The organism is Actinoplanes lobatus (assembly GCF_014205215.1).
Classification (GTDB): Bacteria; Actinomycetota; Actinomycetes; order Mycobacteriales; family Micromonosporaceae; genus Actinoplanes; species Actinoplanes lobatus.
In genome coordinates, this window is the sequence record NZ_JACHNC010000001.1 from 3,922,007 (window position 1) to 4,037,349 (window position 115,343).

Annotated in this window: 100 protein-coding genes and 1 tRNA gene (2 of these 101 running past the window's edge); 69 read left to right on the forward strand and 32 right to left on the reverse strand. The window is 70.7% G+C overall.

Features of this window, described 5'->3' with window-relative positions:
• A protein-coding gene (locus BJ964_RS18430; RefSeq protein WP_188121812.1) for an APC family permease crosses the window boundary here: on the reverse strand, positions 1-998 show its 5' portion. Its footprint begins 262 nt before the window's first position; 998 of the gene's 1,260 nt are visible here — the first part of the coding sequence; its start codon is at positions 996-998; the stop codon falls past the left edge of the window.
• Between the two features lie 55 nt (positions 999-1,053).
• Positions 1,054-1,680 carry a TIGR03085 family metal-binding protein gene (locus tag BJ964_RS18435; RefSeq protein WP_188121813.1) on the reverse strand — a complete coding sequence of 209 codons (627 nt, stop codon included), beginning with the start codon at positions 1,678-1,680 and terminating at the stop codon, positions 1,054-1,056.
• A 116-nt stretch (positions 1,681-1,796) separates the two neighbouring features.
• Here BJ964_RS18435 and BJ964_RS18440 point away from each other — a divergent pair, with 116 nt between their 5' ends.
• Complete coding sequence (locus BJ964_RS18440; protein WP_188121814.1) at positions 1,797-3,560, forward strand: ABC transporter ATP-binding protein; 1,764 nt, start codon at positions 1,797-1,799, stop codon at positions 3,558-3,560.
• Positions 3,557-5,329 carry an ABC transporter ATP-binding protein gene (locus BJ964_RS18445; RefSeq protein WP_188121815.1) on the forward strand — a complete coding sequence of 591 codons (1,773 nt, stop codon included), beginning with the start codon at positions 3,557-3,559 and terminating at the stop codon, positions 5,327-5,329. Before BJ964_RS18440 ends, BJ964_RS18445 begins: the two co-directional genes overlap by 4 nt.
• A gap of 111 nt (positions 5,330-5,440) precedes the next feature.
• On the opposite strand, the gene rpsD is transcribed toward BJ964_RS18445, so the two are convergent.
• Positions 5,441-6,049 carry a 30S ribosomal protein S4 gene (gene rpsD / locus BJ964_RS18450; RefSeq protein WP_188121816.1) on the reverse strand — a complete coding sequence of 203 codons (609 nt, stop codon included), beginning with the start codon at positions 6,047-6,049 and terminating at the stop codon, positions 5,441-5,443.
• Positions 6,050-6,119: 70 nt separating this feature from the next.
• Between rpsD and BJ964_RS18455 the strand changes: the two genes are divergently transcribed.
• A complete protein-coding gene (locus BJ964_RS18455; protein WP_188121817.1) occupies positions 6,120-6,854 on the forward strand; it encodes a DUF2470 domain-containing protein in 735 nt (244 codons plus the stop codon).
• Positions 6,855-6,980: 126 nt separating this feature from the next.
• Here BJ964_RS18455 and BJ964_RS18460 read toward each other — a convergent pair whose 3' ends face one another.
• Complete coding sequence (locus BJ964_RS18460; protein WP_188121818.1) at positions 6,981-8,507, reverse strand: hypothetical protein; 1,527 nt, start codon at positions 8,505-8,507, stop codon at positions 6,981-6,983.
• Positions 8,508-8,782: 275 nt separating this feature from the next.
• Here BJ964_RS18460 and hisI point away from each other — a divergent pair, with 275 nt between their 5' ends.
• The 3 genes from hisI to BJ964_RS18475 all read left to right on the forward strand — a co-directional run bounded on the left by hisI (position 8,783) and on the right by BJ964_RS18475 (position 11,260).
• A complete protein-coding gene (hisI, locus tag BJ964_RS18465; RefSeq protein WP_188121819.1) occupies positions 8,783-9,139 on the forward strand; it encodes a phosphoribosyl-AMP cyclohydrolase in 357 nt (118 codons plus the stop codon).
• Positions 9,136-10,644, forward strand: coding sequence for an anthranilate synthase component I (locus tag BJ964_RS18470; protein ID WP_188121820.1), 1,509 nt, complete (start codon positions 9,136-9,138; stop codon positions 10,642-10,644). The genes hisI and BJ964_RS18470 overlap by 4 nt, the downstream gene beginning before the upstream one ends.
• A 73-nt stretch (positions 10,645-10,717) precedes the next feature.
• Positions 10,718-11,260 (forward strand): Trp biosynthesis-associated membrane protein, encoded by a 543-nt coding sequence (locus BJ964_RS18475; protein ID WP_188121821.1) that lies wholly within the window; start codon positions 10,718-10,720, stop codon positions 11,258-11,260.
• 16 nt (positions 11,261-11,276) lie between these two features.
• On the opposite strand, the gene BJ964_RS18480 is transcribed toward BJ964_RS18475, so the two are convergent.
• A complete protein-coding gene (locus BJ964_RS18480) occupies positions 11,277-11,543 on the reverse strand; it encodes a hypothetical protein (protein WP_183217489.1) in 267 nt (88 codons plus the stop codon).
• A gap of 388 nt (positions 11,544-11,931) precedes the next feature.
• Between BJ964_RS18480 and trpC the strand changes: the two genes are divergently transcribed.
• The 5 genes from trpC (at position 11,932) to BJ964_RS18505 (ending at position 17,107) form a co-directional block, all read left to right on the forward strand.
• Positions 11,932-12,735: an indole-3-glycerol phosphate synthase TrpC gene (trpC, locus tag BJ964_RS18485; protein WP_183218337.1), complete on the forward strand. Its 804-nt coding sequence runs from the start codon at positions 11,932-11,934 to the stop codon at positions 12,733-12,735.
• Positions 12,732-13,973 (forward strand): tryptophan synthase subunit beta, encoded by a 1,242-nt coding sequence (trpB, locus tag BJ964_RS18490; RefSeq protein WP_188121822.1) that lies wholly within the window; start codon positions 12,732-12,734, stop codon positions 13,971-13,973. The genes trpC and trpB overlap by 4 nt, the downstream gene beginning before the upstream one ends.
• Positions 13,970-14,764, forward strand: coding sequence for a tryptophan synthase subunit alpha (gene trpA / locus BJ964_RS18495; RefSeq protein WP_188121823.1), 795 nt, complete (start codon positions 13,970-13,972; stop codon positions 14,762-14,764). The genes trpB and trpA overlap by 4 nt, the downstream gene beginning before the upstream one ends.
• A 79-nt stretch (positions 14,765-14,843) precedes the next feature.
• Positions 14,844-15,914 carry a prolipoprotein diacylglyceryl transferase gene (gene lgt / locus BJ964_RS18500; protein ID WP_188121824.1) on the forward strand — a complete coding sequence of 357 codons (1,071 nt, stop codon included), beginning with the start codon at positions 14,844-14,846 and terminating at the stop codon, positions 15,912-15,914.
• A gap of 5 nt (positions 15,915-15,919) precedes the next feature.
• The gene (locus tag BJ964_RS18505; RefSeq protein ID WP_188121825.1) at positions 15,920-17,107 is read left to right on the forward strand and encodes an FAD-dependent oxidoreductase; all 1,188 of its coding nucleotides are present in this window, start codon (positions 15,920-15,922) and stop codon (positions 17,105-17,107) included.
• Positions 17,108-17,447: 340 nt separating this feature from the next.
• On the opposite strand, the gene BJ964_RS18510 is transcribed toward BJ964_RS18505, so the two are convergent.
• Positions 17,448-18,320 carry a GNAT family N-acetyltransferase gene (locus BJ964_RS18510; protein ID WP_188121826.1) on the reverse strand — a complete coding sequence of 291 codons (873 nt, stop codon included), beginning with the start codon at positions 18,318-18,320 and terminating at the stop codon, positions 17,448-17,450.
• A 163-nt stretch (positions 18,321-18,483) separates the two neighbouring features.
• On the opposite strand from BJ964_RS18510, the gene gltB reads away from it, so the two are divergent.
• The 4 genes from gltB (at position 18,484) to BJ964_RS18530 (ending at position 27,312) form a co-directional block, all read left to right on the forward strand.
• Positions 18,484-23,067, forward strand: coding sequence for a glutamate synthase large subunit (gene gltB, locus BJ964_RS18515; protein ID WP_188121827.1), 4,584 nt, complete (start codon positions 18,484-18,486; stop codon positions 23,065-23,067).
• Positions 23,060-24,532, forward strand: a complete 1,473-nt coding sequence (locus tag BJ964_RS18520) for a glutamate synthase subunit beta (RefSeq protein ID WP_188121828.1) — start codon at positions 23,060-23,062, stop codon at positions 24,530-24,532. Before gltB ends, BJ964_RS18520 begins: the two co-directional genes overlap by 8 nt.
• 471 nt (positions 24,533-25,003) lie before the next feature.
• A complete protein-coding gene (pyk, locus tag BJ964_RS18525) occupies positions 25,004-26,440 on the forward strand; it encodes a pyruvate kinase (protein WP_188121829.1) in 1,437 nt (478 codons plus the stop codon).
• A gap of 2 nt (positions 26,441-26,442) precedes the next feature.
• Entirely contained in the window at positions 26,443-27,312 is an 870-nt protein-coding gene (locus BJ964_RS18530) for an acyl-CoA thioesterase (protein ID WP_188121830.1), read from the forward strand.
• A 389-nt stretch (positions 27,313-27,701) separates the two neighbouring features.
• On the opposite strand, the gene BJ964_RS18535 is transcribed toward BJ964_RS18530, so the two are convergent.
• From BJ964_RS18535 to BJ964_RS18545, 3 genes are all read right to left on the reverse strand, one after another.
• Entirely contained in the window at positions 27,702-28,490 is a 789-nt protein-coding gene (locus tag BJ964_RS18535; protein ID WP_188121831.1) for a hypothetical protein, read from the reverse strand.
• A gap of 159 nt (positions 28,491-28,649) precedes the next feature.
• Positions 28,650-29,084 (reverse strand): hypothetical protein, encoded by a 435-nt coding sequence (locus tag BJ964_RS47990; RefSeq protein ID WP_229807059.1) that lies wholly within the window; start codon positions 29,082-29,084, stop codon positions 28,650-28,652.
• A gap of 348 nt (positions 29,085-29,432) precedes the next feature.
• A tRNA-Leu gene (locus BJ964_RS18545) sits at positions 29,433-29,505 on the reverse strand.
• Positions 29,506-29,636: 131 nt separating this feature from the next.
• Between BJ964_RS18545 and BJ964_RS18550 the strand changes: the two genes are divergently transcribed.
• The 9 genes from BJ964_RS18550 (at position 29,637) to BJ964_RS18590 (ending at position 39,985) form a co-directional block, all read left to right on the forward strand.
• The gene (locus BJ964_RS18550; RefSeq protein ID WP_188121832.1) at positions 29,637-30,251 is read left to right on the forward strand and encodes an ANTAR domain-containing response regulator; all 615 of its coding nucleotides are present in this window, start codon (positions 29,637-29,639) and stop codon (positions 30,249-30,251) included.
• Between the two features lie 5 nt (positions 30,252-30,256).
• The gene (locus BJ964_RS18555) at positions 30,257-31,399 is read left to right on the forward strand and encodes a hypothetical protein (protein ID WP_188121833.1); all 1,143 of its coding nucleotides are present in this window, start codon (positions 30,257-30,259) and stop codon (positions 31,397-31,399) included.
• Positions 31,400-31,645: 246 nt separating this feature from the next.
• Entirely contained in the window at positions 31,646-32,803 is a 1,158-nt protein-coding gene (locus tag BJ964_RS18560; protein ID WP_188121834.1) for a branched-chain amino acid ABC transporter substrate-binding protein, read from the forward strand.
• A 61-nt stretch (positions 32,804-32,864) separates the two neighbouring features.
• On the forward strand, positions 32,865-33,806 hold the full coding sequence (locus BJ964_RS18565) for a branched-chain amino acid ABC transporter permease (RefSeq protein WP_188121835.1): 942 nt from the start codon (positions 32,865-32,867) through the stop codon (positions 33,804-33,806).
• Positions 33,803-34,948, forward strand: coding sequence for a branched-chain amino acid ABC transporter permease (locus tag BJ964_RS18570; protein WP_188121836.1), 1,146 nt, complete (start codon positions 33,803-33,805; stop codon positions 34,946-34,948). The genes BJ964_RS18565 and BJ964_RS18570 overlap by 4 nt, the downstream gene beginning before the upstream one ends.
• Positions 34,941-35,834: an ABC transporter ATP-binding protein gene (locus tag BJ964_RS18575; protein ID WP_188121837.1), complete on the forward strand. Its 894-nt coding sequence runs from the start codon at positions 34,941-34,943 to the stop codon at positions 35,832-35,834. The genes BJ964_RS18570 and BJ964_RS18575 overlap by 8 nt, the downstream gene beginning before the upstream one ends.
• On the forward strand, positions 35,824-36,534 hold the full coding sequence (locus BJ964_RS18580) for an ABC transporter ATP-binding protein (RefSeq protein ID WP_183217521.1): 711 nt from the start codon (positions 35,824-35,826) through the stop codon (positions 36,532-36,534). The genes BJ964_RS18575 and BJ964_RS18580 overlap by 11 nt, the downstream gene beginning before the upstream one ends.
• A gap of 93 nt (positions 36,535-36,627) precedes the next feature.
• Positions 36,628-39,321, forward strand: coding sequence for a DNA polymerase I (polA, locus tag BJ964_RS18585; RefSeq protein WP_188121838.1), 2,694 nt, complete (start codon positions 36,628-36,630; stop codon positions 39,319-39,321).
• Between the two features lie 277 nt (positions 39,322-39,598).
• Positions 39,599-39,985, forward strand: coding sequence for an ArsR/SmtB family transcription factor (locus tag BJ964_RS18590; protein WP_188121839.1), 387 nt, complete (start codon positions 39,599-39,601; stop codon positions 39,983-39,985).
• A gap of 44 nt (positions 39,986-40,029) precedes the next feature.
• Here the strand turns inward: BJ964_RS18590 and BJ964_RS18595 are convergent, their stop codons facing one another.
• Positions 40,030-40,359, reverse strand: coding sequence for a DUF3140 domain-containing protein (locus BJ964_RS18595; RefSeq protein ID WP_188121840.1), 330 nt, complete (start codon positions 40,357-40,359; stop codon positions 40,030-40,032).
• On the reverse strand, positions 40,352-40,570 hold the full coding sequence (locus tag BJ964_RS18600) for a hypervirulence associated TUDOR domain-containing protein (protein ID WP_188121841.1): 219 nt from the start codon (positions 40,568-40,570) through the stop codon (positions 40,352-40,354). Before BJ964_RS18600 ends, BJ964_RS18595 begins: the two co-directional genes overlap by 8 nt.
• Between BJ964_RS18600 and BJ964_RS18605 the strand changes: the two genes are divergently transcribed.
• Positions 40,569-40,712, forward strand: a complete 144-nt coding sequence (locus BJ964_RS18605) for a hypothetical protein (protein WP_188121842.1) — start codon at positions 40,569-40,571, stop codon at positions 40,710-40,712. The genes BJ964_RS18600 and BJ964_RS18605 overlap by 2 nt on opposite strands.
• A 70-nt stretch (positions 40,713-40,782) precedes the next feature.
• Here the strand turns inward: BJ964_RS18605 and BJ964_RS18610 are convergent, their stop codons facing one another.
• On the reverse strand, positions 40,783-41,583 hold the full coding sequence (locus tag BJ964_RS18610; protein WP_188121843.1) for a class I SAM-dependent methyltransferase: 801 nt from the start codon (positions 41,581-41,583) through the stop codon (positions 40,783-40,785).
• Positions 41,584-41,907: 324 nt separating this feature from the next.
• Between BJ964_RS18610 and rpsA the strand changes: the two genes are divergently transcribed.
• The 5 genes from rpsA (at position 41,908) to BJ964_RS18635 (ending at position 49,926) form a co-directional block, all read left to right on the forward strand.
• Complete coding sequence (gene rpsA, locus BJ964_RS18615) at positions 41,908-43,407, forward strand: 30S ribosomal protein S1 (protein ID WP_183217533.1); 1,500 nt, start codon at positions 41,908-41,910, stop codon at positions 43,405-43,407.
• A 130-nt stretch (positions 43,408-43,537) separates the two neighbouring features.
• Entirely contained in the window at positions 43,538-44,701 is a 1,164-nt protein-coding gene (gene coaE, locus BJ964_RS18620) for a dephospho-CoA kinase (RefSeq protein ID WP_188121844.1), read from the forward strand.
• Positions 44,702-44,976: 275 nt separating this feature from the next.
• Entirely contained in the window at positions 44,977-47,094 is a 2,118-nt protein-coding gene (gene uvrB, locus BJ964_RS18625; RefSeq protein WP_188121845.1) for an excinuclease ABC subunit UvrB, read from the forward strand.
• A gap of 82 nt (positions 47,095-47,176) precedes the next feature.
• Positions 47,177-48,424 carry a GNAT family N-acetyltransferase gene (locus BJ964_RS18630; protein WP_188121846.1) on the forward strand — a complete coding sequence of 416 codons (1,248 nt, stop codon included), beginning with the start codon at positions 47,177-47,179 and terminating at the stop codon, positions 48,422-48,424.
• A 500-nt stretch (positions 48,425-48,924) separates the two neighbouring features.
• Positions 48,925-49,926 carry a TerC family protein gene (locus tag BJ964_RS18635; RefSeq protein WP_188121847.1) on the forward strand — a complete coding sequence of 334 codons (1,002 nt, stop codon included), beginning with the start codon at positions 48,925-48,927 and terminating at the stop codon, positions 49,924-49,926.
• 427 nt (positions 49,927-50,353) lie between these two features.
• On the opposite strand, the gene typA is transcribed toward BJ964_RS18635, so the two are convergent.
• Positions 50,354-52,216 carry a translational GTPase TypA gene (gene typA, locus BJ964_RS18640; protein WP_188121848.1) on the reverse strand — a complete coding sequence of 621 codons (1,863 nt, stop codon included), beginning with the start codon at positions 52,214-52,216 and terminating at the stop codon, positions 50,354-50,356.
• Between the two features lie 150 nt (positions 52,217-52,366).
• Here typA and BJ964_RS18645 point away from each other — a divergent pair, with 150 nt between their 5' ends.
• Positions 52,367-53,164: a lytic transglycosylase domain-containing protein gene (locus BJ964_RS18645; RefSeq protein WP_188121849.1), complete on the forward strand. Its 798-nt coding sequence runs from the start codon at positions 52,367-52,369 to the stop codon at positions 53,162-53,164.
• 154 nt (positions 53,165-53,318) lie between these two features.
• Complete coding sequence (locus tag BJ964_RS18650) at positions 53,319-53,744, forward strand: uL11 family ribosomal protein (RefSeq protein WP_109602971.1); 426 nt, start codon at positions 53,319-53,321, stop codon at positions 53,742-53,744.
• Positions 53,745-53,773: 29 nt separating this feature from the next.
• On the opposite strand, the gene BJ964_RS18655 is transcribed toward BJ964_RS18650, so the two are convergent.
• A complete protein-coding gene (locus BJ964_RS18655) occupies positions 53,774-54,376 on the reverse strand; it encodes a ClpP family protease (RefSeq protein ID WP_188121850.1) in 603 nt (200 codons plus the stop codon).
• A 102-nt stretch (positions 54,377-54,478) separates the two neighbouring features.
• On the opposite strand from BJ964_RS18655, the gene BJ964_RS18660 reads away from it, so the two are divergent.
• The 3 genes from BJ964_RS18660 to BJ964_RS18670 are packed head-to-tail and all read left to right on the forward strand — an operon-like array spanning position 54,479 to position 60,528.
• Positions 54,479-59,308, forward strand: coding sequence for a sensor histidine kinase (locus BJ964_RS18660; protein WP_188121851.1), 4,830 nt, complete (start codon positions 54,479-54,481; stop codon positions 59,306-59,308).
• Positions 59,305-59,811 carry a SigE family RNA polymerase sigma factor gene (locus BJ964_RS18665; protein ID WP_188121852.1) on the forward strand — a complete coding sequence of 169 codons (507 nt, stop codon included), beginning with the start codon at positions 59,305-59,307 and terminating at the stop codon, positions 59,809-59,811. The genes BJ964_RS18660 and BJ964_RS18665 overlap by 4 nt, the downstream gene beginning before the upstream one ends.
• Before the next feature lie 15 nt (positions 59,812-59,826).
• Positions 59,827-60,528 (forward strand): hypothetical protein, encoded by a 702-nt coding sequence (locus tag BJ964_RS18670; RefSeq protein ID WP_188121853.1) that lies wholly within the window; start codon positions 59,827-59,829, stop codon positions 60,526-60,528.
• Between the two features lie 19 nt (positions 60,529-60,547).
• Here BJ964_RS18670 and BJ964_RS18675 read toward each other — a convergent pair whose 3' ends face one another.
• A complete protein-coding gene (locus BJ964_RS18675) occupies positions 60,548-61,192 on the reverse strand; it encodes an MBL fold metallo-hydrolase (protein ID WP_188121854.1) in 645 nt (214 codons plus the stop codon).
• On the reverse strand, positions 61,189-61,887 hold the full coding sequence (locus tag BJ964_RS18680) for a maleylpyruvate isomerase family mycothiol-dependent enzyme (protein WP_188121855.1): 699 nt from the start codon (positions 61,885-61,887) through the stop codon (positions 61,189-61,191). Before BJ964_RS18680 ends, BJ964_RS18675 begins: the two co-directional genes overlap by 4 nt.
• 209 nt (positions 61,888-62,096) lie before the next feature.
• On the opposite strand from BJ964_RS18680, the gene rsgA reads away from it, so the two are divergent.
• The 13 genes from rsgA (at position 62,097) to BJ964_RS18745 (ending at position 78,455) form a co-directional block, all read left to right on the forward strand.
• On the forward strand, positions 62,097-63,146 hold the full coding sequence (gene rsgA / locus BJ964_RS18685) for a ribosome small subunit-dependent GTPase A (protein ID WP_188121856.1): 1,050 nt from the start codon (positions 62,097-62,099) through the stop codon (positions 63,144-63,146).
• Positions 63,147-63,639: 493 nt separating this feature from the next.
• Entirely contained in the window at positions 63,640-65,436 is a 1,797-nt protein-coding gene (locus tag BJ964_RS18690) for a hypothetical protein (protein WP_229807061.1), read from the forward strand.
• 107 nt (positions 65,437-65,543) lie between these two features.
• Positions 65,544-68,498, forward strand: a complete 2,955-nt coding sequence (uvrA, locus tag BJ964_RS18695) for an excinuclease ABC subunit UvrA (RefSeq protein ID WP_188121857.1) — start codon at positions 65,544-65,546, stop codon at positions 68,496-68,498.
• A gap of 223 nt (positions 68,499-68,721) precedes the next feature.
• Positions 68,722-69,255, forward strand: a complete 534-nt coding sequence (locus tag BJ964_RS18700; protein WP_188121858.1) for a Rieske (2Fe-2S) protein — start codon at positions 68,722-68,724, stop codon at positions 69,253-69,255.
• A gap of 96 nt (positions 69,256-69,351) precedes the next feature.
• Positions 69,352-71,283: an excinuclease ABC subunit UvrC gene (gene uvrC, locus BJ964_RS18705; RefSeq protein WP_188121859.1), complete on the forward strand. Its 1,932-nt coding sequence runs from the start codon at positions 69,352-69,354 to the stop codon at positions 71,281-71,283.
• A 63-nt stretch (positions 71,284-71,346) separates the two neighbouring features.
• On the forward strand, positions 71,347-72,249 hold the full coding sequence (gene rapZ / locus BJ964_RS18710; RefSeq protein ID WP_183218345.1) for an RNase adapter RapZ: 903 nt from the start codon (positions 71,347-71,349) through the stop codon (positions 72,247-72,249).
• A complete protein-coding gene (locus BJ964_RS18715; RefSeq protein ID WP_188121860.1) occupies positions 72,246-73,262 on the forward strand; it encodes a gluconeogenesis factor YvcK family protein in 1,017 nt (338 codons plus the stop codon). Before rapZ ends, BJ964_RS18715 begins: the two co-directional genes overlap by 4 nt.
• 57 nt (positions 73,263-73,319) lie before the next feature.
• Positions 73,320-74,300, forward strand: a complete 981-nt coding sequence (gene whiA / locus BJ964_RS18720; protein ID WP_183217560.1) for a DNA-binding protein WhiA — start codon at positions 73,320-73,322, stop codon at positions 74,298-74,300.
• Between the two features lie 318 nt (positions 74,301-74,618).
• Positions 74,619-75,620 (forward strand): type I glyceraldehyde-3-phosphate dehydrogenase, encoded by a 1,002-nt coding sequence (gene gap, locus BJ964_RS18725; protein WP_188121861.1) that lies wholly within the window; start codon positions 74,619-74,621, stop codon positions 75,618-75,620.
• Positions 75,621-75,628: 8 nt separating this feature from the next.
• The gene (locus BJ964_RS18730; RefSeq protein ID WP_188121862.1) at positions 75,629-76,840 is read left to right on the forward strand and encodes a phosphoglycerate kinase; all 1,212 of its coding nucleotides are present in this window, start codon (positions 75,629-75,631) and stop codon (positions 76,838-76,840) included.
• On the forward strand, positions 76,840-77,625 hold the full coding sequence (tpiA, locus tag BJ964_RS18735) for a triose-phosphate isomerase (protein WP_183217564.1): 786 nt from the start codon (positions 76,840-76,842) through the stop codon (positions 77,623-77,625). Before BJ964_RS18730 ends, tpiA begins: the two co-directional genes overlap by 1 nt.
• 92 nt (positions 77,626-77,717) lie before the next feature.
• Entirely contained in the window at positions 77,718-77,972 is a 255-nt protein-coding gene (secG, locus tag BJ964_RS18740; RefSeq protein ID WP_183217566.1) for a preprotein translocase subunit SecG, read from the forward strand.
• Between the two features lie 141 nt (positions 77,973-78,113).
• Complete coding sequence (locus tag BJ964_RS18745; RefSeq protein ID WP_183217568.1) at positions 78,114-78,455, forward strand: RNA polymerase-binding protein RbpA; 342 nt, start codon at positions 78,114-78,116, stop codon at positions 78,453-78,455.
• A 97-nt stretch (positions 78,456-78,552) separates the two neighbouring features.
• Here BJ964_RS18745 and BJ964_RS18750 read toward each other — a convergent pair whose 3' ends face one another.
• A complete protein-coding gene (locus BJ964_RS18750) occupies positions 78,553-79,149 on the reverse strand; it encodes a GNAT family N-acetyltransferase (RefSeq protein WP_188127020.1) in 597 nt (198 codons plus the stop codon).
• A 115-nt stretch (positions 79,150-79,264) separates the two neighbouring features.
• Between BJ964_RS18750 and BJ964_RS18755 the strand changes: the two genes are divergently transcribed.
• Together BJ964_RS18755 and BJ964_RS18760 are read left to right on the forward strand one after the other, a co-directional pair.
• Positions 79,265-79,723, forward strand: a complete 459-nt coding sequence (locus tag BJ964_RS18755) for a hypothetical protein (RefSeq protein ID WP_188121863.1) — start codon at positions 79,265-79,267, stop codon at positions 79,721-79,723.
• A gap of 48 nt (positions 79,724-79,771) precedes the next feature.
• Positions 79,772-80,347 (forward strand): RNA polymerase sigma factor, encoded by a 576-nt coding sequence (locus BJ964_RS18760; protein ID WP_229807062.1) that lies wholly within the window; start codon positions 79,772-79,774, stop codon positions 80,345-80,347.
• Here the strand turns inward: BJ964_RS18760 and BJ964_RS18765 are convergent.
• The 6 genes from BJ964_RS18765 to tkt all read right to left on the reverse strand — a co-directional run bounded on the left by BJ964_RS18765 (position 80,289) and on the right by tkt (position 89,411).
• Positions 80,289-80,786: a hypothetical protein gene (locus tag BJ964_RS18765; protein ID WP_188121864.1), complete on the reverse strand. Its 498-nt coding sequence runs from the start codon at positions 80,784-80,786 to the stop codon at positions 80,289-80,291. The genes BJ964_RS18760 and BJ964_RS18765 overlap by 59 nt on opposite strands.
• 1,904 nt (positions 80,787-82,690) lie before the next feature.
• Positions 82,691-83,437, reverse strand: coding sequence for a 6-phosphogluconolactonase (gene pgl, locus BJ964_RS18770; RefSeq protein WP_188121865.1), 747 nt, complete (start codon positions 83,435-83,437; stop codon positions 82,691-82,693).
• Positions 83,438-83,499: 62 nt separating this feature from the next.
• On the reverse strand, positions 83,500-84,483 hold the full coding sequence (locus tag BJ964_RS18775; RefSeq protein ID WP_188121866.1) for a glucose-6-phosphate dehydrogenase assembly protein OpcA: 984 nt from the start codon (positions 84,481-84,483) through the stop codon (positions 83,500-83,502).
• Complete coding sequence (gene zwf / locus BJ964_RS18780) at positions 84,480-85,997, reverse strand: glucose-6-phosphate dehydrogenase (RefSeq protein ID WP_188121867.1); 1,518 nt, start codon at positions 85,995-85,997, stop codon at positions 84,480-84,482. Before zwf ends, BJ964_RS18775 begins: the two co-directional genes overlap by 4 nt.
• Before the next feature lie 78 nt (positions 85,998-86,075).
• Positions 86,076-87,185, reverse strand: coding sequence for a transaldolase (tal, locus tag BJ964_RS18785; RefSeq protein WP_188121868.1), 1,110 nt, complete (start codon positions 87,183-87,185; stop codon positions 86,076-86,078).
• A gap of 39 nt (positions 87,186-87,224) precedes the next feature.
• Positions 87,225-89,411: a transketolase gene (tkt, locus tag BJ964_RS18790; protein ID WP_223149580.1), complete on the reverse strand. Its 2,187-nt coding sequence runs from the start codon at positions 89,409-89,411 to the stop codon at positions 87,225-87,227.
• A 193-nt stretch (positions 89,412-89,604) separates the two neighbouring features.
• On the opposite strand from tkt, the gene BJ964_RS18795 reads away from it, so the two are divergent.
• From BJ964_RS18795 to BJ964_RS18805, 3 genes are all read left to right on the forward strand, one after another.
• Entirely contained in the window at positions 89,605-90,558 is a 954-nt protein-coding gene (locus BJ964_RS18795) for a heme o synthase (RefSeq protein WP_188127022.1), read from the forward strand.
• 199 nt (positions 90,559-90,757) lie between these two features.
• Complete coding sequence (locus BJ964_RS18800; protein WP_183217587.1) at positions 90,758-91,051, forward strand: hypothetical protein; 294 nt, start codon at positions 90,758-90,760, stop codon at positions 91,049-91,051.
• Positions 91,048-91,929, forward strand: coding sequence for an ATP-grasp domain-containing protein (locus tag BJ964_RS18805; RefSeq protein WP_188121870.1), 882 nt, complete (start codon positions 91,048-91,050; stop codon positions 91,927-91,929). The genes BJ964_RS18800 and BJ964_RS18805 overlap by 4 nt, the downstream gene beginning before the upstream one ends.
• Positions 91,930-92,012: 83 nt before the next feature.
• Here BJ964_RS18805 and BJ964_RS18810 read toward each other — a convergent pair whose 3' ends face one another.
• The gene (locus BJ964_RS18810) at positions 92,013-92,999 is read right to left on the reverse strand and encodes a COX15/CtaA family protein (protein WP_188121871.1); all 987 of its coding nucleotides are present in this window, start codon (positions 92,997-92,999) and stop codon (positions 92,013-92,015) included.
• Positions 93,000-93,086: 87 nt separating this feature from the next.
• On the opposite strand from BJ964_RS18810, the gene BJ964_RS18815 reads away from it, so the two are divergent.
• The 9 genes from BJ964_RS18815 (at position 93,087) to BJ964_RS18855 (ending at position 100,714) form a co-directional block, all read left to right on the forward strand.
• On the forward strand, positions 93,087-93,830 hold the full coding sequence (locus BJ964_RS18815; RefSeq protein ID WP_407650846.1) for a helix-turn-helix transcriptional regulator: 744 nt from the start codon (positions 93,087-93,089) through the stop codon (positions 93,828-93,830).
• Entirely contained in the window at positions 93,827-95,248 is a 1,422-nt protein-coding gene (sufB, locus tag BJ964_RS18820) for a Fe-S cluster assembly protein SufB (protein WP_188121873.1), read from the forward strand. Before BJ964_RS18815 ends, sufB begins: the two co-directional genes overlap by 4 nt.
• Before the next feature lie 45 nt (positions 95,249-95,293).
• Positions 95,294-96,421 (forward strand): Fe-S cluster assembly protein SufD, encoded by a 1,128-nt coding sequence (sufD, locus tag BJ964_RS18825; protein WP_188121874.1) that lies wholly within the window; start codon positions 95,294-95,296, stop codon positions 96,419-96,421.
• Positions 96,421-96,753: a non-heme iron oxygenase ferredoxin subunit gene (locus tag BJ964_RS18830; RefSeq protein WP_188121875.1), complete on the forward strand. Its 333-nt coding sequence runs from the start codon at positions 96,421-96,423 to the stop codon at positions 96,751-96,753. The genes sufD and BJ964_RS18830 overlap by 1 nt, the downstream gene beginning before the upstream one ends.
• The gene (sufC, locus tag BJ964_RS18835; protein WP_188121876.1) at positions 96,750-97,508 is read left to right on the forward strand and encodes a Fe-S cluster assembly ATPase SufC; all 759 of its coding nucleotides are present in this window, start codon (positions 96,750-96,752) and stop codon (positions 97,506-97,508) included. Before BJ964_RS18830 ends, sufC begins: the two co-directional genes overlap by 4 nt.
• Positions 97,509-97,519: 11 nt before the next feature.
• A complete protein-coding gene (locus tag BJ964_RS18840) occupies positions 97,520-98,749 on the forward strand; it encodes a cysteine desulfurase (RefSeq protein WP_188121877.1) in 1,230 nt (409 codons plus the stop codon).
• On the forward strand, positions 98,749-99,204 hold the full coding sequence (sufU, locus tag BJ964_RS18845; protein WP_188121878.1) for a Fe-S cluster assembly sulfur transfer protein SufU: 456 nt from the start codon (positions 98,749-98,751) through the stop codon (positions 99,202-99,204). The genes BJ964_RS18840 and sufU overlap by 1 nt, the downstream gene beginning before the upstream one ends.
• 281 nt (positions 99,205-99,485) lie before the next feature.
• Positions 99,486-99,863 carry a metal-sulfur cluster assembly factor gene (locus tag BJ964_RS18850; RefSeq protein WP_229807075.1) on the forward strand — a complete coding sequence of 126 codons (378 nt, stop codon included), beginning with the start codon at positions 99,486-99,488 and terminating at the stop codon, positions 99,861-99,863.
• A gap of 95 nt (positions 99,864-99,958) precedes the next feature.
• Complete coding sequence (locus BJ964_RS18855) at positions 99,959-100,714, forward strand: maleylpyruvate isomerase family mycothiol-dependent enzyme (protein ID WP_188121879.1); 756 nt, start codon at positions 99,959-99,961, stop codon at positions 100,712-100,714.
• Between the two features lie 253 nt (positions 100,715-100,967).
• On the opposite strand, the gene BJ964_RS18860 is transcribed toward BJ964_RS18855, so the two are convergent.
• A complete protein-coding gene (locus BJ964_RS18860) occupies positions 100,968-102,215 on the reverse strand; it encodes an MFS transporter (protein WP_229807063.1) in 1,248 nt (415 codons plus the stop codon).
• A 103-nt stretch (positions 102,216-102,318) separates the two neighbouring features.
• On the reverse strand, positions 102,319-103,008 hold the full coding sequence (locus BJ964_RS18865) for a histidine phosphatase family protein (RefSeq protein WP_188121881.1): 690 nt from the start codon (positions 103,006-103,008) through the stop codon (positions 102,319-102,321).
• 434 nt (positions 103,009-103,442) lie between these two features.
• Between BJ964_RS18865 and BJ964_RS18870 the strand changes: the two genes are divergently transcribed.
• Positions 103,443-104,045 carry a LysE family transporter gene (locus BJ964_RS18870; RefSeq protein ID WP_188121882.1) on the forward strand — a complete coding sequence of 201 codons (603 nt, stop codon included), beginning with the start codon at positions 103,443-103,445 and terminating at the stop codon, positions 104,043-104,045.
• Positions 104,046-104,277: 232 nt separating this feature from the next.
• Here BJ964_RS18870 and BJ964_RS18875 read toward each other — a convergent pair whose 3' ends face one another.
• Positions 104,278-104,967, reverse strand: coding sequence for a DNA alkylation repair protein (locus tag BJ964_RS18875; protein ID WP_188121883.1), 690 nt, complete (start codon positions 104,965-104,967; stop codon positions 104,278-104,280).
• Between the two features lie 56 nt (positions 104,968-105,023).
• On the opposite strand from BJ964_RS18875, the gene BJ964_RS18880 reads away from it, so the two are divergent.
• Positions 105,024-105,653: an acVLRF1 family peptidyl-tRNA hydrolase gene (locus tag BJ964_RS18880; RefSeq protein ID WP_188121884.1), complete on the forward strand. Its 630-nt coding sequence runs from the start codon at positions 105,024-105,026 to the stop codon at positions 105,651-105,653.
• A gap of 26 nt (positions 105,654-105,679) precedes the next feature.
• Here BJ964_RS18880 and ypfJ read toward each other — a convergent pair whose 3' ends face one another.
• On the reverse strand, positions 105,680-106,582 hold the full coding sequence (gene ypfJ, locus BJ964_RS18885; RefSeq protein WP_188121885.1) for a KPN_02809 family neutral zinc metallopeptidase: 903 nt from the start codon (positions 106,580-106,582) through the stop codon (positions 105,680-105,682).
• 218 nt (positions 106,583-106,800) lie between these two features.
• Between ypfJ and BJ964_RS18890 the strand changes: the two genes are divergently transcribed.
• The 4 genes from BJ964_RS18890 to BJ964_RS18905 all read left to right on the forward strand — a co-directional run bounded on the left by BJ964_RS18890 (position 106,801) and on the right by BJ964_RS18905 (position 111,798).
• Positions 106,801-108,405, forward strand: a complete 1,605-nt coding sequence (locus BJ964_RS18890; protein WP_188121886.1) for an ABC-F family ATP-binding cassette domain-containing protein — start codon at positions 106,801-106,803, stop codon at positions 108,403-108,405.
• A 405-nt stretch (positions 108,406-108,810) separates the two neighbouring features.
• The gene (locus tag BJ964_RS18895; RefSeq protein WP_014441759.1) at positions 108,811-109,038 is read left to right on the forward strand and encodes a helix-turn-helix domain-containing protein; all 228 of its coding nucleotides are present in this window, start codon (positions 108,811-108,813) and stop codon (positions 109,036-109,038) included.
• On the forward strand, positions 109,035-109,826 hold the full coding sequence (locus BJ964_RS18900) for an enoyl-CoA hydratase/isomerase family protein (RefSeq protein WP_188121887.1): 792 nt from the start codon (positions 109,035-109,037) through the stop codon (positions 109,824-109,826). Before BJ964_RS18895 ends, BJ964_RS18900 begins: the two co-directional genes overlap by 4 nt.
• Before the next feature lie 73 nt (positions 109,827-109,899).
• Positions 109,900-111,798, forward strand: a complete 1,899-nt coding sequence (locus BJ964_RS18905; protein ID WP_188121888.1) for an ABC transporter ATP-binding protein — start codon at positions 109,900-109,902, stop codon at positions 111,796-111,798.
• Between the two features lie 148 nt (positions 111,799-111,946).
• Here the strand turns inward: BJ964_RS18905 and BJ964_RS18910 are convergent, their stop codons facing one another.
• Positions 111,947-113,341: a cation:proton antiporter gene (locus BJ964_RS18910; protein ID WP_188121889.1), complete on the reverse strand. Its 1,395-nt coding sequence runs from the start codon at positions 113,339-113,341 to the stop codon at positions 111,947-111,949.
• A gap of 98 nt (positions 113,342-113,439) precedes the next feature.
• On the opposite strand from BJ964_RS18910, the gene BJ964_RS18915 reads away from it, so the two are divergent.
• Positions 113,440-113,826 (forward strand): RidA family protein, encoded by a 387-nt coding sequence (locus tag BJ964_RS18915; RefSeq protein WP_188121890.1) that lies wholly within the window; start codon positions 113,440-113,442, stop codon positions 113,824-113,826.
• Here BJ964_RS18915 and mug read toward each other — a convergent pair.
• The 3 genes in view from mug to BJ964_RS18930 are tightly spaced (each overlapping or abutting the next) and all read right to left on the reverse strand, a layout consistent with a single transcriptional unit that may run on beyond the window.
• Positions 113,810-114,424: a G/U mismatch-specific DNA glycosylase gene (gene mug / locus BJ964_RS18920; RefSeq protein WP_188121891.1), complete on the reverse strand. Its 615-nt coding sequence runs from the start codon at positions 114,422-114,424 to the stop codon at positions 113,810-113,812. The two genes, BJ964_RS18915 and mug, sit on opposite strands and share 17 nt — an antisense overlap.
• Positions 114,421-115,182: an SDR family oxidoreductase gene (locus tag BJ964_RS18925; protein WP_188121892.1), complete on the reverse strand. Its 762-nt coding sequence runs from the start codon at positions 115,180-115,182 to the stop codon at positions 114,421-114,423. Before BJ964_RS18925 ends, mug begins: the two co-directional genes overlap by 4 nt.
• A protein-coding gene (locus BJ964_RS18930; protein ID WP_188121893.1) for a helix-turn-helix domain-containing protein crosses the window boundary here: on the reverse strand, positions 115,163-115,343 show its 3' portion. It continues 599 nt past the right edge of the window; only the last 181 of its 780 coding nucleotides appear in the window; its start codon lies off the right edge, out of view — the gene reads right to left on this strand; its stop codon occupies positions 115,163-115,165. Before BJ964_RS18930 ends, BJ964_RS18925 begins: the two co-directional genes overlap by 20 nt.

The following is a 115,343-nucleotide window of genomic DNA, read 5'->3' on the forward strand; positions in this document are numbered from 1 at the left end:
GCGGTGTGCAGATCGAGCGGCAGCAGGACGGCCACGATGCTGCCCAGCAGGATGACGGTCAGCGACCGGCGCTGGGTGCCGAACACCCGGGCCGGCAGGGCGCCCTCGGCCGCCAGCGCCGCGCCGAGACGGCTCGCCCCGGCGAAGTACGCGTTGACCGCCCCGAGGGTGAGCACCACCGCCACGATCGCGGTGACGATCCGGACCGGGCCGCCCAGGCCGATCGCGAGCAGGTCGGCCAGCGGCGCCCGGCTGCCGGCCAGCGCCGGGCCCAGGGCCAGCACACTGACCGTGGCGACGGCCAGGTAGAGGACACCGACCACGGCGACCGCGATCAGGGTGGCCCGGGGGACGTCGCGGCGCGGGTTCCGGTACTCCCCGGAGAGCGAGGACAGCGCCTCCCAGCCGGCGAAACCCCAGACGAGCAGGGCCGCTGCGGCGCCGATCCCGGTCCAGCCGTGCGGGGTGAACGGGGTCAGGTTGTCCATCCGGGCATGCGGCAGGGCGGCCACCACCGTCACCACCAGCAGGGTGGCCAGGGAGATCGACAGGGTCAGCTGGATCCGGCCGGAGACGCGCAGGCCGAACCAGTTCATCGTGTACGCCGTACCGACGATCGCCAGGAAGGTGGCCAGTTCGGTGAGCCGGCCACCGCCGAGGACGTCGGCGACGTACCCGCCGGTGAAACCGACCGCGACCGGCGCGCCCAGCGGGACCGCGAAGTAGAAGCACCAGCCGACCGCCGCCGCCACCCGCGGGCCGAACGCCATCTGCGCGTAGGTGGACACCCCGCCGCCGTCCGGATAGCGGGCGCCGAGCGCGGCGAAGGTCCAGGCCAGCGGCGCGGACAGGACGATCAGGGCGAGCCAGGCGACCAGTGAGGCCGGGCCGGCGGCCTCGGCGGCGAGGGCGGGCAGCGAGATGAGCCCGGTGCCCAGGACGGCGCCGACGGACAGCGCGGCGCCCTGGGCGACCGACAGGTTGGTGCGTTCGGACATGGGTTCGAATCTAGGGCCGGACCGGCCTGTCGATCGAGCCAATTCCCGATCGTTCTCAGATGCCCAGGCGAGCCGTGCGGAGGCGCTCCACCACCTCGGGCGGACCGTCGACGGCGACCCGGGCGGCCCGCTGCCGGCCGAAGAAGAACACCGCCAACTCGCCGACGTCGCCGGCGACCCGGACCTGCGGGTCGTCGCTGTCGCGGACCGCCGGGAACCCGGCCGGCTCGATCGCGGCGGTGACACCGAGGCGGCGCAGCCCGGTCCTGGCGATCAGCCGGACGTTGCGCCAGAGGGCGGCCTCCAGCTCCCGGTCCAGGGTGCGGGGCTCCCACGTACCGTCGCCGCGCCGGACGTCCTCGTGGTGGATGAACATCTCCATGGTGTTGGCCAGCGGATCGACGAGCGGGTTGCTCACCGGGCTCCACACCGGCGGGGTGCGCAGCTGGGCGATCAACTCCGGGTACGGCAGAGCGGCGCGGGCCAGGCGCACCCGCTCCCCGTACCCGGCCAGCGGGCGGATCAGCAGCCCGGCCGCGGAGTCCGGCCGGCGCTCCCGGACCACGATGTGCGCGGCCAGGTCCCGGGTGGTCCAGCCGGTGCAGAGCGTCGGCGCGTCCGGTCCCTCGCTCGACAGCAGGTCGGCCAGCGCTTCCCGCTCGGCGCGGGCGTAGTTGGTCATGGTCCGATGGTAGGCCTCGATGTAATTGTGGCCACACTGTAAACAGCCGGTGTGGGCGGCAGGATGGACGGGTAAGGCCGGTGGCCCCGGCGAACACTTACCAGTCAGGTAGGACATTGAGCAGCGGTACCGGCAACGACGTGCTGGGACGGGGACTGCGGGTGCTCGGGAAGGCGATCCGGGCGGAGCCACGGCTTTTCGTCGTCAGCTCGCTCGGCAGCAGCCTCTTCGGACTTCTCATCGTCGCCAACTCGTACGTCGTCGGGTTTCTGATCGGCCATGTCGTGGCGCCCGCCTTCGCGGCACACCGGGTGGACACCGCGGGCCTCGCGCTGGCCGTCGTGGCCCTGCTCGCGATCAGCGGGCTGCGGGTGGCGAGCATCTTCGCCCGCCGGCTCGGGGCCGGGTTCATGCAGTTCCGGCTCCAGGCGCGGTACCGGCGGGCGGTGACCCGCCGCTATCTGTCGCTGCCGCCGGAGTGGCATCAGCGGCACGCCACCGGTTCGCTGCTGTCCAACGCCAGTTCCGACGTCGAGGCGGCGTTCGCGCCGATCGCGCCGCTGCCGTTCGCGGTCGGCACGATCGTGATGCTCGCCGTCGCGATGATCGCGCTGTTCGTCACCGACTGGGTGCTGGCCATGGTCGGTGTCGCGCTGTTCCCGGCGCTGTTCGCGCTGAACTTCTTCTACTCGCGGCGGATGTCGCCGCGGCAGATCCACGCCCAGCGGATGCGGGCCAAGGTCGCCACCGTGGCACACGAGAGCTTCGACGGCGCCCTGGTGGTCAAGACGATGGGCCGGGAGGCCGACGAGTCGCGCCGGTTCGCCGTCTTCGTCACCGAGCTGCGCGACGCCCTGGTCGCGGTCGGCCGGCTGCGCGGCGTCTTCGACCCGCTGATGGAGAGCCTGCCCAGCGTCGGCACCCTGGCCGTGCTGGTGCTGGGCACCTGGCGGCTGCAGAACGGCGCGGTCACCGTGTCCGAGGTGATCAGCGTGGCCTTCCTGTTCACGGTGCTGGCGTTCCCGGTGCGCGCGATCGGGTGGGTGATCGGCGAGCTGCCGCGCAGCGTGGCCGGATGGGACCGGGTCCAGGCGGTGCTGTCGGCGGAGGGCGATCTCCGGTACGGCGAGGGCGAACTGCCCGGCGACGGCCCGGCCGAGCTGCGGTTCGACCGGGTCGGCTACCGGTACGCCGACGGGCCGCCGGTGCTGTCCGAGGTGAGCTTCGCCGTACCGGCGGGCCGGACGGTGGCCCTGGTCGGCGCGACCGGCTCCGGCAAGTCGACGATCGCCGCGCTGGCGCTGCGCCTGGTCGACCCGGAGTCCGGCAGCGTGTCCCTCGACCGGGTGAAACTGCCCGACCTGTCAGCGGCCGCGCTGGCCGGGGCGGGCGCGCTGGTGCCGCAGATCCCGTTCGTGTTCGACGACACGATCCGCGGCAACGTGTCTCTGGACCGGCCCGGCATCGGCGACGACGAGGTGTGGGCGGCGCTGCGGCTGGCCCAGGCCGAGGGGTTCACCGGCGGGCTGCCGGAGCGGCTGGACACCGCCGTCGGCGAGCGCGGCACCTCGCTGTCCGGCGGGCAGCGGCAGCGGCTCACCCTGGCCCGGGCCCTGGCCGGGCGGCCCCGCCTGCTGGTGCTCGACGACGCCACCAGTGCGGTCGACCCGCGGGTGGAGGCGGCCATCCTCGGCGCGCTCCGTGCGGCAGGGACATCGCTGCTGGTGGTGGCGTACCGGCGGGCCAGCATCGCGCTCGCCGACGAGGTGGTCTACCTGCATCAGGGCCGGGTCGTGGCGACCGGCACGCACCAGGAGCTGATGGCCACCCAGGAGGGGTACCGGGAACTGGTCACGGCGTACGAGAAGGCGGACAAGTGAGCGAGCTCGCGAGCGAGGTCGGAACCCTGGGCACCCTGCGGAGGGGGCTGGCGCTGTCGCCGGAGCTGCGGACCGGGCTGGCCGGCACGATCGCGCTGGCGGTGCTCCAGATGGCCGGCCGGGTGTCGGTGCCGGTCGCCGTGCAGCAGTGCATCGACCACGGCATCAACGGCCCGTCCGGCCCGGACACCCGGCTGGTGCTGGGCTACGTGACGATCACCCTGATGGTGCTGGCCGTGTCGACGTTCTGCGGCTTCCTGATGACCCGGCGGCTGTTCACGGTCAGCGAGACGGCGCTGGGCGGGCTGCGGTCGCGGACGTTCCGCCACATCCACGACCTGTCGATGCTGCACCAGCAGTCCGAGCGGCGCGGTTCGATGGTCTCCCGGGTCACCGGCGACGTGGACCAGATCTCGGTGTTCCTCCAGACCGGCGGTGTGCAGCTGATGCTCGCCAGCGGTCAGCTGGTCGTCTCCTCGGTGGTGATGTTCGCGTACTCGTGGCAGCTCACCCTCGTGGTGCTGCTCGCCTTCGGCCCGGCCGTCGCGGTGATCCGGCTGTTCCAGAAGCGGCTGGCGTCGGTCTACCGGACGGTCCGCGAGCGCAGCGGCGTGCTGCTCGGCACCGTCGCGGAGAGCGTCGTGGGCGCCACGGTGATCCGCTCGTTCGGGGTGGCCGGGCGGACCGAGAAGCGCATCGACACCGCCGTCGACGATCTGCGGACCGCCCAGCAGCGGGCCATGCGCACCAGCGTCACCAGCTTCTCCAGCGGGGAGATCGGCGCCGGCCTGGCCCTGTCCGGGGTGGTCGTGGTCGGCACCCTGCTCGGGCTGGACGGCGACATGACGGTGGGCCGGCTCACCGCGTTCCTGTTCCTGGTGACGCTCTTCATCCAGCCCGTGCAGATCGCCACCGAGCAACTCAACGAGGCGCAGAACGCGGTGGCCGGCTGGCGGCGCATCCTGGACGTGCTGGACGCCGACCCGGATGTGGCCGACCCCGACGACGAGGGCGTGGAACTGCCCGCCGGCCCGCTGTCGGTGCGCTTCCGGGACGTGTCGTTCCGCTATCCGGGCGGCCCGATCGTGCTCTCCGGCGTGGACCTGGAACTCGGGGCGCGCCGCAAGTACGCGGTGGTCGGCGAGACCGGCAGCGGAAAGACCACCTTCGCCAAGCTGCTCACCCGGCTGATGGACCCGGCCGAGGGCACGGTCCTGCTCTCCGGGGTGCCGCTGACCGCGGTGCGGTTCTCGTCACTGCGGTCACGGGTGGTGATGGTGCCCCAGGACGGATTCCTGTTCGACGCGACGGTCGCCGAGAACATCCGGTTCGCCGAGCCCGCGCTCACCGACGGCGAGCTGCGGGAGGCCTTCACGGAACTGGGGCTGGGGGACTGGCTCGCCGGCCTGCCGGCCGGGCTCGACACCCCGGTGGGGGAGCGCGGGGAGGCGCTCAGCGTCGGGGAGCGTCAGCTCGTCGCGCTGGTCCGGGCGTACGTCGCGGACCCCGACCTGCTGGTGCTGGACGAGGCGACCAGTGCCGTCGACCCGGCCACCGAGGTTCGCCTGCAGCACGCGCTCGACCTGGTGACCCGGGGCCGGACCACGGTCGCCATCGCGCATCGCCTGTCGACGGCCCAGGCCGCCGACGAGGTCATCGTGGTGGATGCGGGCCGCGTCGTTCAACGCGGCCCGCACTCCGTCCTCCTCACCGAGGAGGATTCGATCTACGCCAAGCTCTACGCCAGCTGGTTGGAACAAACACGCTGACCGGCTTTCATGGTGCGCCGGTGAGATGAGCGCGTCGCCCGCCGCGGCTGCACGGTTGCGCAGCCGCGGCGAGGAACCCGCCATTTCAGCGATTCAAGAGCCTGGTGCTACCTATCGGGCGTAGTACTCGACGACGAGCTGCTCGTCGCAGAGAACCGGAACCTCGGAGCGCTGCGGGGCACGGACCACCGTGGTGCGCAGCTCCTCGAGAACGGTCGACAGGTACGGCGCGGTCGGGCCGTCGATGTGCGTGCCGGTCGCCGCGATCTGGAACGGCGGCTTGGCGCGGCTGGTCTCCTTGACCTCGATGACCTGACCCGGCTTGAGCTTGTAGCCGGGACGGTCCACCTTCTTGCCGTCCACGGTGAAGTGACCGTGCACGACGAGCTGGCGGGCCTGGTAGATGGTCCGGGTGAAACCGGCGCGGAACACCGTGGCGTCCAGCCGGCGCTCGAGCAGCGTGACCATCGTCTCGCCGGTCTTGCCCTCGGCCTTGTGGGCGGCGTCGTACGCGGCCCGCATCTGGACCTCGCTGATGTTGTACTGGTGGCGCAGGCGCTGCTTCTCCAGCAGACGGACCTGGTAGTCCGAGCTCTTACGCCGGCCACGGCCGTGCACGCCCGGCGGGAACGGGCGCCGCTCGAAGTACTTGACGCACTTACGCGTCAGAGGGATGCCGAGAGCTCGGGAGAGCTTGGCTTTGGGTCGAGAGTTGTTCAACTGCGATCTCCTGTTACGGTAAGCCTTGCCTAACTTAGGTAAGCCTAACCGGTGCCCGGAGGTGCTCGTCATGCAACCCAGTCCCGCCGAGATCGCGCGCACGCTCGCCGCCGGCCACCTGCCCGCCGTCGCCCACATCGCCTGCCGTCCCGGCCCGACTCCGGTCCGGCACGTCACCGATGCACAGGGACGCGTGCTTCTGCTAGTGCCTAGCGAGGGTACCCTCGCCGGCGCTCTACGCCCACAGGAGGGCAACGACGACACCGCCCTCGTACTGGACATCCGGGACGTCCCGCCGATGGCCTCCTCGCCCTCGCTGGGCCGGGTCTGGGTCTCCGGCTGGGCCGCCGAACTGTCCGGTGACGACGCCCGCGCCGCCGCCCTGGACTACGCCGACACCGACGCCTGCGGCGACCTGCTGGACATCGGCGAGGGTCAGCGCCTCTACCGGATGGAGGTCGCGGAGGTCCGTCACGAGCGCAACGACAAGCTCGTCGAGATCGACCCGGACGACTACGCCGAGGCCACCCCGGACCCGCTGCGGACCGTCGAGTTCGACCTGATCGCCGATCTGGCCGATCACCACATGGCCGAGATGAGCGACTACGTACGCCGTCAGCTGGGTAAGGCCGCCCGTCCGGGCGACGAGCCCAAGGTCGTACGGATGGACCGTTACGGCTTCCTGGTCCGGATGGGCGGGCGCAGCGCCCGCCTCGCCTTCCCCCGCCCGGTCACCGACCGGCACGACCTGGCACACCTGCTGCACCCGGTCCTCTGCCGCCGCTGCTGCGACAGCGCGGCCTGAGGACCCCCTGATCGGGCGGGCTCCCGCGGCCCAACCTTCTGCCGCCGTCAGGCCGCGGGAGCCCGTCCTCTGCCCTGCCACCCGGTGCCGCGGGTGGCAGGGCTCACTACTCTTCCCCGATTCCCGTCACAGGGACAGGATCCGGTCCAGGAATTCCCGGTAGCCGCGCATCGCCATCCGCATGCTCTCGGTGTCCGGCGTACCGGTGCCGCGCAGCGGGTCCAGCTCGTCGCGCTCGGCGAGCAGCACCTCGGTCAGTTCGTTGACCGCGTCGGTGAGCAGGTCGTGCGCCCGGGTCAGGGCCCGCTCCGGGTCGTCGACGAACTCGGCCTTCACCTCGTGCCACGCCGCCCGGAAGTGCCGGGCCGCGTCCTCGTCCCAGACGGTCCGGCCGATCACCGGCTGCGGCTCCTCGGCGGCCGGTTCCGCGGCCGGCTCCTCCTCCTCGCGGGCCCGGCGGCCCGGGCGGCGCAACGGTTCGATGTCCTCCAGGCTGGCCGAGCGGCGCGCCGACGGGATCTGCTCCTCGACGACCGTCTCCTCCCGGGCGCGCAGGCCCGGGATGCTCACCGTGAGGCCGCCCAGGGCGTCACCGCCGCCGAACGACGGGAACTCCGGCGGGGCGGGCGCGGCCGGGGTGACCGAGGCCACACCGTACGCCTCCGGCGGCCGGCCCAGGCTGTAGCCGGACGAGGCGAAGCCGTAGCCGCCGTCGGTGGCCGGCGGCAGGTCCGGGTAGCCGGAGAGGTCCTCCGCCGGCGGCCGGGTGGCCGGGATCTGCACCTGCGCCGGTGACACCGGGGCGGGCACCGCCGGATCGGCCGGCTCGGCGCTCTGGCCCTCCGGGCCGCCCGGCTGGCCGGAGACCGGATGCAGAGTGCCGGCCGGGTGGTCCGGGGTGAAGTCGGCGACCGTGTACGGGTTCGGCGCGTAGGCCGGCGACACCGGGGCGCCGGAGACCGGCCCGCCCGAGATCGGCGTGACCGGCTGCGTGCCGGGAACGCTGGCCCAGCCGGCGGCGGGCCGCTGCGGCTCCGCCGGGACCTGGCCCGGCGACTCCTCGGCCGCCTCGGCTGCCGCGTCCGCGACCGCGTCGGCGGCCTGCGCGTAGCCGGGCGCCCCTGCCCGTCCGTTCATGTCCTCACGTCCGTTCTCGTCGCTGGGTTCCGCCACCTCGGCGGCGTCCTGATCGGCGTCGGCGTCCGCCGTCGCCTCGCCGGCCGGCTCCTGGCCGCCCGGGGAGGCCTCGGGCTCCTCGTCGCCGTCCTCCGCCGCCACCGTCGCGGGATCATCGCCGTCCCGGCCGCCGAAGAGGAATCGCCCGGCACGCCCGCCGAGGCCGAAGCCCCCGACGCCCTCGGGTTCGGAGGACTTTACGTCCTGCGGCGGCTCCGGCTCCTCGTCCGGAGGCGCTGAGTGATCAGGATCGCCGTGCCTTTCCCGGGCCGGTGGAGCGGGCGTCGGACGGCCGCCGGTGGACCCGCTCCGGGCGGCCGCCCGGTTCAGTCCGAACGGGTCTGCCGGGCCGCCCGCCGAGGCGATCGGCGCCAGTGGCGGGATGGGACGGCTGCGGAAGGTGCCCAGCTTCGACCCGGTGAGCAGATCGGCCGGAGTCTCCAGAGGCTCGGGCGCGAGGGGCGGCTCCGGGGCCACCGGATCGTCCGTATCCGGACGGACCTGCCAGAACCGTGCGAGGCCGGGCGAGGGCCGCGTGTTGTCTTGGCTGGACGTCGGCTCCATTGGGGTTCACCACTCCCGTCGCGAGGCGGCGCCCGCCGGGATTGCCGTAATGCCGCTGTGGTGGAGCAGGGCGGGCGCTCCCGGCGACGGTACCGCCCCGGATCGTCCCGCACATCCCCGGTTACCGGATCGTGGGCCCTGGAGCGGGTCGTTACGGCTTGCGGGGACGATGGGGGAGAATCCAGTCCGTGCCCGAAGCTGAGACCATCCTCGACCCGGCGATCGCCGCCCGCCTCAAGCGCACGCCCGACGGTCTCGTCGCGGCGATCGTGCAGGAGCACGGCACCGGCGACGTGCTCATGCTCGCCTGGATGGACGACGAGGCGCTTCACCGCACGCTGACCACCGGCCGTGCCACCTACTGGTCGCGCAGCCGTGGGGAGTACTGGGTGAAGGGCGCCACCTCCGGCCACCACCAGCACGTCAAGCGGGTCTCGCTGGACTGCGACGGCGACGCGCTGCTGGTCACCGTGGTGCAGACCGGCGCCGCCTGCCACACCGGCACCCACACCTGCTTCACCGACGACCTGTTGGAGGCACAGTGACCAGCGGAGTGACCGTCCCCGACGAGGCGACCTTCGTCGGCACGAGTCGCCGGGTCGTCCCGGTCACCCGCAAGCTGCTGGCCGACGGCGAGACCCCGGTGGGCGTCTACCGCAAGCTGGCCGGCGGCCCGGGCACCTTCCTGCTCGAGTCGGCGGAGCAGGGCCTGGCCTGGTCCCGCTACTCGTTCGTCGGAGTGCGCAGCGCGGCCACCCTGGTCGAGCGGTTCGGGCAGGCGGAGTGGCTCGGTTCTCCTCCGGACGGCGTACCCCTGGGGGGTGATCCGGTCGTGGCCCTGCGCGAGACGGTGGCCGCGCTGACCGGTGGCCCGGCCGCCGACGAGGCCCTGCCGCCGCTGACCGGGGGCATGGTCGGCTACCTCGGCTACGACTTGGTCCGCCGGTTCGAGCGGCTGCCGTCCACCGCGGCCGACGACCTGCGGCTGCCCGAGCTCGGCATGATGCTGGCCACCGACCTGGTGGTGCTGGACCACCACGAGGGCTCGGCGCTGCTGGTGGCCAACGCGGTGCTGCCGGAGGACGCCGACGACGCTTCCCGGCGGGCGGCCTACCACCAGGCGGTCGGCCGGCTGGACGCGATGACCACCGCGCTGTCGCGGCCCACGCCGCCGATGGTGTCGACGGTCGAGCGCCGCCCGGCCGGGGAGCCGGTCAGCCGCACCCTGCCGGGGGAGTACCAGAAGGCGGTCGAGGAGGCCAAGGAGGCGATCCGGGCCGGCGAGTGCTTCCAGATCGTGGTGGCGCAGCGGTTCGAGCGGCCCACCGACGCCGACCCGCTGGACGTCTACCGGGTGCTGCGGGCCACCAACCCGAGCCCGTACATGTACCTGCTGCGCTTCGACGACTTCGACATCGTCGGCTCGTCGCCGGAGGCGCATCTCAAGGTCAGCGCCAACCGGACCGCGCTGCTGCACCCGATCGCCGGCACCCGCTGGCGCGGCGCCACCCCGGAGCAGGACGCCGCGCTCGCCGCCGAGCTGCTGGCCGACCCGAAGGAGCGGTCCGAGCACGTGATGCTGGTCGACCTGGGCCGCAACGACCTGGGACGGGTCTGCGAGCCGGGCAGCGTCGAGGTGCCGGAGTTCGCCCGGATCGAGCGGTACAGCCACGTCATGCACATCGTGTCGACCGTGGTCGGGCGGCTGCGCGAGGACCGGTCGGCGTTCGACGCGCTGGCCGCCACGTTCCCGGCCGGCACCCTGTCCGGGGCGCCGAAGGTCCGGGCCATGGAGATCATCGAGAGCCTGGAGCCGACCCGGCGCGGTCTCTACGGGGGGACGGTCGGCTACTTCGGCTTCGCCGGGGACATGGACATGGCCATCGCCATCCGGACCGCGCTGATCAAGGACGGGGTGGCGTACGTGGGCGCCGGCGCCGGCATCGTGGCCGACTCCGACCCGGCCGCCGAGGAGCAGGAGACCCGCAACAAGGCCGCCGCCGTGCTGGCCGCCATAGCCTCGGCCGAAACCCTGCGCGCCGCCCGATGAGCGAGCTTGCGAGCGAATCAGTCAGCTCGGTGCGGCTCTCGTCGCGGCGCCGGAGCGCAGCGGAGGCGCCGCGATGACCCGGAAAGGTCCGCTGGTCGCGGTTTTGTCCTGCCTGGCCGGGGCCGGTCTGGCGCTCTACGCGGCCACCCGGGTGTGGGCGGTCCAGGTGGAGCAGCGGCCGGGCCTGTCCGATCTGCGGACCGAGCAGACCGGCGCCGACGTGGAGCCCTGGCTGATCGGCCTGGCCGTGGCGGCGCTCGCCGGGACGGGCGCGCTGCTGGCCACCCGCGGGGTGGCCCGGCGGCTGCTCGGTGTGCTGCTGATCGGTGCGGCGGCGGGGATCGCGGCGGGCGCTGTGCTGGCCCGGGTCACGCTGGACCCCGGCGCCGCCGGGACGGCCGGCTCGATCTGGCCGGTGCTGTGCGTGCTGGGCGGCGCGGCCGTCGGGGTGGGCGGCCTGCTGGCGGCCCGTCACGGCCATCTCTGGCCGGCCATGTCCGCCCGGTACGAGCGCACCGCACCCACCGCCGCGGAGCCGGTGGACGGAACCCGGGAACTGTGGGACGCCCTCGATCGGGGGGACGATCCGACCGCGCGCGGCCCGGATCACCCGTAAGAGTTAAAGAGTCAGGTCAGACGGCCAGTGAACGGGCCCGGCGGGGCCGGGACGCCGGACGGGTGGCGATCATGGCGGCGACCGCGCGGGCGGTCTCCGCGCGGGCCGCGGCCCGGGCCCGGTCGGCCTGGATGGCGTCCCACGCGTTGTCGCGCGCGGTCCGCACGTTGTCCGATCCGACGACGGCGCGCTGCACCCCGGTGGCGACCTCGGCCGCGACGGACACCAGGACCCGTGAGACGGCGGCGAAATTCATCGGCTGGTTCAGCATGTCGGTGGCCATGGGTCGACTCCGCATCAATCGTCCGGCTGGCTGACGGCGTCCTGACGGCGCCGGGACAAGTCTGCCCGAGTCACATGATGGCCGAGTCCTATTTCCGCACGGTGACACCCGTGTCAACGTGGAGTGGCATCGGCCGAATGGAGGAGGTGTCCCAGTACAGCGGGGCGCGAGCGGCGTCACCATGTGAGGGATGAGACATCGGCGACGGGCAGCCTGGCATTATGCCGCAGTCCATTCCGTGAGGCGCGCCATACCCCCACGAGGCCGTCACCCCCCGTCACCTCCTAGCATCAGGCCGAAGACACCCGGAGAGGGGAGTCATTAGGTGACATCCGATCAGGCGGAAGCGGGCAGTGGCGGACCCGCGCGCGGAGCGGCTTCGCAGAACGTGCTCGAGGAGATCCTCGCCGGCGTCCGTGAGGACGTAGCGGCGCGGCAGGCGGCGATGCCCCTGGAGAAGGTGCGTGAGCTCGCGGCGGCGGCGCCGCCCGCGATCGACGCGTACGCGGCGTTGCGCAAGCCCGGAGTGGCGGTGATCGCCGAGGTGAAGCGGGCGTCGCCGTCCAAGGGCGCGCTCGCCGACATCCCCGACCCGGCCGAGCTGGCCGGGGAGTACGCGGCCGGCGGTGCCCGCTGCATCAGCGTCCTCACCGAGGGCCGCTGGTTCGGCGGCTCGCTCGACGACCTCGCCGCGGTCCGTGCCGCGGTGCGGATCCCGGTCCTGCGCAAGGACTTCGTGGTCTCCAGCTACCAGGTGCACGAGGCCCGCGCGCACGGCGCCGACCTGGTCCTGCTGATCGTCGCCGCACTGGAGCAGAACGTTCTGGTCGGCCTCCTCGAGCGCATCGAGTCGCTGGGCATGACGGCCCTCGTCGAGGTGCACAACGAGGAGGAGGCGGATCGGGCTCTGGAGGCGAACGCGAAGGTCATCGGCGTCAACGCCCGGGACCTGCGCACCCTTCAGGTGGACCGGTCGGTGTTCGAGCGCATCGCGCCCGGCCTGCCGCAAAACGTCGTGAAGATCGCCGAGTCCGGTGTGCGCGGCCCGCACGACCTGATCCGGTACGCGTCGGCCGGCGCCGACGCCGTGCTGGTCGGTGAGGGCCTGGTGACCCAGAAGTCGCCGCGCGACGCGGTGGCCGAGCTGGTCAACGCCGGCAACCACCCGGCGACCCCGAGGCCCGTGCGATGAGCGCGGGGACGTTGCCGGACCTGGCCGGGCACTTCGGCCGGTTCGGCGGACGGTTCGTGCCCGAAGCGCTGATCAAGGCGCTGGACGAGCTCGACGCGGCGTACCGGTCGGCGAAGCAGGACCCGGAGTTCCAGGCCCGCTTCCAGGACCTGCTGCTCAACTACGCGGCCGTCCCGTCGCTGCTGTACCGGGCGTCCCGGCTGTCCGAGGCGCTGGGCGCGGAGATCCTGCTGAAGCGGGAGGACCTGAACCACACCGGCGCCCACAAGGTGCGCAACGTGCTGGGCCAGGCGCTGCTCGCCAAGCGGATGGGCAAGCCCCGGGTGATCGCCGAGACCGGCGCCGGCCAGCACGGCGTGGCCAGCGCGACCGCGGCCGCCCTGCTGGACCTGGAGTGCGTCGTCTACATGGGCGAGATGGACACCCAGCGGCAGGCGCTGAACGTGGCCCGGATGCGGATGCTGGGCGCCACCGTGGTCCCGGTGACCAACGGCTCCCGCACCCTGAAGGACGCGCTCAACGAGGCGCTGCGCGACTGGGTCTCCACCGTCGATACCACCCACTACCTGCTCGGGACCGCGGCCGGGCCGCACCCGTTCCCGGAGCTGGTGCGCGACTTCGTGGGCGGCATCGGCGTCGAGGCCCGGGCCCAGTGCCTGGAGCAGCTCGGCCGGCTGCCGGACGCGGTGGCCGCGTGCGTGGGCGGCGGGTCGAACGCGATCGGCATCTTCCACGCCTTCGTGCCCGACGAGGGCGTCCGGCTGTACGGCTTCGAGGCCGGCGGCGACGGCATGGAGACCGGCCGGCACGCGGCGTCGATCACCGGCGGGTCGGTCGGCGTGCTGCACGGCAACCGCACCTACCTGCTCCAGGACGACGACGGCCAGACCATCGAGTCGCACTCGATCTCGGCGGGCCTGGACTACCCGGGTGTCGGCCCGGAGCACGCCTGGCTGCACGACACCGGCCGGGCGACCTACGAGCCGGTCACCGACGCCGAGGCGATGGCGGCGTTCCAGCTGCTCTGCCGTACCGAGGGGATCATCCCGGCGATCGAGAGCTCGCACGCCCTGGCCGGCGCCGCGAAGATCGCCCCGCGGCTGCGCGAGGAGCTCGGCCGGACCCCGACGATCGTGGTGAACCTGTCCGGTCGCGGCGACAAGGACGTGCACACCGCCGGCGCCTACTTCGGCCTGCTGGACCAGGTGGAGACGGTCGTACCGGGGGAGAACACGTGAGTATCGCGCAGACGTTCGCGAAGGCGAAGGCGGAGAACCGGTCGGTGCTGGTCGGCTGCATGCCGGCCGGGTTCCCGACGGTCGAGCACAGCATCGAGCAGATGATCGCGATGCACGAGGCCGGCTGCGACGTGATCGAGGTCGAGCTGCCGTACTCGGACCCGGTGATGGACGGCCCGGTCATCCAGAAGGCCAGCGACATCGCGCTCGCCAACGGCGTCCGCACCCGGGACACCCTGAAGATCATCGAGGCGGTGGCGTCCGCGGGCGCCACGGTCGTGCTGATGACCTACTGGAACCCGGTCGAGAAGTACGGTGTCGACGCGTTCGCCCGGGACCTGGCCGCGGCCGGGGCCACCGGGATGATCACGCCGGACCTGATCCCGGACGAGGCGGCCGAGTGGATCGCCGCGTCCGACGCCCACCGGATCGACCGGACGTTCCTGGTGGCGCCGTCGTCGACGGACGAGCGGCTCGCGATGACCCTGGAGAACTGCCGGGGCTTCGTCTACGCCACCGCGCTGATGGGCGTCACCGGCGCCCGCAAGGCGGTGTCCTCGCAGGCGCCCGAGCTGGTCGCCCGGATCCGGTCGGCCGACCCGGAGATGCCGATCGGTGTCGGCCTCGGTGTCGGCAACGGCAAACAGGCCGCCGAGGTGGCCGCCTTCGCCGACGGTGTGATCGTCGGCAGCGCCCTGATCCGGTGCGTGCTGGAGGCGCCCGACCGGGCCGCCGGTCTGCGCGATCTGCGTGCCCTGAGCGCCGAACTGGCCGAGGGCGTACGCAGCTGAGAAAGCACACAGGGCACCGGCAAATTGGCCGGTGCCCTGGGCATCACAGAAGTGCCGAACGGCGGTAGCGTGTGCACCCGTGAACATCGCCGCCATCCCCAGTCCCACCGAGTCGGTGTGGCACCTTCTCGGGTTCCCGATCCGGGCGTACGCGCTCTGCATCATCGCCGGCATGGTCGTCGCGACCCTGCTGATGGAGCAGCGGCTGCGCCACCGGGGTGTGGCGCCGTGGACCTCGCTGGACATGGTGGTCTGGGCGGTGCCGTTCGGCATCATCGGCGCCCGGATCTACCACCTGATCACCTCCCCGCAGGAGTACTTCGGGGCCGGCGGTGACCCGATCCGGGCTCTCTACATCTGGGAGGGCGGTCTCGGCATCTGGGGCGCGGTCGCCGGTGGCGCGGTGGGCGCCTGGATCGCGTCGCGCCAGATCGGCCTGCCGCTGAGCGTGTTCGCCGACGCCCTCGCGCCCGCGCTGCCGGTGGCGCAGGCGATCGGCCGGTTCGGCAACTGGTTCAACAACGAGCTGTACGGGAAGGTCACCACCCTGCCGTGGGGCCTCGAGGTGCACGAGATGGACTCGGCGAACCCGGGCCACGCCACGGTGATCGACGGCGAGGCGGTGACCAAGCCGGACCTCTACCACCCGACGTTCGCGTACGAGGTGATCTGGAATCTCGGTGTCGCCGCCCTGGTCTGGCTGCTGGACCGGAAGTTCAAGTTCGGCCGTGGCCGGGCCTTCGCGCTGTACGTGATGGCCTACACCGTCGGCCGCCTGTGGATCGAGATGCTGCGCGTCGACGAGGCGAACACCTTCTTCGGCATCCGTCTCAACGTGTTCGTCTCGGTCGCCGTCTTCGTGGGCGCGCTGATCTACTTCCTCGTGGTGAAGGGCCCCCGCGAGTACGTGGTGCCGATCGACGCCCCGGAGACCGCCCTCGAGCCGTCCGACGCGCCGGAGAGCGACGTCTCGCAGGTCGACGTGTCCGGTGGCGAGAAGGATGCCGCCCGCAAGATGCCGATCGCCTACCAGGTGGTCAGCCGCGAGCGGTTCGACGAGTACCAGCGCACCGGCATCCTGCCGCCCGCGGAGAAGAACGACACGGTGTCGGCGACGGTCAGCGACGCCTCTTCTTCCGACGAGAGCTGACCCTCATGCGTACGGCCGTGGTGGTGGGCGCCGGGATGGCCGGCCTGGCCGCCGCGGGCGCGCTGTCGAGGTCCGGCTGGCGGGTGACCGTGCTGGAACGCGCGGAGCGGGTGGCCGCGCCGCCGGCCGCGGTGGTGCTCTGGCCCACCGGCCTGCGGGCCCTGGAGGCGCTGGATCCGGACGGCGGCTGGACGGCGATCGCGTCGCCGCTGCCGGACGGTGGCGTGCGCCGCCCGGACGGGCAGTGGCTGGTGGCGCCCCGGTCCCGGCCCGGCGCCGGCCCGGCCCCGGCGGCCGTGCACCTGGAGGATCTGTTCGACGCGCTGGTCGCGGGTCTCGGGAACGCCGAGATCCGCACCGGTTTCGAGGTGACCTCGGTCCGGGTGGGCCCGCGGCAGCGGCCCGTGGTCGGCGACGGCCGCACCATGTTCGAGGCGGACCTGCTGGTCGGTGCGGACGGCATCGACAGCCGGGTCCGTGCCGCGGTGGCGCCCGAGGCGGTGGCCGTCGGTTCCGGGTTCGCCGCCTGGCAGGCGGTCATCCCCGGGTTCCGGGTGCCGCGGCTGGAGGGTGGCCGCGGCCTCGGCGGGGAGACGCTCGGCGCCGGCTACCGGTTCGTGGCGATCCCGCTCGGTGACCGGGCCGCCGGCCGGGGCGGTGTCTACTGGGTGGCGACGGCCGCCGGCGCGGCGCGTCCCGAGTCGCCGGCCACCCAGCTGGACCTGTTGCGCCGCTGGTTCGCCGGCTGGCACGAGCCGGTCGGCGCGCTGCTGGACGCGACCCGGCCGGAGGATCTGGTTCCGCAGGGTGTCCGGGAGTTGCGGCCGTTGCCGCGCGCCTACGGTTTCGCCGCGGGTTCCGGTGGGGTGGTGCTGATCGGTGACGCCGCCCACGCCATGCCGCACCATCTGGGTCAGGGCGCGTGCCTGGCGTTCGAGGACGTGGCGACGTTGCGCTCGCTGACCGCCGTGGCCGGGCCGGGCGAGGAGCTGATCGCGGCCGTCGAGAAGTACAGCCGGGTGCGCCACCCGCGGACCACCACGGTGGTCCGGCAGAACCGGCGGATGTCCGCGGTGGTTCAGGCCCGCGGCCGGCTCGCGTTACGCGCCCGTGACGCCGCGCTCAATCACATGCGCCCGCGAATGCTGGGCCGCCATCTGGATCCGGTCGCCGATTGGACCCCACCGGACTGAGGGATTTCTCTCCCTTTCCGCGCCCCATTCTTTTCCAACCCCTATTCCGTACGCGTGTGAGCGTTAACAAACGCATTCCCGTCCGTTCTGTGGCGCACCGCGACCCTCTGCCGGGTCCCGGCCGTGACGCGCCCGCCGGGGCGAAGCGGTGGTTTCGGCCGCAAGTTCAGATTGCAGGACGCGGAAGGATGGAAGATCTCACATTTCCTGTGACCTGTTGGAAACAGTCGTTTCCCTGGGCCGGGAGCGGCCGGGAGGCTCCGGCCGGTAAGGGTTGATCATGTGGTAGACACTTACCGCGTACCAGATGTTGGGAAGTGTGAGGGAATCGCGCTGACCGTCAGAGAGGCGCGGCGGCCGGTTCGGCGACGCAGGCCGTGCCCACCCGCCGGAAACCGACCCGGGTGTAGAGCCGCGCCACGTCGTCGTCGCCCGCGGAGAGGAACACCAGGGGCGTCCCGCCGGCCAGCAACCGCCCGGCGAGCAGGGCTGTGAGCTGGGAGGCGTAGCCGCGGCGCCGCGCCGACGGCAGGGTCGCCACCCCGACGATCTCGGCGGCGTCCCCGCGGCGCTGGCTGGTCGCGGTCGCCACGATGCCCTCCTCCGGCGTCTCGGCCACGACCGTCACGAAGTCGCCGGTGGCGGCCAGCTCCCGGGCGTGCCGCACCGCCTCCGCGGTGGGCGGCTCGGCGGCGTCCCGTTCGGCCGGGCCGGCACCCTCGATGAGCAGCACGTTCTCCGCCGACTCCAGGGGTGACTGATAGGCCGGGGCGGCGAAGCCGAGCCGGGCCACCGCCCGGGAGGCGCCCAGGTCGGCGGCGAACGTGGGCGCGGCGGGATCGAGCAGCCGGGTGGTGGCGCCGCGCAGCGGCAGGTCCGGCGCCAGGGCCGCCGGGTCGAGCACCAGCAGCGGCGCGAGCAGCACGTCGAGCCCGGCCGAGCGGGCCACCGCGAGCAGGTCGGGCGTGGTCTCGTGAACCCATTCGAAGGTCTCCGGCAACCCCAGCTCACGCTGGCGGCGCCGGACCGCGGTGAGGTCAGCTGCGGAAGGGGTGTGCGAACCCCGGGCCGGGCGGGCATAGTAGGGCCAGCCCTCACCGTCGCGGACGAAGAGAACCAGCGTGCCGATCTCCTCGACCCGCGCCCAGGGGCGGGGCAAAGCGTCGTAGAACCGCTCGAGTCGGTCGAAGAGGCCGGAATCCACTGGCGCCATCGCGCGAGACTACCGGTCGATGCACCTGCTGTGCTATTCAGTTCGTCCGCCGATCGGTGCGCAGGATCGGTACGAGGTGTGATCAATCCGCATCTGGCGGAGATCAGAGGCTCTTAACGTAGACTCAAGAGACTTTGCAGGGCCGACGTCGTCCCGACCTCAGATGGAAACACCAGTGACGACAGGAGGCCCGGTGGCATATCCGCACCCCCAGGGGCTTTATGACCCTCAGTCGGAGCGAGACGCCTGTGGTGTCGCATTTGTTGCCGACATTCACGGCCGTCGCTCCCACGATGTGGTGGCCAAGGGTCTGTCCGCGCTGATCCGGCTCGATCACCGGGGCGCCCGCGGCGCCGAGCAGAACACCGGTGACGGCGCCGGCATCATGATCCAGGTCCCGGACGCCTACTACCGCGCGACCGCCGGCTTCGAGCTGCCGCCCGCCGGCCAGTACGCGACCGGTCTCGTCTTCCTGCCCACGGACCTCGACGATGCGGCCCGTGCGATCAAGGTCTTCGAGAAGTACGTGCTCGTCGAGGGCGGCGAGGTGCTCGGCTGGCGTGACGTGCCGGTCGACGCGTCCGACCTGGGCGCCACCGCCGAGGACGCCCGCCCCGCGATCCGCCAGGTGTTCCTGGCCGCGCACCGGCTCGTCGACGCGCCCGCCGGCCCCGCCGGCGAGCAGCTGTCCGGGCTGGAGCTGGACCGGGTGGCGTTCTGCATCCGCAAGCAGGCCGAGCGGGAGACCTCCCAGCGCGGTGTCCCGGCGTACTTCCCGTCGCTGTCCTCGCGGACCATCACCTACAAGGGCATGCTCACCCCGGAGCAGCTGCCGGCGTTCTTCCCGGAGCTGTCCGACGACCGGGTGGACAGCGCGATCGCGCTGGTGCACTCCCGGTTCTCCACCAACACGTTCCCGTCGTGGCCGCTGGCGCACCCGTACCGGCTGATCGCCCACAACGGTGAGATCAACACGATCCGCGGCAACAAGAACTGGATGGCGGCCCGCGAGGCGCTGCTGTCGTCGCCGAGGATCCCGGGCAACATCAAGCGGCTGTTCCCGATCAACTCGCCCGAGGCGTCCGACTCGGCCAGCTTCGACGAGGTCCTCGAGCTGCTGCACCTGGCCGGCCGCAGCCTGCCGCACTCGGTGCTCATGATGATCCCCGAGGCGTGGGAGAACGACCCGGACATGGATCCGGCCCGCCGCGCCTTCTACCGGTTCCACGCGAGCCTCATGGAGCCGTGGGACGGTCCGGCCGCCGTGGCGTTCACCGACGGCACCGTCATCGGCGCCGTCCTGGACCGCAACAGCCTGCGCCCGGGCCGCTGGTGGCACACCGCCGACGGCCTGGTCGTGCTCGGCTCCGAGGCCGGCGTCATCGACTTCGAGCCGGAGCAGGTCGTCGCCAAGGGCCGCCTCCAGCCGGGCAAGATGTTCCTGGTCGACACCGCGGCCGGCCGCATCGTCCACGACGCCGAGATCAAGGCCGACCTGGCCGCCGCCGAGCCGTACTCGGACTGGCTGCACGCCGGCCTGATCGAGCTGGCGGACCTGCCCGCCCGCGAGCACGTCATCTACACCCACGACTCGGTCCTCCGCCGCCAGCAGGTGTTCGGCTACACCGAGGAAGAGCTCAAGATCCTGGTCGCGCCGATGGCGCGGTCGGGCGCCGAGCCGCTGGGCTCGATGGGCACCGACACCCCGATCTCGCCGCTGTCCACCCGGCCGCGGCTGCTGTTCGACTACTTCCACCAGCTGTTCGCCCAGGTGACGAACCCGCCGCTGGACGCCATCCGCGAGGAGCTGGTGACCAGCCTGTCGTCGACCATCGGCCCGGAGGCGAACCTGCTGGACCCGGGCCCGGCCAGCTGCCGGCAGATCGTCCTGCCGTACCCGGTGATCGACAACGACGAGCTCGCCAAGATCCTGTCCATCGACGAGGACGGCGACCTGCCCGGCTTCAAGGCGGTCCGGGTCTCCGGGCTTTACCCGCTGCGCGACGGGGCGGCCGGCATCAAGGCCCGGCTCACCCAGATCTGCCGGCACGTGTCGGAGGCCATCGAGGACGGCGTACGCATCCTCGTGCTGTCCGACCGCGACTCCAACGCCGGCCTGGCGCCGATCCCGTCGCTGCTGCTCACCGCCGCGGTCCACCAGCACCTGGTACGCGAGCAGACGCGTACCCAGGTGGCGCTGGTCGTCGAGTCCGGCGACTGCCGCGAGGTGCACCACGCCGCCGTGCTGATCGGCTACGGCGCGGCCGCGGTCAACCCGTACCTGGCGTTCGAGAGCGTCGACGACCTGATCGCCACCGGCGGCCTGGTCGGCGTCGAACCGCGCAAGGCGGTCCGCAACTACGTCAAGGCGCTCGGCAAGGGCGTCCTGAAGATCATGTCCAAGATGGGCATCTCGACCGTGTCGTCGTACTGCGGCGCCCAGGTGTTCGAGGCCGTCGGCCTGGACAACAAGCTGCTCCAGCGCTACTTCGCCGGCACCTCCGGCCGGATCGGCGGCGTCGGCCTCGACGGCATCCACCAGGAGGTCAAGGCCCGCCACGAGAAGGCGTACCCGGCGAACCCGGCCGAGCGGGCGCACCGCCGCCTCGAGGTCGGCGGCGAGTACCAGTGGCGCCGCGAGGGCGAACTGCACCTGTTCAACCCGGAGACCGTCTTCCTGCTCCAGCACGCCACCCGCAGCAAGCAGTACGACGTCTTCAAGCGCTACACCGAGAAGGTCGACGCGCTGTCGGCCGAGGCGGGTCACCTGCGTGGCCTGTTCCGCTTCGACTCCGACCGCACCCCGGTCCCGATCGACGAGGTCGAGCCGGCCGCCGAGATCGTCAAGCGGTTCTCCACCGGCGCGATGAGCTACGGCTCCATCTCCGCCGAGTCGCACGAGACCCTGGCCATCGCCATGAACCGGATCGGCGCCAAGTCGAACACCGGTGAGGGCGGCGAGGACGTCGAGCGCCTCTACGACCCGGAGCGCCGTTCCGCGATCAAGCAGATCGCCTCCGGCCGGTTCGGTGTGACCAGCGAGTACCTGGTCAACGCCGACGACCTCCAGATCAAGATGGCGCAGGGCGCGAAGCCCGGCGAGGGCGGCCAGCTGCCCGGCAACAAGGTGTGGCCGTGGATCGCCAAGACCCGGCACGCCACCCCGGGCGTCGGCCTCATCTCGCCGCCGCCGCACCACGACATCTACTCCATCGAGGACCTGGCCCAGCTGGTCCACGACCTCAAGATGGTCAACCCGATGTCGCGGGTGCACGTCAAGCTGGTCAGTGAGATCGGCGTCGGCACGGTCGCGGCCGGTGTGGCCAAGCTCAAGGCCGACGTCATCCTGATCTCCGGCCACGACGGCGGCACCGGCGCGTCCCCGCTGAACTCGCTCAAGCACGCCGGCACCCCGTGGGAGCTGGGCCTGGCCGAGGCACAGCAGACGCTGCTGCTCAACAAGCTCCGCGACCGTGTCACCGTGCAGGTCGACGGCCAGCTCAAGACCGGCCGCGACGTGGTCGTCGCCGCGCTGCTCGGCGCCGAGGAGTTCGGTTTCGCGACCGCTCCGCTGATCGTCTCCGGCTGCATCATGATGCGCGTCTGCCACCTGGACACCTGCCCGGTCGGCATCGCCACCCAGAACCCGGTGCTGCGCGAGCGCTTCACCGGCAAGCCGGAGTTCGTCGAGAACTTCTTCATGTTCCTCGCCGAAGAGGTCCGCGAGATCCTGGCCGAGCTGGGCTTCCGCAGCATCGACGAGGCCATCGGCCACGCCGAGATCCTCAACGTGGTCCAGGCCGTCGACCACTGGAAGGCCAAGGGCCTCGACCTGGCCCCGGTCCTGTACGTGCCGGAGCTGCCCGAGGGCGCCGCCCGCCGCGGCGTCGTCGCCCAGGACCACGGCCTCGACAAGGCGCTGGACAACCAGCTCATCGCCCTGGCCCAGCCGGCCCTGACCGACGGCCTGCCGGTCCACGCCGAACTGGCCACCCGCAACGACCAGCGCAGCGTCGGCGCGATGCTGGGCGGCGAGGTCAGCCGCCGCTTCGGCGGCAACGGCCTGCCCGACGACACCATCTCCTTCACCCTGCGCGGCACCGGCGGCAACTCGTTCGGCGCCTTCCTGCCGCGCGGCGTCACCCTGCGGCTCATCGGTGACAGCAACGACTACGTCGCCAAGGGCCTCTCCGGCGGCCGCGTCGTCGTGCGCCCCGCCGAGGACGCGGCGTTCACGGCGGAGGAGAACACCATCGCCGGCAACACCCTGCTGTACGGCGCCACCAGCGGTGAGCTGTTCCTGCGCGGCCGGGTCGGCGAACGGTTCGCGGTCCGCAACTCCGGCGGCCACGCGGTCGTCGAGGGTGTCGGCGACCACGGCTGCGAGTACATGACCGGCGGCATCGTGGTGGTGCTCGGCCCCACCGGCCGCAACTTCGCGGCCGGCATGAGCGGTGGCAAGGCGTTCCTGCTCGACCTCGACCAGAACCTGGTCAACCCGGAGCTCGTCGACCTCGCACCGCTGACCGACGACGAACGCGACCTGCTGCGCTCGCTCGTCGAGAAGCACCACGCCGAGACCGACTCGGCCGTCGCCGGCCGCCTGCTCAAGGACTGGGCGAACGCCGTCGAGCGGTTCACCGCCGTGGTCCCGCGCGACTACAAGCGCGTCATGGAACTGATCAAGACCGCCGAAGCCGCCGGTCGCAACGTCGACGAGGCGGTCATGGGGGTTACCAGTGCCTGACCCGAACGGTTTCCTCCGCTACCAGCGGCAGCTCCCGAAGCGCCGCCCGGTGCCGGTGCGCATCCTGGACTACAAAGAGGTCTACCCGCCCGCGGGCGAGGAACTGATCCGCGACCAGGCCACCCGCTGCATGGATTGCGGCATCCCGTTCTGTCACGACGGCTGTCCGCTGGGCAACCGCATCCCGGACTGGAACGACCTCGTCCGTACCCAGCAGTGGGAGGCCGCGGCCGACTCGCTGCACGCCACCAACAACTTCCCCGAGTTCACCGGCCGGCTCTGCCCGGCGCCGTGTGAGGCGGCCTGCGTGCTCGGCATCGGCGACGACCCGGTGACCATCAAGCAGGTCGAGGTGGAGATCGCCAACCACGCGTTCGACCTCGGCTTCGTCAAGCCGCAGCCGGCGCCGGTGGCGTCCGGGAAGTCGGTCGCGGTCGTCGGCTCCGGCCCGGCCGGGCTGGCCGCCGCCCAGCAGCTGGCCCGCGCCGGCCACGCGGTCACCGTCTACGAGCGCGACGACCGCATCGGCGGCCTGCTCCGCTACGGCATCCCGGACTTCAAGATCGAGAAGCACGTCATCGACGCGCGGCTCGCCCAGATGTCCGCCGAGGGCGTCGAGTTCCAGGCCGGCGTCGACGTCGGCACCGACATCACCGCCGACGACCTGCGCGAACGCTACGACGCCGTGCTCCTTGCCGCCGGCGCCCTGGCCGGCCGCGACGCCCAGGAGACCCCCGGCCGCCAGCTCAACGGCGTCCACCTGGCCATGGAACACCTCGTTCCGGCCAACCGGATCGTCGCCGGGCTCCAGGACACCACGCCGATCGACGCGCACGGCAAGCACGTCATCATCATCGGCGGCGGCGACACCGGCGCCGACTGCCTCGGCGTCGCCCACCGCCAGGGCGCCGCGTCGATCACCCAGCTCGACCAGTACCCCCTGCCGCCCGACCTGCGTGCCGGCGTCAAGGACCCGTGGCCCACCTGGCCGCTGATCCTGCGCAACTACGCCGCCCACGAGGAGGGCGGCGACCGGGTCTTCGGCGTCGCCGTGCAGGAGTTCGTCGGTGACGAGAACGGCAACCTCGTCGCCGTGCGCATCGCCGACGTCAGCGTCCAGCGCGTCGACGGTGTCCGCACCGTCGTCATCGCCCCCGGCACCGAACGCGAACTGCGCGCCGACCTGGTCCTGCTCGCCATCGGCTTCGAGGGCACCGAGGACCAGCCGCTGCTCAGCCAGTTCGGCATCAGCCGCAACCGGCGCAACGTCCTCGACGCCGACCAGGGTTGGCAGACCAGCGCCGAGGGCGTCTTCGTCGCCGGCGACATGCACAAGGGCGCCTCGCTCATCGTCTGGGCGATCGCCGAGGGACGCGCCGCCGCCGCGGCCATCCACTCCTACCTCGGCGCCGCCGGGGAGCTGCCCGCCCCGGTTCGCTCCGATTCGCAGCCGTTGTCCGTCTGATCACGAACCGCCGAAAAGGCCCGTCACCGACACCGGTGACGGGCCTTTTCGCTGCCCCCGGCCAAAACGCCCGTTAATGCCACGCCCGGCGGCCCCCGCCAAACGGCCGTTAATGCCCGGTCAGGCTGCCAAAGCAATGGCGTACATCGATCTGAGAATAATTTTCAGACCGCCCGGCGCCGCCCGGAGCGCCCCGAACCGGCGCCGAAACCCGGTTGACATCGACGATCATGACTGCCGTCAAGGTCGTCTTACCAGCCCACGGTACGCGCGCGGCGTACCCTCCAAAGGGGTTGTGGCATGTGCCGACGACCACCCGAAGCCGACCGCTAGGCTGAACCGGCGGTCGCTGAAGCCCGCGGACGACGCAGCGCACCCGCCCACAGCGGGTTGACCTCGCCGTCGACACCCGCAGTTCATGCCGATGACGGGGGTCGGCCGCCGGGCCGCCCCGAAAGAAGGATTAGCCTGATGGCCGTGACACGCCGCGCAAAGATCGTCTGCACGATGGGCCCCGCCACCAAGTCACCCGAGCGCATGCTCGGCCTGGTGGAAGCGGGCATGAACGTGGCCCGGATGAACTTCAGCCACGACACCCGGGAGAACCACCGGGAGATGTACGAGCTGGTCCGCGCCGCCGCCGAGCAGGCCGATCGCCCGGTCGCCATCCTCGCCGACCTCCAGGGCCCCAAGATCCGCCTCGGCAAGTTCGCCGACGGCCCGCACCGCTGGGAGACCGGCGACCGCGTCGTCATCACCAGCGACGAGATCCTCGGCACCAAAGAGCGCGTCAGCTGCACCTACAAGAAGCTCCCGCACGAGGTCAAGGTCGGCGACCGCCTCCTCATCGACGACGGCAAGGTCGCCATCGAGGTCACCGGCGTCGACGTCGAGGACATCCACTGCCTCGTCACCGAAGGCGGCCCGGTCAGCAACAACAAGGGCGTCAGCCTCCCCAACGTCGCCGTCAGCGTCCCCGCCCTCAGCGACAAGGACGAAGCTGACCTCCGCTTCGCCCTCGGCCTCGGCGTCGACCTCGTCGCCCTCTCCTTCGTCCGCGCGCCCGAGGACATCAACCTCGTCCACAAGATCATGGACGAGGAGGGCCGCCGCGTCCCCGTCATCGCCAAGGTCGAGAAGCCCGAGGCCGTCGACCACCTCGAAGCCATCGTCCTCGCCTTCGACGGCGTCATGGTCGCCCGCGGCGACCTCGGCGTCGAGCTTCCCCTCGACCAGGTCCCCCTGGTCCAGAAGCGCGCCGTCCAGCTCTGCCGCGAGAACGCCAAGCCGGTCATCGTCGCCACCCAGATGCTCGACTCCATGATCGAGAACTCCCGGCCCACCCGCGCCGAGGCCTCCGACGTCGCCAACGCCGTCCTCGACGGCACCGACGCCGTCATGCTCTCCGGCGAGACCTCGGTCGGCAAATACCCGGTCCTCACCGTCAGCACCATGGCGAAGATCGTCACCACCACCGAAGCCGGCGGCATGGGCGTCCCGCGTCTCCAGCACGACCCGCGCACCCACGGCGGCGCCCTCACCGTCGCCGCCAGCCAGATCGCCCGCAACATCGGCGCCAAGGCCCTCGTCGCCTTCTCCCAGACCGGCGACACCGTCAAGCGCCTCGCCCGCCTGCATTGCGACCTGCCGCTCTACGCCTTCACCCCGGTCCCCGAGGTCCGCAACACCCTCGCCCTCAGCTGGGGCGTCGAAACCTTCCTCACCGACTTCGTCGAGCACACCGACGACATGTTCCGGCAGGTCGACGCCAAGATGCTCAGCATGGGCCTGGCCAAGCCCGGCGACTACGTCGTCGTCGTGGCCGGCTCCCCGCCCAACGCACCCGGCTCCACCAACACCCTCCGTGTCCACCAGATCGGCTCGCTCGTCGACGCCGCCAAGGTGTGACATTGATCCAGGGACAGGCCGCCGTCGACCAGCTCATCGAGCTCCTCGACCTCAAGCGGGTCGACGCGGCCACCTTCCAGGGCGAAAGCCCGCAAACCGGAGCCCAGCGCGTGTTCGGCGGCCAAGTCGCCGGACAGGCGCTGGTCGCCGCCGGCCGCACCGTCGACCCCACCCGGCACGTCCACAGCCTCCACGGCTACTTCGTCCGCGCCGGCGACCCCACCGAACCCATCACCTTCCACGTCGAGAACATCCGCGACGGCCGCAGCTTCTCCGTCCGGCGCTCGACCGCCAAACAACACGGCAAAACCATCTTCTTCATGTCCGCCTCCTTCCAGATCCCCGAAGAAGGTCTCGACCACCACACGCCCGCACCCGACGACGTCCCCGCACCCGAAGACGTCCCCACCATCCTGCACTGGGCCGAGAAATACCCCGAGCGGATGGCCATGTTCAAGAACTCACCACGCTCCGTCGACGTCCGCTACGTCGGCGTCCCCGGCTGGGTCCCACCCGGCGACCGCGGCATCCAACCCCAGCAACGCGTCTGGATGCGCCTCGACGGCAAACTCCCCGACGACCCGCTCATCCACGCCTGCGCCCTCACCTACGCCAGCGACATGAGCCTGCTCGACGCCGTGCTGTCCACCCACGGCGAGGTCTGGGGCCCCGGCGGCGTCATCGGCGCCAGCCTCGACCACGCCCTCTGGTTCCACCGGCCCTTCCGCGCCGACGAATGGTTCCTCTACGACAGCAGCAGCCCCAACGCCAGCGGCGCACGCGGCCTCGCCAACGGCCGCATGTTCACCCGCGACGGACAGCACATCGCCAGCGCCGTCCAAGAAGGCCTCCTCCGCCGCATCGGCGGATAAGCCCCCTTCCACCTCGCGCCCACCTCGCCCACAGCTGGCGATCTTGGACGTTTTCCCACCGGATTCGGTGACAAGACGTCCAAGATCCGGCCACCCTGGTGGCCCGGGCACCCACATCCGGCGACCTTGGACGATCAACCACCGAATCTGGTGGGCAAACGTCCAAGATCCGGCCACCCTGGTGGCCCGGGCACCCACATCCGGCGACCTTGGACGATCAACCACCGAATCCGGCGGGCAAACGTCCAAGATCCGCGTGAGGAGACCGCGACGCGCGTCACCGTGCGGGCCACATCCCCGGGCGCCTGCGGCGCGGGCCTGTTTCGCGGCGCACCAACGGCGCCTCGCCGGGACGGCTCGTCCATCCCGACGCAACCGGGGAACAAGCCCTACCGCGCCTCCGGCGCCAACTCCACACCCTCCGGCACCGCGGCAGCCCGCGAACCCGTGACCCCCGCCTCCGCCAAGAACGCATCAAGATCAGCGGTCGTCCGCACCGCACGGTCCGGGAAACCCCCATCCGACCGCCCGCCGGCCACCCCCGCCGCCACCGTCGAACCACCCGGCCGTGCCCGATGCCGCGCCCGCCACCGCGGAGCATCCTCCACATCCGACACACCCGCCGCGTAACCCTCCAGCCCGGCGGAACTCTCCGGCGGCAACCTCAGCACATCCCGCCGCGGCCCGGCCATCTCACGCAACCGCAACGCCGTCACCAGCTCCGCCACCGCACGCAACACACCCAGCGCACCCAGCACCACCATCACCAGACGCGCCGTCCGCGAGAACGGGCTCGCCGCGAAGAACCCCAGCCCCGTCTGCAGCACACCCACCAGCACCAGCAGGCTCCACACCCGATCCGAACCCCGGGCCATGACCCCCACCGCGATGTCCACCACGCCGCGGACCATCAGAAACCAGCCCACCAGCGCCGCCGCCGCCACGAACGACCAGAACGGCAGCGTCATCAAAAGGCCGGCCGTCACCGTGAACACCGCGGCCAGACCCGCGTTCAACCACCACGTCCGCGTCCCCGCCAGCGCCCGGGCCACCTCACACAGCGCACCGAACAGCACCACCGGACCCGCCACCGCCGCCACGCTCGAAGGCTCCAGCCGCAACATCGTCCAGCCGATCGCCAGCCACACCGCGCCCGCGACCATCAGCAAACGCCACATGCTTTCGCGCTCGACGGTCAAAGGCGAAGAACCGGACGACAACATGAGGCCTCCCGCTGAAGCTGTCCCTGCCATGACAGCATCCGGCGCATGCCGCGACCCGGCGTTCGCAAGATCCGACCAAGATCAAAACCATCTGATGGTACGGCGTAAGCGACGTCACCACTTCGGCCCGACGACCTCGTCCAGCCGCGCCACAGCGCTCCGCCGGGCCACCGGGAGAGCGTTGCGCGGCGCCATCCGCCAGTCGATTCCGAGCCGGTCGAGTGCCTTCTGGCAGATCCGCATGATGTCCACGGATTCATTAACGAAGTTGTAACGTGGGTAGCTGTACGGCCTTCCCTGGGTGATTACGCGGTTGATGAACCGGCTGCCATCGGAATGAAAAAGCCCGCGAACGAGGCGCCCCGGATATTCGTCGACGAATTCCTGCTGCCAATCGGTGAGGGTGATCTCCCGCCGGTGTTCGGCTCCCGGGCCGTGTTGCGGGAGAAGACAGGGCCAGTGCGTCCAATGTGCGCGAACGCCGATGTACCCCGGATTCTCCTGATAGCCGGCGGTGCGTGCGCCGCAAACCGTCATGGCGTGGGTCACTTCATGGATTAATCCGAGATACCGGTTGTCGCACGTGACCGTCAGCAGCGGGACGCGCTGTGCCGTCAGGAGGTGGCCGTCTCCCAGGTACTGGCCCAGGAGGTAGCAATACGACGCGACGTCGCCCGGTCTCCGCGGTGGGTAAGCGCATCGCCGGCAACGCCGATCGATCTCTGGCGTGCGCGCGTGTTTGCCCTACAGTCGGCACGCGACTGTATTGCGGGACAGTCGCAGCTTGCGATGAATCTCCGAAAAAGGAATTCCGGCGGCATGCATCTCGAGCGCGGCGGTTCGCAGGTGAGGGGAATGCATTCCGTGCCCCTCCGCGACGGATGGCTCGGTTATTTGTGTCCGCGGTGGGATTCGAACCCACACTTGATGCTGTTTGAGAGCATTGCCTCTGCCGTTGGGCTACGCGGACGAGCATCATCAGGCGGGCGCAAGTTTGGTCACGCCAACCCGAGCACTCGACAGCCTACCCACTAGGCTTAGGGCGGCGACACCCAGATACCCGGGTGTCGTGACATCGACGTTCTGGGGGTAGGGGTTTCCGTGGCCGACACGCAGGCTGGTGCCGAGCGCAAGCGGGTGCTCATCGCCGAGGACGAGGCCCTCATCCGTCTGGACCTCGCCGAGATGCTCGTCGAAGAGGGCTATGACGTGGTCGGCGAGGCGGGTGACGGTGAGACGGCCGTGCGCCTGGCCGAGGACCTGAAGCCGGATCTGGTGATCCTCGACATCAAGATGCCGATCATGGACGGTCTGGCGGCGGCGGAGCGGATCGCCGGTGGGCGGATCGCGCCGGTGGTGATTCTGACGGCGTTCAGTCAGCGTGATCTGGTGGAGCGGGCGCGGGCGGCGGGTGCGATGGCGTACCTGGTGAAGCCGTTCCAGAAGTCGGATCTGGTGCCGGCGATCGAGATCGCGTTGTCACGGTATTCGGAGATCTCGGCGTTGGAGTCGGAGGTCGCGGGGCTGACGGAGCGTCTGGAGACGCGGAAGTCGGTGGAGCGGGCCAAGGGCGAGCTGATGACGAAGTATTCGATGACGGAGCCGCAGGCGTTCAAGTGGATTCAGCGGACGGCGATGGATCATCGGATGACGATGCGTGAGGTGGCTGACCGGATTCTGGCCGAGCAGCAGGCGGAGGCTGATCCGCCGAGATGAGACGTGTGGGCAGGCTGCTGGCGGGGGTGGTGGTGTCGCTTCTACTGGTGGGCTGTTCGGCGGTTGCTGTTCCGGAGCCGTCTCCTGTGCCGTTCGGCTGGCAGGAGGCGGCTCTGCCGTCTTCCGGGGGTGTGCCGGTGGTGCGGGAGGCGGTGTGGTGCGGGGACGGTTGGTTCGTGGTGGGTGCGGTGCGGGATGCGGCGGGGGAGACGCGTCCGGCGGTGTGGTCGAGTGTCGACGGCCGGTCGTGGTCGGTGGTTCCGGTGGCGCCGCGTAGTTATTACGGCGAGCGCAGTGTGCTGGTGATGGCGGCGTGCCGGGCGGGTCGTCTGGCGGCGGTGGGCTGGAAGCGTGGGGGCGCGCATGCGTATCCGCGTACGGCGTCGTGGTTGCGGGCGGCGGACGGGGTGTTGCGGGAATTGCCGGCGCCGTTCGAGTTGTACGGCGGTCCACAGGCGATGAATGTGTCGCGGTTGGACGCGGGTGACGGTGGTTTCCTGATTTCGGGGAATCGGATGTCGGGTGCGGCGGTGTGGTGGTCGGGTGATGCGTCGCGGTTCGAGTTGCGTGAGCGTGTTGCCGGGTTGGCGTCGGACGGGTCGGGGGAGACGTGGGCGTTCGACGGGGTGGGGGTGGGTTCGGGCTGGTTGGTGGTGGGTGGTTGTCTGCCGGCGGGCCGGATCGATCGGGATGTGTGCGGTTGGCGGTCGGCGGATGGGGTGTCGTGGGAGCGCCTGATCGCTGAAGGTGATTCCTTGGAATACGAGGAGTTGCATAGAGTGGCGCTGGTCGATGGTGTGCCGTTGGCGGTGGGGTTCCGGGGTCCGGTGTTCGGGGTGTGGCGGCTGGAGCCGGGCCGGTGGCGGCCGGTGGGTTCGTTCGGTTCGTGGCGGCCGAGTGCCTGGTCAGGGGTTCACTCGGTGGTGGTTGCCGGTTCTCGATTGGTGGTCTCGGCGGGTGACGGTGCCGGGTACGCCCTGTGGGTGTCATCCGACGGTGGCGTCTCGTGGGCGCGGGTGGAGCCGCCGGTGGCGGTGGGCGCGCGGCCGGAGGTGGCTTTGTCGGTTGCGGCAGGCGGTGGCCGTTTGGTGTTGGTCGCTGATGACGGTGTCACCGGCCGTGTTCACACCGCTGACATCGGAGCGTAACGGTATTCGTTGTTGAGATGGCCGGTACCGGCCCTGATCGGTCGGACTTTTGAGCAGCTCTCTGTAACGGTTTGGCATGTAGAGCCGCTACGTCTTCTTAAGGAATTCTCAGCCCGCTACGCTGCGCCATCACGAGCAGTGCGCAGGGTCCAGCGGTTTCGGGTGTCGGGGGCGGTGACGCGAAAGCGTGTTGTCGGCTCGGCTCGGTGACGGCTTTCCCTGCACCGGGATGAAAGGTCATAAGCCTTGAGGCGTAACTATGTACGGGCCCTGGGTGCGGTCGGCCTCGCCACCGCGATGCTGGCTGCGGCCGGTTGTCAGGACTCCGGCGGGTCCGGATCCACTGACGCGTCCGGGTCGTCCTGCGGCAAGATTGCGATCTTCGGTGCTTTCACCGGTCCGAACGCGGGTCTGGTGCTGCCGTCGCTGAACGGCGCGAAGTTGGCCGTGGAGCAGCACAACGCGGCCAACCCCGACTGCCAGGTGACCCTGCAGGAGTTCGACACGCAGGGCAACGCCGACCAGGCGACGCCGATCGCGAACCAGGTGGCGCAGGACCAGTCGTTCACCTCGGTGATCGGTGGTCACTTCTCCGGTGAGTCGAAGGCGACCATGCCGATCTACGAGGCCGCCGGTCTCGTGATGGTGAGCCCGTCGGCGACCGCCGCGGAGCTGACCAAGGCGGGTAACAAGTCGTTCCACCGCGTGGTGGGTAACGACTCGACCCAGGCGGCCGCCGCGGTCACCTACATCAAGAACACTCTGAAGTCGCAGAAGGTCTTCCTGATCGACGATGGCCAGACCTACGGTGTGGGCATCATCGGCGAGGTGAAGACCGGTCTGGGTTCGCTGGTCGCCAACTCCGACAAGGTGCAGACGGACCAGCAGAACTTCGACGCGACCATTTCGAAGATCAAGTCGTCGGGCGCGGACCTGATCGCGTACGGCGGTTACACGAACGAGGCGGCTCCGCTGCTCAAGCAGGCCCGTGCGGCCGGCGTGACGGCGAAGTTCCTGGGCTTCGACGGTCTGTACGACCCCGGTTTCCCGTCGGGTGCCGGTGAGGCCGCGGTCGGCGCGATCGTGACCTGCCCGTGTCTGCCGGCCGCTGAGGCGGGTGGCACCTTCTCGGCCGACTTCCAGAAGAAGTACGGCGAGGCTCCGGGTTCGTACGGTGCTGAGGGCTACGACGGCGCGACGATCCTGCTCGAGGGTTACAAGGCGGGCAAGAAGACCCGTGCCGACCTGCTCGCGTGGGTGGACGCGTACGACAAGCAGGGCGTCTCGAAGTACCTGAAGTTCGACGAGACCGGCGACGTGGACAAGTCCAAGGTCGTCATCTGGTCGTACGAGATCAAGGCCGGCGGCGCGTTCGAGCCGCTGTCGGAGATCAAGCTCAGCTGAGTCCAGCTCTGACGCGGCCGGAGGCTTTGCCTCCGGCCGTGTCTGGTGCAAAGGGGTTTATGTGAACTTCGATGAACTCTTCGGGCACCTGGGCCAGCACACGGTGGACGGCTTGTCCAAGGGCGCTATCTACGCTCTTGTCGCGCTGGGCTACACCCTGGTCTACGGCGTCTTGAAGCTGATCAACTTCGCCCACTCGGAAGTCTTCATGGTGGGTACTTTCGCGGTCCTGGGGACCTGGACCGCGCTCGGGGCCACAAGCAACCCGAGTGTCGGAATGATGATCCTGTTCCTGTTGGCCGGTCTGGTGGCCGGTGCGGTCGCGTCGGGCGCCACCGCGGTGGGCGTGGAGTTGATCGCCTACCGGCGGTTGCGGCGGATGAACGCGCCGCCGCTGATCTTCCTGATCACGGCGATCGGCCTGTCGCTGGTGCTGTCCGAGGCGTTCGGCCTGTGGCAGGGCCGGTTGATCAAGGGCATGCCGACGATCGTGGAGCGGGAGGTCCTGTTCACGATCGGGAACACCGAGATCACGAACACGCAGTTGCTGACGATCGTGTCGGCGCTGGTGATGATGGTTCTCCTGGACGTGTTCATCAACCGCACCCGGTACGGGCGTGGCGTGCGTGCGGTTGCGCAGAACCCGGACACGGCGGCGCTGATGGGCGTCAACAAGGACCGGGTGATCCTGCTGATCTTCCTGCTCGGTGGTCTTCTGGCGGGGGCCGCCGCGCTGCTCTACAACGTCCGGTACGGCAACACCCGGTTCAACGTGGGCTTCCTGCTCGGTCTGAAGGCGTTCACGGCGGCGGTTCTCGGCGGTATCGGTAACCTGCGCGGCGCACTGCTCGGTGGTCTGCTGCTGGGTGTCGTCGAGGTGTACGCGGCCACGCTGACCCAGTCGAACTGGGAGGACGTGGCGGCGTTCGTGGTGCTGGTCGTGGTGCTGCTGTTCCGTCCGACCGGCCTGCTCGGCGAGTCGTTGGGGAGGGCCCGCGCATGACGACCGAAACGAAGACCAACAAGTACGGCATCGGTGGCGCGCGGGCGAAGTTCGGCGACCGGTGGGCTGCTCTGCCGAAGTGGCAGCGGTCGCTGGCGTTCGTCGCGTTCGTGATCTTCCTGTACTACCTGCCCTACCTGGGCATCCCGGGTCTGACGTGGCTGCGGACCGACTACATCGCGAACGGCAACAACTGGGCGGGTGTGCTGTTCACCTGTGCGGTGTACGTACTGATCGCGATCGGTCTGAACGTGGTGATCGGTCTGGCCGGCCTGCTCGACCTGGGCTATGTCGGCTTCTTCGCGGTCGGCGCGTACAGCGTGGCGCTGTTCGGGTCGACGCAGTCGCCGATCGTGAAGTCGTTGCAGGCCCAGTTCGGCCTGTCGGAGGAGTGGGCGGTCGCCTGGGCGGTCTGCATCCCGATCGCGCTGTGTCTGGCGATGATCTCGGGTGTGCTGCTGGGCGGCCCGACGCTGCGGCTGCGCGGCGACTATCTGGCGATCGTGACGCTGGGCTTCGGCGAGATCATCCGGATCGTGGTCCGTAACGTCGAGTGGTCCGGTGGTCCGGCCGGTATCGCCGCGATCCCGGGTCCGCAGGGCAAGCCGTCGGCGGACAACAACATCTTCGGTCTGATCGACGCGAAGCCGTGGTACTGGCTGGCGCTGACCACCGTGCTGCTGATCGTGTTCCTGGTGCGCCGGCTGGAGAACAGCCGGGTGGGCCGGGCGTGGCTGGCCGTCCGTGAGGACGAGGACGCGGCCGCGGTGATGGGCGTGTACCCGTTCAAGTTCAAGCTGTGGGCGTTCGCCATCGGCGCCGCCCTGGGCGCCCTGTCCGGGTTGCTGTACGCCAGCCGGAACGGGTTCATCGAGCCGAACATGTTCAACGCGCAGCTGTCGATCCTGTTCGTGGCGATGGTCGTGGTCGGTGGTTCGGGCAACATGGCAGGTGTGGCGCTGGGCGCCGTGCTGCTGGCGTACCTGCCGGAGCGGTTCCGGGAGTTCTCGGAGTGGCGGTTCTTGGTCTTCGGCCTGGCGCTGGTGATCGTGATGCTGCTGCGGCCGCAGGGCCTGATCCCGAGCCGGCGGCGGTCGCGCGAGTTGAAGGATCGTCAGGAGGAGGTGGCCGTAGGTGTCTGAGAACACCGAGGTGCTGCTCGACGTCGACCACGTGACGCTGCGATTCGGCGGTGTGGTGGCGCTCAACGACGTGAGCTTCAGTATCAACAAGGGTGAGATCCTCGGCCTGATCGGCCCGAACGGCGCCGGCAAGACGACCTGCTTCAACGTGATGACGGGCGTCTACAAGCCGACCGAGGGCAAGGTCGCGTTCGACGGCCAGACGATCACCGGCAAGCGGCCGCACGCGATCAACCGGATGGGCATCGCCCGGACGTTCCAGAACATCCGGCTCTTCCCGGAGATGACGGCGCTCGAGAACGTCATGGTGGGCGCCGACTCGCAGCACGTCACCAGTGTTCCGGGTGCGCTGTTCCGGCTGTACCGGGTGCGCCCGAAGGAGGAGGAGCTGCCTCAGGTCACCTCCTCCAACGGCATTGTGCGGGCGTGGCAGGAGATCCGTCGTACGTCGGCGAAGATCTTCGGCATCTCGCGGCACACGCTGGAGGAGCGGGCCGGCGAGCGCAAGGCGCTGGATCTGCTGAAGTTCGTCGGGATCACCGGCCGGGCCAACGACCTGGCGCGGAACCTGCCGTACGGTGACCAGCGGCGCCTGGAGATCGCGCGGGCTCTGGCCACCGAGCCGAAGCTGCTCTGCCTGGACGAGCCGGCCGCCGGCTTCAACCCGGCGGAGAAGGAAGACCTGATGAACCTGATCAGGCGGATCCGGGATCTGGGCTACACGGTCCTGCTGATCGAGCACGACATGCGCCTGGTGATGGGTGTGACCGACCGGATCGTGGTGCTGGAGTTCGGCAAGAAGATCGCCGAGGGCACGCCGGCCGAGGTCCGGGAGAACCCGAAGGTGATCGCCGCGTACCTGGGGGAGACCGCAGATGCTTCTTGAGCTCGACGACATCACTCTGCGGTACGGGCGGATCGAGGCGCTGCACGGCCTGAGCATCCACGTCGAAGAGGGCGAGATCGTGGCCCTGATCGGCGCGAACGGCGCCGGCAAGACGACCACGATGCGGGCCATCTCGGGGCTGAACCCGCTGGCGTCCGGCAAGATCCGGTTCGCCGGCAAGGACATCACCACGATGCGTGCCGACCTGCGGGTGCCGCTGGGCATCTGCCAGTCGCCCGAGGGCCGTGGCGTGTTCCCCGGCATGACGGTGCTGGAGAACCTGGACATGGGCGCCTACACCCGCAAGGACCGGGCCGGTGTCGCAGCCGACCTGAAGCGGGTGTTCGAGCTGTTCCCCCGCCTGGAGGAGCGGCAGAAGCAGATCAGCGGCACGATGTCCGGCGGTGAGCAGCAGATGCTCGCGGTCGGGCGGGCGCTGATGGCCCGGCCGAAGCTGCTGCTGCTGGACGAGCCGTCGATGGGCCTCGCCCCGATGATCATCCAGCAGATCTTCGACATCATCGTGGAGATCAACCAGCAGGGCACCACGGTGCTGCTGGTGGAGCAGAACGCGCAGCAGGCGCTGGCCCGCGCCCACCGCGGGTACGTGCTGGAGACCGGCCGGATCGTCAAGGAGGGCACCGGCCAGGACCTCCTGCACGACCCGGCGGTCAAGGAGGCGTACCTCGGCGTCGCCTGACAAAGCCGAGCCGCGGGGCGGTCACCCACACCGGGTGGCCGCCCCGCGGTGCGCCCGGAAACTTGTCGGACCCGGCGACTAGAGTTCTGGGACGTGAGCGACGACGCCCAGACCCCCCGACTGCTGCTGCTCGACGGCCACTCGCTGGCCTACCGGGCCTTCTTCGCGCTGCCCGTGGAGAATTTCAGCACCCACACCGGTCAGCCGACCAACGCCGTGTTCGGTTTCACGTCGATGCTCATCAACATGCTGCGCGACGAGAAGCCGACCCATATCGTGGTCGCCTTCGATGTCTCCCGCATCTCCTTCCGCACCGAGAAGTATGCGGAGTACAAGGCCGGCCGCTCCGAGACGCCGAAGCCGTTCCTGGGTCAGGTCAGCCTGATCAAGGAGGTGCTGGAGGCGCTGCGCATCCCGGTCGTGGAGAAACCCGGCTACGAGGCCGACGACGTCATCGGCACCCTGGCCACTCAGGGCCGCGCCGCCGGCATGGAAGTGGTCATCTCCACCGGTGACCGGGACGCCTTCCAGCTCGCCGGCGACCACGTCACCATCCTCTACCCGGTGCGCGGCGTCTCCGACGTGTGGCGGATGACGCCGGAGGCCATCGAGGCGAAGTACTTCGTGCCCCCCTCGCGCTACCGCGACAAGGCCGCCCTGGTCGGCGAGGCCAGCGACAACCTGACCGGCGTGCCCGGCGTCGGCGACAAGACCGCCGCCAAGTGGATCAAGGAGTACGGCGGGCTCGACGGCATCGTGGCGAACGTCGACAAGATCAAGGGAAAGGTCGGCGACAACCTGCGCGCCCACCTCGCCGACGTGCTGCGCAACTACGACCTCAACGCCCTGGTCTGCGATCTGGAGCTGCCGCTGGCCCCGGCCGACGTGCGCTGGGAGGGCTGGGACCGCGAGGCGGTGCACCAGGTCTTCGACGCCCTCGAGTTCCGGGTGCTGCGTGAGCGGTTGTATTCGTACCTGGAGGCCGTCGAGCCGGAGGCCGAGGCCGGGTTCGACCTCGACGCGTCCGTGCTGAGCTCCGGCGGCGTCGCCGCGTGGCTGCGTGAGCACGCCGGCACCGCCCCGGTCGGCGTCGCCGTCACCGGCGCGTTCGGCCGCGGCGCGGGCCGGCTCACCGGCGTGGCCGTCGCCACCGCGGGCGGGCCCGCCGCCTGGTTCGACCCGGCCACCCTCGACGAGGACGACGAACGCGCCGTCGCCGCCTGGCTGGCCGAGCCGTCCCGGCCCAAGGTCATCCACGACGCGAAACCGGCGCTGCTCGCCTTCCACGCCCACGGCTGGCAGCTCGCCGGCGTCACCACCGACACCGCCCTCGCCGCCTACCTGGCCAAACCCGACCAGCGGGCGTACGACCTGAACGACCTCGCCCTGCGCTACCTCAAGCGGGAGCTGCGCGTCGAGGAGCCACCGGACGGTCAGCTCGCCCTCTCCTTCGAGACCACCGACGACAACTCCGCCGAGCAGGCCGTGATGCTGCGCGCCCGGGCCACCCTCGACCTGGCCGAGGTCCTGACCGCCGAGCTGTCCCGCGACGGCGGCGAGTCGGTCCGGCTGCTCGCCGACGTCGAACAGCCCCTGTCGGTCGTCCTCGCCGAGATGGAGCGGCGCGGCATCGCCGCCGACACCGACTACCTGTCCGAGCTGGAGTCGCACTTCGCCGCCGAGGTGAAGGCCGCCCAGCAGGCCGCCCACGAGGTCGTCGGCCGCGAGTTCAACCTCGGCTCACCCAAGCAGCTCCAGGAGATCCTCTTCGTCGAACGCAACCTGCCGAAGACGAAGAAGATCAAGTCGGGGTACACGACCGACGCCGACGCGCTCACCAACCTGTTCGAGCAGACCGGCGACCCCCTGCTGGCCCACCTGCTGCGCCACCGCGACGTCGCCAAGCTCAAGTCGACCGTCGACGGCCTGCTCAAGTCGGTCTCCGACGACGGCCGCATCCACACCACCTTCAACCAGACCGTCGCCGCCACCGGCCGGCTCTCGTCGACCGACCCCAACCTGCAGAACATCCCGATCCGCACCGAGGAGGGCCGGCGCATCCGCCGCGCCTTCGTCGTCGGCCCCGGCTTCGACCAGCTGATGACCGCCGACTACAGCCAGATCGAAATGCGGATCATGGCGCACCTGTCCGGCGACGACGCGCTGATCGCCGCGTTCAACTCCGGCGCCGACTTCCACGCCGCCACCGCCTCGTCGGTCTTCCACGTCGGCCTCGACGCGGTCACCCCCGACCAGCGGCGCAAGATCAAAGCAATGAACTACGGCCTGGCGTACGGGTTGAGCGCCTTCGGCCTCTCCAATCAGCTGAGCATCTCCACCGAGGAGGCGCGCACCCTGATGACGGAGTACTTCGAACGGTTCGGCGGCGTCCGCGACTACCTCCAGGCCGTCGTCCAGCGCGCCGGGAAGGACGGCTACACCGCCACCATCCTCGGCCGCCGGCGCTACCTGCCCGACCTGAGCAGCGACAACCGCCAACGCCGCGAAATGGCCGAGCGCATGGCCCTCAACGCCCCCATCCAGGGTTCCGCCGCCGACATCATCAAGATCGCGATGCTGCGCGTCGACGAGGCCCTCAAGGACAGCGGCCTCACCTCCCGCATGCTCCTGCAGGTCCACGACGAACTGGTCTTCGAGGTCGCCCCCGGCGAACGCGAACCCCTCGAGGAACTCGCCCGCCGCGAGATGGGCGCCGCCTACCCCCTGTCCGTGCCTCTGGAGGTCTCCATCGGCGCGGGCCGCGACTGGAACGGCGCCGACCACTGACCCACCCCGGCCCGGCCTCCCGCCGGGCCGGCCCTGTTTCGCGAGGGCCGGGCCTCCCGCCGGGCCGGCCCTGTTTCCCGCAGGCCGGGCTTCCCGCAGGCCGGGCTTCCCGCAGGCCGGGCTTCCCGCAGGCCGGGCTTCCCGCAAGCCGGCAAACGCTTGGATCCGGGCGGGTGTGTCACGGACTGGTGAGCGGTGGTGCCCGGGTGGGTGACCGGAGTACCCGTCCGGGTGGCATCCGGGCCGCTGGTTTGCCCCGTTCTGGCACCCTGGTCCGATGCCGATCCGATCGATGCCGATGGAGGCCGGCACCGGCCTCGGCGCTGACCTCGCACCGATCGGCCCGGCGCTCGGGGGTGGAGCGCTGGACGAGGATCAGGCCGGGCACCTCGCCGGGCCGTTCAAGGCGCTGGGTGACCCGGTCCGGCTGCGCCTCATGTCGATGATCGCCTCGGCCGCGGACGGGGAGATCTGCGTCTGCGACCTCAGCGCCGAGTTCCCGCTCACCGGCCCCACCATCTCGCACCATCTGCGGATCCTCCGGGAGGCCGGCCTGGTCGACTGCTCCCGCCGAGGCACCTGGGTCTACTACCGGCCCGTCCCCGCCGCACTCACCCGCCTGGCCGGCGTCCTGGATGCCCGCCACACGACCGTCTGCCCTTGACCGGTGGCCACTCGCCCGCGCCACCGCCGGCCTTTGGCGGGCGGTCACTTCTTGAGCGGGTCGTGGCCCCAGTTCATCAGTGAGCGCCGCCACCGGCTGTCGGCCACGTCACCGTCGGGGCGCTGGGCCGTGTGCCGATGGACGTAGCCGACGACCCTGCGCATGTGTTGCTCGTCGGCCTCGGTCAGCTCGGTCCTCTTCTTGCCGAGGATTCCGATGATCTTCCGGCCGGAGTGGTGCCCGACCGGCTCGGCGCCCGGCGACGACCGCTGGCCGACCGTTTTCGATTCCTCGGTTCCGAGCCATTTCTTCAGCTCGCCGGCGGTCATGTTCACCGCATCACGGAATTCGGCGTACACGTCGGTGTCAGCCATGACGTAACGCCCCCGGCTTGTGCACCGCCTCACGCCCGGTCTTGTCGCTGCGCACCCTGTACTGCGGCTCCTCGGCCGACGCTGCCACGGTCCGGCCGGCGGTCCCGGTCCGCTTGGTGATCCTCTGCTGAACGGTGCCGTGGACATCCTCTCCATGGCTGCGCCAGATCACCGGCTCACCCTTCGCAAGGCTCTTCTCCACTTTCCCCATGTCTGCCGGATACCCCGGGCCCACCCGCGAAAACGAGAGCGTGCGGCGTCCCATCGCGCTGTTCTCCGCGGCCGGCCCGGAGTCGTCCGGGGTCGTGAGGCAGTACCGGGAGGTGGCGGGGAAGACCGGGCCGGGGCCGTGAGGCCGGGTTGGGAGGCGGCTGGGGCTGTGCGGCTGCGCTGCGGGCCGCTCGGGGGCCCGGGAGCGTGGGGTCAGAGTTTCGGCAGGTCGCAGACGAAGATCGCGGTCCCGGGGAACAGCCGTCCGCGCAGCGGGCTCCACTGGCCCCACTCCTGCTCGTGGCCCGCCGGCCACTCCGGCTCGATCAGGTCGCGCAGCACGAACCCGGCCGCCACCAGCTCACGCACCCGGTCGCCCAGGGTGCGGTGCTGCTCCAGGTAGGTGACCGTCCCGTCGTCGTCGCGCTCGACGTAGGGGGAGCGGTCGAAGTACGAGTTCCGGGCGACCAGCCCGTCCTCGCCGGGCTCGTCCCAGAAGATCCACCGCATCGGGTGCGTGACCGAGAACACCCAGCTGCCGCCCGGCCGCAGCACCCGCGCCACTTCGCGCATGGCCGCGCCCGAGTCGGCCACGAACGGGATGGCCCCGAACGCCGTGCACACGATGTCGAACGAGTCCGCGGCGAACGGCAGCGCCATCGCGTCGGCCTGGACGAGCGGCACGCCTACCCCGCTGCGGTCCGCGGCCTCGCGCGCGTGCCGCAGCATGCCCCCGGAGAGATCCATGGCGACCGGGCGGGCGCCTTCGCGGCGCAGCCACCGGCTGGCTGCCGCGGCGCCGGCGCCGAGTTCCAGGATCTTTTTCCCCGGTACGTCGCCGAGCAGCCGCGCGTCGGCCTCGCGCAGCCGCTCGGGGCACCAGACGAAGTCCACGTCGCCGAGGAAGGCGCCGTGTTCGTCCTGGTAGTCATCGGCGTCGAGGTCCCACCAGGTCCGGTTGCCGCGGCGCGTCTCGGCTTCGGTGGGAGTCTCGTTCGAGTGGTGCGAGGTCACCCGGCAACGGTACGGCAGGCGTGTCAGCCGTACCGATTCAGCCCATAAAGGGCATGCTGACGGGTTCCGGCCCAACAATGTGCCGCGCTCCTCAGGAGGGCTTGCAACCTGTGGTAATGCGCACGGTAAGCTAGTCGATGCGCTCGCGGATCGTGTGCCTCGGCAGGGAGCAGGCTCCGTGGTCGCCGGTCTCGGCATGATCGACTGTAATGATCAGACTGCTTCAACGGTTGGGTCGTCTCGCTCGTTCGTGCCGCTTCCGGCGACAGTTCCGTGGAGCGCGGGAGACACCACCAATCCATTCCGTTCGGAGCAACTGTCCACATGACGAGCAGCATCGAGGCCACCTCGAGCGCCAACCGGGTCACCGTCGACGATCTCGGATCCGAGGAAGCATTCCTCGCGGCCATCGACGAGACCATCAAGTACTTCAACGACGGCGACATTGTCGAAGGCACCGTCGTCAAGGTCGATCGGGACGAGGTCCTGCTCGACATCGGCTACAAGACCGAGGGTGTCATCCCCTCGCGCGAGTTGTCGATCAAGCACGACGTGGACCCCGCGGAAGTGGTGTCGGTTGGTGACCACATCGAAGCCCTCGTCCTCACCAAGGAGGACAAGGAGGGTCGTCTGATCCTCTCGAAGAAGCGTGCGCAGTACGAGCGCGCGTGGGGCACCATCGAGAAGATCAAGGAAGACGACGGCGTCGTCCGCGGCTCCGTCATCGAGGTCGTCAAGGGTGGTCTCATCCTCGACATCGGCCTCCGCGGCTTCCTCCCGGCCTCCCTGGTCGAGATGCGCCGTGTCCGCGACCTCCAGCCGTACGTCGGCCGCGAGCTCGAGGCGAAGATCATCGAGCTGGACAAGAACCGCAACAACGTGGTTCTGTCCCGCCGCGCCTGGCTCGAGCAGACGCAGTCCGAGGTTCGTACCGAGTTCCTCAACAAGCTGCAGAAGGGCCAGGTCCGCAAGGGCGTCGTGTCCTCCATCGTCAACTTCGGCGCCTTCGTGGACCTGGGCGGCGTGGACGGCCTGGTGCACGTCTCCGAGCTCTCCTGGAAGCACATCGACCACCCGTCCGAGGTCGTCGAGGTCGGCCAGGAGGTCGAGGTCGAGGTTCTCGACGTCGACCTGGACCGCGAGCGCGTCTCCCTGTCGCTGAAGGCGACCCAGGAGGACCCGTGGCGTCAGTTCGCCCGGACCCACGCGATCAACCAGATCGTCCCGGGTAAGGTCACCAAGCTCGTTCCGTTCGGCGCCTTCGTCCGCGTGGACGACGGCATCGAGGGCCTGGTGCACATCTCCGAGCTGGCCGAGCGTCACGTCGAGCTGCCCGAGCAGGTCGTTCAGGTCGGGTCGGATGTCCTGGTCAAGGTCATCGACATCGACCTGGAGCGCCGCCGGATCTCGCTGTCGCTCAAGCAGGCCAACGAGGGCTTCGTCGAGGGCGAGGAGCACTTCGACCCGACCCTCTACGGCATGGCTGCCACGTACGACAACGAGGGCAACTACATCTACCCGGAGGGCTTCGACCCGGAGACGGGCGAGTGGCTCGAGGGCTTCGACAAGCAGCGCGAGACGTGGGAGAAGCAGTACGCCGACGCCCGCGAGCGCTGGGAGGCCCACACCAAGCAGGTGCAGGCGTCCCGCGACGCCGACGCCGAGGCCGCGCTCAACCCGGCTCCGGCCGGTGGCGTGACCACGTCGTCGTCCTCGACGAGCTCGTCGGCCCCGGCGCGCTCCGCCGAGGAGCCCGCGGGCACCCTGGCCACCGACGAGGCTCTCGCCGCTCTGCGCGAGAAGCTGGCCGGCGGCAAGAGCTGAAACTGACGCGAGTCAGCCAGTAGTACCCAGAAAGGCCGTCCCGACTCCGGTCGGGGCGGCCTTTCGCCGTTCGCGAACGCGGTCCGCCTCCCCGGCGCGGCGGCCGGTCCCATCGCCGATACTGGATCCCATGCTGAGAGTCGGGCTCACGGGTGGTATCGGTGCGGGCAAGAGCGCGGTCGCCCGCCGGCTCGCCGAACGGGGTGCGGTGATCATCGACGCCGACCTGCTCTCCCGGGAGGTGGTCCAGCCCGGCACCGAGGGGCTGGCCGAGATCGTCGCCGCGTTCGGGCCCGGTGTGCTCACCCCCGACGGCGAGCTGGACCGCCCGGCCCTGGGCGCCGAGGTGTTCGGTGACGAGGAGGCCCGCCGCCGCCTGGAGCGGATCATCCACCCCCGGGTGCGGCAGCGGACCGTCGAGATGACCCGTGCGGCCGGGGCCGATGCCGTGGTGGTCAACGACGTGCCGTTGCTGGCCGAGGTGGGGCTGGCTCCCACGTACCATCTGGTGATCGTCGTCACCGCGGACCGTGACGTGCGTCTCGAACGTCTCACCGGCCTGCGTGGCATGACCGAGGCGGAGGCCGCCGCCCGCATCGACGCGCAGACCGACGACGACCACCGCCGGGCCGTCGCCGACGTCGTCCTGGAGAACGACGCCGACCTGGACCGGCTGCACGCCCGGGTGGACCTGGTGTGGCGCGAGAGGCTGGTCGAGTTCGAGCGCAACCTGCGGCTGCGGCGCTCCGCCCCGAGGAACACCGGGCCGCGCATGGCGCCCTCGGACCCGGAGTGGCCGCGTGCCGCCGCCCGGCTCGTCGCCCGGCTCCGGCACGGACTCGGTGACGGCGCCGGGATTCACCACATCGGATCGACCGCGGTGCCCGGGCTGCCCGCCCAGGACGTCATCGATCTGATGATCGGCGTACGCACCCTCGACGAGGCCGACGCGCTCGCCGGCACGCTCGCCGACCTGGGCTTCCCGGAGCGGCCCGGCGACTGGTCCGACCACGCCTACGGCATCGCCGGCAGCACCTGGCCGATGCGGATGCACGGCTGTGCCGACCCGGGCTACCGGGTCGACCTGCACGTCCGCGTCACCGGGTCACCCGGCTGGCGGTTCGCCCTGCTGACGCGTGACCACCTGCGGGCCGTTCCGGAGGCGCGCGACGCCTACGCCGCGGCGAAGCAGTCGCACGTGCGGGGGAGCCGGGACCGGCTCGAGCAGGAGGCCCGGGCGGCCGACGACTGGGCCGAGGCGACCGGCTGGCAGCCCGAAACCGGCACCGACTGAGGCCCCCGACACGAAGGGGCCCTCGCGGCGGCCGGGTCGTGCGGTGAACGACCCACCGTGGGTGCGCTCGCCAGGGCGTCCGGGGCGCATCGACCACGGTGCGGCGCGGCGGGCCGTGTGGGGACCCGCGCGCTGCCGGCGGCCGCCGCGAGCGGCCTACCGGCCCAGCGTAGGCAGCGCCGGAAATCCGGACAATGCCGTGCGGTGGGGGCGAATGTGCACCCTCAGCACGCCGCTTCGAGAACTTGTCATACCCCCGACGTACGGTGATGGGCATGGCGCTAGACATCCCGCGACTCGACGGCCGATTCGAGGTCGTCAGCGACTACCAGCCCGCCGGTGACCAGCCGGCCGCGATCGACGACCTGGAGCGGCGGGCCCGGCGCGGCGACCGGCACACCGTCCTGCTCGGCGCCACCGGCACCGGTAAGAGCGCGACCACGGCCTGGCTCATCGAGCGGCTCCAGCGACCGGCCCTGGTGCTGGCGCCCAACAAGACGCTCTGCGCCCAGCTCGCCAAGGAGTTCCGCGAGCTGCTGCCGAACAACGCGGTGGAGTATTTCGTCAGCTACTACGACTACTACCAGCCCGAGGCGTACATCGCCCAGACCGACACCTACATCGAGAAGGACTCCTCGATCAACGAGGAGGTGGAGCGGCTGCGCCACTCCGCCACCCGGTCGCTGCTGACCCGGCGCGACACGATCGTGGTCGCGACGGTCAGCGCCATCTACGGCCTCGGCACCCCGCAGGAGTACGTCAACATGGCCGCCCGGGTCAAGGTCGGTGAGGAGATCGACCGCGACAAGCTGCTGCGCAAGCTGGTCGACATCCAGTACACCCGCAACGACATGGCCTTCCAGCGTGGCACGTTCCGGGTCCGGGGCGACACCCTGGAGATCATCCCGGCCTACGAGGAACTCGCCATCCGGATCGAGCTGTTCGGCGACGAGGTGGAGAAGCTCTACTACCTGCACCCGCTCACCGGCGACGTGATCCGCGAGGTCGACGAGCTGATCATCTTCCCGGCCACGCACTACGGCGCCGGCCCGGAGCGGATGGAGCGGGCGACCCGCGACATCGAGGCCGAGCTGGAGGAGCGGCTCGCCGAGTTCGAGCGGCAGGGCAAGCTGCTCGAGGCTCAGCGGCTGCGGATGCGGACCACCTACGACCTCGAGATGATGCGGCAGGTCGGGTTCTGCAACGGCATCGAGAACTACTCGATGCACATGGACGGCCGGACGTTCGGGGAGCCCGCCTACACCCTGCTGGACTACTTCCCCGACGACTTCGTCACCGTCATCGACGAGTCGCACGTGACGATCCCGCAGATCGGCGGGATGTACGAGGGCGACGCCTCGCGGAAACGGATCCTCATCGAGCACGGCTTCCGCCTGCCCAGCGCCGCCGACAACCGGCCCCTGCGGTTCGACGAGTTCCTCGAGCGCGTCGGCCAGATGGTGTTCCTCTCCGCCACCCCCGGCAACTGGGAGATGCAGCAGGCCCAGGGCGAGTTCGTCGAGCAGGTGATCCGCCCCACCGGCCTGGTCGACCCGCACGTCGTGGTGAAACCCACCAAGGGCCAGATCGACGACCTGATGCACGAGATCAAACTGCGGACCGAGAAGGACGAGCGGGTCCTGGTCACCACCCTCACCAAGAAGATGGCCGAGGACCTCACCGACTATCTCCTGGAGAACGGGATCCGCGTCCGGTACCTGCACTCCGAGGTGGACACGCTGCGCCGCGTCGAGCTGCTCAAGGAGCTGCGCAAGGGCGACTACGACGTGCTGGTCGGCATCAACCTGCTCCGTGAGGGCCTCGACCTGCCCGAGGTCTCGCTGGTCGCCATCCTCGACGCCGACAAGGAGGGGTTCCTGCGCAGCGGCCGGTCCCTGATCCAGACCATCGGCCGGGCCGCACGGAACGTCTCCGGCGAGGTCCACATGTATGCCGACAAGATCACGCCGTCGATGCGGGACGCCATCGACGAGACCGAGCGGCGCCGGGCCAAGCAGATCGCCCACAACGAGGCCAACGGGATCAAGCCGCAGGCGCTGCGGAAGAAGATCCACGACATCCTGGACGACATCTACCGCGAGGCCGAGGACACCGACGAGGCGGTCGGCGGGCCGATGGTCGGCGGCGCGGGCCGGCAGATGTCCCGGGGCAAGGCGCCCGTCCCGGAGACCCGGTCGAAAGGCAGGGCGGCGGCCGCTCCGGCGCGCGCGGGCATGGCCCGGGCCGAGCTGGCCCAGCTCATCCAGGACCTCAACGAGCAGATGCTGGGGGCGGCCCGGGAGTTGCAGTTCGAGCTGGCCGCCCGGATCCGCGACGAGATCCACGACCTGAAGAAGGAGCTGCGCGGCATGGACGCGGCGGGGGTGAAATAGCCCTGATCCTGGTGGTCTCCGGCTGGTGGGCCCGCCCGAAGCGAGGCAGCGTGATCCACCCGACCGGCCTAGGCTGCTGTCCATGACGGCTGTTCCCGAAGTGCCCGGTGTGATGCTGCCCGCTCCGGCCGGGCGATTCCGGGCGGTGGCGGAGGACGAGACGCCGGAGGCCGAGATCGCCGGGCTCGTCCGGCGCTGCTGGGCGGCCGACGGCGGGCTGCCGCTGGTGGTGGAGCCGTGGTTCCTGCGCGGGCGCTGGTTCGCTGCGGGGACGGTGCGGTTCGCCGTGCGGGCGGACGACGGTGCTCTGATCGGGGCGGCCGCGGTCCGGCCCGCCGCGGACGGGCCGGTGATCACCGGCCTCGTCGACCCGGCGTTCCGGGGTCGCGGCATCGGCGGCCACCTGCTGGACACCGCCCTGGCCGCAGCGCGGGCCGAGACCCTGGCCGCAGCGCGGGCCGAGACCCTCGGCCCGCGGCCCCACACGGGCGCCGATGGTGCCCTCACACCCACGGAACCGGGCGCCGCGCCCGCCGCCCTCGGCGGTGGTGGTGGTCTTTCCGGCTCGGAGGGCGGTGACGGCTCTCTCGACTCGGCGAGCGGTGGTGGTCTTTCCGGCCCGGAGGGCGGTGAGGGTTCTCCTGACTCGGCGAGCGGTGGAGATCTTCCGGGACCGGAGGGCGGTGCTGGTGGACATGACGTCACGGTGGAGAGTGAAGGGCTGACGGCCGGGGCCGGGGAGCTGTTCGTGGCCCGCGGGCTGCGGCGGTTCTTCGCCGAGGACGTGATGCGGATCGGGCTCGGGGCGGAGGCGGCGGGGCTCGGGGCGGAGGCGGCCGGGTCCGGGGCTGCGGAGGCCGCGGTGATCCGGTGGCCGGAGGGGACCGAGCTGGTCGAGTGGTCAGCCGGGACGGCCGGGCGATTCCACGCCGTGTATGCGGCGGCGTTCCGGGAGCGGCCCGGCTTTCCGGATCCGCCGGCCGCGGAGTGGATCGCGGAGAATGCGGAGGACGACGACTTCCGGCCCGCCTGGTCGCTGCTGGCCGTCCTGCCCGGTATCGGGGACGCCGGCTTCGTGACCGCGGCGGACGGCTGGATCGTGCAGGTCGGTGTCCTGCCTGTGGCCCGGGGAGTGGGTCTCGGCGGTGCGCTGGTCCGGGAGTCGCTGCGGCGGATGACCGGCGCGGGGGCGGGCGAGGCCTGGCTCTGCGTCAACGTCGACAACCCGGCCGCCGGGCTCTACCGCCGGCTCGGGTTCCAGGAGCACGGGCGCCGGGCCCGGTACCGGCGGCCCGGGCTCGACCCGGATCACGACTTCTTCACCGGCTGACGCGACCACACCACGCACCGAACGGCACCCGGGCGTGCCGGCGATCAGTGGCGACCGCGAAGAACGTCGATCAGTGTGACTTCGAGAACCATGTCGGCAAGCGTCCCAAACACACCGGATCGTCGGTGTACCAGTCTGTCGTAGCCGCTGGACTGCGAGGATTTCCGCAGGTCAGGGCGTAGTCTGAGGGGGCGGTCAGCGGCGGGGTCCGAGGACGCCAGAACAGCCTGGATGAGTGGTTTGGCCGCGAGCTGTGCCACTCCCTGTCCTCCCGGTGTGCCGATCGCGCCTCGGATGCGCAACAATGGCTGCTGTGGGAGGGGAGTATTCCCCCGCTCCGGTCTCGTCAACACGGAACGCCTCTCGGGGCGGGCCCGGGGCCGGTGGTCACGGACCGTGCGTGGTTCGTGGCGGAAGAGACCTCCGACAGTCGCACGTCGCTGTTCTCGCTCCGGTCAGGGGTGGGTGCAGCGACGACCCGTGTCTGCCGGAGGTCCTCGTTGAACGTTTCCGCCTGGGTCTGGGTCGCCACCCTGGTCGCCCTCGTCGCTGTGCTAGCCGTCGATCTGCTCATCATCGGCCGCCGGCCACACGAGCCCAGCATGAAGGAAGCGGGAGGCTGGGTCGCGTTCTACGTCGGCCTCGCCGTGCTCTTCGGCATCGGGCTCTGGCTGGCCGCGGGCGGGCAGGCGGCCGGTGAGTTCTACACCGGCTGGCTCACCGAGTATTCGCTGAGCGTCGACAACCTGTTCGTCTTCGTGATCATCATGGCCCGCTTCGCGGTCCCGCGGCACCTGCAACAGAAGGTGCTGCTGATCGGCATCGTGCTGGCGCTCGTCATGCGTGGCGCGTTCATCGCCGCCGGCGCCGCCCTGATCTCGCAGTTCTCCTGGGTCTTCTACATCTTCGGCGCCTTCCTCGTCTACACCGCGATCACGCTGGTCAAGGGCGGGGAGAACGACGAGGACGACTTCAAGGAGAACATCCTGATCCGCTGGGCGAAGCGGGCGCTGCCGCTCTCCTCGTCCTTCGGCGACGGCCGGTTCAGCCTCGTCACCGAGGCCGGCAAGCGGCTGTTCACCCCGATGCTCATCGTGATGATCGCGATCGGCACCACCGACCTGATCTTCGCGCTCGACTCGATCCCGGCGATCTTCGGCATCACGAAGGAGCCGTACCTCGTCTTCACCGCGAACGTGTTCGCGCTGATGGGCCTGCGCCAGCTGTACTTCCTGCTCGGCGGCCTGCTCGAGCGTCTCGTCTACCTCAACATCGGTCTCGCCGTGGTGCTCGCCTTCATCGGCGTGAAGCTGGTCCTCGAGGCCCTGCACACGAACAACCTGCCGTTCCTGCACGGCGGTCAGCCCTTCCACTGGGCTCCGGAGATCCCGATCTGGCTCTCCCTGCTGGTCATCCTCGGCACCCTGGCTGTCGCCACGGTCGCCAGCCTGGCCAAATCCTCCCGCGACCGGAAACGGGAACTGATCACCGCCGAGCGCTGACGACCCGATCAACCCACGCGAGGCCCGAGCGACCCTGTCGCCCGGGCCTCGCCCTTTGCGCCTTGGCAGCCCGGATCACACGGAAGGCCCCGTGAGAGCGGCCGGGCCGGGGTCCGCACTCGGCAAGAGTGTGAGAAGGCGCGAGCGGTGGGGCGGTTCGGAGTGCGCGGGGGGAGTGCTCCGGGGGTACCCCGACGGGTTTTGAAGAGAGCGAGAGAAGCGCTCAGGGCGACGGTGATCCATCGCCACGCAAGGTCTTGGGCGGGGGACGGCCCACGGAGGGACCAAGCCTGACCGCCCGGAGGGGGCCGTCCCCCGCCCAAAACCGTCCCAGGGTGACGGAACCCCAGGAAGAGCGGCGGCGAAAGAAGGGGCGGCAAGGAAAGAGCCCGCCCCGAAGGGCGGGCTCTTCACCGAAAGCGGGCGCTTACTGGTGCTTGCGGCGGGCCGCGGCGCGACCGCGGGCCGTCTGGTCGAGGACGACCTTGCGGATGCGGACCGCGGCCGGGGTGACCTCGACGCACTCGTCCTCGCGGCAGAACTCCAGGGACTGCTCCAGGGACAGCTTGCGCGGCGGGATCACCTTCTCGGTGTTGTCCGCGCTGGCCGCACGCATGTTGGTGAGTTTCTTCTCCTTGGTGATGTTGACGTCCATGTCGTCGTCACGGGAGTTCTCACCGACGATCATGCCTTCGTACACCTCGGTGGCGGGCTCGACGAAGAGCTGCCCGCGTTCCTGGATGTTGATCATCGCGAAGGCGGTGACAGCGCCGGCCCGGTCGGCCACGAGGGAGCCGTTCTGGCGGGTGCGCAGCTCGCCGAACCACGGCTCGTAGGCCTCGAACAGGTGGTGCATGATGCCGGTGCCGCGGGTCTCGGTGAGGAACTCGGTCCGGAAGCCGATCAGGCCACGGGCAGGGACGAGCCACTCCATGCGGAGCCAGCCGGTGCCGTGGTTGATCAGCTCCTCCATGCGGCCCTTGCGGGTGGAGAGCAGCTGGGTGATGGCGCCCATGTACTCGTCGGGGGCGTCGATGGTGAGGCGCTCGACCGGCTCGTGGACCTTGCCGTTGATGGTCTTGGTGACGACCTGCGGCTTGCCCACGGTGAGCTCGTAGTTCTCCCGGCGCATCTGCTCGACCAGGATGGCGAGGGCCAGCTCGCCACGGCCCTGGACCTCCCACGCGTCGGGACGGTCGGTCGGCAGGACGCGCAGCGACACGTTGCCGATGAGCTCCTTGTCGAGGCGGTCCTTGACCATGCGGGCGGTGACCTTGGCGCCCTTGACCTTGCCGACCATCGGCGACGTGTTGGTGCCGATGACCATCGAGATGGCCGGCTCGTCGACGGTGATCAGGGGGAGCGGGATCGGGTTCTCCGCGTCGGCGAGGGTCTCACCGATCATGATCTCGGGGATGCCGGCGAGGGCGATGATGTCGCCGGGGCCGGCGCTCTCGGCGGGCTTGCGCTCCAGGCCCTCGGTGACGAGCAGCTCGGAGATGCGCACGTTGCTGATGGTGCCGTCGGTCTTGCACCAGGCGACGGTCTGGCCCTTGCGGATGGTGCCCTCGTGGACGCGGCAGAGCGCGAGACGGCCGAGGAACGGCGAGGCGTCGAGGTTGACGACGTGCGCCTGCAGCGGGGCGTCCTCATGGAACTTCGGCGCCGGGATGGTGTCGAGGATGGTGCTGAACAGCACGTCGAGGGAGTCGCTGTCCTCGGGGACGGTGCCGTCCTTGGGCTGGGTCAGCGAGGCGATGCCGTCGCGGGCGCAGGCGTAGACGATCGGGAACTCGATCTGGTGCTCGTCGGCGTCGAGGTCGAGGAAGAGCTCGTACGTCTCGTCGACGACCTCCTTGATCCGCGCGTCCGGCCGGTCCACCTTGTTGATGATCAGGATGATCGGCAGCTTGGCGGCCAGGGCCTTGCGCAGCACGAAGCGGGTCTGCGGCAGCGGGCCCTCGGAGGCGTCCACCAACAGGGCGACGCCGTCGACCATGGTCAGGCCGCGCTCGACCTCACCGCCGAAGTCGGCGTGGCCGGGGGTGTCGATGATGTTGATGGTGACGGCTTCGCCCTCGGCGGGCTGGTAGCTGATCGCCGTGTTCTTGGCGAGAATGGTGATGCCCTTTTCCCGCTCCAGGTCCATGGAGTCCATGACGCGGTCGGCCATCTCGCCACGCGCGTGGGACTGGCTGCCCTGGCGCAGCATGGCGTCGACCAGGGTGGTTTTGCCATGGTCGACGTGAGCGATGATGGCGACGTTGCGTAGGTCGGTGCGGGTCTGCATGAGGTCCATTGTTCCCGGCTCAGGTTGCCGATCGTGACACGGGGTCAAGACCCGAATCTTGTGGTCTTCTGTCCGTTTTTCAGTCTCCCGAGATCATCTGATCACTGTTAACGTCCTTCATCGATGTATCACGGGGGAAGGTCTGCATCGATGAAAAAACGCATCAACCTGGTCGCGGCGGTCACGGCGCTGGTCGTGACGGCGGGCTGCGGACTGGCCGGTGCCAGCGAGAACGGGAACGATCCGGTGGGCGCACCGCCGGTGTCGGTGGCGCCCGCCACAACCGAGCCGGTGATCGAGGAGACGACGGCCGCGCCGGTGGAGACCACGACGAAGCCGAAGCCGACGAAGAAGGCCACCAAGTCGCCGACGGCCAGTGCGAGCCCGGTCCAGACGGACTGGAGTCAGGTTCCGGACTGTTTCAGCTACGAGGGCAAGAACATCTCCAAGGCCAAGGCCAAGGCGGCTCTCAAGAAGGCGTCCGGCCGGATCTACTGGCGCACCGAGGCGCCCCAGCTGAAGCTCAACTTCACCCTGGTCAAGGCGGTGTCCTGGCAGGAGAGCGGCTGGCAGAGCGCGATCAAGAACTGTGACGAGGGCTTCGGTCTCATGCAGGTGATGCCGGACACGCTGGACCATATGAACCAGCGGTTCGGCCTGGACTATGACGCGAACGGGAACTATCAGGACAACGCGTACGCCGGGGCGAACTACCTGGCCTGGCTGACCCGGTACTTCGGGGACAACTACTTCAAGGAGAGTTACGACCTGAGCCCCTCGAAGTGCAAGAGCCACTCCAGTTGGTGTCTGCTGAACGTGGTCATCTCGGGCTACAACGCGGGCTACGGCACGGTGGACTCGGCGGCGAAGAGCAAGACGCTGCCCAATCCGGATTACGTCGACTCGGTGCGCTCGCTCATGGCCGACTGCCCCTGCGACAAGTACTGAGGTCAGGCGGGATACACTGGGGGACGTTCCCCGAGACCTCAATTTGGTGCCAACCACGGCGTTCAAGTACTGTCTCGGGGTTGTCGTGTGTCGTTGATGCTGGCGAGCTGCGTTTGTTTCGGCCCGTGCAGCTCACCCAAAGGAGCCCTACTCAATGCCGCCCAAGAAGAAGACTCATGAGGTAACCCTCGCGCTTGAGGCGGGTAACGCCGCGATGGTCGACCTCGGTAAGATGCTCGGCCCGACCGGCGCCAACATGCGTGCCGTCAAGGTCGAGTACGACGAGGCCACCGCGAAGAACCGGGGCGAGATCATCCCGGTCATCGTGTCGGTCTACGAGGACCGCAGCCACACGCTGGCCTACAAGACGCCGCCGACCAGCTTCCTCATCCGGAAGTCCCTGGGCATTCAGTCCGGCGCCGCCAACCCGCTCACCACGACCGTCGGCACGCTCAGTGCCCAGCAGGTCAAGGAGATCGCCGAGCGCAAGCTGGTCGACCTCAACGCGAACGACCTCGATGCCGCGATCAAGATCGTGTCCGGCACCGCCCGTTCCATGGGTGTGAAGGTCGCTTCCTGAAGTAGCTTGATGAGAACGGGCCCCGGTGATCACCGGGGCCCGTTCTTCTTTGGTGCGATCACCTCGTCGATCAGGCCGTACTCCAGGGCCTCGGCGGCGCTCAGGCTCCGGCCGGCGGACAGGTCGTCCTCGATCCGGCTGCGCGGCTTCCCGGTGATCCCGGCCAGCCGGACCACCACCTCCTCCAGCTCACGCAGGTGCTGCCCGGCCGCGGCGGCCACCTCGTCGGCCGTGCCGGTGACCCCGGCGGCCCGCGGCTCGGCGAGTTTGAACCGGGCGTGCCGGTACGCCGACCGCTGATCCGCCGCCGCAAGGATCGCCAGCACCGCCCCGCCCGCCTCCGAGGTGACCAGGGCGTGCACCGGAGCGGACAGTGAGTCGATCACGTCGATCACCGCGAGTGCCGCGCCCAGCTCCCCACCCGGGGTGGCCACGTGCAGCTGGATCGCCTCCGGACCGGCCGCGTCGAGGGTCAGCAGGGCGGCCGCGATCCCGGTCGCCGTCTCGCCGGTCAGCCGGCCGCGAAGCATCACGATCCGTTGTTCGAAGAGCCGCTCCTCGAGCCAACCGGGGAAGCCGGCCTGCTGCGGCGGCCATTCGGGCGGCTGATTCGGCTGCGGGAACAGGGACATCGGCACCTCCGGTCGTCGCGGGGTAGGCCCAGCGTATCCAGGGAGCCGTGGTTCTTCGGGGAAGAGCCACCACCGATGTCCCGGCAATGAGACAACAAGGTTGTGGGTGATGTCGTCTTATATCACAGCGAACGGACCCAGGTGCTCCGCCGGGGCTCCCGCGACGGCTCCACCCTGATCCACAAACGGGCCACCGGACTCGGCGCCGCCCGGCGCATCGAGCGGGAACGGGCCGTGCTGCTCCGGCTCGCCGGCGTCCCCGGAGTGCCCAGGCTCGCCGACCATCAGTCCCGCCAGTTGCTCGTGCTGGAGGACGACGCGGCCTTTCCGGTCCCGCGGCCGATGCCCGTACCCGAGCTTCTGACGATCGGTCGAAGCCTGGCGGCGACGCTCGCCGCCGTGCACCGCGCCGGGGTGGTCCATCGCGACGTCACGCCGGCCAACGTCGTCCTGCCACCCCACGGGCCGGCCCTGCTCATCGACTTCGACCTGGCGCTGGCCGGGGCGGTGGAGGCGGACGAGGCGGGCGGCCCGGTCGGAACGCTCGGCTTCCTGGCCCCGGAGCAGACCGGGCGGATCGGCCCGGCGGTCGATCCCCGCGCCGACCTGTACGGCCTGGGCGCCACCCTCTACACGCTGGCGGTGGGCGAGCCGCCGTTCACCGGCGACGACGCCCTGGAGCTGATCCGCGAGACCCTGGTGGAGCCGCCGCCCGTGCCCGCCGGGCTGCCACCACGTCTCCGCGACATCATCATGCGCCTGCTGGAGAAGGACCCGGCGAACCGCTACCAGAGCGCCGAGGGGCTGCTCCACGATCTGACCCGCTGCCGGGACGATCCCGATGCTGGCTGGCCGCTGGGCGAGCGGGACTTCCCGGCCCGTTTCGTGCCGCCGGCCGCCCTCATCGGCCGGGACCGGGAGGTGCACCTGCTCACCTCGGCGCTGGACCGGGCGCTCACCGAGGGCGGCCGGCCCGTGCTGATCACCGGGCCGTCCGGGATCGGCAAGAGCGCCCTCACCCGCAGCCTGCGGCCGGCGGTCACGGCACGCGGCGGCTGGTTCGCCGCCGGGCGGTTCGAAGAGTTCCGGACCGGTACGACCAGCGGCGGCATCACCCGGGCGCTGCGAAGCCTGATCCGTTGCATCCTCGCCGAACCCGAACCCGAGGTGGCGGCGGACCGCGCGCGGATCGTCGAGGCGCTCGGCCCCAACGCCGTGGTCGCGGTCAACGCGATCCCGGAGATGGCCGATCTGCTCGGCGTCCCGGGCGGGCCGTCCACGTCCGATCCGTCGACCGCCCAGGGCCGGACCGCGGCCGCCGCCCTCGCCCTGATCCGGGCGCTCGCCGCCGGGCACCGGATCGTGATCGTCCTCGAGGATCTCCAGTGGGCCACCGCCGGGACGCACCGGGTCCTGGACGCGATCGTGAACGCCGGGCCGATCCCCGGTCTGCTGTTGGTCGCCACCTACCGGGACGAGGGGCGGCCGCTCGCGGCGCTGCTCGACCGCTGGCAGCGTGACGGTGCGACGGAACCGGTGATCCGGGTCGGCGGACTGGACCGCGAGGGGGCCGCCCGGCTGATCGGCACCGTGCTCCGGATACCCCCGGAGGCCGCGTCCGTGCCGGCCGGGCTGATCGAGGCGGGCGCCGCCGGCAATCCGTTCGCCACGGTCGAGGTGCTCAACGCCCTCCGCGCCGAGGGCCTGCTGCGCCCGGTAACGGACGGCTGGCGGTGGGAAGCGGACGCGATCCGTGACTTCGTCCGCTGCCACGGGGTGCCGCAGCTGCTGGCGGCCCGGATGGATCAGCAGGCGGGCGGGACGCGCCGGATCCTGGCGGCGCTCGCCTGCCTCGGCGGTGACGTCGGTACCGGCTTCCTGGCCATCGCGACCGGGACGTCCGAGGCGGACCTGGCCGCGCGCCTGGCCCCGGCGGTCACCGACGGCCTGATCCTGCTCGCCGACGGCACCGTCCGGTTCCGGCACGACCTGGTACGGCAGGCCGCCCGGGACTGCCTGGCGCCCGGCGACCGGGACCGCCTCCAGCTGAGCATGGCCCGCGAACTGTCCCGGCGGGAGCGGTACCGGCAGGAGGCGGCCGAGCAGTACCTGCCGGTGGTGGACCTGGTGGACGCGCCGGACGAGCGGCGGGCCGCCGCCGGCCTGCTGCACGGCGCCGCGCAACGGACGATGAAGATGACCAACTACCAGGTCTCCGTCGAGTTGCTCGCCGCCGCCGAGCGGCTCCTGGGCCCGGGGGCGGAGGAGCGGGACGCCGTCACCGTGGCCCGGCACACCGCGCTCTACTGCCTGGGCCGGCTCGACGAGGCCGACGAGGTGTACCGGGAGCTGGCCGCCCGGTCCCCGGATCTGCTCGCGCTCGCCGCCGCCACCGCGAACCAGGTCAACAGCCTGACCCAGCGAGGACACATCCGGAAGGCGTACGCCCTCGGCGCGGACCTGCTGCGCCGGTTCGGCATCGACTCCCCGGACGACCCCGGTCCCGTGGTCCACCGGGAGGCGGCCGACCTGCGGGACTGCGCCGCCGATCTGAGCCGTGCCGCGGAGACCGACGATCCCCGGGTGCTCGCGGCGGGCCGGATCCTCAACCGGCTGCTCGCGCCGGCGTACGTGCTGGGCCCGCTGCAACACACGTGGGTGCTGCTCCAGGTCCTGGGGCTGTGGCGGCGTGCGGGGCTGTGCCCGCCGGTGGTCGGCTCGCTCGGCGCGGTGATCTGCGCGACGATCCACCTGTTCGACGACTACCGCACCGGTCACCGGCTGAGCCGGTACGTCGTCGAGGCCGGACGGGAGCACGGCTATCAGGCGGAGACCGCGATCGCCCGGTACATGCACCTCTTCGTGGCCGCGCACTGGTTCGAACCGCTGGAGGACATCGCCGAGGCCGGCCAGGACGCCCGCGAGGAACTGCTGACCGCCGGGGACGTCCAGGTCGCCGCCATGCTCTCGGCCCGTCTGGTGGCCGTGCTGCTGGAGACCGCAGACTCGCTGGAGACGGTCGCCGAGGAGATCGACGCCTCGGTGGCGTTCGCCGAACGCACCGGCAACCGGATCGCGGCCCTGTCGCTGACCGAATGCCGGGCGCTGGTGCGGGTGCTGCGCGGCCGGGAGCCGGGCGCCGAACCGGACGGATCCCCCACCTTCCCGGTGGCGCTGGCCATCCACCACGTCAACCGGGCCCTCGCCGCGCTGATGTGCCAGGACGACGAGGAACTGGACCGGCACGCCGCCGGGGCGATGGAGCACTGCGAGGCGGTTCGCGGGCTCTACACCTGGGCGCTGGCCCGGGTGGTGCGCGGGATCGCCCTGGCCGCCCGGGTCCGGTACGGCGACACCGGCGTCGCCGCCGAGCTCGGCACGATCCGCGACTGGATCGCCCGGCGGGCCGCCGACTCGCCCCGCAACTTCCGGCCGCTGCTGCGCCTGGTCGACGCCGAACGGTGCTGGGCGCTGGGCGATCCCGACGGCGCGGCCCGCGAGTTCGACGCCGGCCTGCACGAGGTGGCCGGCCGGCCGTGGCACCGGGCCGTGCTCGCCCAGCGGGCGGCCCGGTTCCACCTCGACCGGGGGTTCGCACACGCCGGGCGGCAACTGCTGACCGAGGCACGCGACACCTACCGTCAGTGGGGTGCGGAGGGGCCGCTGCGAAGGCTGGAGGCCGAACACCCGTTCCTGCGCGCGGAACGGGTGAGCGACTCCGGCCACGGGGCCGGGGCCGACCGGATCGACCTCATGGCGATCCTGCGGGCCTCCCGCGCGCTGAGCTCGGCCATCACGCTGGCCGACCTGGAGGCGCAGGTCGGGGACGTGCTCAGCGCCATGACCGGGGCCACCCGGGTGCAGCTGGTGCTTCGTCACCCCGAGACGCGGGATCCGCGGCCGGTGCCGGCGACCGCGGTCCGGTACGTGACCCGGACCCGCCGCCCGCTGCTGGTGGCGGACGCGACCCAGGACGACCGGTTCGCGCGGGACCCGTACGTCGCCGGACTCGACCACTGCTCCCTGCTGGCGATGCCCATCCCGAGCCGGACCGTCGACGTCGCCGTCCTGATGCTGGAGAACCACCGGCAGGGCGGCGTGTTCTCCACCGACCGCCTGGAGACGGTGGAGCTGATCGCCGGGCAGCTGGCGGTCTCGCTGGACAACGCGCTGCTCTACGACTCGCTGGAGGACACCGTACGGGTCCGGACCTCCGACCTGGAGGCCGCGAACCAGCTCAAGGCCGACCTGATCGGCATGCTCGGCCACGAGATCAACAACCCGCTCGCGGCGATCCTCGGCGGCCTCGACCTGGTCCTCGACGAGGAGGAGCTGCCGGAGTCCGTCCACCACTCCCTCATCCGGGTGCACCGGACCACCCGGCGGCTCGCCGCCATCGTCCAGGAGGTCCTCGACCTGGTCAGCCTCGACGCCGGCCGGCTCGTCGCGGCGCCCGTCCCGGTCCGGGTCGCCGAGCACGTCGAGGCGGCCCTGGTCGTCGCCGGCGCCGGCCACGTCCCGGTGACGTGCCCGCCGGACCTGGTCGCCGTGGTGCAGCCGAGCCACCTCGACCAGATCCTGACCAACCTGGTCAGCAACGCCGCCAAGTACGGCGGTGGCGCCACCGCCGTCGTGGCCCGGGCGGACACCGCGGTCGTGACGATCGAGGTCCGCGACGAGGGGCCGGGCGTGCCGCCGGCGTTCCGGGACCGGCTCTTCGACCGGTTCGCCCGTGCCGAGCCGACCGCGGGGAAGGTGCCGGGCACCGGTCTGGGGCTCTACATCGTCCGGGAGTTGGCCCGCGCCAACCATGGGGACGTCCACTACCGGCCCGGCCCCGATGGAGGATCGAGCTTCGAGGTGACCCTCATGCAACCTGAGGGAGGTGGGAGCCGTCAGGGAGGCGTGAGAGCGAAGGAGGGGCTCGTGTGAAGAACGAGCGTGATGAGCAATTCCACCAGTTCGTGGTCAGCCGGAGGGCCGCGCTGGTGCGTACGGCGACTCTGCTCACGGCCGGCGACGCCCACTTGGCCGAGGACCTCGTCCAGTCCACGCTGACGAAGCTGTACGTCGCCTGGCCGGCGTTCCAGCGTGCCGACAACCCGGACGGCTACGTCCGGAGGGCGCTGGTCAACGCACTGACCGACGAGCGGCGGCGGTGGTGGCGGCGCAGTGAGCGGCCGATGGCCGAGGTACCGGACCGGGCGGCCGCCGAGCATGCCGGTGACGTCTCCGACGGGCTGCGCGCGGCCCTGCGGGAGCTGCCACCACGGATGCGGGCGGCACTGGTGTTCCGCTACTTCTACGACCTCGATGTCGCCGACACCGCCGATGCCCTCGGGTGCTCCGAGGGGACGGTGAAGAGCCAGACCGCCCGGGCACTCGACCGGCTCCGGACCGTGCTCGGCCCCAATCCCTCCTTGGCACTGCTCTGATCAGGAGAAATTGACATGATGAACCTCCACGACGGGCTGGCGCGGATCGCCGGCCCGGACGCCGAGCCGACCCCGGAGCAGGTCGCCGCCGACCTGGCCCGCGGCCGGACCGCGCTGCGCCGCCGCCGTACCGTGCAGGCCGCCGGCGGCTCCGTCTTCATGGCCGCCGCGCTGGCCGCCGTGATCGTCGCCGGCTCCGGCCTCGCCTCCGGCCCGTCCGCCCCGGAGGCCGCCGGCGAACGGCCGTCCGCCAGTTCCCCGGCGACCGGGCCCACCGCGCTGGTCGCCTACCAGGGCGAGCAGCCGAAGGGCTTCACCCTGGACAAGGTCCCCGAGGGCTGGGTGCTCCAGGGCGCCGACGAGTACGGCATCACCATCGCCCCGAAGGGCATCCCGGACGTGGTGCCGTCCGACGCGCCGCCGGGCGTTCCGAACAACGACCCGCACAGCTTCGAGGGCAAGATCATGGCCCAGCTCCAGGAGTTCGGGCCCGGCGAGGACATCGCGAACGGCAAGAAGCTGACCATCAACGGCAAGGAGGCCGTGCTCACCAAGATGCTCGACCAGACCACCGGTCACGCCCTGTTCGTGAACCTGGGCGAGAACCGCTGGATGATCGTCCAGGTGTGGGACGGCCTGGGCTGGGGTGAGCAGCAGGTCGTCGAGTTCGCCGCCGGCATCCACGTCGACGACAGCGCCAAGGTCACCCACGGATAGGTGACCGGCCGGGCGCGCGTCACCAGCCGCGCGCCCGCCACTCCTGGAGGTCCGGGCGTTCCGCGCCGAGTGTCGAGTCCTTGCCGTGGCCCGGGTAGAACCAGGTGGCGTCACCGAACCGGCCGAACACCCGGGCCTCCAGATCGTCCATGATCTTGTGGTGGTTCTCCGGGTTCGTCGTCCGCCCATGACCTCCGGGGAACAGGCTGTCGCCGGTGAAGAGATGCTCGCCCCGGTAGGACAGCACGATCGAACCGGGCGTGTGCCCCACCACGTGGATCACGTCGAGCGTGTGCCCACCCACCTCGACGGTGTCGCCGTCGAGCAGTGTCCGGGTCACCACCGGGATCCCGGCGGCGTCGTCGGCGTGCGCCAGCGACTCGGCGCCGGTGGCCTTCACCACCTCCTCCAGCGCCTGCCAGTGGTCGGCGTGCCGGTGGGTGGTCACCACGGCGCGCAGCCCGGCCGGGCCGATCAGGGCCAGCAGCGTCCCGGCGTCGTTGGCCGCGTCGATCAGCAGCTGCTCGCCGGTCGCCGCACGCAGCAGGTAGGCGTTGTTGTCCATCGCGCCGACCGACACCTTGGTCAGGGTCAGGCCGTCGCCCAGGTCACGGACCGCCGGCTCGCCGCCGGTCACCACGTCGCCGGTGTACTCGGAACTCATCTCCACCTCGCGGGCTCGGGTAGCTCGCCGTCCGGCGAGACCGTCAGATCGGCGCCGTCCGCCCGGCCGATCAGCCAGGCGGCCAGCGCCCTGGTCGGGCCGCCGACGACCGGGCCCGCACCGGAGCCGATCACCAGCGGGTGCTCCAGGCCGAACGGGCGCAGCACCATGTCCGGCGAGCCGGCCGGCGGATCGGTGACGATCGCCCGCAGCAGGCGCAGCGCGAACGCGTCCGGCCAGTCGGCCGGGGTGTAGCCGCGGCCCAGGTCGATCCGGTGCACCTCCACCTCGCACAACCGCAGCCAGGGAACCGCGGCGGCGCTCTTCGCCAGCGGCAGCCGGGTCGTCCAGGCGGCCGCCGGCATCGCGGCCGCCGCGTCGGCGAACCGTTCGTGCGCGGCCCGCAGATCCGCCAGCTGCTCGGCCACCGGACGTGCCGCGCCCGCCTCGATGCCCGCCGTCCGGTCCTCCGCAGACGCGTACGCCGGTGTCTCCACCCCGGTCCGGGCCCAGGTCAACAGGTTGGTCAGGGCGTCCGCGTTGCGCGCCAGATGGGTCAGCACATGCCCGACCGTCCAGCCCGGCAGCAGCGACGGTGCGCCCATCTCGCCGTCGGCCAGCGAACCCGACGCACGCAGCAGCGCCTCGGTGGCGTCCTCCACGTCCGTCATCAACACCAGCGGATCCATGGTCACAGCCCGACCTTACCGGTGCCGCGCCCGCCGCCACGGAATTCGCTTTCGCCGCGCTGACCAGCGCCGTACCGTCGTGGCAGACGCGCTGATCGATCGAACCCAGCGGAGGAGGTGAGGACCGTGCGTTTCACCGTTGCCGCGTCCCTTCACCCGGGGGCCTTCGCCTGATCCCCAGGCACCGCCGACCCCCAAGACCGTAAAGGGTTTCCATGTCGTACCCCCTGTCCCAGCTCGGCTGGGACGACCACTTCGTATCCACCTTCCGGCGTTTCGACCGGCCCGACTCCGAACCCGGGCGTGTCCTGCGGGCCGACCGTGGCGTGTGCACCGTGCTGACCGCCACCGGGGTGACCCGGGCCACCCTCGGCGGGGGCGTGCTGCTCGACGCCGCCCGCGACCCCGCCACCCTGCCCTGTTCCGGCGACTGGGTGGTGCTGCGCCGATGGCCCGACCGGCGGACCACCCTCGAGCTGGTGCTGCCCCGCCGCACCACACTGATCCGCCGCACCGCCGACAAGGACGCGTCCGGCCAGGTCCTCGCCGCGAACATGGACACCATCGCGGTCGTCGAACCGATCCATCCGGAGCCCGACGACGCCCGCGTCGAGCGCCTGCTCGCCCTGGCCTGGGAGTCCGGGGCCGATCCGCTGCTGGTGCTCACCAAGAGCGACACCAGCGCCGACCCCGGCGCGATAGCCCGCCAGCTCGGCGCCCTCGCGCCCGGCGTGCCGGTGCTGCCGGTCAGCGTCCAGCGCGGCGAGGGCCTCGACCGGCTGCGCGAACACGTCGGCCCGGGCCGCACGCTCGCCCTCCTCGGCCGGTCCGGCGCCGGCAAGTCGACCCTGGCGAACGCGCTGGCCGGCGCCACCGTCATGCCGGTCCAGGAGATCCGCGACGCGGACGGCAAAGGCCGCCACACCACCGCCTACCGCAACCTGATCACCGTGCCCGGCGGCGGCGCCGTCATCGACACGCCCGGCATCCGGGGCGTCGGCCTCCTCGACACCGGCGGCGGCCTCGACCGCGCCTTCGCCGACGTGACCGGCCTGGCCGGGCGCTGCCGCTTCGACGACTGCCGCCACGAGCGGGAGCCGGGCTGCGCCGTCCAGGCAGCCCTCGCCGACGGCTCCCTGCCACCGCGCCGCCTGGCCAGCTGGCGCAAACTCCGCCGCGAGGTCGAGGTGGAGAGCGGGCGCCGCTCGGTGCGCCTGGCCCGCCAGCGCCGCGCCTCCACACCCCCGAGCTCCCGCCGCCTTTAAGACAAGATCAACATCATCTTCTTGTACGGGTCTGCGGAGCGCTGCCCTACCGGATGATCTCGCTGCCCACTCCAGGCCGTCCCCCGCCGCCGGGCGAGCGGATCTCGCCCGGCACCCGTCCCGGCCACGGAACGGCCACCCCGAGCCGGACACCGGCGCGCTCAACACCCCCGCAAAACGCCGCCGGTGTCGAGGCAAGTGATTCCCCGCCGCCAGCGGGGTTTGCTGGCGGCGGGGAATCACCTGCCTCGACACCGGTTACAAGGCGTTTTGCCGCGGAGCGAAGCGGAGCCATGCAGCAAAGCCCGGCGGGCGCGGCACGGGCGGGACCGGCGGCGCGCTCGCGGGTAGGGCGGAACTGTCACGATTCTGTGATGACGTCCCACCGCGTACAAAAGCGTGGTCTTGATCTTTGTTTTTGAGAGTAAGCGCACGTCATGGCCGGAGTGGCGGCGTTGGGAGGGGCGGTCTCGGCTCTGGCACAATTCGGCCGGTGCGTGCGGCGGATGGGATGACCGGAGAGCAGGCGGCGGCGGTCGTGGAGGAGCCGGCGGCGAGCCCGGGTGGTGAGCGGGACGCTCGCTGGCGGCTCGTCGACCTGTGGATCGCGCTGGGGTTCCTGGCGCTGGCCGTGCTCGTGGTGATCCAGTTGTGGATCGACCCGAACGGGCGGGTGCTCGCCGGCAACGACGACGATCACGGGATCTTCCTGTTCATGCTGGCCCACGCCGAGCGGGTGATCTTCGACGGGGCGCCGCTGTTCTTCGAGGACCGGTTCAACGTGCCGGTCGGTGTGAACATGATGGCGAACACGTCCATCCTGGCGCTGGCGTTGCCGCTGGCGCCGGTCACGCACTTCCTGGGCGGCGGGGTGACCGTCGCCCTGCTGATCACTCTCGGTCTCGGCGGGACGGCCTTTGCCTGGTACTGGGTGCTCAGCCGGCATCTGGTGCGCAGCCGGCTCGCGGCCTGGACCGGTGGTGTCTGGTGCGGCTTCGCCCCGGCCATGGTCTCGCACGCGAACGGGCACGTGAACTTCGTCAGCAACTACGTGCTGCCGTTCATCGTCTGGCAGGTGCTGCGCCTGCGGGAGCCGGGCCGGGTGTGGCGGGGCGGGATCGTTCTCGGTCTGCTGATCGTGTTGCAGATCTTCATCAACGAGGAGGCGCTGCTCTTCGCGGCGCTCACCCTGGGGATCTTCGCGGGCTCCTGGGCGCTGATGGCGCGGGACGAGGCCCGGCTGGTGTGGCGACGTTTCGCGGCCGGGCTCGGGGTGGCCGCGCTGACCTCCGGCGTGCTGGCCGGCTACCCGCTCTGGTACCAGTTCTTCGCCCGTGGCAACTATCACGGGCAGCCGTTCGAGCCGACCGCCTACGTCACGGACCTGGCCTCGCTGGGCGCCTTCGCCCGGCAGTCGCTGGCCGGTCTGGGCGTGGTGACCCGGCGACTGAGCGTGAGTGCGACCGAGGACAACACGTTCTTCGGCCTGTTCGGCCTCGTGATGATCATCGTGGCGATGGTGATGCTGTGGCGGTCGGTGGCGCTGCGGGCCGCCGCGATCGCCGGGCTCGCGCTGCTGGTCATGTCGCTCGGCCCGCAGCTTCGGGTGCTCGGTTTCAAGACCGTGATCCCGCTGCCGTTCGCGCTGGTCAGCCACGTGCCGGTGATCGACCTGGTGAGCGTGACCCGGTTCGCCATGGTGCCGGCCACGGTCGCCGGCATCCTGCTGGCCTTCGCGGCGGACCGGATCGGGTCGTACCCGCCGGAGCGCCGCCGCCGGTTCTGGATCGGCATGACCCTCGCCCTGGTGCCGCTGTTCCCCAAGCCGCTGCCGGTGGTGCAGGGCGACCCGATGCCGGCGTTCCTCACCGAGGGGATCTGGCGGCAGTACGTACCGGAGGGGAAGACGCTGGTCACCGTCCCGCTGCCGGACGTGACGACCGGGCGGACCGGGCAGCGCTGGGCGGCCCTCAACAATCTGGACTACGCGACGCCGCGCGGCTACTTCATGGGCCCGGCCAACGCGCCGTCGGACGACACCGGCTCCTGGTCGGCCCCGCACCGCTACACCTCGGAGCTGCTCTGGAGCGTCCGGGAGTACGGCTACCTGCCGGTCCTGACCGACGCCGACCGCCTGCGGATCCGGGGTGACCTCGATTACTGGCGCGCCGCCGTGGTGGTGCTGGTGCCGGACAGCAGGAATGGTGACCTGCTGCGATCGGTTCTGGTTGACGTGCTCGGCGCGCCGCAGTTGGTGGGCGGCGTCGAGATCTGGCGGGTTAACTCGTAAGAGTGAGCGGGTGTGTTCCGGAAATTGTCATACCCCGTCGCTAGAGTGTCTGCTCGACTCATACACCTGTACGGGTTCGATCGATCCTGAATGCGGAAAGGCTGGCCGTGGCCGACCGACTGACAATCCGTGGCGCCCGCGAACACAACCTGCGTGACGTCAACCTCGACCTGCCCCGCGACGCCATGATCGTCTTCACCGGCCTCTCCGGTTCGGGCAAGTCGAGCCTCGCCTTCGACACGATCTTCGCCGAGGGCCAGCGGCGCTATGTGGAGTCCCTGTCGTCGTACGCGCGGCAGTTCCTCGGCCAGATGGACAAGCCGGACGTCGACTTCATCGAGGGTCTGTCCCCGGCCGTCTCGATCGACCAGAAGTCGACGTCGCGCAACCCGCGTTCGACCGTGGGCACGATCACCGAGGTCTACGACTACCTGCGCCTGCTCTTCGCGCGGACCGGCATCCCGCACTGTCCGGTCTGCAAGGAGCGGATCAGCAAGCAGACCCCGCAGCAGATCGTCGACCGGGTCCTCGCCATGGCCGAGGGGACCCGGTTCATGGTGCTGGCCCCGGTGGTCCGCGGCCGCAAGGGGGAGTACGTCGACCTCTTCGCCGAACTCCAGTCCAAGGGCTACGCGCGGGCCCGGGTCGACGGCGTGGTGCATCCGCTGACCGAGCCGCCGAAGCTGAAGAAGCAGGAGAAGCACACCATCGAGGTGGTGATCGACCGGCTCAGCGTGAAGGCGTCCAGCAAGCAGCGCCTTACCGACTCGGTCGAGGCCGCGCTCGGGCTGGCCGGCGGCATCCTGGTGCTCGACTTCGTCGACCTGCCGGAGGACGACCCGGAGCGGGAGCGCCGCTTCTCCGAGCATCTGGCCTGCCCCAACGACCATCCGCTCGCCATCGAGGACCTGGAGCCACGGGTCTTCTCCTTCAACGCGCCGTACGGTGCCTGCCCCGAGTGCTCCGGCCTCGGGACGAAGAAGGAGGTCGACCCCGAGCTGATCATCCCGGACGTGGAGAAGAGCCTCAGCGAGGGCGCCGTCCAGCCGTGGGCCGGCGGCACCACCCAGGAGTATTTCCTGCGCCTGCTGGAGGCCCTGGCGGGCGCCGAGAGCTTCAGCCTCGACACACCCTGGCGGGCGCTGCCCAGCCGGGTGCAGAAGATCGTGCTGTACGGCGCCGACGACCAGGTCCACGTGCGGTACAGGAACAAGTACGGCCGCGAGCGCTCCTACTACACCGGCTTCGAGGGCGTGGTGCAGTGGATCGAGCGGCGGCACAACGACACCGAGAGCGACTGGTCGCGCGAGAAGTACGAGGGGTACATGCGCGACGTCCCCTGCTCGGTCTGCGGCGGGGCCCGGCTCAAGCCCGAGGTGCTGGCCGTGACGGTGGCCGGCAAGAGCATCGCCGAGGTGTGCAACCTGTCCGTGGGCGAGTGTGCCGAGCTGCTGTCCGGCCTGGAGCTCGACGACCGGCAGAAGATGATCGCCGAGCGGGTGCTCAAGGAGATCAACGCGCGGCTGCGGTTCCTGGTCGACGTGGGTCTGGACTACCTGTCGCTGGACCGCGGCGCGGGGACCCTCTCCGGCGGCGAGGCGCAGCGCATCCGGCTCGCCACCCAGATCGGCTCCGGCCTGGTCGGCGTGCTGTACGTGCTGGACGAGCCGTCCATCGGCCTGCACCAACGGGACAACCACCGCCTCATCGAGACCCTGGTGCGGCTGCGCAACCTGGGCAACACGCTGATCGTGGTGGAGCACGACGAGGACACCATCCGGACCGCGGACTGGATCGTCGACATCGGGCCGGGCGCCGGCGAGCACGGCGGGCAGATCGTGCACAGCGGCACCGTCGAGGGTCTGCTGGCCAACGAGAAGTCGCCGACGGGGGCCTACCTGTCCGGCCGGAAGTCGATCCCGCTGCCGGCCACCCGGCGGCCGCAGACGCCCGGGCGCGAGGTCGTGGTGCACGGCGCCCGCGAGCACAACCTGCGCAACCTGACCGTGCCGTTCCCGCTGGGCCAGTTCATCGCGGTCACCGGGGTCAGCGGTTCGGGCAAGTCGACGCTGGTCAACGACATCCTGCACACCGTCATGGCGAACCAGATCAACAAGGCCCGGCAGGTGCCCGGGCGGCACACCCGGGTCACCGGCCTGGAGCACGTGGACAAGGTCGTCGGGGTGGACCAGTCGCCGATCGGGCGGACGCCACGGTCGAACCCGGCCACCTACACGGGGGTGTTCGACCACGTCCGCAAGCTGTTCGCGGAGACCACCGAGGCCAAGGTGCGGGGGTACGGTCCGGGCCGGTTCTCCTTCAACGTGAAGGGCGGCCGCTGCGAGAACTGCTCCGGCGACGGCACCATCAAGATCGAGATGAACTTCCTGCCGGACGTGTACGTCCCCTGCGAGGTCTGCAAGGGCGCGCGGTACAACCGGGAGACCCTGGAGGTGCACTACAAGGGCAAGACCGTCTCCGAGGTGCTGAACATGCCGATCGAGGAGGCCGCGGAGTTCTTCTCGGCGCTCCCGGCGATCCACCGGCACCTGCGGACGCTGGTCGACGTCGGCCTCGGCTACGTGCGCCTGGGCCAGCCCGCCACCACCCTGTCCGGCGGTGAGGCCCAGCGTGTCAAGCTCGCCTCCGAGCTCCAGAAACGCTCCACCGGCCGGACGGTCTACGTGCTCGACGAGCCGACCACCGGCCTGCACTTCGAGGACATCCGCAAGCTCCTGATCGTGCTCAACGGCCTGGTCGACAAGGGCAACACGGTGATCACCATCGAGCACAACCTGGACGTCATCAAGACGGCGGACTGGCTGATCGACATGGGCCCGGAGGGCGGTCACAAGGGCGGCCTGGTGCTGGCCGCCGGCACCCCGGAGGAACTGGCCGAGGTGCCGGAGAGCCACACCGGGCAGTTCCTGCGGCACATGCTCGGGCTCACCGGCGAGGGGCGGGGCTCGGCGGCCGCGACCGGCCGGGCCGCGAAGGCGAACGGGTCCACCGCCGCCCCGCGGGCGCGCGCCACCCGGTCCCGGGCGAAGGCCACCGCCTGATTTAGAAACTTCTTAGACGACTCTCAGCTACCGCACCCGGTTGGTCTCCTAAGGTCTCCGGGTGCGGCGCTGTTTGTCGACACCAGGCAAACCGGTCGGGCGAACGCGGAGAAAGCGGGAAAATCTCACTCGGGACCGTTGAACTGATCACGGCATCTGATCCGTACCCCGGGGCGACTCCGCGTGACATTGGCGGCAGAGAACAGGTAGTGGAGGGCGACAAATGACTGACGTGCAGCCGGGGACCGACGCCGAGACCCAGCAGGACCGACCGGGCACCGCCTCGTCCCGGCGCGTCGTCCTGATGGGCGCCGGCGCCGTCGGCGCGACCGCGGTCCTCTCGGCCTGCGGCACCGGCACCAGCGGGACCAACCCGAACGGCACGGACTTCGGTGACAACCCGGTTCCGGCCGGCAGCACCGACGCCGGCGACGGCGGTGACGCCGGCGGCGACACCGGTGGCGGCGGTAGCGGCAACGTGCTGGTGGCGACGTCGAAGGTGGCGGTCGGCAGCGGCGTCATCCTGGACGAGGTGGTCGTCACACAGCCCACCGAGGGCAACTACAAGGCGTTCAGCAACGTGTGCACGCACCAGGGCTGCAAGGTCTCCGAGATCAAGGACGGCCAGATCATCTGCAAGTGCCACAACAGCCTCTTCTCGATCAAGGACGGCGCCCCGACCTCGGGCCCGGCCGGTCAGCCGCTGGCCGCGGTGGCGATCGACGTGGACGGCGACAACGTGGTGACCTCGGCCTGATCCCCCTGTCTCAGGGCCGGAGGCCCGGCGCCGTGGCGGCGGCAACGGACCTCCGGCCGGGCAATTCTGTCAGTCCCTGGCACTAGTGTTGGAGTTGTGCCAGACCCGTCCACGTACCGCCCGGCACCGGGTACCATCCCGGACGCTCCCGGGGTCTACCGCTTCCGCGACCCGGCCGACCGGGTGATCTACGTCGGCAAGGCGAAGAGCCTGCGCAGCCGGCTGAATTCGTATTTCGCCGACGTGTGGACACTGCATCCGCGGACCCAGCAGATGGTCACCACCGCCGCAGGCGTGGACTGGGTGACCGTCGGCACCGAGGTCGAGGCCCTCCAGCTGGAGTTCTCCTGGATCAAGGAGTTCGACCCGCGGTTCAACGTGAAGTACCGGGACGACAAGTCGTACCCGTTCCTCGCCGTCACCCTCGACGAGGAGTTCCCGCGCCTCCAGGTGATGCGTGGCGTCAAGCGCAAGGGCGTCCGCTACTTCGGCCCCTATTCGCACGCCTGGGCCATCCGCGAGACGCTCGACCTGCTGCTGCGGGTCTTCCCGGCACGGACCTGCTCGGCCGGGGTGTTCAAGCGGGCCCACCAGATCGGCCGGCCGTGCCTGCTCGGCGACATCGGCAAGTGCTCGGCGCCGTGCGTGGGCCGGGTCAGCGCCGAGGAGCACCGCGGCATCGTCGACGAGTTCTGCGACTTCATGGCCGGGCGGACCGACCAGTTCCTGAAGCGGGTCGAGCGGGAGATGCTGCGCGCCTCCGAGGAGCTGGAGTTCGAGCGCGCGGCCCGGCTGCGCGACGACCTGGTGGCGCTGCGGCGGGCCCTGGAGAAGCAGACCGTGGTGCTCGGCGACGGCACCGACGCCGACATCGTGGCCTTCGCCGACGACCCGCTGGAGGCCGCCGTGCAGGTCTTCCACGTGCGCGGGGGCCGGGTGCGAGGCCAGCGCGGCTGGGTGGTGGAGAAGGTCGAGGAGCTGTCCACCGGCGACCTGGTGCACCACTTCTGCACACAGATGTACGGCGAGGAGCAAGGCGAGACCGACATCCCCCGTGAGCTGCTGGTGCCCGACCTGCCCGACGACGCCGAGGCGCTCGCCGACTGGCTGTCCGCGCACCGGGGCAGCCGGGTCAGCCTGCGCGTGCCCCAGCGCGGCGACAAGAAGGCGCTCATGGAGACCGTCGCCCGCAACGCCACCCAGGTGCTGCAACGGCACAAGCTGCGCCGGGCCGGCGACCTGACCACCCGCAACCGGGCGCTCGAGGAGATCGCCGAGGCTCTCGGGATGGAGGGGGTGCCGCTGCGCATCGAGTGCTTCGACGTGTCGCAGATCCAGGGCACCGACGTGGTCGCCTCGATGGTGGTCTTCGAGGACGGGCTGGAGCGCAAGAGCGAGTACCGCCGCTTCATCGTGCGCGGCAACCCGGACGGCAGCGGCACCGACGACCTGTCGGCGATGAGCGAGGTGATGCGGCGGCGGTTCGCCCGGTTCAAGGCTCTCGAACAGCACGACGACGCCGAGCTTCCGGGCGTCGACCCGCTGACCGGCAAGCCGCGCCGGTTCGCCTACCCGCCCCAGCTGATCGTGGTGGACGGTGGCCAGCCGCAGGTCAACGCGGTCGCCGCGGTGCTGGCCGAGATGGGCGTCACCGACGTGGCGCTGTGCGGGCTGGCCAAGCGGCTGGAGGAGGTGTGGCTGCCGGCCGACGACTTCCCGGTCATCCTCCCGCGGACGTCGGAGGCGCTCTACCTGTTGCAGCGGGTCCGTGACGAGGCGCACCGCTTCGCCATCACCTTCCACCGGCAGCGGCGCTCCAAGCGGATGACGGCGTCCGCGCTGGACGAGGTGGCCGGGCTGGGCGAGGTGCGGCGCAAGGCGCTGCTGCGGCACTTCGGGTCGATGAAGCGCATCGCCGAGGCCACCCCGGAGGAGATCGCCGAGGTGCCCGGCATCGGCCTGCTGACGGCGGAATCGGTTCTGGCGGCCCTGCGTTCACCCGACTCGGGGAAGACTGGGGATCGGTGACGTTCCCCGGCCTACCATGTTGTGTCCGCGATATCGACACAGGAGGCGTGCGTGACCGAAGCGATGCCGGACCTCGGATCCGACGAGGTGCTGGAGCCCGACGAGGCCGGGACAGACCTGGTGGTGGTGACCGGGCTCTCCGGCGGTGGGCGCAGCACGGTGGCGCGAGCCTTGGAGAACGTCGGTTTCTACGTGGTCGACAACCTGCCGCAGGCCCTGATGCTGGAGATGGCCGAGCTGGCCTTCGCCGCCGGGGGAGCGGCCCGGCGTACCGCCATGGTGCTGGACGTGCGCAGCCGGGCCTTCTCCACCGACCTGACCGGCGCGGTCCGCGCGCTCAAGGAGCGCGGCTTCTCGCCCCGCGTCGTGTTCGTGGACGCCGACGACGAGGTGCTGATCCGGCGCTTCGAGTCGGTGCGGCGCTCGCACCCGCTGCAGGGCGACGGGCGGCTGGCCGACGGCATCGCGGCCGAGCGCAAGCTGCTCGAGGAGGCCCGCGAACAGTCCGATGTGATCATCGACACCAGTCACCTGAACGTGAACCAGCTCCGCCGCCGGGTCGAGGAGCTGTTCGGCGGTGAGGACTCGCGCAAGCTGCGGATAACCGTGCTCTCCTTCGGCTTCAAGTACGGCCTGCCGCCGGACGCCGACTACGTGCTGGACGCGCGGTTCCTGCCCAACCCGTTCTGGGTGCCCGAGCTGCGCGAGCACACCGGCCTGGAGGAGGGGGTGAGCGGCTATGTCCTGGGTCAGGAGGGCGCGACCGACTTCGTCGCGACGTACGCCGGGCTGATCGCCGCCACCGCCCCGGGTTTCGAGCGCGAGGGCAAGCGCTATCTGACCGTCGCCATCGGGTGCACCGGGGGCAAGCACCGCAGCGTCGCGATCGCCGAGGAGCTCACCTCCCGGCTCAGCGCGATGCGGCTGTCCGCCCACACGTCGCACCGTGACCTGGGGCGCGAGTGACGGCGATCCGGGTGGTCGCCTTCGGCGGCGGACATGGGCTGAGCGCCTCGCTGCGCGCACTGCGGCACAGCGCCCGGGACCTGGATCTGGAGATCACCGCGATCGTGACGGTCGGCGACGACGGCGGCTCCAGCGGCCGCCTGCGCGTCGAGCGGGACGCACTGCTGCCCCCGGGTGACCTGCGCCAGGCGCTCGCCGCGCTGGCCGCCGACCATCCCACGCACCGGCTCACCGCGACCCTGATGCAGCACCGCTTCGAGGCGATGACGGCTGCGGCGCGGGAGTCCGTGACCGGCCGCGGCCCGCGGCTCGAGCGGCGCGCCGACCGCAGCAAGGACACCCTGGCCGGGCACCCGGTGGGCAACCTGCTGCTGCTCGGGCTGATCGAGATGCTCGGCGACCCGGTCGCCGCGCTGGACCACGCCGCCGAGATGGTCGGCGCGCAGGGCCGGGTGCTCCCGATGGCGCTGCACGCCGTCGGGATAGAGGCCGACGTGGTGCACGCCGACGGCTCCCGTGAGACGGTGCGCGGGCAGCACTCGGTGGCGGTGGCCGAGGGCCGGGTGGAGGCGGTGCGGCTGGACCCGGCGGATCCGCCGGCCTGCCCCGAGGCGATCACCGCGGTCCGGGAGGCCGACTGGCTGATCTTCGGCCCCGGCAGTTGGTACACGAGCGTCCTGCCGCACCTGCTGGTGCCACGGCTGGCCGAGGCGATCGTGGCGAGCCCGGCCCGCCGGCTGGTCACGCTGAACCTCAGCCCGGACAAGGAGACGATCGGGCTCTCCACCGCCGATCACCTGGCCGCCCTGCACTGGTACCTTCCCTCGCTCCGGGTGGACATCGTGCTGGCCGACGCCAAGTGGGCCGGGGAACCGGAACCGGTCCGCGAGGCCGCTCACGACCTCGGCGCCGAGCTGATTCTGGTGCCGGTGGCCGTTGCGGACGGAAGCCCACGGCATGATCCTGAGGCATTGGGCGCCGCCCTGGTGCCAGTATTGGGCGCCACTCGTTGATAACTGACGTAGTGGGGCACACACTGTTCAAGATCCGGCGCATGAGGTGACAACACGATGGCGATGACGGCAGCGGTCAAGGATGAGCTGAGCCGGGTCGACGTGCCCAAGCCCTGCTGCCGCCGGGCGGAGATGGCGGCGTTGCTGCGCTTCGCCGGAGGGTTGCACATCGTCTCCGGCCGGGTGGTCGTCGAGGCGGAGCTGGACACCGGCGCGGTGGCCCGGCGGCTGCGGCGGGAGATCGCCGACGTGTACGGCTACCCCAGCGAGGTGCACGTCCTGGCGTCCGGTGGCCTGCGCAAGGGCAGCCACTACATCGTGCGGATCGTCAAGGACGGCGAGGTGCTGGCCCGCCAGACCGGCCTGCTCGACGTGCGCGGCCGTCCGGTGCGGGGCCTGCCGCAGCACGTGGTCAGCGGCAACGTGTGCTGCTCGGTGGCGGCCTGGCGGGGCGCGTTCATGGCGCACGGCTCGCTCACCGAGCCAGGCCGTTCCAGCGCCCTGGAGATCACCTGCCCGGGGCCGGAGGCGGCGCTCGCGCTGCGCGGCGCGGCCCGCCGGATCGGCATCACCGCCAAGGACCGCGAGGTGCGCGGCGTCGACCGGGTGGTGATCAAGGACGGCGACGCGATCGCCGCGCTGCTCACCCGGGTCGGCGCCCACTCCAGCGTGCTCGCCTGGGAGGAGCGCCGGGTCCGCCGTGAGGTGCGCGCCACCGCGAACCGGCTGGCCAACTTCGACGACGCGAACCTGCGCCGCTCCGCCCGCGCGGCGGTCGCGGCCGCGGCCCGGGTCACCCGGGCGCTGGAAATCCTCGCCGACGACGCGCCGAACCACCTCACCTCGGCGGGCCGGCTGCGCCTGGAGCACCGTCAGGCCTCCCTGGAGGAGCTGGGCGCCCTGGCCGATCCCCCGCTGACCAAGGACGCGATCGCCGGCCGGATCCGGCGGCTGCTGGCGCTGGCCGACAAGCGCGCCCGGGATCTCGGTATTCCGGACACTGAGGCCGCTGTCACACCAGAGATGATGGCCTGCTGACAGGTGATGCCGATCACGCCCATCGAGGGACCTTCGGTCCTTATCGGGTATGGCCGGATGGGTGAGGCTGATGACGTCGTTAGGCAACGTCGCGGTGATCCGTTTAGGTAACGTTCAGGTCGCGCCCCGCCGCTTCGCGGGCGTGCGGACTCGGATAGTGTCGCGGATGACGGCGACGCTGCCGGCAGTTCGGCCGAGCCCCCGTCATCGAAAGTCTGGGTGTGGCGGCCGGACGCCTATGTCGGCCGTTCATACGGTCGGCATGCAGACCCCTCCGCCGGTCGCAGAATCCGGCGGACCGAAACGAGGAGACCACCTGTGACCATCCGGGTTGGCATCAACGGCTTCGGCCGTATCGGTCGTAACTTCTTCCGGGCGGTTCTCGCCTCCGGCGCCGACATCGAGATCGTCGGCGTGAACGACCTGACCGACAACGCCACGCTGGCTCACCTGCTCAAGTACGACAGCATCCTGGGCCGCCTGGGTCAGGAGGTCAAGGCGTCGGCGGACGAGATCACCGTCGGTGGCAAGACGATCAAGGCGTTCGCCGAGCGCGACCCGAACAACCTGCCCTGGGGCGACCTCGGTGTCGACGTCGTGATCGAGTCGACCGGCTTCTTCACCGACGCCACCAAGGCCAAGACGCACGTCGACAAGGGTGCCAAGAAGGTCATCATCTCGGCTCCGGCCAAGAACGAGGACATCACCATCGTGATGGGCGTCAACGACGGCCTCTACGACGGTGCGAAGCACACCATCATCTCGAACGCCTCCTGCACCACCAACTGCCTCGCCCCGATGGCGAAGGTCCTGAACGACACGATCGGGATCGAAAAGGGTCTGATGACCACGATCCACGCGTACACCCAGGACCAGAACCTGCAGGACGGCCCGCACAGCGACCTCCGTCGCGCCCGCGCCGCCGCGCTGAACATCGTCCCCACCTCGACCGGTGCCGCCAAGGCCGTCAGCCTGGTGCTGCCGGAGCTGAAGGGCAAGCTGGACGGCTTCGCGCTCCGGGTGCCGATCCCCACCGGCTCGGCCACCGACCTGACCTTCACCGCCGCCCGTGACACCACGGTCGAAGAGGTCAACGCCGCGATCAAGACCGCCGCCGAGGGCGCGCTCAAGGGCATCCTGGTCTACACCGAGGACGCGATCGTGTCGGCCGACATCGTCACCGACCCGGCCTCCTGCATCTTCGACGCCGGCCTGACCAAGGTCATCGGCGGCAACCAGGTCAAGGTCGTCGGCTGGTACGACAACGAGTGGGGCTACTCGAACCGCCTCGTCGACCTGGTCAAGCTCGTCGGAGCCTGATTCTCATCATGAAGACTCTCGACGACCTGCTCGGCGAGGGTGTCTCGGGTCGGCGCGTGTTCGTGCGCGCCGACCTGAACGTCCCGTTCGACAAGGCTGCAATCGACCCGCAGGGCCATGGCGTCATCAGCGACGACGGCCGCGCCCGCGCGGTTCTGCCGACGCTGATCGCCCTGCGTGACGCGGGCGCTCGCGTGATCGTGGCGTCCCACCTGGGCCGCCCGAAGGGCGCGCCGGACCCCAAGTTCACCCTGGCGCCGGTCGCCAAGCGGCTGGGCGAGCTGCTCGGGTCCACCGTGGTCTTCGCCGACGACACCGTCGGCCCGGCCGCCACCGAGGCCGTCGCGGCCCTCCAGGACGGCCAGGTGCTGCTGCTGGAGAACCTCCGCTTCAACGCCGGTGAGACCTCGAAGGACGACGCCGAGCGCGGCGCCTTCGCGGACCAGCTCGCCGCGTTCGCCGACTTCTACGTCGACGACGCGTTCGGCGCGGTGCACCGCAAGCACGCCTCGGTGTTCGACGTCCCGGCCCGGCTCCCGCGCTACGCCGGTGGTCTCGTCCTCAAGGAGGTCGAGGTCCTCAAGAAGGTGTCGGAGAGCCCGGAGCAGCCCTACGTCGTCGTGCTCGGCGGCTCCAAGGTCTCCGACAAGCTGGCCGTCATCCAGGCGCTCCTGCCCAAGGTCGACAAGCTGCTCGTCGGCGGCGGCATGTGCTTCACCTTCCTCAAGGCCCAGGGCCACGAGGTCGGCAAGTCGCTGCTCGAGGCCGAGATGATCTCCGTGTGCGCCGATCTGCTGGAGCAGGCTCAGGGCCGGATCGTCCTGCCCGTCGACGTCGTCGCGGCCGCCGAGTTCTCGGCTGACGCGGCGCACGATGTGGTCTCCGTGTCGGAGATCCCGGCGGACCGGCTCGGCCTGGACATCGGCCCCGAGTCCACCTCGCTGTTCGCTGAGGCGATCGCCGGCGCGAAGACCGTGTTCTGGAACGGCCCGATGGGCGTCTTCGAGCTCGCCCCGTTCGCCGCGGGCACCCGTGGCGTGGCGGAGGCGATCACCAAGATCGACGGCTTCTCGGTCGTCGGCGGCGGTGACTCGGCGGCGGCGGTCCGTACCCTCGGCCTGGACGAGTCCGCGTTCGGCCACATCTCCACCGGCGGGGGCGCGTCCCTGGAGTACCTCGAAGGCAAGACGCTGCCGGGCGTCGCCGCACTGGAGAAGTGATGACGACCCGTAAGCCGATCATCGCCGGCAACTGGAAGATGAACCTCAACCACTTCGAGGCGAATCTCCTGGTGCAGAAGCTGGCCGCGAGCCTGACCGCCGAGCAGCTGGAGGCCGTCGAGACGGTCGTCCTGCCGCCGTTCACCGACCTGCGCACCGTCGAGTCGGTGATCGCGGACGGCAAGCTGAAGATCAAGTACGGCGCGCAGGACGTGTCGCCGCACGCCGGCGGTGCGTACACCGGTGAGATCGCCGGCGCCTTCCTCGCGAAGCTGGGCTGCTCGTACGCGGTGATCGGGCACTCCGAGCGCCGCGAGTACCACAACGAGAGCGACGAGCTGATCAACGCGAAGAACAAGGCGGCCTTCGCGGCCGGCCTCGTTCCGATCTTCTGCGTCGGCGAGGGACTCGACATCCGCGAGGCCGGCAACCAGGTCGAGCACGTGCTCGCCCAGGTCGACGCCGGGCTGGAGGGGCTCAAGACCGAGCAGCTCCAGCAGATCGTGATCGCGTACGAGCCGGTGTGGGCGATCGGCACCGGCAAGACCGCGACCCCGGACGACGCGCAGGAGGTCTGTGGCGCGATCCGGGCGCGGCTGGTGGAGAAGTTCGGCGCCGAGGTGGCCGATGTCGTCCGTATCCAGTACGGCGGCTCGGTCAAGGCGGCGAACATCGCCCAGATCATGGCGCAGCCGGATGTGGACGGCGCGCTGGTCGGCGGCGCGAGCCTGGACGCCGAGGAGTTCGTCTCCATCGTGCGTTTCCCGGAGCACGTCGCACGCTAAGAGTAAATAGCGCGTGCCCGGCCGTATGAATCGGCCGGGCACCCGCTATTGTGGGACCGCTGCTGTGCCCTTCGAGAGGAATGAACCCGACGATGCCGATCGCGTTCGCTTACACGTTGATCGTGTTGCTGATCATCACCAGCGTTTTGCTGACACTGCTGATCCTTCTCCACCGGGGCAAGGGCGGCGGCATGTCCAGCATGTTCGGTGGTGGCGTCAGCTCCAGTCTGGCGGGCTCCTCGGTCGCCGAGAAGAACCTGGACCGGTACACCGTTCTGGTGGGAATCATCTGGTTCGCCTGCATCGTCGGGCTGGGCTTCTGGCTCAAATTGGAGCTGGCTGCCTGACGGCGGCTCGTAGTCGTAGAATCTGCCGCGCGGCCGGTTTCTCCGGCCGCGCGGTTTTTTGTCATCACCGTCCGGTTTGCTCCTCATCTCCGCTTCGAGCCGGACAGACCTTCGAGGCCCCTCGAGACAGGAGTGACGTCCGTGTCCAGTGGCAGCGCTATCCGTGGCAGCCGTGTCGGGTCCAGCCCGATGCGACCCGACGAGCGCACCGAACCCGCTCCGCGCCGGCAGGTGACCTATTTCTGCTCGGCCGGACACGACAGCATCATCTGGTTCGCGGCCGAGGCCGCGATCCCCGAGACCTGGGACTGCCCACGCTGCGGTCAGCCCGCCGGGCTCGACAGTTCCAACCCGCCGGGGCGGGCGCGCACCGAGCCGTACAAATCGCATCTGGCATATGTGAAGGAACGGCGCTCCGAGGAGGACGCGGCGGCGATTCTCGCCGAGGCGCTCGCCAAGGTCCGCCAGCGGCGCGGCGAATGATCGACAGCGCACCGGCCGAGCGGGGCGGCCGGTGCGCTTCTCACCAAGCCGGCTCTTCTCACCAAGCCGGCTCTTCTCGCCGGGCCGATGTGTCCGCTCAGGCCAGCGGGCTGGTGTCTCGGGCCACGAAACGGGCGCCCGGGTCGGAGATCTCCAGATCCTCGAAGCCCAGCCGGCGGTAGAAGGCGTAGGCGCCGTGGTTCTCTGCGGCCATGCCGAGATGCACACCCGTGACCCCGGCCGCGCGCAGGCCGTCCAGGAAGGCCGCCATCAGCCCGCGGCCCATGCCGCGGCCCTGCCACTCCGGCAGCAGGTCGATGTGCAGATGCGCCGGATAGGGCGCGAATTCCGGCCGTAGCATCCGGTCCGGGTCGCGGTGCACCGCGAGAAGGCCGGTGTCGCGCGGATCGTCCGCCGCGAACCGGTCGACGGTGGCGGGCAGCCACTCCGAGCGGTACCACTCGACGAACGCCGGGGTGTCCGCCGTACCCAGGATGTAGCCGACCGCCGCGCCGGTCCCGTCGTCGAGCACATGCGCGTGCTCCGGCTCCCGGATCACGTAGGGGACGGCCCAGACGTCACCGAGCAGCCGGTCGGAGCTGTGCCTGCCGCGCGCGTCGCCACCGGACGCGGCGGTGCGCACACAGATGTCGTAGATCGCGTCGAGGTCGCTGGGCCGGTAGGCGCGGATCATCGGGTGCACCCCGGGGAGTCTAGGACTGTGGCGGCCGTCACATTCGGAGCGCCAACCTTTCGCCGGGCCACGCGTCTACTCCTGCGACAAGGCACCGATGATCAGGAGAGTCCCGATGCGTTTCTCGACCCGTGGCCTGAGCCTCACCCTCGGCGCGGCGGCCGTGCTGGGAATCGGCGGGCTGTCGGCCGCCGCGTTCGCCGACGACGCCGCGCCCACCCCGAAGCCGTCCCCGGCGGTCACGGCGCCGACCGCCACCGAGCCGACGGCGGAGCCGGTCCCGAGCCCCAGCGGCGAGGCGACGGCGCCCGAGCCCAGCGACCCGGCAGCTTCCCCGGCGCCGGTCACCGGGCAGAAGCCGACGGCGTCCCCGGCGCCGGTCACCGGCTACCAGGACCCCACACCGGCCCCGTCCGCGAAGGTCACGGTGACCAAGGCGCCCCCGAAGCCGGCCGTCACGCCGGAGACGCCGGCCGCCACCCGGGCGCCGGGGAAGCCGGCCGTCACGCCGGAGACGCCGACTGCCACCCGGGCACCGCAGAAGCCGGCCGTCACGCCGTCGCGGTCACGCTGACCCGGCGGGTACCGTTCGTTCCCGCCGCCTGACCCCCGAGGTTCGCCTGTGCTCTCAGTTCTGCCCTTCCCCGCCCTGTTCACCTGGCTGCGGGGCCTGTCCGCCGAGGTGCGCGCGGCCGGCCGCGGCGACCCGGGCGGGGCCCCGGCGATCAACGAGCTGTACCACAGTCGGCGGCTCAGCCTGGTCCGGCTGGCGGTGCTGATGGTCGACGACCTGCCGACGGCGGAGGACGTCGTGCAGGACGTGTTCACGGCGCTCTACCGGCGGCACGGGCCGGATCTGAGCGGGGTGACGGACCCGAACGCGTACCTCGTGACCGGTGTGACGAACGCGGCGCGCTCGGCACTGCGCCGCCGCCGCACCGCCCGCGCCTATGTCGCTCCGCCGCCGGAGGCGATCCCGGCCGCGGAGGACGAGGCACTGCTCGGGGAGAGCGACCGCGAGATGATGCGGGCGCTGCGCGGCCTGACCGTCCGGCAGCGGCAGGTGCTGGTGCTGCGCTACTGGTCGGAACTCTCCGAGGGGGAGATCGCCGACACGCTGCGGGTCTCCCGCGGAACGGTCAAATCGACGGCGCACCGGGCGCTGTCGATCCTGCGCGAGCGACTGGGGGAGCGGTGACCGACGAGGTGGAGCGCAGGTTGCGGAACGCACTGACGGCCCGGGCCGGGCAGATCACCGCGGAACGGCTGCGGTTCGAGCCGCCGCCGACGGTGGCCACGGCCCGTGCACCGGTGCGGCGCAGATGGTGGGCCGCGATCACGATCGCGGTCGCGACGGCGGCCGCCGGGGTGGCGCTGGGGTTCACGCTGCTCACCGGCCCTTCCGAACCGGCGCCGGTGCTTCCCGCCGACCCCGGGCCCGGCACGTCGCCGCCCGCCCCGGCCGCGTCCCTCGCGCCGTCGCCCGTCGATCCGTCGCCCTCATCGGCCCCGGCGACGCCGAGCCGGGCGATCACCACCACGCCCTCGCGGACGGGGGCCAAGCCGGAGACGTCCGCGCCGGCGAGATCCGAGCCGGAGAAATCCGCACCGCCGGCGACAGGGACGAGGTCGGTCACCGCCGGGCCGCAGGTGACGCCGGGCTAGACGGGGACGAGGCCGGTGACCGCCGGGCCGCGGGTGACGCCGGGCTAGACGGGGACGAGGCCGGTGACCACCGGGCCGCGGGTGACGCCGGGCTAGACGGGGACGAGGCCGGTGACCACTGGGCCGCGGGTGACGCCGGGCTGTAGAACCTTCGGTGGGCGAAGTCCGCGTTTCGCTTCCGGTTCCTTTCTTGTACGCGTGTCGCTGTCCCGCCTCTCAGGGCCGTTCCGTCCGGTCGGCGCGATCTTGCTGCCCACTCCGGCCTGTGCCGCGCCCGCCGGGCTGAGATCGGTTGGAATCCCGCGCGTGTGCTGTCGCTCGCTCCGGGTGGGTGGGTTGCGGTGGTGCTTGCCAGGCATCCCGGGTGGTGTTCTCGGCCGTCACGCCGGTCACGCCGGGCGGGTGGCGGCGGTTGCTGCCGGTCGCGTCATGCGGAGCCGTCGGGAGTCACTCACCGTGACTGTGGTGGTGGGTGCGTGAGGGCGCGTGGTGGACCCGGGTTGTTCCGGTGTTGTCTGACGTCGATGTCAAAGTCGCCTGTTCGCGTGTTTCCCCGCCTTTGCTGCGAGACCCGGCCGGTCACCGCCGCCCGTTCGAGCCATCCGCAAGCAGCGATGTAGATCCTGGGTAGTCGCCGCCGGCGGCGCGATCTTGAGCGATCGTGACTGTTCGGGAGTCTTCTTCTTGGCTGCCTACGGCCGAATCCGCAATCCCTCGCAGCAGGACGCGCCACCCGGAGCGATCTTGAACGATTTACCACCGCCTCGGGTGGCAAATCGTTCAAGATCGTACAACAGAGGCGGGTAAAGCGGGCGAAACGGGCGCCTGTTTCCGGCGAAAGCCCCATTTCCACCTAGCGCGGCGAACGACGCCCCCTTCGGCGGTTCGCCCGACCGAGCGCTTGACGTATAACCGCAAAAACCCAAGAAGAAGGCTCTTCGGAGGTATCCGATCACCCAAGATCGTCCAGGGGGAATGGGCCATGGGTGATGGTTGACCCCCGGATGGCAACCAGGCATCAAGATCGGCCGACAGCTTTGATCGCCCAAGATCGCCGGCGAGTTGGGATGGCGCCCGCAGCCATCCGAATGCGCGACTTGGCATCGAGGCCACCCGCAACCGGGAAATAGGCTCTCTGGCGACTTCGATCTTCCACATGAGCTGGTGATCGGGGCTTCTCGCTCACGCGAGTTGCGGCCGGCCGGGCATTCGGAAGTGAGCGCGCACAGTGAGTTCCACAGCGGGTGGGCGCACACGTTCGAGCGGCCGTAGGTATGGCGGGCGTACACGAAAGACGGCACGTGCGCGGCCGCCCGGCTATAGGTCACGTGGACGACCACGACACCGCCAGCGTGTGCACCCACCCTGGTGGAACCGCGACCACCCACCTAGAGCAACCGGCGCAACGGCCGAAAGCAGGCAGCCCAGGTGCCTGGGGAGCAAGAGCGTGACCACCCACCCAGAGCAACCGGCGCAACGGCCGAAAGCAGGCAGCCCAGGTGCCTGGAGAGCAAGAGCGTGACCACCCGCCCAGGGCGACCGAAAGCAGGCGACCGAAAGCAGGCGACCGAAAGCAGGCGACCGCGAGCAGGGCGGCCGTGGCCGGCGGCACGTGAGGAAGTGGCGGTCGGCCCGGCCTGCCCGGGCACCGATCTGAGCCCGGCGGGGCGGCACAGGCCGGAGCGGGCGGCAAGATCGCGTCGGCCGGACGGGACGGCCCTGATAAGGCGGGACGAGGACACGCGTACCAAAAAGGAACGAAACGCGGACCTCGATCGCGAAAGATCTCCGGACGGGGGCGAGGCTGGTCACCGCGGGGCCGGACGGTGACGGTCCCGGGTGCGTGACGCGCCCGGGACCGGGATCGCCGGGTGGGTCAGGCCCGTGTGGGCACGTTCGCGGCCGCCGCCTGGTCCAGGAGCCAGAGCGTCTTCTGTACGCCGGACGCGTTCGCCGCCGGCAGGTTGCCGCCGGAGAGGACGGTGCCGATGGGGGCGGCCTTGTCCGGGCCGGCCGCGATCAGCCACACCTCGTCGGCGCTCTGGATGGTGGGCAGGGTGAGGGTGACCCGGACCGGCGGCGGCTTCGGGCTGTCGAAGGTGGCGGCCGTCGGGCCGGTCTGCTGGAGTACCGGGTGGTTCGGGAAGAGCGACGCCACGTGGCCGTCCTCGCCGACGCCGAGCATGAGCACGTCGAACCGGGGGAGCGTGGCGCCCGGTTCGGCGGCGGCGGCCAGTTCGGAGGCGTAGCGGGCCGCGGCGGCGACCGCGTCGGTGCCGTCGGGGCCGTCGGAGGCGGGCATGGCGTGTACCCGGGCCGGGTCCAGCGGCAGCTTGTCCAGGAGGGCATCGCGTGCCTGGGTCTCGTTGCGGTCCGGGTCGCCGGACGGCAGGTAGCGTTCGTCGCCCCACCACAGATCCACCCGGGACCAGTCGATGGCGGCGGAGGCCGGCAGTTCGCGGACCGCGCGCAGCACCTTGGCCGCGACCCGGCCGCCGGTCAGCACCACGCTCGCCGAGCCGTGCACCGCCTGCGCGTCGATGATCTTGATGGCGAGACGTGCCGCCACCGTGGACGCCAGGATGTCGGCGTCCGGAACCACCACGACCACGGTCTCACTCAATTGCGTCTCTCCTTGTGAAGAGGCCGCCCGCCGCGGTGCGGTGAGCGGCCCCGATGCTGAAATCAGGCGGTGGAGCCGGCGATCGCGGCCAGCGCCGGATCCTTCCAGACGTGCACCCGGTTCGGGTTGCGGTGCTCCAGCCCGGACATGCCGGCCATCGCGCCGAGCGCGTCCGCGTAGATCTGGTCGGCGTCGAGCCGGCGCAGTTCCTCGGCCAGTTCGTCACCGACCGGCCGCCTCGGCAGCGGCATGTAGCGGTCCTCCTGGCCGGTACGGCTGAACAGCGCCGTGCCCTCCTCGCGGGTGACCCGGACGCAGTCGCCGTTCTCGCACTGCAACTCCACCGAGTACATCCGGGGCGCCCGGTCGGTGTGTTCCAGCACCGGCTCGATGCCGAGGCGGGACTTGAGCCAGCCGAGCATGAGCCAGGCGGTGGGGTCGCGGTCCGGCGCCACGATCTTCGCGCCGATGACCCGGGCCTCGGTGCTGTCGAAGGCGCCGGCCACCAGGGTCCGCCACAGCGTGATCCGGGTCCAGGTGAGGTCGGTGTCGCCGGGCGCGTAGTCGGCGGCCCGCTGCCGGAGCGCGGCCACCGGGTCCGGCGACTGCGCGCTGTCGGTGATCCGCCGGTCGGCGACGACGCCCAGGAAGTCGTTGGCGATCATGTTCGGCGGCTCCTCGTGCCACCAGGTGACCACCGGGACGTCCGGGGCGAGCAGCGGCATGACGACCGACTCGGCGTGCAGCGCGAGGCGCCCGTACATCCGCATGACGACCGCCTCGGCCGGGCCGAGGCGACCGCCCACGACGATCTCCGCGTCCAGCCGGCTGCGGCCCTCCAGGTCCGAGCGGACCACGATGAGCAGCCGGCAGGGGTGCGCGGCGGCGGCGATGGTGGCCGCCGCCTCGGCCTCCCGGACCTTCTTCTCCTCGACCACCGAGACCAGGGTCAGTGCCAGGCCGGAGGCCACGCCACCGGCGCTGCGGCGCTCCGCGGCCAGGGCCTTGACGACCTCGTTGCCGGTGGTGTCCCACAAGCCGATCATGCCCGCCTCCAGGTGCGGCCCTCGCGCGCCAGCATCTCGTCGGAAGCCCGGGGGCCCCACTCACCGGACCGGTACGGCTCCGGTTTCGTGCCCGCCCAGGCGGCCTCCAGAGGGTCGATGACCCGCCAGGACTGCTCGATCTCGGCGGCGTCCGGGAAGAGCGTCCGGTCGCCGATCAGCACGTCCAGGACCAGACGCTCGTACGCCTCGGGGCTGGACTCGGTGAACGCCTCGCCGTACTGGAAGTCCATCGCGATGTCGCGGACCTCCATCGACGTGCCCGGCACCTTGGACCCGAACTTCAGGACCACGCCCTCGTCCGGCTGCACCCGGATGACCAGCTGGTTGTGGCCCAGCATCTCCACGTCGGCCGGGTCGAAGGGCAGGTGCGGCGCCTTCTTGAACATGATCGCGATCTCGGTGACCCGGCGGGGCATCCGCTTGCCGACCCGGACGAAGAACGGGACACCCGCCCAGCGCCGGTTCTGGATGCCGAGGCGGACCGCCGCGTACGTCTCGGTGGTGGAGTCGGCCGGGATGTTCGGCTCCTCCAGGTAGCCCACGGCGCGCTCGCCGGCGACCCAGCCGGGAAGGTACTGCCCGCGGACGGAGCCGGTGCTGATGTCGGGCGGCAGACTGATCGCCCTGAGGACCTTGAGCTTCTCCGCCCGTACCTCCTGGGGGTCGAAGCTCGTCGGCTCCTCCATGCCGACCAGCGCGAGCAGTTGCAGCAGATGGTTCTGCAGCACGTCGCGGGCGGCGCCGGAGGCGTCGTAGAAGGCGGCCCGGGTGCCGATGCCGACGTCCTCGGCCATGGTGATCTGCACGCTGTCGACGTACTTCGAGTTCCACACCGGCTCGAACAGGCTGTTCGCGAAGCGCAGGGCCAGGATGTTCTGGACCGTCTCCTTGCCGAGGTAGTGGTCGATCCGGAAGACGTCCTCCGGGATGAACACGTCGTCGACGAGCTCGTTGAGCTGCACGGCGCTCTGGTAGTCGTGGCCGAACGGCTTCTCCACGACCACCCGGCGCCAGCCGCCGGACTTCGACGGGTCGGCCATGCCGGTGCGGTTGAGCTGGTTGAGCACCAGTGGGAAGGCGGCGGGGGGGATGGAGAAGTAGAAGGCGGCGTTGCCGGCGATGCCGTTGCGCTCCTTCAGCTCGTCCAGCGTGCTCGCGAGATGGTCGAAGGCCTCGTCGTCGTCGAACGAGCCGGGAATGAAGTGGAATCGCTCGGAGAGGCGCTGCCAGACGTCGTCGCGCCACGGGGTCCGGGCGCCCTTCTTGGCGGCCGCGTGGGCGAGCGACTCGAAGCTGCCGTCACCCCAGTCGGCGCGGGCGTAGCCCACCACCACGAAGCCGGGGGGAAGCAGGCCACGGTTGGCCAGGTCGTACACGGCCGGGATGAGCTTTTTTCGGGACAGGTCACCGGTGACCCCGAAGATCACCAGAGCGCAGGGCTCCGGGATCCGTGGGAGCCTTCGGTCCTGTGCGGTGCGCAGCGGATTACCCACGTTCTCATCCTGCCAGTTTCATCGAAGGCGGAGCGGCCTGTCGGCGGGAGCCCCGCGACAGGCCGCGAACGCAGGTCGTCAGGAACCGGCCGCCTTGAGGGACGCCGCGACGCCCTCCAGCAGCTCGTTCCAGCTCGCCTCGAACTTCTCGACGCCCTCGTCCTCGAGGACCTTGAACACGTCGGCGAAGTCGATGCCGGCCGCGGCCAGGTCGGTGAAGACCTGGTGGGCGTCCGCGAAGTTGCCGGTCACGGTGTCGCCGCGGGTGGTGCCGTGGTCCTCGTACGCGAAGATCACCGGCTCCGGCATGGTGTTCACCGTGCCGAACGCGATCAGCTCCTCGACGTAGATGGTGTCGAGGAACTCCGGGTTCTTCGTGCCGGTCGACGCCCAGAGCGGGCGCTGCGGGTGGGCGCCGGCGGCGGCCAGGGCCTTCCAGCGGTCGGTGCCGAAGACCTCGGTGTACGCCTCGTACGCCAGCCGGGCGTTGGCGATGGCCGCCTTGCCCTTGAGCGCCTTCGCCGAGTCCGAACCGATCTTGTCGAGGCGCTTGTCCACCTCGGTGTCCACACGGGAGACGAAGAACGAGGCGACCGACCCGATCTTGGACAGGTCGTGGCCGTTCGCCTTCGCCTGCTCCAGGCCGGCCAGGAACGCGTCCATGACCGCGCGGTAGCGCTCGACCGAGAAGATCAGCGTGACGTTGACGCTGATGCCCGCGGCCAGCACCTCGGTGATGGCGGGCAGGCCGGCCAGCGTCGCCGGGATCTTGATGAACAGGTTGGGCCGGTCGACCAGCCACCACAGCGTCTTCGCCTCGGCGACGGTGGACACGGTCTCGTGCGCCTTGCGCGGGTCCACCTCGATGGACACCCGGCCGTCGACGCCGTTCGACGTGTCGTACGCCGGGCGCATGACGTCGCTCGCCCAGCGCACGTCCTTGGCGGTCATCAGACGGACGGCCTCCTCGACCGTCACCTTCTGGAGCGCCAGGTCACGCAGCTGCTCGTCGTACGCGTGCGCGTCGGAGAGCGCCTTCTGGAAGATGCTCGGGTTCGTGGTCACGCCGACCACGTGCTGCTCGGTGCGCATCTTGTCCAGCGAGCCGCTGGTCAGACGCACCCGGGAGAGGTCGTCGAGCCACACCGCCACGCCCTGCGCGGACAGCTCGGCAAGTCTGTCGGTCATTTCCCTCAACTCCTGAATGAAGGTGGCGGGTGAAAGGTGTCAGTTGCCGGTCTTCTGGCCGAGGATCTTGCCGGCCTTGGCGAGGGAGGCGTGGGCCTTCGCGACGACGTTGTCAGCGGTGAACCCGAACTGCTCGAAGAGCACCGAAGCCGGCGCGCTCGCCCCGTAGTGCTCGATGCTGACGGCCTCGCCGGCGTCGCCGATCAGGCGGTCCCAGCTCATCCGGATGCCGGCCTCGACCGAGACCCGGGCCTTCACACCGTGCGGCAGCACCTGCTGCTGGTAGGCGAGGTCCTGCTTGAAGAACCACTCCTGGCAGGGCATCGAGACGACCCGGGTCGGGGTGCCCTGGGCCTCCAGGCGCTCCCGGGCGGTCAGCGCGATCGCGACCTCGGAGCCGCTGGCGATCAGGATCACCTCGGGGTGGCCGGAGGCCGCCTCGGCCAGGATGTAGCCGCCCTTGAGGGTGCCCTCGGCCGACGCGTACTTCGAACGGTCGATGGTGGGCACGTTCTGCCGGGTCAGCGCGAGCGCGGTCGGCCGGTCGGTGTGCTCCAGGGCGCCCCGCCACGCGTACGCGGTCTCGTTGGCGTCGGCCGGGCGGACCACGTCGAGGCCGACGATGGCGCGCAGCGCGGTCACCGTCTCGATCGGCTGGTGGGTCGGGCCGTCCTCGCCGATACCGATCGAGTCGTGCGTCCACACGAAGATGACCGGCAGCTTCATCAGCGCGGACAGGCGGACCGAGCCGCGCATGTAGTCGCTGAAGACCAGGAAGGTGCCACCGTACGGGCGGGTGCCGCCGTGGACCGCGATGCCGTTGAGGATCGAGCCCATGCCGTGCTCACGGATGCCGAAGTGCAGCGTGCGGCCGTACTCGTGACCCGGGAACTCCTTGGTCGCGTACTCCGCCGGGATGAACGACGGCTCGCCCTTCATGGTGGTGTTGTTGCTCTCCGCCAGGTCGGCGGAGCCACCCCACAGCTCGGGCAGCACCGGGGCGAGCGCCTCCAGGATCTTGCCGGACGCGGCACGGGTGGCCAGGCCCTTCTCGTCCGCGGGGAACTCGGGCAGCGCCTTGTGCCAGCCCACCGGCAGGGTCCGGGTGGCGAGCCGGTCGAAGAGCGCCTTGCCCTCGGCGTTGCCGGCGGCCCAGGCGTCGAACGCCTTCTGCCACTCGGCGTGGGCGGCCCGGCCACGGTCGACGGCCTGCTGCGTGTGCTTGACGACCTCGTCGTCGATCGCGAACGGCCGGTCGGCGAAGCCCAGCAGCTCCTTGGTGGCGGTGATCTCGGCGGCGCCCAGGGCGGAGCCGTGGATCTTGCCGGTGTTCCGCTTTTTCGGCGCGGGGAAGCCGATGATCGTCTTCAGGACGATGAACGACGGCTTGTCGGTCACCGCCTTGGCGGCCTGGATCGCGCTCCAGAGCTCCTCGACGTCCTCGACGTACGGGTCCGAGCCGCGCCAGTTCACCGTCTGGACGTGCCAGCCGTACGCCTCGTAACGGGCGCCGACGTCCTCGTTCTTGGCGATCCGGGTGTCGTCCTCGATGGAGATCTCGTTGTCGTCGTAGATGACCACGAGGTTGCCGAGCTTCTGCACCGACGCGATGGCGCTCGACTCGTGGCTGACGCCCTCCTCGATGTCGCCGTCGGAGGCGATCGAGTAGACGAAGTGGTCGAACGGCGACTCGCCGGCGGCGGTGTCCGGGTCGAGCAGGCCGCGCTGGCGGCGGGCCGACATGGCCATCCCGACCGCGTTGCCGATGCCCTGGCCGAGCGGGCCGGTGGTGATCTCGACGCCGGGGGTGTGCCCGTACTCAGGGTGACCGGGGGTGAGCGACTCCCACTGGCGCAGCGCCTTCAGGTCGTCGAGCGCCAGGCTGTAACCACTGAGGAAGAGCTGGACGTAAAGGGTGAGGCTGGAGTGACCGCAGGAGAGCACGAAGCGGTCGCGGCCCGCCCACTCCGGGTCCGTCGGGTCGTGTCGCATGACACGGTTGAACAGCATGTAGGCGGCCGGGGCCAGGCTCATGGCCGTGCCGGGGTGGCCGTTGCCGGCCGCCTCCACAGCGTCCATGGCCAGCACCCGGGCGGTGTCCACCGCCTTGCGGTCGAGGTCGGACCAGTTGAGAACGGGATCTGTGGCAGCCACGTCGGTTGTGCTCCTCGGGCAAAATAATGGAACCGTTTTCGAGTTGACCCTATCCAGTCGGGCTAAACGCATGCGCAGCGAACGCCCTAGGCACATACGCTGTGAGCGGACATGCCGGTTCAACGGGTGTGACCACATGCACCCGTACCGGGTGCCCCGAGCAGCGGAGACGGCTGCGCGTAGGCTGTCCGGGCTGGCCGCCGGATCGTCACCCGGTCAACGGCCGCGAAATTGAGCCGAAGCCGGAAGGTGGCTGTCCGTGAGCATGATCACCGAGCGTCCTGTCCGCGGACGGACGCCCGGCGCGGAGGAGCGCCCGGAGCGCTCGCCCCGCCCCGGGGCCCGGCGGAGCTGGATGGCGGTGTTCCGGGCGTACCTCGCCCTGACCAAGCCGCAGATCGTCGAGCTGCTCCTGGTCACCACCGTGCCGACCATGATGCTGGCCGCCGGCGGGTGGCCCGACCCGGTCACCTTCGCCGCCGTGCTGGTCGGCGGCGGTCTGGCGGGCGGCGCCGCGAGCGCGCTGAACTGCTACATCGACCGCGACATCGACGAGCTGATGCGGCGCACCAAGCGGCGCCCGCTGCCGAACCACCAGATGACGCCGCGGGCCGTGCTGATCTTCGGCCTGACCCTCGCTGTGATCTCGGTCGCGCTGATGGGGCTTCTCACCAATTGGTTGGCCACCGCGCTGACCGCCTTCTCGATCTTCTACTACGACGTCGTCTACACGCTCTGGCTGAAGCGGCGCACCCCGGCGAACACGTTCTGGGGTGGAGTGTGCGGCGCGGCCCCCGTGGTGATCGGCTGGGCGGCCGTCGAGGGCACCATCCCGCCGATGGCATGGGCGCTTTTTGCGGTTGTCTTCTTTTGGCAGATGCCGCATTTCTATGCGCTCGCTGTGAAGTACAAGGACGACTATGCGCGGGCCGGCATCCCGATGCTCCCGGTGGTCCGCTCGATGGAGCGGGTGAACTTCGAGATCCTCGTCTACACCGTTCTCACCGTGGCCGCCTCGCTCGCCGCCTGGCCGCTCGGGCTGGGACCGATCTACGGGGTCACCGCGATCGTGATGGGTCTGGTCTTCCTGGCCGAGGCGGTCCGGTTGGTCCGGCAGACCCGGGCCGGCGTCGCGATGAAGCCGATGCGCCTGTTCCATCTGTCCATCACGTACCTCACGGTCGTCTTCATGGCCGTCGCGGTTGACGCTCTGATCTGATCTGTCGCACAGGATGCCCGGATTGTCGCCAGTGTCAGTTACTGTCCGTCACTCGTAGGGCGGATTCCCGGCCCTGGCGCAATTGGGGCGTAATCAGCTCATAACAATGCGCTGGCTCCTGAAACCCGCAGGTAATTGGAGTCACAAAAGCGGCTTGGAGTACCACGGGCGAGGTTGCCGACTGCTTAGGCTGCGCAGCATGGCAGAAGGTTCCGTAATGACGCTGACCTCCGAGATCAAGTCCTTCGCCGCCGGTCACGGCGGCGCCAAGGCGGTGATCGAGTACGTCGGTAAGCGCGGCGCCCGCATCGTCCTCGTCGGCGAGGACGGCGAGTGGTCCGACCAGTTCGCCCCGGACACCGGCGTCGCCCGGGAGGCCTGCGACCACGCCGGCGTCCAGGTGGAGAACGAGTGGGAGCGCGAGCTCCTGGAGCAGATGCGGCCCAGCAACGACCTGTGGCGTTCGATGTCCCGCCGGAGCATGGCCCGTTGACGATCCGCGACTTCCGGGTCGCGCTGGTCACCTCCGCGGACTTTCCCGACCTCTTCGACGACGACCACCCCCTGCGTGACGCGCTGCGTGGGCGCGGGGTGGCGGTCGACGCCGTCCGCTGGGACGACCCGGTGGCCGACTGGGCCGCCTACGACCTGGTGGTGCTCCGCTCGCCGTGGGACTACACGGCCCGCCGCGACGAGTTCGTCGACTGGGCCGCCTCCGTGCCGCGGCTGGCCAACCCGGCCGACATCGTCGCGTGGAACACCGACAAGCGGTACCTCAGCGAGCTCGAGGCGGCCGGCATCCCGATCATCCCGACCACGTTCGTCGGGCCCGGCGGCGACTGGACCCCGCCGGCCGAGGGGCAGTGGGTGGTCAAGCCGACGATCAGCGCCGGCAGCCAGGACACCGCCCGCTACACCCTGCCCGGTCAGGCCGGGCTCGCCACGGCACATGTCGAGCGGCTGACCACGGCCGGGCGGACCGCGATGATCCAGCCGTACCTGTCGGCCGTGGACACCGCCGGCGAGACCGCGGTGCTGTGCACGCCCGACGAGACCGGCGAGCTGACGTTCAGCCACGGCATCCGGAAGGGCCCGATGCTCACCGGGCCGGCCGGCGAGCCGGTCGATATCGCCTTCGAGGAGATCAGCCCGCGGCAGCCGTCGCCCGCCGAGCGGGAGGTCGCCGAGCGGGTGCTCGCGGTCGTCCCGGGCGGGGCCAAGCGGCTGCTCTACGCCCGCGTCGACCTGATTCCCGGCCCGGACGGGGCGCCGATGCTGATCGAGCTGGAGCTCACCGAGCCGTCGCTGTTCCTGTCGACCGCGCCCGGTTCCGCCGAGCGGCTCGCCGCCGCGATCATCGCCCGTCTCTGACGCCACTCACGCTCACCGCGAAAGGCCGCCCTTCCGGGGCGGCCTTTCTCTTTCGACGAGCATTTCTGGTACGGGCTGCGCCGTCAGGCGGCCGGCACCGGCTCGTTCGCGGTCACCGGGGACGGCTCGGCCGGGACCGTGGTGACCGGGCGGGCCCGCAGCGACCACACCACCGCCAGCGTCGCGGTCCACACCAGGGCGGAACCGAGCATGTGCGCGGCGACCAGCGCCACCGGCAGATGCGTGAAGTACTGCACGAAGCCGATCAGCCCCTGGCCCATCTCCACCCAGAACAGCACCGCGGCGGCGCGCACCGCGGCCGCCGGAGCCTCCACCGCGCGCAGCGCGAACCACATCGCCACGGTCAGGCCGATCAGCAGGAAGACCAGGTCGGCGTGCACCTGGGAGATCTGCTCGGGGTCCAGGCCGTTGCGCTTGGCGCCGTGGTCGCCGGAGTGCGGGCCGCTGCCGGTCACCACCACGCCGGCCGCGATCACCGCGAAACTGGCCGCGGCCAGCACCCGGGCGAGCTGCCGCAGCGGGGCCGGGACCAGCGGAACCGGGTCGCCGTCGCCCTCGCCGACCCGGCGCCAGAGCGCGAAGGCCCCGGTGACCAGCGCGATCGACAGGACGAAGTGCAGCCCGACCACCCACGGGTTGAGGTTGGTGAGCACCGTGATGCCGCCGATCACGCCCTGGCCGGGGATGCCGAGCGCCACCGCGACCGACAGCCTGACCAGCGAGCGCCGGCCCCGGGCCAGCGCGCCCAGGAAGCAGGCCACCGCGATCGCGATCAGGACGAAGGTCAGCAGCCGGTTGCCGAATTCGATGACGCCGTTGATGCCCATCTCGGGCGTCGTCGTGTAGGACCCGTCGGTGCACCGGGGCCAGGTGGGGCAGCCGAGGCCGGATTTGGTGAGCCGGACGGCCGCGCCGGTGACGATGATCCCGATGTTGGCCACCAGCGATGCCAGGGCCAGCCCGCGCAGCGACGATCCACACCATCGCACGGGGCGGGAGGCCAGGAAAGCGGACGCCGGGCGCACCTTGGAGGACTTCACCCCGCGCATCGTACGCCTGCTGTTGATCTTGATTTGCCCAGCTCCGCATGCCGGTGGGGCGGATCACCGACCCCTGGTTTGCAGGGCTCGCGGGAAATACGTAACGTTGCCGTAGTGAAAAACGAGGTGCTGCTCCAGATCGGCGCACCGGCACAGGCCGGCGCGACGGACGGACGCACCCGCGACCGGGTCGCCCAGCTCCTGCTGAAGCGGGGCGCGGCCACCGCGGCCGAGCTCGGCGCCGCTCTGAGCCTGAGCCCCGCGGCCATCCGCAAGCACCTCGACGCGATGCTCGCCGACCACCTGGTGGAGACCAGGGAGGTCCGCAGCAACGGTCCGCGTGGCCGGGGCCGGCCGGCGAAGGCGTTCGCCCTCACCGTGGCCGCCCGCGAGGACCTGAACCCGCACCACTACGACGGCATCGCCTCCGCGGCCCTGCGCTGGATCGCCCAGCACCACGGGCCGGAGGCCGTCTCCGCTTTCGCGGCGGCCCAGGTCGCGGCGCTCGAGGAGCGCTGCCAGACGGCGCTGCGATCGGCGGACGGCGATCCGATCACGCGCGCCGAGGCACTCGCCGAGGTGCTGACCGCCGAGGGCTACGCTGCCAGCGCGACCACGATCGCGTCCGGTGGGCAGCTGTGCCAGCATTCCTGCCCGGTGGCTCACGTGGCCGCCGAGTTTCCTCAGCTGTGCGACGCCGAGACCGAAGTCATCTCGCGGCTCATCGGCACTCACGTGCAGCGCCTTGCCACCATCGCGCACGGCGACGGGGTGTGCACGACGCACATCCCCACCCATCGTGTGCACCCCGCCGAAAACACGGTTAGGACAGATACATGACTGACCAGATCGCCACCCAGGAAGAGCACCTCGCCGCTCTGGGTCGCTACGAGTACGGCTGGGCGGACGCCGACATCGCCGGCGCTTCCGCGCAGCGCGGCCTGTCCGAGGCGGTGGTGCGCAACATCTCCGCACTGAAGAACGAGCCGGAGTGGATGCTGAACCTCCGGCTCAAGGGCCTGCGGCTGTTCGGCCGCAAGCCGATGCCGCACTGGGGCGCCGACCTCACCGGCATCGACTTCCAGAACATCAAGTACTTCGTCCGTTCCACCGAGAAGCAGGCCGCCTCCTGGGAGGACCTGCCCGAGGACATCAAGGCGACGTACGACAAGCTCGGCATCCCGGAGGCGGAGAAGCAGCGCCTCGTGGCCGGCGTCGCCGCCCAGTACGAGTCCGAGGTCGTCTACCACAAGATCCGTGAGGACCTGGAGGAGCAGGGTGTCGTCTTCCTCGACACCGACACCGCCCTCAAGGAGCACGAGGACGTCTTCAAGGAGTACTTCGGCACGGTGATCCCGGTCGGCGACAACAAGTTCGCCGCGCTGAACACCGCGACCTGGTCCGGCGGCTCCTTCATCTACGTGCCGAAGGGCGTGCACGTGGAGATCCCGCTCCAGGCCTACTTCCGGATCAACACGGAGAACATGGGCCAGTTCGAGCGGACCCTGATCATCGCCGACGAGGGCTCGTACGTGCACTACGTCGAGGGCTGCACCGCGCCGATCTACTCGTCCGACTCGCTGCACTCCGCGGTCGTCGAGATCGTCGTGAAGAAGAACGCCCGGGTGCGCTACACGACCATCCAGAACTGGTCGAACAACGTCTACAACCTGGTCACCAAGCGCGCCACCTGCGAAGAGGGCGCGACCATGGAGTGGATCGACGGCAACATCGGCTCCAAGGTGACGATGAAGTACCCGGCCGTCTACATGACCGGCCCGCACGCCAAGGGCGAGGTGCTCTCGATCGCCATGGCCGGTGAGGGCCAGCACCAGGACTCCGGCGCCAAGATGGTGCACGCCGCGCCGTACACCTCCTCGACGATCATCTCGAAGTCGATCGCGCGTGGGGGCGGCCGCACGTCGTACCGGGGCCTCGTGCAGGTGCTGGAGGGGTCGTCGCACTCCAAGAGCACGGTCAAGTGCGACGCCCTGCTGGTCGACACGATCTCCCGGTCGGACACGTACCCGTACGTGGACATCCGTGAGGACGACGTCAACATGGGCCACGAGGCGACCGTGTCCAAGGTCAGCGAGGACCAGCTCTTCTACCTGATGAGCCGCGGTCTGACCGAGGACGAGGCGATGGCGATGATCGTGCGCGGCTTCATCGAGCCGATCGCCAAGGAGCTCCCGATGGAGTACGCGCTGGAGCTGAACCGCCTCATCGAGCTCCAGATGGAGGGGGCGGTCGGCTGACCGGCCGGCTCTCCCACCCCTAACGAAGCGGACATAAAGGACGAAATGACTACCGAGGCCATCGCCCCGCCGAGCACCAAGTCGCAGGTGCTGCGCTCCTTCGACGTCGCCGACTTCCCGGCCCTCAACGGCCTGGAGGAGGAGTGGCGTTTCACCCCGCTCAAGCGGCTGCGTGACCTGGTCACCGCGACCACGCTGAGCGGGGCGGCTCCCTCCGTGGAGTTCGGTGACCTGCCCGCCGGCGTGACGGTGTCCGAGACGGACGACGTGCCGTCGTTGCTCACGCCGTTCGACCGGGTCAGCGCTCTCGCGTACGGGTCGGCCGCCGGCGTCACCCTGATCGAGGTGGCCGCCGAGGCCGAGCCCGCCGAGGCCGCCGTGATCCGGCTGGTCGGCAAGGGCGGCGACGCCGCGGCGGCCCGCACCTTCGTCAAGGTCGGCAACTTCGCCAAGGCGACGATCATCCTGGAGCAGACCGGTTCGGTCACGCTGGCCGACAACATCGAGGTCCTGGTGGGCGACAGCGCCCAGCTGACCTTCGTGACCCTGGCCGAGTGGGACCGGGACGCGGTCCAGGCCCAGCACGTCAAGTTCCGGGTCGGCTCCGACGCCCGGGTCCAGCACGTCCATGTCACCCTGGGCGGCGACGTGGTCCGGCAGTTCACCAGCGTCGAGTACGCGGGCCGGGGCGGCGACGCCGAGCTGTGGGGTCTCTACTTCGCCGACGCCGGTCAGCACCACGAGCACCGGCAGCTTGTCGACCACGCGGTGCCGGACTGCCGCAGTTACGTGGGCTACCGCGGGGCGCTCCAGGGCGCGTCGGCGCACACCGTCTGGGTCGGCGACGTGCTGATCCGGGCCGCGGCGACCGGCACCGACACCTACGAGATCAACCGGAACCTGATCCTCACCGACGGGGCGCGCGCGGACTCCGTACCCAATCTGGAGATCGAGACCGGCGAGATCGCCGGCGCCGGGCATGCGAGCGCGACCGGCCGCTTCGATGACGAGCAGTTGTTCTATCTGATGGCCCGCGGCATCCCCGAAGGGGAGGCCCGGAAGCTGGTGGTCCGCGGCTTCTTCGCCGAGCTGATCCACAAGATCCCGGTCGAGGAGCTGCGCGAGCGGCTCGGCGACGCCATCGAGGCACGCCTTGCCGAGGTAGGCCGGTAGTGGATTTCGAGAACGTCGGTCCGGTGTCGGACGTCGCGAAGGGCACCGTCCTCCAGGTGGAGGTCGACGGGGTCGAGATCGCGGTCGTCCACGCCGACGACGACGTCTTCTACGCGGTCCGCGACGAGTGCAGCCATGCCTCGGTGGCCCTCTCCGAGGGCGAGGTGGACGGGTGCACGCTGGAGTGCTGGCTGCACGGCTCCCGGTTCGACCTGCGTACCGGTGAACCCTCCGGACCGCCCGCCATCCACCCGGTGGCGGTCTACCCCGTCGAGATCCGCGACGGCGACATCTACGTTTCGACGACACCAAGCAATGGAGTAGAGCCGTGAGCACCCTGGAGATCCGCGACCTGCAGGTTTCGGTGAAGCTGCCGGATGGCGAGCTGAAGCCGATCCTGAACGGCGTCGACCTGACCGTGAAGGCCGGCGAGACCCACGCCATCATGGGTCCCAACGGCTCCGGCAAGTCGACCCTCGCCTACTCGATCGCCGGCCACCCGAAGTACGAGATCACCGGTGGTTCGGTGACCCTCGACGGTGCCGACGTGCTCGAGCTGAGCGTCGACGAGCGCGCCCGGGCCGGCCTCTTCCTGGCCATGCAGTACCCGGTCGAGGTGCCCGGCGTCTCGGTGGCGAACTTCCTGCGCACCGCGAAGACCGCGATCGACGGCGAGGCGCCCAAGCTGCGCACCTGGGCCGGCGAACTGCGCGGCGCCATGGAGAAGCTGGAGATGGACCCGGCCTTCGCCCAGCGCAACGTGAACGAGGGCTTCTCCGGCGGTGAGAAGAAGCGTCACGAGATCATGCAGCTCGAGCTGCTCAAGCCGAAGGTCGCGATCCTCGACGAGACCGACTCCGGCCTGGACATCGACGCGCTGCGGATCGTCAGCGAGGGCGTCAACCGGGTCCGTGCGACCGGGGAGACGGGCTTCCTGCTGATCACCCACTACACCCGGATCCTCCGCTACATCAAGCCGGACTTCGTGCACGTCTTCGTCGGCGGCAAGATCGTCGAAGAGGGTGGCCCGGAGCTCGGCGAGCAGCTCGAGGCCGAGGGTTACGACAAGTACAAGGTCAGGGCCTGAGGGGTTAACTGATGAGCTTCGACGTCGAGCGGATCCGTAAGGATTTCCCGATCTTCGAGCGGGAGGTCAACGGCCACCCGCTGGTCTACCTGGACAGCGCCAACACCTCGCAGAAGCCGGTTCAGGTGCTCGACGTCATGCGTGCGCACCAGGAGCGGTACAACGGCAACGTGTCCCGCTCCGTGCACACGCTCGGCACCGAGTCGACCGAGGCGTACGAGGGTGCCCGGGCTCGCATCGCCACGTTCATCGGCGCGGCGAGCCCGGACGAGGTGGTCTTCACCAAGAACTCCACCGAGGCGATCAACCTGGTGGCGCACTCGCTGGGCCAGATGCTGCGGCTCGGGCCCGGCGACGAGGTGGTGATCTCCGAGATGGAGCACCACTCGAACCTGGTGCCGTGGCAGCTGCTCTGCGAGCGGACCGGCGCGACCCTGCGCTGGTTCGGCATCACCGACGAGGGCCGCCTGGACGAGTCCGCCCTTGACGATCTCGTCTCGGAACGGACCAAGATCGTTTCGCTGGTGCACATGTCGAATGTGCTCGGCACGATCAACGACGTGTCGGGGATCGCCGCGCGTGCGCGCTCCGTCGGGGCACTGGTCATGCTGGACTGCTCCCAGTCCGTGCCGCACCTGCCGCTCGACGTCTCGTCGCTGGGCGCCGACCTGATCGCCTTCACCGGCCACAAGATGCTCGGCCCGACCGGCATCGGCGTGCTCTGGGGCCGGCTCGACCTGCTCGCGCAGATGCCGCCGTTCCTGGCCGGCGGATCGATGATCGAGACGGTCACGATGGGCGGCACCACCTTCGCCGCGCCTCCGGCACGGTTCGAGGCCGGCACGCCGCCGATCACCGAGGCCATCGGCCTCGGCGCGGCCGTCGACTATCTGACCGGGCTGGGCATGGAGGCGATCCACCAGCACGAGCAGGACATCACACGGTACGCGCTGGACGCGCTCACCTCGGTCCCCGGCGTCCGGATCTTCGGTCCCGAGACGGTCGAGGGCCGGGGCGGTACGGTGTCGTTCGGTGTGGACGGGGTACATCCGCACGATGTGGGACAGGTTCTGGACGCTCTGGGTGTCGAGGTGCGGGTCGGGCATCACTGCGCCAAGCCGGTCTGCTCCCGGTTCAGCGTCCCGGCGATGACCCGGGCCTCGTTCTACCTCTACACGACCACGGCGGAGATCGACGCTCTGGCGCGCGGCCTCGACCAGGTCCGGAAGGTGTTCGGCTGATGATGCTCGACGGTCTCTACCAGGAGATCATCCTCGACCACTACAAGAACCCGCACGGGCGTGGCCTGCGGGATCCTTACGACGGGGAGGCGCACCACGTCAACCCGACGTGTGGCGATGAGATCACCGTACGCGTATCCCACGATTTGAGCGAAATTTCGTACGATGGTGTTGGTTGTTCCATCAGTCAGGCTTCGGCGTCGGTGTTGCACGAGCTGGTGCAGGGTAAGGACGCCGCCGCGGCCTCGGAGATCCACCACGCCTTCGTCGAGCTGATGCAGAGCCGCGGTCAGGCCGAGGCCGACGAGGAGATCCTCGGCGACGGCATCGCCTTCGCCGGGGTGGCCAAGTTCCCGGCACGGGTGAAATGCGCGCTGCTGCCCTGGATGGCGTTCAAGGACGCGGCCGCGCGGGCCGGCGTGGAGGTGGGCGTGAGCCCGGAGGTGAAGGCATGACAGAGAAGACCGACACGGTTCCCGGCCTGGCATCGGACCCCGGCCCGGCTTCGGCCCCGGGTGCGGTATCCGCTCCGGAGGCCGACGTGGCCCGGACGATCGCTTCCGCTCCGGCTTCCGGGGCGGCTCCCGGCGCGGGCGAAGAGGTGCCGGACTGGCTGGCCGCCGAGCGGGCCGCGGCCGTCGAGGCCGGCGAACCGGTCGAGGTGCCGGGCGTCAGCGTCTCGGCCTCGCCCGGCGCGGCTCTCGGCGCGGACGCACCGTCCGCCGCCGACGCCGCCGTGGACGCCCCGCCGGCCGGCGCGGTAGCCGGTGACGCGGGCGCCGCGGTGAAGAAGGCCTCGACCGCCGACGTCGAGGAGGCGATGAAGGACGTCGTCGACCCCGAGCTCGGCATCAACGTCGTCGACCTCGGCCTGGTCTACGGCACCCACGTCGACGACGACAACGTGGTCACCATCGACATGACGCTCACCTCGGCGGCCTGCCCGCTGACCGACGTCATCGAGGACCAGACCCGGCAGGCGCTGCTCTCCGGCCCCGGCGGTGGCCTCGTCAGCGACTTCCGCATCAACTGGGTGTGGCTCCCGCCGTGGGGCCCCGACAAGATCACCGACGACGGCCGCGACCAGCTTCGGGCGCTCGGCTTCAACGTCTGAGAGATCTCCGGCGCAGGGCGGCACGCTGATCGCGTGCCGCCCTGCGCTGTTCCGGCAGACGGCTTTCTGTCGTACCTCGGTGGTAGAAACCGGGCATGAATTCGACTCCGCCGTTCTCCGAGCTTCTCGCCCTGATCGAAAGCCGGTCGGCGGCGCTGCGTGACGCCGTCGACGCCGCGCCGGATCCGACGGTCCGCATCCCGGGCTGCCCCGACTGGTCGCTCACCGACCTCGTCACCCACCTCGGCGGTGTCCAGCGGTTCTGGGCCGCCACGGTCGCCGCTGCCGATGTCGCCGGGCCGCCTCCACCCGGGCAGCGTGGCGAGCAGGGTCCCGAGGGCGACCTGCCGGGGTGGTTCAGCGAGTCCACCGGTCTGCTGCTCGACGCGCTGCGCACCGCCGGGCCGGAGGCGTCCTGCTGGGCCTGGTGGGCCGAGTCGGGCGCGCCGCTGACCGCCGGGGCGGTCGCCCGGCACCAGGTGCAGGAGGCGGCCGTGCACGCCTACGACGCTCAGGAGGCCATCGGCAAGCCCGAGCCGTTGCCGGCCGCCGTCGCGGTCGACGGGGTGAGCGAGTTCCTCACCGTCTGCCTCGGCTCGCTCGGGTCCTGGCCGCACCGTCCGGCGCGGGTCGCCTTCCACGCGATCGAGGGCCCCTCCTGGACCCTCGACCTGTCCCCGGCCGGGGCCAAGGCCGACCCGGCGGCCGGCGGCGAGCCGGTCACCAGCTTCCGGGGCACCGCGAGTGACCTGGTGCTGGCTCTCTACCGCCGCATCCCCCTGTCCGGCATCCGCGTCGACGGCGACCGCGCCGTCGCCGACCAGCTCCTCGACTGGAGCAAGATGGACTGACCCGCCCTCCACCGGCCCCTTTCCCGCCGGCCACCGCTCGGGCACCTGGCCCTGGCCGCGTTGCCCGAGTGGCGACTCCAACGCCCGCGGCGGAGGTGGCGCTCAGCCCGGCCAGCGGTGGTCCGGCCCACCGGGCGAGCGGCGGAGGTGGCGCCCAGCCCGGCAAGCGGTGGTCCGGCCCGCCGGGCGGGCGATGGTGTGGCCTGCCCGGCTGAGCCTGGTCCGCGGGCCGTACCGGAGCGGGGCGGCTCGGTCAGACGGTGGCTACGGCCTTGTTGCGTTCGGGGTGTGGGGTTTCGTCGAGTTCCTGCCATGCGGGGAAGAGGAAGGGGGAGACCGTCACCGCCAGATAGCCGATCGCTGCCAGCAGGGCGGCGGTGTGCAGACCGAGCACGTCGGTGGCCCAGCCGCCGACGATGCCGCCGAACGGGATGCCGGCCCAGGAGACCGCGATCAGGACGCTGATCACGCGGCCGTGCAGGTGGGTCGGGATCCGGCGGTAGACGGAGGCCATCAGGATCGGGTTGACCGTGGACATGAGGGCGCCCGCGATCGCCGCGGTGGCCAGCACGACCCAGACGCGGTCGGTGAGGGCCAGGGCCAGCAACTGTGCCGGGCCGCCGAGGAAGAAGCAGATGCCGAAGGTGCGGCGCCGGGGCAGGCGTGGCGCCAGCACCGTGTAGAGGAGGTTGCCCGCCACCGCGCCCAGGCCGAAGGCGGTGCCGATCACCCCCAGCGCGGCGGGTCCGTGCGGGCCGTCGAGGACCCACACCGGTACGAACACCGTCGCGAACGCCTGGTCGAACAGGTTGGTGGCGAACAGCATCGCCATGACACCGACGAGGAGGCGATCCCGGCGTACGTACCGGAAACCGTCGCGCAGCGCGTCCGCGTACCCCTGCTGTTTGCTCTCGGCGCGAGCCGCGGCGTCGGCGTGACCGACCCGGACGAGCGCGCCGATGATCAGCGCGCTGACCGCGAACGAGAGCGCGTCGAAGAGCAGGACCACCGCCGGGCCGAGAGTGGCGATCAGCACCCCGGCGAGCGGCAGGCCGACCAGGGTCGACGCGCGGCAGGTGCCGTCGTACATCGCGGTGCCGCGTTCCGTGGAGAGGCCGGCCGCGGCGATCGTGCGGGGCAGCAGTGCCCGTTTGGCCGCGTCACCGAAGCCGCGCAGCGCGCCGGCCAGGGCGATCAGCACCAGCAACGCGCCGAACGAGATACCTTCGCAGTAGGCGATCAACGGGATGCCGGCCACCGCCAGGACGCTCGCCGCGTCGGCGGTCACGGCGGTGGGCCGTGGGCCGACCCGGTCCACTATCGGGCCGCCGATCAGGCCGGACAGCACGTAGGGCAGCATCTCGGCGAATCCGGCCACTCCGGCGAGCAGCGCCGAGTCGGTGCTGACGAGGATCAGCCAGGGTACGGCGACGAAGGTGATCCGGCTGCCGAGCATGGAGATCGCCTCGGCGGTGAGGAGAGCGCCCAGCTGGCGGCTCACCGCACGACGCGGGAGAGCCGGCCCGCGGAGTGAGTGGGCGACGGGCATCGACCGAACATAAGATCGCTGGCCGTTCGTGACAAGACGGTCATCGATATAAGACTCAGGTCGGGGGCAGGTGGTCGATCACGTTGTAGCGGTCCAGCGTCAGCTCCCCGCAACCGCCGTCGAACCGGGTGATGGACGCGTTCCGCACACTGCCCGCCTCGCGTTCCACCTCCAGCACCTCGTCCCAGCTCAACTGCTCGATGACGGCCCGCATCATGAGCACCACCGCGTCGTGGGCCACGACGATCACCCGTTGCCCGGCGTGGTCGGTGTGCAGGTCGTCCAGGAACGACTTGAGCCGGATCGCGATGTCGGCGAACGACTCGCCGCCCGGTGGCACGTACTCGAATTCGCCGACCTCGGCCCGTCGCGCCGCCTCCTCCGGGAAGCGGGCCGCGACCGCGGCGCGGGTGAGCAACTCCAGCTCGCCCATCAGCCGGTCCACCAGGCGCTCGTCGGTGCGCGGCGCCGGCAGGTGCAGGCCCGACGACGCGGCGGCGATCCGCCACGTCTCGCGGGCGCGCAGGTACGGCGACGTGATCACCACCTGTGGCCGGTGCTCCTCCGGCAGTGCGGCCAGCCATGTGCCCAGGGCGGCGGCCTGCTCCTCGCCCATGTCGGTGAGCGGCACCTCCGCGTCGCGGCCGCTCACCGCCGCCTCCAGGAGCCCTTCCGCGTTGGCTGCGGTGAACGCCACGTTGGCCAGGCTTTGCCCGTGCCGGACCAGAATCAGTTCAGCGACCATGATCGGACCCTACCGAGTCCGCCCGTGTCCGGTCACGTTCCGAGTTCAACAGAAAGCGTCTGGTAACTGCGTTCATTGCGTGAAATGACCCTCCGGTGCATTCGCACGGTCGTCTTCCCGCCGCCGGCTCCGATGCATGAAAAACCCGATCTCGTACGGGCGAACGCCCGCGAAAGCAGGCCCCGGTCGCGCTGCCCGGGACCAGTGCCGAGGCCCGGCAGCCAAGGGCGACGGGTGGATGTGGCGGCGCTGGATCACTGTGCGGCGGCAGGGTGCTGAAGTGCGGAAAATCGCTGGCCGGGAGAGGTGGGACGCGTTCAAGATGGCGGCGTGACCAAGCTGAAGCGTTACCCCGCCGTCTCTGTCGCCGTGGCCGATCGGGCCGTGCGACAGCAGACCGGCGCCGAGCCGATCACGGGTCGCCGGCAGCGGTCATGAGCGGGGCGTTTCTGGCCGGCGTGGTCGCCGGCTACGGCATCGCGGTGCCCGTGGGAGCCATCGGCGTGCTCATCGCCGGGCTCAGCGCCCGGACCTCGCTACGGGTCGGTGCGGCCGCCGGGCTCGGCGCGGCCACCGCGGACGGCATCTACGCGCTGGTCGCCGTCGCCGGGGGAGCGGCCGTCGCGGCCGCGATCGCGCCGGTGGCCGTGCCGCTGCGGTGGGCCGGGGCGGCGGTGCTCCTCGCGCTGGCCGGATGGACCGCCTGGGGCGCGGTCCGCGCGACCGGGGTGATCGAGCGGGACGAGCGGCCGGCGACGGCGTTCCGCGCCTACGCCGGTGTTCTCGGTCTCACCCTGCTCAACCCGGCCACCGTGATCTACTTCGCGGCGCTGGTGCTCGGCAGCGGCGGCGCGGGGGGCGGCGGGTGGTTCGTGGCCGGCGCCTTCCTCGCCTCGGCGAGCTGGCAGCTGCTGATCGCCGGTGGCGGCTCGCTGATCGGCCGGTTCCTCACCGGCCGGCGCGGCCGCCTGATCACCGCCCTGGTCTCCAGCATCGTGATCGCCGCCCTGGCCCTCCAGTTGCTCGTCACCGGCTGACCAGGCGTCCGGCCGACCGCGGGATCGGCCCGAGTCGCACCTACCTCGGTGAGGGCCGATCGCGGGATCGGCCCGAGTCGCACCTACCTCGGTGAGGGCCGATCGCGGGATCGGCCCGAGTCGCACCTACCTCGGTGAGGGCCGATCGCGGGATCGGCCCGAGTCGCGCCTCGGTGAAGGCCGATCGCGCGGGGATCGGCCCGAGTGGCACTTCGGTGAAGGCCGCTGCTCGTCACCGGTCGGCCAGGTGTTTGGCCGCCTCTCGGCGGGAGAGTGGGGACAGGCGATCGCCCTGGGCGGACAGGAAGGCGCGGACCGCTTCCGGGTCGGTGCGGGTGTGCTGGCGCAGCGCCCAGCCGATCGCCTTGCGGATGAAGAAGTCGCGGTGGCCGGCCTGGGCGGCGCAATAGCCGAACAGGCGGTCGGTGTCGGTGGCCGGGCCGTAGGTGAGCTGGTGCAGGATCGCGGCCCGGACCAGCCACATGTCCTCGGCGCGGGACCACTCGTCCATCCGGGTGACCGTCTCCGGATGCCGTCGCACCAGGCCGCCGACCACGTGGGCGGCCAGCGCGTCCACTGTGTCCCACCAGGATTTCGTCACGATCAGCTCGGCCACCGTGCCGAGGAACGCCGGTCCGGGGACCTTGATGTGCTTCGCCAGGTAGTCGCAGGCGAACTGCTGGAACTCGCGCTCGTCACGGGACCAGCAGGCCAGCGCCACGTCGCGCAGCTCGGCCTCGGCCGGTGGTGGCAGGCCGGCCAGGGCCACGCGCGCCCGTGCGCGCCGCACCGGGCTGGTCAGCCCGAGGAACGGGAACTGGTCGCGCATGTAGGCCGCCGCCCCGACCGCCCGCACCGGGTCGCGGGCCTCGTCGAACGCGGCCGCGAGCCGGTCGACCAGAACCACAGCCGGATCGCTCATGCCCCGCATCCTGCCACCGGGGTACGACAGAAATCCGCGGAAGTAGGGTGGGCGGAATGGGGGAACGTGCGGCGGCCGGCGGGGGCAAGTGGGTCGATGTCGCGCCCGGGCGGCTGCCACGATGGCTGGAGAACTTCGCGGCGCGCCATGGCCCGTACCGTGAAGAGGGGTTGACGGTGACCGCCGAGGACGGCGCGTCGGCGACGCTGCACGCGCCCCCGGGAGCCGGCCCGGTCACGACGCTGGCCGAGCTGATCCGTCAAGCGCGGGCGCCGCGGCGGCTGGGGTTGCTGCTGGCCCGCAAGGGCGCGGTGGCGGTCGGCATCGCCGACGGCGACGAGCTGGTGGCCTCCAAGGTGGACACCCACTACGTGCAGGGGCGCACGGCCGCGGGCGGCTGGTCGCAGCAGCGCTTCGCGCGCCGCCGGGACAATCAGGCCAAAGCGGCCGCTGCCGACGCCGCCGGCATCGTGGGGCGCATTCTCCTTCCGGAGGTACGCACGATGGCCGCGCTCGTGGCCGGAGGTGACCGTGTGGCGGTGGACACCATTCTGGCCGTGCCGCAACTGAGGGCGGTGGCCGCTCTGCGTACCGGAAGGTTGCTGGATGTGCCGGAGCCGCGGCACGCGGTCCTGGTGACCGCCGTGGCCGCGGCTCGCGCCGTGCCGATCCTGATCCGGGAGTGAAGCCGTGTCTCTGTTCCGCGAGTGGGTCAGGTGACCGCGCCCGCCTTGAAGGTGTCGCACTGCTTCGGGTCGCCGGACTCGTAACCGGCGCGGAACCAGTGCTGGCGCTGCTCGGACGTGCCGTGGGTGAACTGCTCAGGGTCGACCCGGCCGCCACCGCGCTCCTGGAGGGTGTCGTCGCCGATCTGGCCGGCGGCCTGGATGCCCTCCTGGATGTCGGTGTCGGTGAGGCTCGTGAAGATCTTGTCGCCGTCCTTGTCGGTGGTGTTCGCGGCCGCGTTCGCCCAGGCCCCGGCGTAGCAGTCGGCCTGGAGCTCCAGCTTCACCGACTCCTGGTTGGCGGAGTCCGGGTCGCGTTCCTGACGGCGGCGCATCTCGGCCTCGGTGCCGAGCACGTCCTGGATGTGGTGCCCGTACTCGTGGGCCAGCACGTACGGCTGAGCGAACTCGCCCGGCGCACCCAGCTGCCGGGACAGCACCTGGTAGAAGGAGAGATCGATGTAGACCTTGTCGTCGGCCGGGCAGTAGAACGGGCCGACGCCGGAGTCGGCGGCGCCGCAGGCGGTGTTCACCGAGCCCTCGAAGAGGTGTGTCTTCGCCGGGGCGTACTGCTCGCCGAACGCCCGCGGCAGCTCGTCACGCCAGTACGCCTGGATCGACGTCACATAGAGCCCGTTGCGGCACACCAGTTGCTGGAGCTGCTCCGCGCCGGTGCTGCACTGGGTGATCGGCCGGCCGGCCGACTCGCCGCCGCCCCCACCCATCGTGTTGATCCCGAAGTAGCCGCCGACCAGGGCGATGATCAGGGTGACCACGACGCCGGCGAGGCCGCCCCCGCCGATCGGCAGCCCGCCGATGCCGCCGCCACCCGATCCGCGGCCGTCCTCGACCTGACCGGTGTCGATGTCGGCGCGTTCGTTGAGTTCCATAGTCGTCCCACCTTCACCAGGGTTGCCCGGCGGGTTACCCGTTGATCTTGTGAATTAATCGGGTGGGAGGTGCCGTGACGGCCCGGGTATTATGGCCGCGTGCTGCTCTGCGAAGGCTGACCTGCCACCTTGCTTGTTGAACCCGGGGCCGACCGCTTCTTGACGGTCGGCGCTTTTTTGCGTGCTGAGTCAGCCGTCTCACCGAGAGCGAGAACCTCATGATCACCGCCACCGGACTGGAACTCCGCGCCGGCGCGCGCATCCTGATCTCCCCGACCACGCTGCGGGTGCAGCCCGGCGACCGGATCGGCCTGGTCGGCCGCAACGGCGCGGGCAAGACCACCACGCTCAAGGTGCTCGCGGGGGAGGGGATTCCGTACGCGGGAAGCGTCGAGCGGACCAGTGAGATCGGTTACCTGCCGCAGGACCCGCGTACCGGGGATCTGAACGTGACCGGCCGCGACCGTGTCCTGTCCGCCCGCGGCCTGGACACCATCCTCGCCGAGATGCAGAAGCTCGAGGTCCAGCTCGAGGAGAGCGGCGACGAGAAGCTGGTCCGGCGCTACGGGCACCTGGAGGACCAGTTCTCCGCCCTCGGTGGCTACGGCGCCGAGGCCGAGGCCGCCCGGATCTGCGCCAACCTGGGCCTGCCGGAGCGCGCCCTGGCGCAGACGATCGGCACCCTCTCCGGCGGTCAGCGCCGCCGGATCGAGCTGGCCCGGATCCTGTTCGCCAACTCGGGGCAGAACGGCAAGGGCATCCTGTTGCTCGACGAGCCGACCAACCACCTCGACCAGGACTCGATCACCTGGCTGCGCGGCTACATGGCGCAGCACAAGGGTGGCCTCGTGGTGATCAGTCACGACGTCGAGCTGCTCGACGCCGCCGTCAACAAGGTCTGGTATCTGGACGCCAACCGCTCGGTCGTCGACATGTACAACATGGGCTGGAAGACGTACCTGGAGGCCCGCGAGACCGACGAGCGCCGCCGCCGCCGGGAGCGGGCCAACGCGGAGAAGAAGGCCGGCGCCCTGATGGCCCAGGCCGACAAGATGCGCGCCAAGGCCACCAAGACGGTCGCCGCCCAGAACATGGCCCGTCGTGCCGAGAAGCTGCTCGGTGGGCTGGAAGAGGTGCGTACCTCCGACCGGGTGGCGAAGGTCCGGTTCCCGAACCCGGCCGCGTGCGGCAAGACCCCGTTGACCGCGGCCGGGCTGTCGAAGTCGTACGGCTCGCTGGAGATCTTCACCGACGTCAGCGTGGCGGTGGACCGCGGTTCCCGGGTCGCCATCCTGGGTCTCAACGGCGCCGGCAAGACCACCCTGCTGCGGATGCTGGGCGGCCTGCTGGAGCCGGACACCGGCGAGGTGCGTGCCGGGCACGGGCTGCGGCTGGGCTACTACGCCCAGGAGCACGAGACGCTGGACGTGGACCGGACCATCCTGGAGCACATGCGCAGCGCCGCGTCCGAGCAGACCGACACCGAGCTGCGCAAGATCCTGGGCGCGTTCCTCTTCTCCGGCGACGATGTCGACAAGCCGGCCGGGGTGCTCTCCGGCGGCGAGAAGACCCGGCTGGCCCTGGCCACCCTGGTCTGCTCGGGCGCCAACGTGCTGCTGCTGGACGAGCCGACCAACAACCTCGACCCGGTGAGCCGCGAGCAGGTGCTGGACGCGATCGCCAACTACCCGGGCGCGATCGTGCTGGTCACCCACGACGCCGGCTGTGTGCAGGCGCTGAAGCCGGACCGGGCGATCCTGCTGCCCGACGGCGACGAGGACGCCTGGAGCGACGACCTCCTGGAGCTCGTCGAGCTGGCCTGAGCCGGGATCATCGCCGATCGTCAGTTGTCAACAGGTGCCCACACAGACAGTGCGATGTTCGGGCGTTTGCCAACAGGTCGGGCGCTCGGCCGGGGCTCGGTCCCAAGGTCGAGTGTCACGCCATGGAGCGATCACAGCACTCTCCGGAGCGATCGAGGGCCTCCCCTCGATCGAGTGTTTCCGCAGGTGATCGATGGTCTTGGGCGGTGGCCCCACGGCCCGGAAATGCCTTCCGAGAGGCTGGCGGCAAACTGTCTGACATTGATGCCGGTGGTAACCGTCAAGTTCCTGACAGTAATAAATGGGCACGTTCGCGGGGGCTAGATGCCTGGCGCATGATCGTTCGAGACGGTGTAATAGGAGGGACCGTATCTGACCGCACTGTCTGCGACGTGAGGATTCAAGATGGCAGCCACTGGCACAGCTACCAGTACTGAGAAGGGTCGTCGAATCGTCGGTAGCGAGCGGCAGTCGCTCGCCAAGGACCTGGTGAAGCGTTACACCTCCGGCGAGAGCATCCGCGCGCTGGCCGCTTCCACCGGCCGTTCCTACGGATTCGTCCACCGGGTGCTCACCGAGTCGGGGGTTCAGTTGCGCCAGCGTGGCGGCGCCCGCCGCCGTAAGAAGGCGTGACGTCCGGCAACGCTCGACCCAGTTCCACCGACGACGTCGGCGTTCGCTACGAACAGGACGGGCCGGTCGCGACGGTGACGTTGTGCCGGCCCGACGTTCTCAATGCCCAGACTCCGGCCATGTGGACGGAGCTCGGCAACATTTCACGAAAATTACCGGGTGACGTACGGGTCGTCATTGTCCGGGGCGAGGGACGCGCGTTTTCCGCCGGCCTGGATCTGTCGGTGGCACGTGGCGACGGCGATTCTTCTCTGGCCGTCCTGGCACAGTTGTCCGCGTCCGAGTGCGCGGATCGGATTGCCGGGTTCCAGACCGCGTTCACCTGGTTGCGCAGTCCGTCCATTGTGACGATTGCCGCTGTGCAAGGACACGCGATCGGCGCCGGCTTCCAGCTCGCGCTGAACTGTGACATGCGGGTCCTCGCCGACGACGCGCGGTTCTCCATGGCCGAGGTCACCCTCGGGCTGGTTCCCGATCTGGGCGGTACGAAACGGCTCACCGAGCTGGTCGGCCCGTCCCGGGCGCTGGAGATATGCGTGACCGGCCGGCGGATGGCGGCCGACGAGGCGGACCGGATCGGCCTGGCGACGGCCGTGGTCCCCCGAGCCGAACTGGACGGGGCGGTGGCCGACCTCGCCGCGGCGGTGCTGGCCGCGGACGGTGGTGCGGTCGCCGAGATCAAGGCCCTGCTCGTGGGTGCGCCCCAGCGGTCGTACGCGGAGCAGGACCGGGCCGAGCGCGAAGCACAGACCCGCAGGTTGAGCGACCTGCTGGGTTCCGGGGAGTAGATCACCTCCCGGGATTGTCGTACCCACGGGGCAGACTGTGTGCTGCCCCGTCGAACGGCACCCGGGAGGTGGCATGTCCAGCTGGAGTGTCCTGCGCTCGATTCAGAACGCGGACCGGGTCAGCCGGCACCGTGTGCGCGAGGGCACATCGGGGCGGATCCTGCGGTTCGCCGTGCCGTACCGGCGTGACATCGCGGTGTTCCTGCTGACCGTGGTGCTCGCCGCCGGGATCGGCGTGGCCACCCCGCTGCTCGCCGGCGACGTGATCAACGCGATCACCGCCGGGCGGGCGGACGCGGTGATCCGGATCGCTCTGGTGATCGCCGTGCTGGCCGTCGCCGAGGCGCTGCTGTCGCTCGCCCAGCGGTGGTATTCGGCACGCATCGGCGAGGGCATCATCCTCGACCTGCGCACCCGGGTCTACGACCACGTGCAGCGCATGCCGTTGCAGTTCTTCGCGCGCACCCAGACCGGCGCCCTGGTCAGCCGGCTCAACAACGACGTCGTCGGCGCGCAGCGGGCCTTCACGTCGACGCTCTCCGGCGTGGTCAGCAACGTCATCCAGCTGGTCCTCACGGCCGGGGTGATGTTCACCCTGTCCTGGCAGATCACCGCCCTGTCGCTGTTCCTGCTGCCGGTCTTCATCGTGCCGGCGCGACGGGTGGGCAAGCGGCTCGCCGAGATCACCCGGGAGTCGTACAACCTCGACGCGAAGATGAACGCGACGATGACCGAGCGGTTCAACGTCTCCGGCGCGCTGCTCGTCAAGCTCTTCGGGCGGCCGGAGGTCGAGGCGGCCCGGTTCGGCGAGCGCGCCGGCCGGGTCCGCGACATCGGCGTCCAGCAGGCGATGTATTCCCGGACCTTCTTCGTCGCGATGCTGCTCGTGGCCTCGCTCGCGCAGGCGCTGACGTACGGGCTGGGCGGCTGGCTGGCGGTCCGCGGCGACGTCTCGGCCGGCACCGTCGTCACCCTGGCTCTGCTGCTCACCCGGCTGTACGGTCCGCTCACCGCGCTCAGCAACGTCCGGGTCGACGTGATGAGCGCGCTGGTCTCCTTCGACCGGGTCTTCGAGGTGCTGGACCTGCGGCCGGGCATCGCCGAGAAGCCGGGCGCCACACCCATCCCGGCCGGCTCCGGGCTCATCGAGTTCCGGGACGTCCGGTTCCGCTACCCCAGCGCCGCCGAGGTGTCGCTCGCCACCCTGGAGGACGTCGCCAGCCTCGACCACCGGGAGAACGAGGAGGTCCTCGCCGGCCTCGACCTCACCGTCGAGCCGGGGCAGATGGTCGCGCTCGTCGGCCCGTCCGGCGCCGGCAAGTCCACCACGTCGATGCTGGTCTCCCGGGTCTACGACGTGACCGGCGGCTCGGTCCGGATCGGTGGGGTCGACGTGCGCGACGCCACCCTCGAGTCATTGCGCGACACCGTCGGCGTCGTCACCCAGGACTCGCACCTGTTCCACGAGACCATCGCCGACAACCTCCGGTACGCACGACCAGGCGCCACCGAGGAACAGATGTGGGACGCGCTCGCCGGCGCACGGATCGCCGGGCTGGTGCGGGCCCTGCCGGACGGGCTCGACACCGTGGTGGGGGAGCGCGGCTACCGGTTCTCCGGCGGGGAGAAACAGCGGCTCGCCATCGCCCGGCTGCTGCTCAAACAGCCGTCGATCGTGATCCTCGACGAGGCCACCGCCCACCTGGACAGCGAATCCGAGGCGGCCGTGCAACGGGCGCTCGCCGAGGCGCTGCGCGGGCGGACGGCGCTGGTCATCGCGCACCGGCTCTCCACCATTCGGGAGGCCGACCAGATCCTGGTTCTGGACCGCGGGCGCATCGTCGAGCGCGGCCGGCATGAGGAGCTGATCGTGGCGGGTGGGCTCTACGCCGATCTCTACCGGACCCAGTTCGCGGAGCTCCCATCGCGAGAGATGGCGGTCGGCCCACTCGCCGGTGACGATCGGGGTTAGTGCCCGTCCGGCCGATCGCGCGAGGAGCCGCCGGCCGAGTCCGCCACGTGTGTGATCGAGTCCGAGTCCGAGTCCGAGGGCCGTCGGCCGGCCCAACCGCGATCGTCACGCTTTGGTGGGGCGATTGGGCTGGGCCTGGCCGTGATTGTCACGGTTTAGTGGGGCGATGGTGGGCAGGGTGGCGGTGGAGCAGGCCGCGAGCCGGCAGCACGCTGTCCGGGTGATCGGAGCCGGCCGGCTGCGGGGCCGGTGAGGCGGTCGCGTCCTCGCGGGAGTCCGGCGGGCCGGCGGGGGTGGTGCTGGTGGCGCCGGAGGGGGTGGCGCTGATGGCTGCGGCGGGTGTGGCGCCGGTGGCTGTGGCGGGGGTCGCCGGCTGGCCGCTGTGTTGTGCGAAGCGGGCGGCCAAGGGCTTCGCGGTCAGGCCGTGAGCGAAGACGCTGAACAGGACGGTCAGGCCGATCACGGCGACGGCACGGTCCGCCTGCGGGCCGAGACCCTCCACCGCGAGCATGGCGAAGACGATCGACGCCAGGCCGCGCGGGCCGAACCAGCTGATGAAGGCGATCGTCCGGAGTGGGAGGCCGCTGCCGATCAGGGACAGCGCGGCCGGCAGCATCCGGATCACCGTGAGGCTCAGGAGCGCGTACCCGAGCACCAGCCAGTCGGTGTTGGCGATGACGATCGGCACCGCGGCCGCACCGAAGATCAACCAGGTCAGCAGGGAGGCCAGGCCGGCGGTCTGCTCGACGTAGAAGACCTCGCGCGCGCTGCCCCGGCCCGCCGCCGCCCCGAACACGATGCCGGCCACGAAAGCGGCAACGAAACCGTTGCCACCCAGCCAGTGCGTGCCGGTGTAGACGGCCAGGGCCAGCGCCAGCACGCCCGGCCCGGCGAAGTCCTCGGACGCCCAGCCCCGGGCCCGGGCGGTGCGCATCGCCCGGCCGCCCACCAGCCCGGCGCCGACACCGGCGGCCACGCCGATCGCCAGTTCGCCGATCGCCGTGTGCGAACTGCCGGAGGTGGCGGCCGCACCGGCGATGGCCAGCGTCACGACCGGGGTCGCGATGCCGTCGTTGAGTCCACTCTCCACATTGAGCGTCCGGCGGATCCGCTCCGGCACCGACGGGTCGGACATCACCGCCGCGCCCAGGGCCGCGTCCGTCGGCGCCAGGGCGGCCCCGATCAGGAGCGCCAGCCAGAATCCCAGCTCGCCGAAGAACACGGCGGCCAGGAGGGTTCCCACCGCGATCGTCAGCGGCAGGCCGATCCCCAACAGTCGTGCGTAGAGACCCAGGTCGGCGCGGAACTCCGGCAACCCGACCCGGGACGCGTCGGCGAACAGCACCCAGACCAGGGTGATCTCGGCCAGCAGCCGGACCAGCTCACGGGTGGCCTCCGGGTCGGGCATCGGGCCGGTGGAGAGCAGCAGGCCGGCGCTGACGAACAGGATCGGCGCGGTGAGGTCGGCGCGACCCAGCCGCGCCGACCACAACCCCCAACCGAAGACGGCGAGCAGCGCCATTGCCACCGCCGCCTCATTCATGCCCCGATCAGACCGTGCGACGGGTACGACCGGATCACCCCGGCCGGATGAGCGATTCGGCGCCCGCACATCGAGGGGGTTGGATTAGGCTCGGCCGGATGGAGACGGTCGCGCGCAATCCGATCGACGGTGTCTACCCGCCTACCGGCGACTACGTGCACGCCATGGAGGTTCGAGGGGCGCAGCGGATGCTCTTCGTCTCCGGGACGATGGGGCTCGATCCGGGTGGGCGGCCGGGCGCGGATCTCACCGAACAGCTCGAACTCGTCTGGAACAACATCCGCGCCATCCTGGCCTCGGCGGGGATGACGGTGGACAACGTCGTCCGCCTGACCAGCTATCTGCGGGACGCGTCCTACGCCGGGGAGAACGCGGCGGCCCGGGTGGCGGCGCTCGGCGGGCGGGCCATCGCGACCACGGCGATCGTCGTACAGACGCTGGAGAGCGATTGGCTCATCGAGCTGGAGATCATCGCGGTGGCCTGAGCGTCGCGGCGCGGAGCGCCGCGAACTCGCTGATCAGGGCGGGCAGCTGGAAGTGCGCGTTCAGGCCGCTCGGGTTCGGCAACACCCACACCGGTACGCCCGCGAGCGCCTCGCCCTGTGGCCCGAACCGTGCCTTCGGGCGGCCGAAGGCGGCGCGGTAGGCGGTCACCCCGAGCACCGCGAGGCACTGCGGCCGTAGGTGGGCCACCCGTTCGGTGAGCCGGGCGCCGCCCTCGGCGTACTCCTCGGGGGAGAGTTCGTCGGCGCGGGCGGTGGCCCGGGCCACGACGTTGGTGATGCCGAGTCCGAGGGCGGGCAGCAGGTGCTGCTCGGAGGGGGTCAGCAGGCGGTCCGTGAAGCCGGCGCCGTGCAGCGCCGGCCAGAACCGGTTGCCGGGCCGGGCGAAGTGGTGGCCGGTCGCCGCCGAGTAGAGGCTCGGGTTGATGCCGGAGAACAGCACCAGCAGATCGGGCCCGGCCACGTCGGGGACGGTCCGCCCGGCGGCCGCCGCCACCTCGTCGGCGCTCGGACGGCGTACCGTCGCGGGTTCGCCGTCGTGCCGGCCCGCGGAGGCCGGCTCGGTGGGCGGAAGGGTCACAGGGCGCGGAGGGCGCCGCCGTCGACGGGGACCGCCACGCCGGTCACGTAGCTGGCGGCCGGGGAGAGCAGGAAGGCCGCCACCCGCCCGAACTCGGTGGGCTCACCGATCCGGCTCAGCGGGATGTTCGCGGCGACCGCCTCGGCCGCGGCCGCCGGGTCGGAGGCGGCTTCGAAGAGCTCCCGGCTGCGGTCGGTCATGAAACGGCCCGGCAGGATGCTCAGCACCCGGACGCCGCGCGGGGCGAACTCGTCGGCCATGTCCTTCGCCACCATCGCCAGGCCCGGCCGGAAACCGTTGGAGAGGCCGAGGCCGGCCAGCGGCGTCTTCACCGAGGTGGAGAGGACCAGGCCGATGGCGCCGCCCTCGGGCAGGGCGGCGGCGAACGTACGGGCCGCGCGCACCGAACCGAGGAACACCGTCTCGAAGGCGGTCGTCCACTGGTCGTCGCTCATGCTGGCCGCGGTGCCCGGAGTGGGGCCGCCGACCGAGATGAGCGCGCCGTCCAGCCGGCCGAACCGCTCCTGCGCGGCGTGCACCAGTTCGCGCGGGGTGCTCGGGTCGGCCAGGTCGGCGGTCACCCCGAGGGCGTGCTCGGGGCCGCCCAGCCGGTCCACCGCCTCGGCGACCCGGTCGGCGTCACGCGAGGAGATCACCACCCGTGCGCCGTCGCCGACGAGCGCCTGCGCGGTGGCGAACCCCAGCCCTCGCGAGGCGCCGGTGAGGATGAAGACACGATCAGCCAGCCCAAGGTCCATGGGACGATCCTGCCATCCGGCGGCCGAGCGCGGTCGCGGTGGCCGCGTCGGCCGGCAGGAACGCCTCGATGGCCAGCTCGGACAGGGTGACGTCACGCGGGGTGCCGAGCACCGACGTGATGCTGAACAGGTTCAGGTCGTCGAACCGCAACGGCACCACC

Bases quoted from the DNA above. Each gene is read 5' to 3' on its own strand.
- BJ964_RS18435 (WP_188121813.1), bottom strand. From the start codon at position 1,680: ATGACCAACTACGCCCGCGCCGAGCGGGAAGCGCTGGCCGACCTGCTG.
- BJ964_RS18455 (WP_188121817.1), top strand. From the start codon at position 6,120: ATGCAACCCAGTCCCGCCGAGATCGCGCGCACGCTCGCCGCCGGCCAC.
- BJ964_RS18475 (WP_188121821.1), top strand. From the start codon at position 10,718: ATGACCCGGAAAGGTCCGCTGGTCGCGGTTTTGTCCTGCCTGGCCGGG.
- BJ964_RS18480 (WP_183217489.1), bottom strand. From the start codon at position 11,543: ATGGCCACCGACATGCTGAACCAGCCGATGAATTTCGCCGCCGTCTCA.
- trpB (WP_188121822.1), top strand. From the start codon at position 12,732: ATGAGCGCGGGGACGTTGCCGGACCTGGCCGGGCACTTCGGCCGGTTC.
- BJ964_RS18505 (WP_188121825.1), top strand. From the start codon at position 15,920: ATGCGTACGGCCGTGGTGGTGGGCGCCGGGATGGCCGGCCTGGCCGCC.
- BJ964_RS18510 (WP_188121826.1), bottom strand. From the start codon at position 18,320: ATGGCGCCAGTGGATTCCGGCCTCTTCGACCGACTCGAGCGGTTCTAC.
- gltB (WP_188121827.1), top strand. From the start codon at position 18,484: ATGGAAACACCAGTGACGACAGGAGGCCCGGTGGCATATCCGCACCCC.
- pyk (WP_188121829.1), top strand. From the start codon at position 25,004: ATGGCCGTGACACGCCGCGCAAAGATCGTCTGCACGATGGGCCCCGCC.
- BJ964_RS18535 (WP_188121831.1), bottom strand. From the start codon at position 28,490: ATGTGGCGTTTGCTGATGGTCGCGGGCGCGGTGTGGCTGGCGATCGGC.
- BJ964_RS18570 (WP_188121836.1), top strand. From the start codon at position 33,803: ATGACGACCGAAACGAAGACCAACAAGTACGGCATCGGTGGCGCGCGG.
- BJ964_RS18580 (WP_183217521.1), top strand. From the start codon at position 35,824: ATGCTTCTTGAGCTCGACGACATCACTCTGCGGTACGGGCGGATCGAG.
- BJ964_RS18590 (WP_188121839.1), top strand. From the start codon at position 39,599: ATGCCGATCCGATCGATGCCGATGGAGGCCGGCACCGGCCTCGGCGCT.
- BJ964_RS18595 (WP_188121840.1), bottom strand. From the start codon at position 40,359: ATGGCTGACACCGACGTGTACGCCGAATTCCGTGATGCGGTGAACATG.
- BJ964_RS18605 (WP_188121842.1), top strand. From the start codon at position 40,569: ATGTCTGCCGGATACCCCGGGCCCACCCGCGAAAACGAGAGCGTGCGG.
- BJ964_RS18600 (WP_188121841.1), bottom strand. From the start codon at position 40,570: ATGGGGAAAGTGGAGAAGAGCCTTGCGAAGGGTGAGCCGGTGATCTGG.
- rpsA (WP_183217533.1), top strand. From the start codon at position 41,908: ATGACGAGCAGCATCGAGGCCACCTCGAGCGCCAACCGGGTCACCGTC.
- coaE (WP_188121844.1), top strand. From the start codon at position 43,538: ATGCTGAGAGTCGGGCTCACGGGTGGTATCGGTGCGGGCAAGAGCGCG.
- uvrB (WP_188121845.1), top strand. From the start codon at position 44,977: ATGGCGCTAGACATCCCGCGACTCGACGGCCGATTCGAGGTCGTCAGC.
- BJ964_RS18630 (WP_188121846.1), top strand. From the start codon at position 47,177: ATGACGGCTGTTCCCGAAGTGCCCGGTGTGATGCTGCCCGCTCCGGCC.
- typA (WP_188121848.1), bottom strand. From the start codon at position 52,216: ATGCAGACCCGCACCGACCTACGCAACGTCGCCATCATCGCTCACGTC.
- BJ964_RS18645 (WP_188121849.1), top strand. From the start codon at position 52,367: ATGAAAAAACGCATCAACCTGGTCGCGGCGGTCACGGCGCTGGTCGTG.
- BJ964_RS18650 (WP_109602971.1), top strand. From the start codon at position 53,319: ATGCCGCCCAAGAAGAAGACTCATGAGGTAACCCTCGCGCTTGAGGCG.
- BJ964_RS18655 (WP_188121850.1), bottom strand. From the start codon at position 54,376: ATGTCCCTGTTCCCGCAGCCGAATCAGCCGCCCGAATGGCCGCCGCAG.
- BJ964_RS18670 (WP_188121853.1), top strand. From the start codon at position 59,827: ATGATGAACCTCCACGACGGGCTGGCGCGGATCGCCGGCCCGGACGCC.
- BJ964_RS18675 (WP_188121854.1), bottom strand. From the start codon at position 61,192: ATGAGTTCCGAGTACACCGGCGACGTGGTGACCGGCGGCGAGCCGGCG.
- rsgA (WP_188121856.1), top strand. From the start codon at position 62,097: ATGTCGTACCCCCTGTCCCAGCTCGGCTGGGACGACCACTTCGTATCC.
- BJ964_RS18700 (WP_188121858.1), top strand. From the start codon at position 68,722: ATGACTGACGTGCAGCCGGGGACCGACGCCGAGACCCAGCAGGACCGA.
- rapZ (WP_183218345.1), top strand. From the start codon at position 71,347: ATGCCGGACCTCGGATCCGACGAGGTGCTGGAGCCCGACGAGGCCGGG.
- whiA (WP_183217560.1), top strand. From the start codon at position 73,320: ATGGCGATGACGGCAGCGGTCAAGGATGAGCTGAGCCGGGTCGACGTG.
- BJ964_RS18730 (WP_188121862.1), top strand. From the start codon at position 75,629: ATGAAGACTCTCGACGACCTGCTCGGCGAGGGTGTCTCGGGTCGGCGC.
- tpiA (WP_183217564.1), top strand. From the start codon at position 76,840: ATGACGACCCGTAAGCCGATCATCGCCGGCAACTGGAAGATGAACCTC.
- secG (WP_183217566.1), top strand. From the start codon at position 77,718: ATGCCGATCGCGTTCGCTTACACGTTGATCGTGTTGCTGATCATCACC.
- BJ964_RS18750 (WP_188127020.1), bottom strand. From the start codon at position 79,149: ATGATCCGCGCCTACCGGCCCAGCGACCTCGACGCGATCTACGACATC.
- BJ964_RS18755 (WP_188121863.1), top strand. From the start codon at position 79,265: ATGCGTTTCTCGACCCGTGGCCTGAGCCTCACCCTCGGCGCGGCGGCC.
- BJ964_RS18775 (WP_188121866.1), bottom strand. From the start codon at position 84,483: ATGATCGGCTTGTGGGACACCACCGGCAACGAGGTCGTCAAGGCCCTG.
- tal (WP_188121868.1), bottom strand. From the start codon at position 87,185: ATGACCGACAGACTTGCCGAGCTGTCCGCGCAGGGCGTGGCGGTGTGG.
- tkt (WP_223149580.1), bottom strand. From the start codon at position 89,411: ATGCGTTTAGCCCGACTGGATAGGGTCAACTCGAAAACGGTTCCATTA.
- BJ964_RS18795 (WP_188127022.1), top strand. From the start codon at position 89,605: ATGATCACCGAGCGTCCTGTCCGCGGACGGACGCCCGGCGCGGAGGAG.
- BJ964_RS18800 (WP_183217587.1), top strand. From the start codon at position 90,758: ATGGCAGAAGGTTCCGTAATGACGCTGACCTCCGAGATCAAGTCCTTC.
- BJ964_RS18810 (WP_188121871.1), bottom strand. From the start codon at position 92,999: ATGCGCGGGGTGAAGTCCTCCAAGGTGCGCCCGGCGTCCGCTTTCCTG.
- sufB (WP_188121873.1), top strand. From the start codon at position 93,827: ATGACTGACCAGATCGCCACCCAGGAAGAGCACCTCGCCGCTCTGGGT.
- sufD (WP_188121874.1), top strand. From the start codon at position 95,294: ATGACTACCGAGGCCATCGCCCCGCCGAGCACCAAGTCGCAGGTGCTG.
- BJ964_RS18840 (WP_188121877.1), top strand. From the start codon at position 97,520: ATGAGCTTCGACGTCGAGCGGATCCGTAAGGATTTCCCGATCTTCGAG.
- sufU (WP_188121878.1), top strand. From the start codon at position 98,749: ATGATGCTCGACGGTCTCTACCAGGAGATCATCCTCGACCACTACAAG.
- BJ964_RS18855 (WP_188121879.1), top strand. From the start codon at position 99,959: ATGAATTCGACTCCGCCGTTCTCCGAGCTTCTCGCCCTGATCGAAAGC.
- BJ964_RS18865 (WP_188121881.1), bottom strand. From the start codon at position 103,008: ATGGTCGCTGAACTGATTCTGGTCCGGCACGGGCAAAGCCTGGCCAAC.
- BJ964_RS18870 (WP_188121882.1), top strand. From the start codon at position 103,443: ATGAGCGGGGCGTTTCTGGCCGGCGTGGTCGCCGGCTACGGCATCGCG.
- BJ964_RS18875 (WP_188121883.1), bottom strand. From the start codon at position 104,967: ATGAGCGATCCGGCTGTGGTTCTGGTCGACCGGCTCGCGGCCGCGTTC.
- BJ964_RS18880 (WP_188121884.1), top strand. From the start codon at position 105,024: ATGGGGGAACGTGCGGCGGCCGGCGGGGGCAAGTGGGTCGATGTCGCG.
- ypfJ (WP_188121885.1), bottom strand. From the start codon at position 106,582: ATGGAACTCAACGAACGCGCCGACATCGACACCGGTCAGGTCGAGGAC.
- BJ964_RS18890 (WP_188121886.1), top strand. From the start codon at position 106,801: ATGATCACCGCCACCGGACTGGAACTCCGCGCCGGCGCGCGCATCCTG.
- BJ964_RS18895 (WP_014441759.1), top strand. From the start codon at position 108,811: ATGGCAGCCACTGGCACAGCTACCAGTACTGAGAAGGGTCGTCGAATC.
- BJ964_RS18905 (WP_188121888.1), top strand. From the start codon at position 109,900: ATGTCCAGCTGGAGTGTCCTGCGCTCGATTCAGAACGCGGACCGGGTC.
- BJ964_RS18910 (WP_188121889.1), bottom strand. From the start codon at position 113,341: ATGAATGAGGCGGCGGTGGCAATGGCGCTGCTCGCCGTCTTCGGTTGG.
- BJ964_RS18915 (WP_188121890.1), top strand. From the start codon at position 113,440: ATGGAGACGGTCGCGCGCAATCCGATCGACGGTGTCTACCCGCCTACC.
- BJ964_RS18925 (WP_188121892.1), bottom strand. From the start codon at position 115,182: ATGGACCTTGGGCTGGCTGATCGTGTCTTCATCCTCACCGGCGCCTCG.